The organism is Streptomyces griseobrunneus, assembly GCF_046713465.1.
Taxonomy (GTDB): domain Bacteria; phylum Actinomycetota; class Actinomycetes; order Streptomycetales; family Streptomycetaceae; genus Streptomyces; species Streptomyces microflavus.
On the sequence record NZ_CP177080.1, the window covers coordinates 4943193 to 5058535 of the forward strand.

82 protein-coding genes, 3 rRNA genes and 1 other RNA gene (1 of these 86 only partly in view) are annotated in these 115343 nt (G+C 70.9%); 50 read left to right on the forward strand and 36 right to left on the reverse strand.

All coding sequences use genetic code 11. The features are described from left to right. On the forward strand, positions 1-153 hold the final stretch of the coding sequence (locus ACK8N7_RS22580; protein ID WP_500443917.1) for a hypothetical protein. 321 nt of this gene lie to the left of the window's left edge; the window shows 153 of its 474 coding nt (coding positions 322-474); its start codon lies beyond the left edge, outside the window; it ends in the stop codon at positions 151-153. 49 nt (positions 154-202) lie between these two features. Here the strand turns inward: ACK8N7_RS22580 and ACK8N7_RS22585 are convergent, their stop codons facing one another. Beyond that, on the reverse strand, positions 203-628 hold the full coding sequence (locus tag ACK8N7_RS22585) for a MerR family transcriptional regulator (protein ID WP_403212334.1): 426 nt from the start codon (positions 626-628) through the stop codon (positions 203-205). Between the two features lie 96 nt (positions 629-724). Here ACK8N7_RS22585 and ACK8N7_RS22590 point away from each other — a divergent pair, with 96 nt between their 5' ends. Then, a complete protein-coding gene (locus ACK8N7_RS22590) occupies positions 725-1324 on the forward strand; it encodes an O-methyltransferase (protein WP_500443919.1) in 600 nt (199 codons plus the stop codon). A gap of 24 nt (positions 1325-1348) precedes the next feature. On the opposite strand, the gene ACK8N7_RS22595 is transcribed toward ACK8N7_RS22590, so the two are convergent. From ACK8N7_RS22595 to ACK8N7_RS22605, 3 genes are all read right to left on the reverse strand, one after another. Then, positions 1349-1936: a Uma2 family endonuclease gene (locus tag ACK8N7_RS22595; protein WP_403212330.1), complete on the reverse strand. Its 588-nt coding sequence runs from the start codon at positions 1934-1936 to the stop codon at positions 1349-1351. Positions 1937-1988: 52 nt separating this feature from the next. Next, positions 1989-2966 carry a hypothetical protein gene (locus ACK8N7_RS22600; protein WP_403212328.1) on the reverse strand — a complete coding sequence of 326 codons (978 nt, stop codon included), beginning with the start codon at positions 2964-2966 and terminating at the stop codon, positions 1989-1991. Positions 2967-3051: 85 nt separating this feature from the next. Next, on the reverse strand, positions 3052-3360 hold the full coding sequence (locus tag ACK8N7_RS22605; RefSeq protein ID WP_403212326.1) for a hypothetical protein: 309 nt from the start codon (positions 3358-3360) through the stop codon (positions 3052-3054). Between ACK8N7_RS22605 and ACK8N7_RS22610 the strand changes: the two genes are divergently transcribed. Further along, positions 3349-4395, forward strand: coding sequence for a DUF5954 family protein (locus ACK8N7_RS22610; RefSeq protein ID WP_500443922.1), 1047 nt, complete (start codon positions 3349-3351; stop codon positions 4393-4395). The two genes, ACK8N7_RS22605 and ACK8N7_RS22610, sit on opposite strands and share 12 nt — an antisense overlap. Before the next feature lie 33 nt (positions 4396-4428). On the opposite strand, the gene ACK8N7_RS22615 is transcribed toward ACK8N7_RS22610, so the two are convergent. Next, on the reverse strand, positions 4429-5721 hold the full coding sequence (locus ACK8N7_RS22615; RefSeq protein WP_500443923.1) for an LCP family protein: 1293 nt from the start codon (positions 5719-5721) through the stop codon (positions 4429-4431). A gap of 117 nt (positions 5722-5838) precedes the next feature. Between ACK8N7_RS22615 and ACK8N7_RS22620 the strand changes: the two genes are divergently transcribed. Continuing rightward, the gene (locus ACK8N7_RS22620; RefSeq protein ID WP_031124313.1) at positions 5839-6396 is read left to right on the forward strand and encodes an acyl-CoA thioesterase; all 558 of its coding nucleotides are present in this window, start codon (positions 5839-5841) and stop codon (positions 6394-6396) included. Between the two features lie 24 nt (positions 6397-6420). Here the strand turns inward: ACK8N7_RS22620 and ACK8N7_RS22625 are convergent, their stop codons facing one another. Beyond that, entirely contained in the window at positions 6421-7929 is a 1509-nt protein-coding gene (locus ACK8N7_RS22625; RefSeq protein ID WP_457810830.1) for an LCP family protein, read from the reverse strand. A 227-nt stretch (positions 7930-8156) separates the two neighbouring features. On the opposite strand from ACK8N7_RS22625, the gene ACK8N7_RS22630 reads away from it, so the two are divergent. After that, positions 8157-9188, forward strand: a complete 1032-nt coding sequence (locus tag ACK8N7_RS22630; RefSeq protein WP_500443926.1) for a glycosyltransferase family 2 protein — start codon at positions 8157-8159, stop codon at positions 9186-9188. Positions 9189-9269: 81 nt separating this feature from the next. On the opposite strand, the gene ACK8N7_RS22635 is transcribed toward ACK8N7_RS22630, so the two are convergent. The 4 genes from ACK8N7_RS22635 to ACK8N7_RS22650 all read right to left on the reverse strand — a co-directional run bounded on the left by ACK8N7_RS22635 (position 9270) and on the right by ACK8N7_RS22650 (position 15407). Beyond that, positions 9270-11000 (reverse strand): LCP family protein, encoded by a 1731-nt coding sequence (locus ACK8N7_RS22635; protein ID WP_403212318.1) that lies wholly within the window; start codon positions 10998-11000, stop codon positions 9270-9272. Positions 11001-11037: 37 nt separating this feature from the next. Next, entirely contained in the window at positions 11038-12762 is a 1725-nt protein-coding gene (locus tag ACK8N7_RS22640; RefSeq protein ID WP_500443928.1) for an LCP family protein, read from the reverse strand. Positions 12763-12986: 224 nt separating this feature from the next. Beyond that, a complete protein-coding gene (locus ACK8N7_RS22645) occupies positions 12987-14438 on the reverse strand; it encodes an LCP family protein (RefSeq protein WP_500443929.1) in 1452 nt (483 codons plus the stop codon). Between the two features lie 216 nt (positions 14439-14654). Then, positions 14655-15407: a TIGR03089 family protein gene (locus ACK8N7_RS22650; RefSeq protein WP_500443931.1), complete on the reverse strand. Its 753-nt coding sequence runs from the start codon at positions 15405-15407 to the stop codon at positions 14655-14657. A 137-nt stretch (positions 15408-15544) separates the two neighbouring features. Between ACK8N7_RS22650 and ACK8N7_RS22655 the strand changes: the two genes are divergently transcribed. The 3 genes from ACK8N7_RS22655 (at position 15545) to ACK8N7_RS22665 (ending at position 19286) form a co-directional block, all read left to right on the forward strand. Beyond that, the gene (locus tag ACK8N7_RS22655) at positions 15545-17038 is read left to right on the forward strand and encodes a peptidoglycan recognition protein family protein (RefSeq protein ID WP_500443933.1); all 1494 of its coding nucleotides are present in this window, start codon (positions 15545-15547) and stop codon (positions 17036-17038) included. Positions 17039-17119: 81 nt separating this feature from the next. Continuing rightward, positions 17120-18211, forward strand: a complete 1092-nt coding sequence (gene manB / locus ACK8N7_RS22660) for a mannose-1-phosphate guanylyltransferase (protein WP_267065089.1) — start codon at positions 17120-17122, stop codon at positions 18209-18211. A gap of 64 nt (positions 18212-18275) precedes the next feature. Beyond that, complete coding sequence (locus ACK8N7_RS22665; RefSeq protein WP_403212308.1) at positions 18276-19286, forward strand: DNA-3-methyladenine glycosylase family protein; 1011 nt, start codon at positions 18276-18278, stop codon at positions 19284-19286. Between the two features lie 140 nt (positions 19287-19426). Here the strand turns inward: ACK8N7_RS22665 and ACK8N7_RS22670 are convergent, their stop codons facing one another. Genes ACK8N7_RS22670 through ACK8N7_RS22680 form a run of 3 tightly spaced genes read right to left on the reverse strand, consistent with a single transcriptional unit; the run spans position 19427 to position 22243 of the window. Beyond that, complete coding sequence (locus tag ACK8N7_RS22670) at positions 19427-20776, reverse strand: coenzyme F420-0:L-glutamate ligase (protein ID WP_403212306.1); 1350 nt, start codon at positions 20774-20776, stop codon at positions 19427-19429. Continuing rightward, positions 20773-21729: a 2-phospho-L-lactate transferase gene (cofD, locus tag ACK8N7_RS22675; protein ID WP_403212304.1), complete on the reverse strand. Its 957-nt coding sequence runs from the start codon at positions 21727-21729 to the stop codon at positions 20773-20775. Before cofD ends, ACK8N7_RS22670 begins: the two co-directional genes overlap by 4 nt. A gap of 13 nt (positions 21730-21742) precedes the next feature. Next, positions 21743-22243, reverse strand: a complete 501-nt coding sequence (locus tag ACK8N7_RS22680; protein WP_176143785.1) for a cysteine dioxygenase — start codon at positions 22241-22243, stop codon at positions 21743-21745. A gap of 693 nt (positions 22244-22936) precedes the next feature. Between ACK8N7_RS22680 and ACK8N7_RS22685 the strand changes: the two genes are divergently transcribed. Continuing rightward, positions 22937-23200 carry a WhiB family transcriptional regulator gene (locus ACK8N7_RS22685; protein ID WP_014046372.1) on the forward strand — a complete coding sequence of 88 codons (264 nt, stop codon included), beginning with the start codon at positions 22937-22939 and terminating at the stop codon, positions 23198-23200. A gap of 60 nt (positions 23201-23260) precedes the next feature. Here ACK8N7_RS22685 and ACK8N7_RS22690 read toward each other — a convergent pair whose 3' ends face one another. Together ACK8N7_RS22690 and ACK8N7_RS22695 are read right to left on the reverse strand one after the other, a co-directional pair. Beyond that, positions 23261-24199 (reverse strand): transposase, encoded by a 939-nt coding sequence (locus ACK8N7_RS22690; RefSeq protein ID WP_500443935.1) that lies wholly within the window; start codon positions 24197-24199, stop codon positions 23261-23263. Positions 24200-24274: 75 nt separating this feature from the next. Continuing rightward, a complete protein-coding gene (locus ACK8N7_RS22695; protein ID WP_403212300.1) occupies positions 24275-24814 on the reverse strand; it encodes an MOSC domain-containing protein in 540 nt (179 codons plus the stop codon). Positions 24815-25311: 497 nt separating this feature from the next. Here ACK8N7_RS22695 and ACK8N7_RS22700 point away from each other — a divergent pair, with 497 nt between their 5' ends. Both ACK8N7_RS22700 and ACK8N7_RS22705 read left to right on the forward strand, forming a co-directional pair. Beyond that, complete coding sequence (locus ACK8N7_RS22700) at positions 25312-29340, forward strand: glycosyltransferase (protein ID WP_403212298.1); 4029 nt, start codon at positions 25312-25314, stop codon at positions 29338-29340. Then, the gene (locus tag ACK8N7_RS22705) at positions 29337-30905 is read left to right on the forward strand and encodes a DUF5719 family protein (protein ID WP_403212296.1); all 1569 of its coding nucleotides are present in this window, start codon (positions 29337-29339) and stop codon (positions 30903-30905) included. Before ACK8N7_RS22700 ends, ACK8N7_RS22705 begins: the two co-directional genes overlap by 4 nt. A gap of 64 nt (positions 30906-30969) precedes the next feature. Here ACK8N7_RS22705 and ACK8N7_RS22710 read toward each other — a convergent pair whose 3' ends face one another. Next, complete coding sequence (locus ACK8N7_RS22710) at positions 30970-31329, reverse strand: metallopeptidase family protein (RefSeq protein ID WP_355080633.1); 360 nt, start codon at positions 31327-31329, stop codon at positions 30970-30972. 441 nt (positions 31330-31770) lie between these two features. Between ACK8N7_RS22710 and ACK8N7_RS22715 the strand changes: the two genes are divergently transcribed. The 8 genes from ACK8N7_RS22715 to ACK8N7_RS22750 all read left to right on the forward strand — a co-directional run bounded on the left by ACK8N7_RS22715 (position 31771) and on the right by ACK8N7_RS22750 (position 40624). Continuing rightward, on the forward strand, positions 31771-32148 hold the full coding sequence (locus ACK8N7_RS22715) for a DUF3499 domain-containing protein (protein ID WP_403212294.1): 378 nt from the start codon (positions 31771-31773) through the stop codon (positions 32146-32148). 55 nt (positions 32149-32203) lie between these two features. Beyond that, the gene (locus ACK8N7_RS22720) at positions 32204-33571 is read left to right on the forward strand and encodes a phosphomannomutase/phosphoglucomutase (protein WP_403212292.1); all 1368 of its coding nucleotides are present in this window, start codon (positions 32204-32206) and stop codon (positions 33569-33571) included. Positions 33572-34122: 551 nt separating this feature from the next. Then, positions 34123-34305, forward strand: coding sequence for a Trm112 family protein (locus ACK8N7_RS22725; RefSeq protein WP_015608932.1), 183 nt, complete (start codon positions 34123-34125; stop codon positions 34303-34305). Positions 34306-34476: 171 nt separating this feature from the next. Continuing rightward, the gene (locus ACK8N7_RS22730) at positions 34477-35613 is read left to right on the forward strand and encodes an SIS domain-containing protein (RefSeq protein ID WP_403212290.1); all 1137 of its coding nucleotides are present in this window, start codon (positions 34477-34479) and stop codon (positions 35611-35613) included. 227 nt (positions 35614-35840) lie between these two features. After that, a complete protein-coding gene (gene manA, locus ACK8N7_RS22735; protein ID WP_500443939.1) occupies positions 35841-37016 on the forward strand; it encodes a mannose-6-phosphate isomerase, class I in 1176 nt (391 codons plus the stop codon). An 87-nt stretch (positions 37017-37103) separates the two neighbouring features. Next, positions 37104-38108 (forward strand): cation diffusion facilitator family transporter, encoded by a 1005-nt coding sequence (locus ACK8N7_RS22740; RefSeq protein ID WP_403212286.1) that lies wholly within the window; start codon positions 37104-37106, stop codon positions 38106-38108. 271 nt (positions 38109-38379) lie between these two features. Then, positions 38380-39837, forward strand: coding sequence for an adenosylhomocysteinase (gene ahcY, locus ACK8N7_RS22745; protein ID WP_403212284.1), 1458 nt, complete (start codon positions 38380-38382; stop codon positions 39835-39837). Between the two features lie 157 nt (positions 39838-39994). After that, entirely contained in the window at positions 39995-40624 is a 630-nt protein-coding gene (locus tag ACK8N7_RS22750; protein ID WP_403212282.1) for a hypothetical protein, read from the forward strand. Here the strand turns inward: ACK8N7_RS22750 and ACK8N7_RS22755 are convergent. Next, positions 40621-41616 (reverse strand): RDD family protein, encoded by a 996-nt coding sequence (locus ACK8N7_RS22755; RefSeq protein WP_403212280.1) that lies wholly within the window; start codon positions 41614-41616, stop codon positions 40621-40623. The two genes, ACK8N7_RS22750 and ACK8N7_RS22755, sit on opposite strands and share 4 nt — an antisense overlap. Positions 41617-41735: 119 nt before the next feature. Between ACK8N7_RS22755 and ACK8N7_RS22760 the strand changes: the two genes are divergently transcribed. The 4 genes from ACK8N7_RS22760 (at position 41736) to rrf (ending at position 48597) form a co-directional block, all read left to right on the forward strand. Further along, on the forward strand, positions 41736-42743 hold the full coding sequence (locus ACK8N7_RS22760; protein ID WP_403212278.1) for a stage II sporulation protein M: 1008 nt from the start codon (positions 41736-41738) through the stop codon (positions 42741-42743). Positions 42744-43446: 703 nt separating this feature from the next. Continuing rightward, positions 43447-44972: ribosomal RNA gene (locus tag ACK8N7_RS22765) — 16S ribosomal RNA — on the forward strand. 303 nt (positions 44973-45275) lie between these two features. Then, positions 45276-48401 (forward strand): 23S ribosomal RNA (locus ACK8N7_RS22770). Positions 48402-48480: 79 nt separating this feature from the next. Continuing rightward, a 5S ribosomal RNA gene (gene rrf / locus ACK8N7_RS22775) occupies positions 48481-48597 on the forward strand. Together the 16S, 23S and 5S rRNA genes form the textbook arrangement of a ribosomal RNA operon. A gap of 200 nt (positions 48598-48797) precedes the next feature. On the opposite strand, the gene ACK8N7_RS22780 is transcribed toward rrf, so the two are convergent. From ACK8N7_RS22780 to ACK8N7_RS22800, 5 genes are read right to left on the reverse strand one after another with little or no spacing between them, the layout of a single operon-like run. Beyond that, positions 48798-50111 carry a DUF58 domain-containing protein gene (locus ACK8N7_RS22780; protein WP_403213396.1) on the reverse strand — a complete coding sequence of 438 codons (1314 nt, stop codon included), beginning with the start codon at positions 50109-50111 and terminating at the stop codon, positions 48798-48800. 10 nt (positions 50112-50121) lie between these two features. Beyond that, positions 50122-51141: an AAA family ATPase gene (locus ACK8N7_RS22785; RefSeq protein ID WP_031125268.1), complete on the reverse strand. Its 1020-nt coding sequence runs from the start codon at positions 51139-51141 to the stop codon at positions 50122-50124. Beyond that, positions 51138-52379, reverse strand: coding sequence for a DUF4350 domain-containing protein (locus ACK8N7_RS22790; RefSeq protein ID WP_500443942.1), 1242 nt, complete (start codon positions 52377-52379; stop codon positions 51138-51140). The genes ACK8N7_RS22785 and ACK8N7_RS22790 overlap by 4 nt, the downstream gene beginning before the upstream one ends. Next, positions 52376-53065: a DUF4129 domain-containing protein gene (locus tag ACK8N7_RS22795; RefSeq protein WP_403213392.1), complete on the reverse strand. Its 690-nt coding sequence runs from the start codon at positions 53063-53065 to the stop codon at positions 52376-52378. The genes ACK8N7_RS22790 and ACK8N7_RS22795 overlap by 4 nt, the downstream gene beginning before the upstream one ends. Before the next feature lie 4 nt (positions 53066-53069). Further along, positions 53070-54281: a DUF7847 domain-containing protein gene (locus ACK8N7_RS22800; protein ID WP_403213390.1), complete on the reverse strand. Its 1212-nt coding sequence runs from the start codon at positions 54279-54281 to the stop codon at positions 53070-53072. Between the two features lie 140 nt (positions 54282-54421). Between ACK8N7_RS22800 and mtnA the strand changes: the two genes are divergently transcribed. The 7 genes from mtnA to ACK8N7_RS22835 all read left to right on the forward strand — a co-directional run bounded on the left by mtnA (position 54422) and on the right by ACK8N7_RS22835 (position 62891). Continuing rightward, a complete protein-coding gene (gene mtnA, locus ACK8N7_RS22805) occupies positions 54422-55558 on the forward strand; it encodes an S-methyl-5-thioribose-1-phosphate isomerase (protein WP_403213388.1) in 1137 nt (378 codons plus the stop codon). 4 nt (positions 55559-55562) lie between these two features. Continuing rightward, positions 55563-56252 carry a two-component system response regulator MtrA gene (mtrA, locus tag ACK8N7_RS22810; protein ID WP_007448372.1) on the forward strand — a complete coding sequence of 230 codons (690 nt, stop codon included), beginning with the start codon at positions 55563-55565 and terminating at the stop codon, positions 56250-56252. Between the two features lies 1 nt (position 56253). Further along, entirely contained in the window at positions 56254-58281 is a 2028-nt protein-coding gene (gene mtrB / locus ACK8N7_RS22815; RefSeq protein ID WP_403213386.1) for an MtrAB system histidine kinase MtrB, read from the forward strand. A gap of 34 nt (positions 58282-58315) precedes the next feature. Continuing rightward, the gene (locus ACK8N7_RS22820; RefSeq protein ID WP_403213432.1) at positions 58316-60148 is read left to right on the forward strand and encodes an LpqB family beta-propeller domain-containing protein; all 1833 of its coding nucleotides are present in this window, start codon (positions 58316-58318) and stop codon (positions 60146-60148) included. Between the two features lie 55 nt (positions 60149-60203). Next, positions 60204-60932, forward strand: a complete 729-nt coding sequence (locus ACK8N7_RS22825; RefSeq protein WP_500443945.1) for a ComF family protein — start codon at positions 60204-60206, stop codon at positions 60930-60932. A gap of 330 nt (positions 60933-61262) precedes the next feature. Beyond that, a complete protein-coding gene (hpf, locus tag ACK8N7_RS22830) occupies positions 61263-61952 on the forward strand; it encodes a ribosome hibernation-promoting factor, HPF/YfiA family (RefSeq protein ID WP_018512285.1) in 690 nt (229 codons plus the stop codon). 186 nt (positions 61953-62138) lie between these two features. Next, entirely contained in the window at positions 62139-62891 is a 753-nt protein-coding gene (locus tag ACK8N7_RS22835; protein WP_015608914.1) for a response regulator, read from the forward strand. Positions 62892-62909: 18 nt separating this feature from the next. On the opposite strand, the gene ACK8N7_RS22840 is transcribed toward ACK8N7_RS22835, so the two are convergent. Beyond that, positions 62910-64097, reverse strand: coding sequence for a winged helix-turn-helix domain-containing protein (locus ACK8N7_RS22840; protein ID WP_403213382.1), 1188 nt, complete (start codon positions 64095-64097; stop codon positions 62910-62912). A 55-nt stretch (positions 64098-64152) separates the two neighbouring features. Beyond that, on the reverse strand, positions 64153-64764 hold the full coding sequence (locus ACK8N7_RS22845; protein ID WP_500443947.1) for a GNAT family N-acetyltransferase: 612 nt from the start codon (positions 64762-64764) through the stop codon (positions 64153-64155). Positions 64765-65004: 240 nt separating this feature from the next. On the opposite strand from ACK8N7_RS22845, the gene secA reads away from it, so the two are divergent. Further along, positions 65005-67821 carry a preprotein translocase subunit SecA gene (gene secA / locus ACK8N7_RS22850; RefSeq protein ID WP_403213378.1) on the forward strand — a complete coding sequence of 939 codons (2817 nt, stop codon included), beginning with the start codon at positions 65005-65007 and terminating at the stop codon, positions 67819-67821. 68 nt (positions 67822-67889) lie between these two features. Here the strand turns inward: secA and ACK8N7_RS22855 are convergent, their stop codons facing one another. Further along, entirely contained in the window at positions 67890-68336 is a 447-nt protein-coding gene (locus ACK8N7_RS22855; RefSeq protein ID WP_403213376.1) for an Rv3235 family protein, read from the reverse strand. Positions 68337-68611: 275 nt separating this feature from the next. Between ACK8N7_RS22855 and ACK8N7_RS22860 the strand changes: the two genes are divergently transcribed. Both ACK8N7_RS22860 and ACK8N7_RS22865 read left to right on the forward strand, forming a co-directional pair. Next, the gene (locus ACK8N7_RS22860) at positions 68612-69118 is read left to right on the forward strand and encodes a DUF6912 family protein (protein WP_403213374.1); all 507 of its coding nucleotides are present in this window, start codon (positions 68612-68614) and stop codon (positions 69116-69118) included. Positions 69119-69192: 74 nt separating this feature from the next. After that, on the forward strand, positions 69193-69870 hold the full coding sequence (locus tag ACK8N7_RS22865) for an HAD family hydrolase (protein ID WP_015608908.1): 678 nt from the start codon (positions 69193-69195) through the stop codon (positions 69868-69870). Between the two features lie 72 nt (positions 69871-69942). Here ACK8N7_RS22865 and ACK8N7_RS22870 read toward each other — a convergent pair whose 3' ends face one another. Next, positions 69943-70512, reverse strand: a complete 570-nt coding sequence (locus tag ACK8N7_RS22870; RefSeq protein ID WP_500443950.1) for a DJ-1/PfpI family protein — start codon at positions 70510-70512, stop codon at positions 69943-69945. Between the two features lie 449 nt (positions 70513-70961). Between ACK8N7_RS22870 and ACK8N7_RS22875 the strand changes: the two genes are divergently transcribed. Continuing rightward, positions 70962-75968 (forward strand): NAD-glutamate dehydrogenase, encoded by a 5007-nt coding sequence (locus tag ACK8N7_RS22875; RefSeq protein ID WP_403213370.1) that lies wholly within the window; start codon positions 70962-70964, stop codon positions 75966-75968. 111 nt (positions 75969-76079) lie between these two features. Here the strand turns inward: ACK8N7_RS22875 and ACK8N7_RS22880 are convergent, their stop codons facing one another. Together ACK8N7_RS22880 and ACK8N7_RS22885 are read right to left on the reverse strand one after the other, a co-directional pair. After that, positions 76080-76895 carry an ABC transporter ATP-binding protein gene (locus ACK8N7_RS22880; RefSeq protein WP_500443952.1) on the reverse strand — a complete coding sequence of 272 codons (816 nt, stop codon included), beginning with the start codon at positions 76893-76895 and terminating at the stop codon, positions 76080-76082. Beyond that, entirely contained in the window at positions 76888-77793 is a 906-nt protein-coding gene (locus ACK8N7_RS22885) for an ABC transporter permease (RefSeq protein WP_403213430.1), read from the reverse strand. The genes ACK8N7_RS22880 and ACK8N7_RS22885 overlap by 8 nt, the downstream gene beginning before the upstream one ends. A 210-nt stretch (positions 77794-78003) precedes the next feature. Between ACK8N7_RS22885 and ACK8N7_RS22890 the strand changes: the two genes are divergently transcribed. Next, positions 78004-78615, forward strand: coding sequence for a TetR/AcrR family transcriptional regulator (locus ACK8N7_RS22890; protein WP_403213366.1), 612 nt, complete (start codon positions 78004-78006; stop codon positions 78613-78615). A gap of 84 nt (positions 78616-78699) precedes the next feature. Here the strand turns inward: ACK8N7_RS22890 and ACK8N7_RS22895 are convergent, their stop codons facing one another. Both ACK8N7_RS22895 and ACK8N7_RS22900 read right to left on the reverse strand, forming a co-directional pair. Further along, complete coding sequence (locus ACK8N7_RS22895) at positions 78700-79923, reverse strand: hypothetical protein (RefSeq protein WP_500443953.1); 1224 nt, start codon at positions 79921-79923, stop codon at positions 78700-78702. A gap of 69 nt (positions 79924-79992) precedes the next feature. Further along, a complete protein-coding gene (locus ACK8N7_RS22900) occupies positions 79993-83643 on the reverse strand; it encodes a bifunctional glycosyltransferase/CDP-glycerol:glycerophosphate glycerophosphotransferase (protein ID WP_500443955.1) in 3651 nt (1216 codons plus the stop codon). Between the two features lie 154 nt (positions 83644-83797). Here ACK8N7_RS22900 and ACK8N7_RS22905 point away from each other — a divergent pair, with 154 nt between their 5' ends. From ACK8N7_RS22905 to ACK8N7_RS22930, 6 genes are all read left to right on the forward strand, one after another. Next, positions 83798-84925: a CDP-glycerol glycerophosphotransferase family protein gene (locus ACK8N7_RS22905; protein ID WP_500445820.1), complete on the forward strand. Its 1128-nt coding sequence runs from the start codon at positions 83798-83800 to the stop codon at positions 84923-84925. A 107-nt stretch (positions 84926-85032) separates the two neighbouring features. Next, entirely contained in the window at positions 85033-85797 is a 765-nt protein-coding gene (locus tag ACK8N7_RS22910; RefSeq protein WP_403213358.1) for a methyltransferase domain-containing protein, read from the forward strand. A gap of 11 nt (positions 85798-85808) precedes the next feature. Further along, positions 85809-86723 carry a TylF/MycF/NovP-related O-methyltransferase gene (locus ACK8N7_RS22915; protein ID WP_500443957.1) on the forward strand — a complete coding sequence of 305 codons (915 nt, stop codon included), beginning with the start codon at positions 85809-85811 and terminating at the stop codon, positions 86721-86723. A 216-nt stretch (positions 86724-86939) separates the two neighbouring features. Further along, positions 86940-90413: a bifunctional glycosyltransferase/CDP-glycerol:glycerophosphate glycerophosphotransferase gene (locus ACK8N7_RS22920; RefSeq protein ID WP_500443959.1), complete on the forward strand. Its 3474-nt coding sequence runs from the start codon at positions 86940-86942 to the stop codon at positions 90411-90413. Then, positions 90410-93289, forward strand: a complete 2880-nt coding sequence (locus tag ACK8N7_RS22925; RefSeq protein WP_403213353.1) for a bifunctional glycosyltransferase/CDP-glycerol:glycerophosphate glycerophosphotransferase — start codon at positions 90410-90412, stop codon at positions 93287-93289. Before ACK8N7_RS22920 ends, ACK8N7_RS22925 begins: the two co-directional genes overlap by 4 nt. Further along, positions 93286-94428: a glycosyltransferase gene (locus ACK8N7_RS22930; protein WP_500443961.1), complete on the forward strand. Its 1143-nt coding sequence runs from the start codon at positions 93286-93288 to the stop codon at positions 94426-94428. The genes ACK8N7_RS22925 and ACK8N7_RS22930 overlap by 4 nt, the downstream gene beginning before the upstream one ends. A gap of 26 nt (positions 94429-94454) precedes the next feature. On the opposite strand, the gene ACK8N7_RS22935 is transcribed toward ACK8N7_RS22930, so the two are convergent. The 5 genes from ACK8N7_RS22935 to ACK8N7_RS22955 all read right to left on the reverse strand — a co-directional run bounded on the left by ACK8N7_RS22935 (position 94455) and on the right by ACK8N7_RS22955 (position 104732). Continuing rightward, positions 94455-96695, reverse strand: coding sequence for a bifunctional glycosyltransferase/CDP-glycerol:glycerophosphate glycerophosphotransferase (locus tag ACK8N7_RS22935; protein ID WP_500443963.1), 2241 nt, complete (start codon positions 96693-96695; stop codon positions 94455-94457). A gap of 182 nt (positions 96696-96877) precedes the next feature. Next, on the reverse strand, positions 96878-97756 hold the full coding sequence (locus ACK8N7_RS22940) for a carbohydrate ABC transporter permease (RefSeq protein ID WP_403213347.1): 879 nt from the start codon (positions 97754-97756) through the stop codon (positions 96878-96880). A 100-nt stretch (positions 97757-97856) separates the two neighbouring features. Beyond that, positions 97857-99143, reverse strand: a complete 1287-nt coding sequence (locus ACK8N7_RS22945) for a carbohydrate ABC transporter permease (RefSeq protein ID WP_403213428.1) — start codon at positions 99141-99143, stop codon at positions 97857-97859. Between the two features lie 100 nt (positions 99144-99243). Beyond that, positions 99244-100605, reverse strand: a complete 1362-nt coding sequence (locus ACK8N7_RS22950; RefSeq protein WP_403213345.1) for an ABC transporter substrate-binding protein — start codon at positions 100603-100605, stop codon at positions 99244-99246. A 266-nt stretch (positions 100606-100871) separates the two neighbouring features. Beyond that, entirely contained in the window at positions 100872-104732 is a 3861-nt protein-coding gene (locus ACK8N7_RS22955) for an FHA domain-containing protein (protein WP_500443965.1), read from the reverse strand. A gap of 477 nt (positions 104733-105209) precedes the next feature. Here ACK8N7_RS22955 and ACK8N7_RS22960 point away from each other — a divergent pair, with 477 nt between their 5' ends. The 4 genes from ACK8N7_RS22960 (at position 105210) to ACK8N7_RS22975 (ending at position 110799) form a co-directional block, all read left to right on the forward strand. Beyond that, positions 105210-106877 (forward strand): serine/threonine-protein kinase, encoded by a 1668-nt coding sequence (locus ACK8N7_RS22960; protein ID WP_403213341.1) that lies wholly within the window; start codon positions 105210-105212, stop codon positions 106875-106877. A 226-nt stretch (positions 106878-107103) separates the two neighbouring features. Further along, a complete protein-coding gene (locus tag ACK8N7_RS22965) occupies positions 107104-108351 on the forward strand; it encodes a serine/threonine-protein kinase (protein WP_403213339.1) in 1248 nt (415 codons plus the stop codon). Between the two features lie 93 nt (positions 108352-108444). After that, positions 108445-109551, forward strand: a complete 1107-nt coding sequence (gene prfB, locus ACK8N7_RS22970; protein WP_031125234.1) for a peptide chain release factor 2 — start codon at positions 108445-108447, stop codon at positions 109549-109551. A 354-nt stretch (positions 109552-109905) separates the two neighbouring features. Beyond that, entirely contained in the window at positions 109906-110799 is an 894-nt protein-coding gene (locus ACK8N7_RS22975; protein WP_500443967.1) for an LPXTG cell wall anchor domain-containing protein, read from the forward strand. Positions 110800-110939: 140 nt separating this feature from the next. Here ACK8N7_RS22975 and ACK8N7_RS22980 read toward each other — a convergent pair whose 3' ends face one another. Then, on the reverse strand, positions 110940-111140 hold the full coding sequence (locus tag ACK8N7_RS22980) for a hypothetical protein (protein WP_031125232.1): 201 nt from the start codon (positions 111138-111140) through the stop codon (positions 110940-110942). Between the two features lie 260 nt (positions 111141-111400). Here ACK8N7_RS22980 and ftsE point away from each other — a divergent pair, with 260 nt between their 5' ends. The 5 genes from ftsE (at position 111401) to ssrA (ending at position 115314) form a co-directional block, all read left to right on the forward strand. Further along, entirely contained in the window at positions 111401-112090 is a 690-nt protein-coding gene (gene ftsE / locus ACK8N7_RS22985; RefSeq protein WP_403213335.1) for a cell division ATP-binding protein FtsE, read from the forward strand. 56 nt (positions 112091-112146) lie between these two features. Further along, the gene (gene ftsX, locus ACK8N7_RS22990; RefSeq protein WP_403213333.1) at positions 112147-113064 is read left to right on the forward strand and encodes a permease-like cell division protein FtsX; all 918 of its coding nucleotides are present in this window, start codon (positions 112147-112149) and stop codon (positions 113062-113064) included. Positions 113065-113132: 68 nt separating this feature from the next. Next, positions 113133-114320, forward strand: coding sequence for a S41 family peptidase (locus ACK8N7_RS22995; RefSeq protein WP_500443970.1), 1188 nt, complete (start codon positions 113133-113135; stop codon positions 114318-114320). 18 nt (positions 114321-114338) lie between these two features. After that, positions 114339-114827 carry an SsrA-binding protein SmpB gene (gene smpB / locus ACK8N7_RS23000; RefSeq protein WP_500443972.1) on the forward strand — a complete coding sequence of 163 codons (489 nt, stop codon included), beginning with the start codon at positions 114339-114341 and terminating at the stop codon, positions 114825-114827. A 99-nt stretch (positions 114828-114926) separates the two neighbouring features. After that, positions 114927-115314: a transfer-messenger RNA gene (gene ssrA / locus ACK8N7_RS23005) on the forward strand. Positions 115315-115343: the final 29 nt, after the last annotated feature.

Genomic DNA, 115343 nt, shown 5'->3' on the forward strand with positions numbered 1-115343 from the left:
GCGGACGGGTCGCTGCCCGCCGAGATCGAGGAGCAACTGCCGAGCTGGCGGCTGGCGGAGCTGGACCCGGCCGGTGAACCGACGGGCCGTCATCTAGACGCCCTGCACGAGGACTTCGCCGGACTCGAACCGAAGGGCATCGTGCCGGGCTGACGCCCGTGACGAGGTGGCCCCACCCCCGCACGCGCGCGAGCGGCGGCGCTCAGAGAGGGAAGCGTGCCGTGACTGAGGGGTTGTCCGCGGGTAGCAGCTTGCGCAGGCCGGCCAGAGAAGTGGGGCATGCGAGAGGGTTCTCGCTCCGGCAGGTCGATGCATGGTCCAGCCGGTCACGTGCCAGCGCCATCTCCTCGATGCGCAGGTCGATCTCGCGGACCTTGTCCCGCAGGCGTTGCTGAATGCCGTCCGGGTCCGCCTCCAGCAGTTCGCGCAGTTCGGCCAGCGAGAATCCGGTGGCACGGGCGTTCAGGATCAGCGCGACCCGGTCCAGCGCGTCCGGCCGGTAGGTCCGGCGCAGGCCGTTGCGGCCGGCGGGCCGGAGAAGTCCCATGCGCTCGTAGAACCGCAGCGCCGAAGGGGGCACCCCACTGATCCGGGACACCTCGGCGATGTCGAGGAGCTTCTCGTCCACGGGACACCCGCCTTTGACTTGAAGTGGGATTCAAGTGGCACCTTGCCCACGGGATGAGGCCCACCGCAGGGGTGGCCTCGGAGAGTGGGGACAGCCATGCTCACCAGATTCCGTCCGGTGGCCGTGGCGGCGATCGCCGCCCTGCGCCGCCCCCTGTCCGTGCGCGCCCCGTTCGCCGACGTCCAGGCCGCCACGCGGCGTCACCGCCGCGCCCACCGCTGCGGAGCGTTCGCCTACGGTGAGGGTTCCCTGCCCGCGACCCTCGCCGCCGCCACCGGCGCCCAACGGATCATCGAGGTCGGTACCGCCCTCGGGTACAGGGCCCTGTCGATGGCCGACGCGGTGCCGACGGCGCGAGTCGAGAGCGTCGAGATGGACAGCGATCACGCTCACGCGGCCGGCGCCCACGTCGCCCGCCACCACATGGCCGAACGGATCGATGTGCACCACGGCACGGCGGAGAAGGTCCTCGCCACGCTGGCCACCGGGGCCTACGACATGGCCTTCTTCGACGGGTTCACCCTGACCGCCGACATCGTCCAGGAGCTCCGCCGTCTGCTCCGCCCCGGCGGAACACTGCTCGCGGGCAATCTGATCCTCGGCCCCGACCGGGCGGTCGTGGACGACCTGGGGGACCCGAGCCGGTGGCGCACTCATTCGTTCGGCGAGACAGCGGTCTGCGTCAAGCTCCCCTGACGGGCGGGGCGTAGGGCGGGGGCGTCAGGCGTAACGAGGGAGACCGTCGGTCGGGATCGTCCACTCGGCGATCGTGACGTCCTCGCCGTACAGGAAGTCCTTACGGGTCGCATAGCGCGGCCCGTCCGGCGTCCGGTGGATGTCGCAGAGCACGGCTCCGGAGCCGGTGCGCGGGTCGAAGACGGCGTAGACAGGGATGCCCAGGAGCGGGTAGTCCCGCATTTTGCTCACCCAGTCGTTCTCCGGGTTGGACCGGGAGACGACCTCGATCGCGGCGACGAGCGTCAGCGGGTCGACCGATCCGGCGACCTCCATGTCCGTTTCCGCGATCACCATCACATCGGGGTGACGCATGATGCCGTGCGATGCGCTCTCCACGTCGGGCGTTCCCGTGTGTGCTACCAGTTCGTCCGGCATCACTCGCTCCAAGCGCTTTCGGAGCCGCAATGCCGTGAGCTCGTGAGGGCCGACGGGCGCCATCATGTCGTGAACGATCCCTTCCTGGGTGATCTCGAATTTGCCGGGAAGGGTGTCGTCCGCGCTCGCGACGAACTCCCGCATGACCTGGTAGAGGTGGGCGTCACGCCGTGCGTCGTCCGGGGCGATGGTCATCGTGCCCACTCCTCGTCGTCGGTGCTCAGGGGCAGCGGTCGTCCCCTTCATGCTAGGCCGCCTCCAGCAGCTCGCTCCGGCAGCCACGGCAGTGGCCCGGTGCCGAGGCGCGGAACGCACGGTCGCAGCCATCGCAGTTCTGGAGGGGGATGACCAGCGTGCGGCGGGCCGGGGCCAGCTCCTGGGCGCCGGGGAGCGGCGGTGGCAGCAGCACGGTGAGGCGGTGCTTGACGATCTTCGCCGGGTGCTTGGGAGGCTGCGGGAGCTCGGTCGTCAGAGCGTGGCGGATGGTGTCGGGGTGCGCGTCCCGCTCCAGCCAGGCGGCCACACCGGGGACCAGCGCCTCGACGTCATCCTCGGACAGCACCAGCTCCTTCGCGTGACTCCGCAGGTCGGCGAGGATCGCGGAGGCGGTCTGCCGCAGCTCGGGGGTGAGCTGGCGGGGCCGGGGGAGCGGCCGGCGCGCCGCCTTGGGCGCGGCGCGCGACGGTACGCGGACCGGTGGGTGCGATTCCTCCGGTACGGGGGTGGGTTCGGGCGTAGGCGGGGGTGCGGGGGCGGGTGCCGCCGGAGCCGCCACCGGCACGGGCACAGGTGCCACCAGGGGTACGGGCACCGGCGCCATCACCGGCAAGGGCGCCATCACCGTCCCGCCCCGCAGCGCCGCCCCCGGCTGGTTGCAGAACACCGTGCGGGTGACCATCCGGCCGTTCGGCAGCCTCACGCGGGTCCGGTGCAGGTATCCGTGGGTCTCCAGCTCACGCAGGGCGGCGGCGATCGTCGTCTCGCCCTCGGTGAAGCGGGAGGCGAGCGCCTTGATGCCGACCTCGGACCCGGCGGGCAGCGACTGGATGTGGATGCCGATGCCGATCGCGACGAGGGAGAGTTCGGCGTGCTGCGCGAGGTGGTTGCCGACGATCGTGAACCGGCTCGTGTGCGGGATCGCGACGTGGATCACGCCGGAGGGCGGGAGGGGCCCGGGAAGCTCTGCCAGGGCGCGGGTGAGGGCGATATCGTGCTGGGTAGCCATGGGGAAGTCTTCTTCTTCCTTGGTGGTCAGGCCCTCGTTCGGGATTGCCGTCCCGGCGGGGGCCGTCTCATGTCTGGGGTGTCGGTCAGCGCGAGCATATGCCTGCCAACCCATCCAAAATCCAGCCCAGTTGGCGAATCTCACCCGTGTGGGTGACCAGCCCCTCCCGCAGTTGACCACCGGGATCGGGTGGGGTGGGGTTGGGTAATTTCTCTTGGTTCTTCAAGTACTTGATGTCGTGGCCTGCCGGGTCGCGGTGGGCCACGACCCGGCAGGCCCGCACCGGATCGTGGAGCGCCACGACCCGGTCGCGGCTTCCCAGCCGGAAGCCCTTTGTGGCGGAATCCCTGACACCGGCACCCCCCTTCGGCACACTGAGTGCATGGACGATCACCCGGGGAAGTCGCCGGACCATCTCACGATCAACGTCACCCACCGGGACGACCCGGTCTTCGAGGTCACCGAGGCGGACGCGTTCGCCTCGGCCCGCAAGTATCCGAACATCGTGGTCCGGGGGCCCCTGTTCGGGCTTGCCGCGCAGCGGCGCGGGGAGCGGCCGCGCTGGCGGCTGATGGATGAACTCGACACCGGGTTCCCGCAGATGGCCCGCGACGAGCTGAACTCGCACCTCTGGTTCAAGGCGAAGGACGACACCGAGGACCGGGCCGAGCGGCGGTCGCTGCTGGCGGCCGTGGCCCGGCTGGAGACCGAGCCGGTCAACGAGGTGACGGCGGACGGGGTGCGCTACCGCGTCGTGCGGGCCGACGAGTTCGCGCGGATCGGTGGCGGGCGCCTGGAGCCGCCCCGGGCCACCGACCCGGACGACGACAGCTGGGACCTGGACGCGCCGGAGTCCTCCCGCACCAAGGACTTCGTGGTCGACCACGCGGCCGCCGTCGGGCTGGCCGAGGGGATAGACCGGGCCGGGCTGCTGCAGCTCTCCTACACCGCCGGCCGCTTCCCCGATGACGTACGGGCCGATTCCCGGCGGGCGTTGACCACCCACCCGGGCGTCGTCCTCCTCCCGACGACGTTCCGGGTGGTGGAGCGGAAGGAGCTGTCCTGGTCGATGGTGACCGGGCAGCACTCGACCCCGCAGGCCGCCCGGCGCGCCCTGGTCGACCACCTCACCCGGCCCGTGCCGCAGCTCCCGGACCTGCCGGACCTGCCGGAGCTGCCCGCGTGGATGAAGGTGGACGAGAAGGAGCGGGCGATCCACGATCGGGCCGCGAAGAAGTTCATGGCGCGCCGCAGGCCCAACGAACTCCTGGTGCGGGGGCGCCGGTTCGAGGTCGTGCGGGTCGAGCGCGTGATGCGCATCGGGCCCGACGGACCGGAGAGGCCGCGCCCGTCCGACACGGACGACTACGGCCCCTCCCAGATCCATCCCCTCATGGACGAGGAGGGGAACCTCACCTACGGCACGTAGGCGACGCTCCCCGCAACGGCCGGGCAGGGGGACTCAGTTGCCCTTGACCGTGACCTTCTCGTCGTTCTTCAGCTGCTCCACGAGCTGCTTCACCTTCGCCTTGTCCCAGACGAGGTTGCCGCCGTTGCTGCCCGAGATCGGCATGTTCATCGACGTACCGTCGCCTCCCGTGACGCCCTTCATCGCGAAGAACATGTTGCCCAGTGCCCAGAGCGACATGTCCTTGTCCACGATCAGGGTGTCCAGGCCCGCGCCCATCGTCGGGTACAGCTTGAACGGGTTGAGGATCGTGGACGGGGTCGCCGTCTGGCTCGCCAGGGCCGCGAGGAACTTCTGCTGGTTCTTCGTACGGTCCAGGTCGCTGCCCGGGAGGGCGTACCGGGTGCGGACGAAGGCCAGGGACTGCTCGCCGTTCAGGGTCTGCTTCCCGGCCTGGAAGTCGGCGCCGGACTTCTTGTCCTTGAAGGCCTTCGGGATGTCCAGCTCGACCCCGCCGATCGCGTCCACGATCTGCGCGAAGCCGCCGAAGCCGATCTCGACGTAGTGGTCGATGCGCAGCCCGGTGTTGAACTCGACCGTACGCACCAGGAGTTCCGGGCCGTCCTCGGCGTACGCGGCGTTCAGCTTCACCTGGCGGCCGGTGCCCTGGAACATCTTGCCGGACTCGGACCCCTTGAAGGAGGGGATCTCCACCTGGGAGTCGCGCGGCAGGGAGACCAGCGTCGGGCCGTTGGAGCCGTCGTGCAGGATCATCATCGAGTCGGTGCGCTTGCCCTCGGCGGAACCGGTGCGGAGCCGCTTCTTGTCCTCGGCCGACATGCCCTCACGGCTGTCGGAGCCGACGATCAGGTAGTTCGTGCCGTCGCCCGCTTCCGGCCGCTCGATGACCTTGGCGAGGTCGACCTCGCGCTTCAGCTTGCCGTCGGCCCAGAAGTACGTGGAGACGGAGACCACGAGGAGGACGACGACCAGGGTCAGCGCGCCGAGCTTGATCCGGCGGCGCCAGTCCGGGGCCGGGCGCCCCTGGACGTAACCCGCGTCACCGCCGCCGCCACCATAGCCGCCGCCCGCACCGCCGCCGTAGACCTGGCCGGTGTTGTAGCCGCTGTCGTAGCCGGGCTCGGGGCTGTTGCCGTAGCCGGGGGAGCCGCCTTGGTAGCGGTCGTCGTACCCCTGGCTCTGCGGCGGCACCTGCGGCCTCTGCGGCGGGGCCGGGCGGCGCCGGATGTGGGGCATCGCCCGGGCGCTCTCGGGCTGAGGGCTGGCACTGCCCTGCCCGTAGCGCTCGCTGCGGTCGCCGGTCCGTCGATCGGGCCAATCGTTCATCCGAACAGTGTGCCGCGCCGACCCACAGCTATTACAGGGTGTAAGGGAAATCGCACCAGGGCTGTTGCGAAGCTGATGCATTCTGCGGGATCCGGCCCCGCGCATAAGGTGGACTGTATGACAGATCAGGCCACCCGCTCGGAGCGCTCGGAGGAAGAGATTCCGGGCAAGCCCACCGCCGCGTCCCGGACGACCCTCAGCCACATCATGACCGGCAGCGACACCAACCTCCTGGGTACGGTGCACGGCGGCGTGATCATGAAACTGGTCGACGACGCGGCGGGCGCTGTGGCCGGAAGGCATTCCGGCGGGCCCGCGGTGACCGCGTCGATGGACGAGATGGTCTTCCTGGAGCCGGTCAGGGTCGGCGACCTCGTCCACGTACGGGCGCAGGTGAACTGGACCGGCCGCTCCTCCATGGAGGTCGGCGTCCGCGTGATGGCCGAGCGCTGGAACGAGTCGACCCCCGCCCAGCAGGTCGGCAGCGCGTATCTGGTCTTCGCCGCCGTCGACGGGGACGGCAAGCCGCGCCGCGTACCGCCGGTGATCCCCGAGACCGAGCGCGACAAGCGGCGCTACCAGGAGGCGCAGATCCGGCGCACCCACCGGCTCGCGCGCCGCCGGGCTATCAAGGAGCTGCGGGAGAAGCGCGTGGCCGACGGCATCGACGACTGAGACCGCCGGACCGTCGGACCGGTTCTACGGGCAGACCACCTCGTCGCCCGTCACCGTGGCGAACTCGCCCGTCTGCTTGCTCTCCGCCCGCACCGGCCGCACCTTCGTGAAGTCCGAGCCGGCCGTCACCTCCATCGTGGCGCCCTGCCCCTTCACCGCCCTCAGCTCGCTCCCGGGCAACGCGGCGGCCAGCGACTTCGCCGACCGGTCCCAGCGCGGGTCGTACGTCACGAGCGTTCGCCGCAGGTCGCGCAGCTTCCCGTTGAGCGGGGCGTCGGTGGTGTTGAAGCCGGAGGCGCGCAGACCGGCGTCCACATCCTTGCCGAGGCCGTCCTTCGGGGTCCCGTTGTAGACCTGCACCCGGATCTCCTCCGGCGCCACGTCCACCAGGGTTCCCTGCGCCTGTTTCGGCGCACCCGCCGCGGGCTTCGGCTTCGCCGGGGCCAGCGGCTTGTCCTCGCGGAGCGCCTGGAACAGCTTCTTCGACTTCGCCGCGTCCCACTGGACCGTGGAGCCGATGCCCTTCACCGGGAAGCTCGGATTCCCCACCGGCACGGAGGTGAACTCCGACGAGGCCGGGCTGAAGTCCTTCATCGCCTTGCCGAGCGCCAGCATCTGCTCCGTACCGAACCCCTCGTCGGCCCGGACCGAGCCCAGCACCGAGGCGGAGACCTGCTGGAACCGCACCGGGTTCAGCAGCACCCCGTTGCTCGTCGCCTGCTTGATCAGCGCCGCCATGAACTTCTGCTGGCGCTGCATCCGGCCCAGGTCGGAGGCGACGTCGACATGGCGGGAGCGTACGTACTGCAGCGCCTGGCCGCCGTCGAGCTCATGGGTGCCCGCGGGCAGGTTCAGACCGGTGTACGAGTCCTTCATCGGCCGGGCCGTACAGATCTGCACCCCGCCCACCGCGTCGACCGTCTTCATGAAGCTGGTGAAGTCGACCTCCAGATAGTGGTCGACCTTGACGCCCGTCATGTGCTCGACCGTCCGCACGGTCAGCGTCGGCCCGCCCTCCGCGTAGGCGGCGTTCAGCTTCACCGGGTGGCTCGCGTGCTTCTTGCCGGTCGTACGGTCCGTGTGCGGGGGGATCTCGGCGTAACTGTCCCTGGGCAGGCTCACGACGCTCGCGCGCTGCTTGTCGGCCGAGAGGTGGACCAGCATGATCGTGTCGGTGCAGTCGCAGGGCGCGCCGCCCAGCTTGTACTTCTGCTTCTCCGCCTTGGTGATGGTGTCCCGGCTGTCGGTGCCCACGAGCAGCAGATTCGTGCCGTGCCCGGACTGGGGGCGGTTCTTCATGTCCTTGAACGGGTCGACCCGGCCGATCCCGCCCTCCAGGTTGCTCACCAGGGCGTGACCGATCCCACCCGCGCCCAGCACCAGCACCGAGAGCCCGGTTGCCACCCGCATGCCCCAGCGCGGCCGCTCGTCCTGCTTCCGGGAGCGAGGGGCCCGCACGCCCTGCGGTGGACGGCGGCGCGGGGGAGTGGTGCCGGGGCGGGGCCGGCGCTGCGGTGGACGGGGGGCGGTCACGGGGGGAGACACCTCCGCGGTGCACGGGGGACGGAGACACCTCTGCGGTGCAAGGGGACCATCGCACGGTAGGCCCATACGATCTCCGACCCGGCCCGCCACCCGGCGGCGCGCGCACCGGTGTCCCCCATTCGCGGTAACGTGGCGGCCGAATAACGCCGCCTCCCGGGGTGCCCGCCTCCTGGGCGCGGAACCCCTGGCGCCCCCGAGGACCCCCTGAGGACCACATGTCTGCCGCGCAGTACCCCGCCGTCTCCGTGATCATGCCGGTGCTCAACGAGGAACGCCATCTCAGGAACTCGGTCCGGCACATCCTGGAGCAGGAGTACGCCGGTGAGATGGAGGTCGTGATCGCGCTCGGCCCCTCCGCCGACCGGACGGACGAGATCGCGGCCGAGCTGGTCGCCGAGGACCCCCGGGTCCACACGGTCCCCAACCCCACCGGCCGAACCCCCGCCGCCCTCAACGCGGCGATCAAGGCCTCCCGCCACCCCGTCGTCGTACGCGTCGACGGCCACGGCATGCTCTCCCCGAACTACATCGCGACCGCCGTCCGCCTCCTGGAGGAGACCGGCGCGCAGAACGTCGGCGGCATCATGCACGCCGAGGGCGAGAACGCCTGGGAGGACGCCGTCGCCGCCGCGATGACCTCGAAGATCGGCGTCGGCAACGCGGCCTTCCACACCGGTGGCCAGGCGGGCCCGGCCGAGACGGTGTACCTGGGCGTCTTCCGGCGCGAGGCGCTGGAGCGGGCCGAGGGCTACAACGTGGAGTTCATCCGCGCCCAGGACTGGGAGCTGAACTTCCGCATCCGCGAGGCCGGCGGGCTGATCTGGTTCTCGCCCGAGCTGAAGGTGCAGTACCGCCCGCGCCCCTCGGTGAAGGCGCTCGCCAAGCAGTACAAGGACTACGGCCGCTGGCGCCACGTGGTGGCCCGCTACCACTCCGGCTCGATCAACCTGCGCTACCTCGCCCCGCCGACCGCCGTCGTCGCCATCGCGGCGGGCCTGGCGGTGGGCGCCGCCGTCACCCCGTGGGCGCTTCTCGTCCCCGGCGGGTACCTGGCCGCGATCGTCGCCGGGTCGCTGCCCGCCGGCAAGGGGCTCCCGCTGAAGGCCCGCGCGCAGATCCCGGTGGCGCTGGCGACCATGCACATGTGCTGGGGCTTCGGCTTCCTCACCAGCCCGCGCTCCCTGGCGAAGCGGGTCATCGCGAGCCGCCGCCCCTCGCCGGCGAGCAGCAGCAGCGAGACCGTCTGACCCGGACCCGGTCGTCGAAGAGGGCCCCACCGCTGACCGGTGGGGCCCTTCGTCCTTCGTCCGACCCGCTACGGGGTCACATCACCACGTGTACTGCGGGTTGACCTTCATGCAGCCCTTCTCCTCGCCGTTCTGGGCCCCCGCCGAGTCCGGGGTCTTCTCCGTGCCCTTGGAGACGGGGTAGACCCCCTCGTCGCGCCAGTCGGCGCCCACGGCGAGCGAGATGCCCGAGACGTCGGTCGACCTCTTCACCTGCGAGACCGGGATGCCGAGCGCCTTGGCGACGGCCCGTGCGTCGCCCTCCAGCTCCGCGCTCGGATACAGGACCCCGGTCCGCGCCGCCCCCGCCACGTTCCCTGAGTCGACCGTGGCCTTCGCGAAGCCCGCCTCCTTGAGCAGCTTCTCCACGTCACCCGCCCGCCCCGAGACCGGGCCGAGCGCGTCGGTGGCGGTCCCGTTCCTTACGGCGACGGCGATCTCGCCGACCGGAGCGGACGGGTCCTTCGGCTCCACCGGCTTCCGCTTGGACGCCTTGCCGTCGAGCGGCATGTCCTCGCGGACCATCCGGAACAGCTGCTCCGCGTCGCCCGCCTTCGGGTAGACCCGGCCGGCGTTCGTCCCGGTGCCGTACACGTTCGGCATGGTCGACATCGTGATGCGCTTCGTCGGGACCTTCTTCAGCTCCTCGGCCAGGTCGTAGAGCTTCTTGACCGTGTCGAGGCCCTTGTCGACCGTCAGCGCTGTGGTCGCGGCCTCGGCCAGGTTCATCAGCTTGCCCGGGTCGGTGAGCTTGGTGCCCTTGCGCAGCTCCCGCACCATCGAGTTCATGTACTGGTGCTGGGCCTTGGCCCGCGCGAGGTCGCTGCCGTCCTCGAAGCCGTACCGGGTACGCAGCCACTGGAGGGCCTGCTCACCCTTGACGTACGTGGTGCCCTCCTCCAGCTTCAGCCCGGAGCCGCCGCGGCCGTTGGCGCCGCGCGAGTAAATGTTGGCGTCCACGCAGACCGGGACGCCGCCGATCGCGTCGGCCATCGAGACCACACCGGCGAAGTCGATCATCATGAAGTGGTCGATCCGGATGCCGGTCAGCTCGTACCAGGCGGCCACCGTGCAGCCCGGACCACCGCGGCGCAGGCTCTCGTTGGTCTGCACGTCCCGGGTGCTGGCCGGGAAGACCTCGCCGTCCGGGGCCGTGCACTTGGGCATCTTGAGCATGGTGTCGCGCGGCATGCTGACCACGGAGAGGTTGGAGCGGTCCGCAGAGAGGTGGAGCAGCATCTGCACATCGGCGAGCGGCTGGGAGCCGAAGGTCTCCTTCGCGCCGCCCAGCTTCTGGTTCGCCTTGGAGTCCCGGGCGTCGGAGCCGATGAGCAGGATGTTGAGCGGGGTCTGACCGGCGGCGTTGGCCTTGTGGTCGGCCATCTGCTTGTCGCCGAGGGTCAGATCCTCCTTCTTGATGTTGCTGTTGAGGTGCTCGTAGTAGAGGTAGCCGGCCCCACCGGCGCCGAGTATGAGCAGGGCGAGTACGGACGAGACCCAGCGGAGTACGCGCCGTTTACCGCTTTTCGGGGCGCGGCGACTGCTCCGGCCCCGGCTGTTTATGCCCTGCGGCCCGGACCGCCGCCCCGGTCCCCGGGTGGCCGACTTCCCCGCCGTGCCGCTGTCGCTGCCGTCACCGCTTCCGCGGCGCCGGCGGCCCGCCGTGTCCCCGTCCCCGTACGGGTCCTCGTCCCGGCCGTCCCGATCCGCGTGCTGGACGCGTGACCGTGTCCCTTCCCCAGGCGTACTGCTCCGTCCCACCGGACCCCCCATGCTGTTCAGATTTCCGCTGCGACGCGGTGACCCGGTGTCACTGTGCGCATACCGCCTTGTCGGCGCTTGCCCGCTGGATGTCCTCCGGCGCCTTCGCCGGTCCGGTGATGGGTACGCCCGCGCCCTTGAAGTCCGCCCCCAGCGTCAGCACCATCGCCTGCAGCCCTTCGGCGTCGGCGGTGCCCGGCTTCATGGCCGTGGCGGGCAGGCCCATCATCTCGGCGAGCGCGCGGGCCTGGTCGGCCTGGTTGGGCGCGTAGGCCAGCGTCGTCTTCGTGATCTTCTCGGGGGCGTTGGCCTTGTTGGTGGACTTCAGCACCCCCTGCTCGTTCTGCAGCCAGGTGACGGTCGCACCCGCGGCGCCCGGGATCTCACCGCCGTTGAGGACGTCGACGCGTACGTCGGCGGGCGCGGCCTTCGGACCCTTGAGCAGGGCCGCCTGGTTGCTCTTGGCGGCCTTCTCCTTCTGCTTCACCTCGGTCAGCGAGGTGTCGGAGCGCATCATCGCGAAGAACTGTTCACCCTTCTGCGGGGCCACGACCACGGTGATGGGCGTCGGCTCTGCCGGATTGTCTATGACCGGCATCGTGACGAAGGTGATGTTCTTGGTGTCGACCTTGCCGATCTCCTGGGCAAGCGTCATCAGCTTCTTCGCGCTGCCGATGCCCTGGTCGACCGTGAGGGCGTTGGTCGCCGCGTCGGCCAGCTTGAACAGCTTCGTCGGATTGGTCAGGGTGTCGTTCGACTTCATCTTCCGGATCATCGAGCCGAGGAACTGCTGCTGCACCTTGATCCGGTCGAGGTCGCTCTCGTTGCCGAAGCTGTGCCGGGTGCGCAGCAGGGCCAGTGCCTCCTCGCCCGCCACCGTCGACTCCCCCTTGGGGAGCTTCAGATGCGACTTCGGGTCGTCGACCGGCTTGGCCATGCAGACCTTCACGCCGTCGATCGCGGTGGTCAGCTCCTTGACCGCGTTGAAGTCGACCATCATGAAGTGGTCGGGCATGATGCCGGTGATCGCCTCGACCGTCCGCATCGTGCAGCCGGGGTCGCGGCCCTCCTGGCCGAGGCTGATGTTGAAGCGGACGTTCGGGGTGCCCGGGATGACCTTCTCCGACCCGTCCGGCTGCTTCGTCTCGCAGTCCGGGATGTCCGTCATCAGGTCGCGCGGGATGCTCATCGCCGTCGCGTTGGTGCGGTCCTCGGAGATGTGGAACAGGATGTTGGTGTCGGCGTGGCCCTCGCTGCCCTTGTCGCCGTACCCCTCGTTGCCCTTACCGGTGCGCTTGTCGGTGCCGATGATCAGGATGTTCATCGGGCCGTCGCTGAGGACGTCCTTGTTGCCCGCGTCACCGATGTCGACGGTGTCGATGTTGCCGTTGAACCGCTCGTAGAGGAGGTACGCGCCGAGCGAGGCGGAGACGACGAGGAACGCCGTCACCCCGCCCGTCCACATCAGCGCCTTCTTCGGGCGGGCCTTGGGGGACTTGCGCTTACGGCGCCCCGCGGTGGCCGTGGCCTCCACGCCGCGCCCGCCGCTCTGGGCCGCCCGGCGGCTGCGCTGGCCGGGCACCTCGCGGCGCGGGCCGTCGGGGGAGCCGGTTCGCCGCCGGCCGGAATCCTCCGCGGTGGCCGTACGCGCGGCGACCGGCGACTCCCCTGCGGATTGGTCCAGTCGCAGTTCGTAATTGCCGGTGTGCGGGTTGAGTACCCACTGGTCTGCGGGATCGATATCGTCCGCCCGCCCACGGCTTTGCGCATCCACGGTTGCTTGTGTCCTCCGTCGGTGCCACGCGAGGCGCCCTCCCCCGGCAAGGCGCTCGTTCCTTCGCTCCAGCAGTGCACGACCTGACGGCCGGAAGCACCGGATCGCGTCACACTATCCGCCCGGTCAGAAAAGGAGCGACGTGCGTGACCTACACCACGCTCCTTACAACCGGGCATTCTTCCCATTATGCGTCGATTGCCTTCTCTGTCTTGGCAATTGCTTTACTGCTCACACAGGTCGTCCGCAGCGCTCGACCCCGAATAGGTGGGCGTCGGGGTCGGACTTTCGGAGCCGGTACCGTCCGGTTTTCCGTCGTCACCGCCGCCGTCACCCTCGCCGTTCCCCTCGCCGTCCTTGAGTTCGTCCGCCGGAACCACGGCCACGGGCTTGTCCTCGCGCAGTTGCTTGAACAGCTCGCCCGCGTCCGGTTCGACGAGTTCGTCCCGGTTCCGGTCCAGGCGGTACGGCTGCCGGGGCACGGTCAGGAACTGCACCTGCTCGGTCGGCACGTCCCGCATGCTCCGCACCAGGTCGTACAGGTCCCGCAGCGAGTCGAGCCCCGGGTCGGTCGTCAGCGACTTGGTCGCCGCGTCCAGGACCGGGTAGAGCCGCGTCGGGTTGAGCAGGACGCCGTTGCTCTGCATCTTGTTCACCAGGGCGCCGAGGAACTGCTGCTGGCGCTCCATCCGTTCGGTGTCGCTGCCGTCGCCGAGGGTCTTGCGCGCCCGTACGTAACCGAGCGCCTCCTCGCCGTTCAGCGTCTGCCGCCCGGCGGGGAGGTCGAGGTGCGCGTCCTTGTCGTCGATCGGCTTCGGCAGGCAGATCTCGACCCCGTCCACGGCGTCGACCATCTCCTTGAACCCGTTGAAGTCGACGACCATGTGGTGGTCGATACGGATGCCGGTCATCCGCTCCACGGTACGGATCGTGCAGGCGGTGCCGCCGAGCTCGAACGCGGAGTTGAACTGGGCGAACCGCTTGCGGGTCTCCTCGCCGTCCCCGGTGCGGCAGCTGGGGATCTCCACCATCAGATCGCGCGGCAGGGACACGGCGGTCGCGCTCTTCCGGTCCGCCGCGAGGTGCAGCAGGATCGTGGTGTCGGAGCGCTGGCTGCCGCCGTCGTCACGGCCGTACTCGCTGTTCTCCCCGGCCCGGCTGTCCGACCCGATGAGCAGGATGTTCTGGGCGTCCATGACGACCGGGGTGGGCCGCTCCTTCTCGTACACCTTCAGCTCGGCGGCGGCGCTGGTGTCGGTGGTGATGTTGCCGTCGAGCTTCTTGTACAGCCACCAGCCCGCCCCCGCGGAGACCAGCACGAGGAACGACGCGCCGAGAGCGGCCCAGCGCAGCCAGGGGCGCTTCCGCCGGGACGCGGAACCGTCCTTGGGGTGATCGGCCCAGGTCTGCACACCGGCGGCGCCTGAGCCTTGTGGGGTGCCGGAGTCCTGAGGGGCGTCGGCGTCCGGGGCCTCGTCCCGAGGCGCTCCGCCCTCGGGCGCGGGTTCTTCCTTCGGGTCCTTCGAGTCCTTGGATCTCGGCTCCTCGGAGTCCGGCCCTTTGGCCCCCGGCTCCTTGGCCCCCGGCTCTTCCTGCGACCTGCCCTGCGGCGTGTCCCCGGCCGGGTGGTCCGGGTCGGCCGGCGTGCCAGCACTGTCGGTCACGTCTGCGTCCATCCTTCACGGTCGGCGGCGCGATGGGCCGCCGGTCGCAGGAGTAGACGGCTGAACCTCACGCTTGGTTGTGCACTGCCAGAGAGTGGTCTGTACCGCCGATCATCTACCCCCGTTGACGATCGTTATCGGGGGCTCGGCCCGCTGTGGGCCGGACGAGTGCACCTCAGGGCGCTTGTCATACCGGACTGTTGGCGCTTCCCCGGCAGCGCGGGTGACTCACACCGCCGTGCCGGTGACCCGCTCGCTCTCGACCCGCTTCGCCAGGCCCTCCGCGTCGAGCTGCCCGAGGTGGCGGCAGAGGACCACGGAACCTCCGGCGGCCAGCGGCGCGAAGAGTCCGGCGCTCAGCCCCTCCCAGGTGTCGTACGTGTGCCCGGTCAGCAGCCGGGACCCCGGTACGAGCCCGAGCGCGTCGGCGTCCTCACGGGCCTTGGTGACGAGTTGCGTACCGGTCAGCTCGACCCCGCCCACCGCCAGCGCGGGGGCCCCGGGGTCCACCGGGGCGAACGGGGCGAAGCGGTCGCCCTGGCTCGGCACCTCCACCGCGTAGTCGGAGAAGCCCTCGGGCGGCTGCGGGAACCGGCCGCCCAGCGGACGCAGCGCCAGCGCGACCCGCTCGCCCCGGCAGGCCCGGGCCCGCTCCAGCGTGTCCGGCCCGCTCACCACGAGGTCGGCGGCGGCCGGGTCGCCCTGGATGTCGGCGACGACGCCGACGGAGGAGCAGGCGAGCAGCCAGACCGCGGACTGCCAGTGCGCGGGGAGGAGCAGGGCGAGCCGGTCGCCGGGCTCGGCGGCGAGGTCGCTCTGGAGCAGATTGGCGGTCTTGGCCACCCAATTGGCGAAGGTGGCCACCGACAGTTCGACGCGTTCTCCGGTGGCGTCGTCGTAGAAGGTGACCAGGGGGCGGGCCGGGTCCGCGGCGAGGGCGGATCGCAGCAGGTCGGCGGCGGTTCGGTCGCTGGAGTTCATCCGCGCAAGAGTACGCGGGGACGCTGTGCGGGGCGGGCTGAACGGGTGTCACGTACACCGGTTCGGCAGACACGGCGTCAGGTGTGGTCCTCTGCCCGGGTAGCCGGACTTGCCATGCTATGGCCAGGATCGTGCGTATGCGTGCACTATTGGTCACCTCAGTCGGCGTCACCTGCGCGGCGGCACTCACTCTGCCGCTCGCCGCTCCCGCGTCGTCCGCCCCTGTCCTCCCCTCCGCCTCGGCCCGGCCGCCTTCCCTCACCACCGAGCCACGTACGGACACCACCGATACCTCCGACACCACCGCCCCCGATGCCGCCGAGCCCCGCGCCGCGAAGTCCGCCGCCGAACCGGCCGGCTCCACGCAGTCGCTGCCCCTGGCGCCCCTCGCCGTCCCCTCGAACCGGGTCGCGGGAGCACCGGCGGTCCAGGGCCTGCCCCAGCGCGACGCCCGCCCCTTCTCCCTGGTGGGCGTGGTCTGGGACGACGCCCGTGCCGAACTGCACGGCACGGTCCAGGTCCGGACCCGGGCCACCGGCACCACGCGCTGGTCCGACTGGCAGGACGTCGAGACGCACAACGCGGACCACGCCGCCGACCTCGGCAGCGCGGAGCGCGAGGGACGTAGGGTGCGGGGCGCGACGGCCCCGCTCTGGGTCGGCGACTCGGACGGCGTGGAGGTACGCGTACGCCCGGAGTCCCCGGCCGCCCCGGAGTCCCCGGACTCCCAGGACCGCGCGGCCACCCCCGTACCGCTGCCGGAGGGGATGCGCCTGGAGCTCGTCGACCCCGGCGAGGACCCGGCGCCGGAGCCCGCCCGGGGCGCCCCCGCCAACCGGGCGGCCGTACCCGCGGTCTTCGCGGACACCCCGCCGACCGCCGCCCTGCCGGAGGTCCTGACGGCCGAGATCGCCGCGGCCTCGGCGGTCAACGCGGAACTCGCGGAGCTCGGCGCGACCGTCATCCCCGCCCTCACCCAGGCGGAGACGGTGGAGTCGGTGAACCTGGCACCCGGGGCGAAGCCGTACATCGGTCCGCGGCCGAAGATCGTCACGCGCAAGGGCTGGGGCGCCGACGAGAAGCTCCGGGAGCGGAACTTCGGGTACACGAAGTCCGTCAAGGCGGCCTTCGTGCACCACAGCGCGACCGGGAACAACTACACCTGCAAGCAGGCCCCTTCGGTGCTGCGCAGCATCTACCGCTACCACGTCAAGAGCAGCGGCTGGCGCGACTTCGGCTACAACTTCGCCGTCGACAAGTGCGGAAACATCTACGAGGGCCGGGCCGGAGGCGTCACGAAGGCGGTCCTCGGAGCGCACACCCTGGGCTTCAACACCAACACCATGGGGATCGCGGTGCTCGGCACCTACTCCTCCTCCAACCCGCCCGCCGCCGCGGTCACGGCGGTCTCCAGACTCACCGCCTGGAAGCTCGGTCTGTTCGGTGGCAACCCCAAGGGGAAGGTGACGCTCGTCTCGGGCGGCAGCAACAAGTACAGGAAGGGCGTGAAGGTCAAGATGAACGTGATCTCGGGCCATCGGGACGGGTTCGCAACCGAATGCCCCGGAGCGCGTCTCTACAAGAAGCTCGGCACGGCCCGGACCAGCTCCGCCAAACTGCAGGGCCGCTGACCGGTTCATGTCGGACCGGTCTGCTTAGACTGGCCAGCCATATACCCAGGCCAGGCCCCAGCAGGAAGCAGAGACGGTGCTGTGACAGAGGCAAAAGAAGCGATCCTCCTGGTCGGTGGCAAAGGCACCCGGCTGCGCCCGCTCACGGTGCACACCCCGAAGCCGATGGTCCCGGCGGCGGGGGTCCCCTTCCTGACCCACCAGCTGGCGCGGGCCAGGGCGGCCGGGGTCGAGCACATCGTGCTCGCCACGTCGTACCTGGCCGAGGTCTTCGAGCCGCACTTCGGCGACGGTTCCTCGCTCGGCCTGCACATCGAGTACGTCACCGAACAGGAACCGCTCGGCACCGGCGGAGCGATACGCAACGTCGCGGCCAAGCTGTCCTCGGGCCCGGACGAGCCCGTCCTGATCTTCAACGGTGACATCCTGACCGGGCTGGACATCCGGGCCCTGGTCACCTCGCACAACGACTCCGGGGCGGACGTCTCGCTCCACCTGACCCGGGTGGAGGACCCGCGCGCCTTCGGTCTCGTACCGACGGACGCGACGGGCCGGGTCACGGCCTTCCTGGAGAAGCCGCAGACGCCCGAGGAGATCGTCACCGACCAGATCAACGCCGGGGCGTACATCTTCCGGCGCTCGGTCATCGACACCATCCCCGAGGGCCGCCCGGTCTCCGTCGAGCGCGAGACCTTCCCCGGACTGCTCGCCTCCGGAGCCCACCTCCAGGGCATGGTCGACTCCACCTACTGGCTGGACCTCGGCACCCCGCAGGCCTTCGTACGCGGCTCCGCCGACCTGGTCATGGGCCGCGCCCCGTCCCCGGCGGTCCCGGGCCGCTGCGGAGACCGCCTGGTCCTGGAGACGGCCACGGTGGCCGCCGACGCCAAGCTCACCGGCGGCACGGCGGTCGGGGCCGGCGCGGTGATCGGCGCGGGCGCACGGATCGACGGCTCGACGGTCCTGGCCGGAGCGGTCGTCGAAGCGGGCGCGGTCATCACGGACTCGCTCATCGGGGCGGGCGCGAGGATCGGCAGTCGTACGGTGCTGAACGGCGCGGTGATCGGGGACGGCGCCCAGGTGGGCGCGGACAACGAACTGAGGGACGGGGTGCGGATCTGGTGCGGGGCGGTCCTCCCGGACGCCTCGATCCGCTTCTCCTCGGACCAGTAGGGCGGCTCCGCCCCGTACCCTCAAGAGGACACTTCCAGCACCAGGAACACCTGAGGCCCCACCCGTGGCAGGACGATTCGCCCCCCGCACCGCGCGCCCGACGCTGCCGCACCAGGCAGCTCCGGCTGTGCGGGGAGACGAGGGGCTCGTGCGGGGCGACGAGCGCCCACTGACCCGGGAGTGGACCCCACCCGGCCCGCTGGACCTGCGTCTGGTGCTCGGCCCGCTGCGCCGGGGCCCGGCCGACCCCACGTTCCGGATGGCGCCGGACGGCACGTTCTGGCGGGCCACCCGCACGCCGGAGGGCCCCGGCACCCTGAGGGTGGCGGCGCGCGGCGACGGGGTCGGGGCACAGGCCTGGGGCCCGGGCGCGCAGTGGCTGCTGGCCGGCCTCCCCGCCCTCCTGGGGGCCGACGACGACCCGGACGCGTTCACCCCGCACCACCGCCTGCTCGCCGTGGCCCGGCACCGCCGCCCCGGCCTGCGGCTGCTGCGCACGGGCCTGGTCATGGAGTCGCTGATCCCGTCGATCCTGGAACAGAAGGTCACCACGGACGAGGCGTACCGAGCCTGGCGCCTCCTGGTCCGCCGCTACGGCACCCCGGCCCCCGGCCCCACGGCCGCACTGGGCCTCCATGTGATGCCGGACGCACGGACCTGGGCGATGATCCCGTCCTGGGAGTGGCACAAGGCGGGCGTCGACACCAAGCGCTCGTCGACGATCATGCGGGCGGTACGGGTGGCGCCCAGGCTGGAGGAGGCGTCGGCGATGGAGCTTCCCCAGGCGACGGCCCGCCTGGAACTTATCCCCGGCATCGGCCCCTGGACCTCCGCCGAAACCCTCCAGCGCTCCAACGGCGCCCCCGACGCGGTCACGGTCGGCGACTACCACCTGCCGGGCATCGTGGGCCACGCCCTGGCGGACAACCGCCACGCGGACGACGAGGAGATGCTGACCCTGCTGACCCCGTACGAGGGCCAACGCCACAGGGCAACCCGCTTGATCCTGCTCTCGGGCCACACCCCGAAGCGCCGGGCCCCGAGGATGACTCCGGGAAACATCGCAGCACTGTAGGACACCCGCCATTCCAGCCCCTCCGGCGTTTGAGGAGCGGGGGTCCGGGGGCAGAGCCCCCGGTTTCGGGAAGGGGCGGGTAGGGGACAAGCCCCGCGCAGCGGCCCCACCGGACCCCGCACCCCCCACCTCACCGCACCTCACCTCACGGTGAGAAAGTCCTCCGCATCCCGAACAACCCGCTCCCGAGCCACCCCCACCGCATGCCCCACAGCCACCGCCCCCAACGGATCCCACGACTCCGGCAGCGACAGCACCTCCCGCACCACCTCTCGGCAGAACATCGTCGAGGACACCCACGCCGACCCCAACCGCTCACCGGCCAACGCCACCAGGAAGTTCTGCACCCCAGCCCCCGCCGCGACCACGAACATCTCCCGCTCCGCGGTGTCCCGCCGCACGTCCCCGTACGTATGGGACCCGTCCATCACCAGGCACGGCACCGCCAGATACGGCGCGTTGCGCAGCACATCCCCGCGCCGCACCCGCTTCGCGATCGACTCCTCGCTCTTGCCGTCACGCCGCAGATCCTCGATCCAGGCGTCCCGCATCGCATCGAGCAGCCGGGTCCGCGACTCGGCGGACTCCAGCAGCACGAACCGCCAGGGCGTCGTGTGATGAGGTGCCGGAGCCGTCACCGCGGCCGCCACCGCCCGCCGCACCGCCCCCGGATCCACCGGCTCGTCACTGAACTCGCGCACCGTCCGCCGCAGGGTCACCGCTTCACGCACGGCCTCGGACGTCCCGAGCCGGAACATGTCATCGGCCGCATCCCGCACCAGCGCACGGGCGCCCGGGTCGTTTTCGTGCTCAGCACCGGGGGAGACCACATGCGGCAACCCCCGCACCACGGCGACCGGCAACCCCGCGGCCTTGCCCTTGACCAGGTCCCCGGCGGCGGCCAGCTCGTCCGCCGTCGCCACGACCGTGGCGCTGAGCGGATTGCCGTACGCGTCCGTCCCGCCGCGCAGATCGTCCAGCACCCGCACCCCGGCCGCCCCGATCGCGACATCGGTCAGCCCGTTGCGCCACGGCCGCCCGAAGGTGTCCGTGACGACGACGCCGATCTCCACGCCGAGGGTGTCCCGCAGCCCGTCCCGGATCGTCCGGGCGGAGGCGTCGGGGTCCTCGGGCAGCAGGAGCACGGTCCCGGCCGGGGTGTTCGACGCGTCCACCCCGGCGGCGGCCATCACCAGCCCCTGCCGGTTCTCCACGATCCGCAGCGTCCCGCGCCGCGCCACGACCCGTACGGTCTCGGCGTCGATGGCGGCCTCGCGGTCCGCGGCCTCGACGATCCGGCCCTCGGCCTTGGAGACGATCTTGGAGGTGACGAGCAGGACGTCACCGTCGACCAGCCCCGGCTCGGCCCCGGCGATCAGCTTGGCGAGATCGTCGCCGGCGCGCACCTCGGGGATCCCGCCCAGGGCCCACACACGAAAGGAAGGCGCGGAGCCGCCACCATCGACATCGGCACTACCGACACCGCTCACGCCCGCACCTCCTCGGCCAGATCCAGCGCCTGGCGGGCCATCTCGGCGGTGGCGTCCACGTCCGACATCATCAGCGGCACCGCCCGGCAGCGGATCCCCGCCGCCTCGACCTCGCCGACCGTACCCGCGTCCACCGTGTCGACCAGCCACCCGTCCAGCAGCCCCGACCCGTAGTGCTGGGCGACGGCCGCGGCCGTCGACTCGACGCCCACCGCGGCGAGCACCTTGTCCGCCATACCCCGCACGGGCGCGTCCCCGACGATGGGGGAGAGGCCGACGACCGGCACTCCGGCCTCGGCGATCGCCTCCCGGATGCCGGGCACGGCGAGGATGGTGCCGATGGAGACCACCGGGTTCGACGGCGGGAAGACGATGACATCGGCGGCGCCGATGGCCTCCAGCACACCCGGCGCCGGCTTCGCCTGCTCCGCCCCGACCGGCACGATCGCCTGCGCCTCGACGGAGGCGCGCAGCTTCACCCAGTACTCCTGGAAGTGGATGGCCTTGCTCTCGCCGTCCATCTCGACGGCGACGTGCGTCTCGACCCGGTCGTCGGACATCGGCAGCAGCCGCACCCCCGGCTGCCAGCGGGCGCAGAGCGCCTCGGTGACCGCGCTGAGCGGATAGCCCGCGCCGAGCATCTGCGTACGGACGATGTGGGTCGCGAAGTCGCGGTCGCCGAGACCGAACCACCCGGGCCCCACCCCGTACGCCGCGAGCTCGTCCTTGACCTGGAAGGTCTCGTCGGTCCGCCCCCAGCCCTGCTCCTCGTTGATGCCACCGCCGAGGGTGTACATCACGGTGTCGAGGTCGGGGCAGACCTTCAGCCCGAACAGATGGATGTCATCACCCGTGTTGCCGATGACCGTGATGTCCGCCTCGGGCGCGGCCTGCTTGAGGCCACGCAGAAAACGAGCACCACCGATACCGCCGGCCAGAACAACAATGCGCATGCACAGCAGTTTGTCAGGCGGGTACGACATCCACGGCCGTCGGGGCGCATTGCGCGGCGTGCATCGGCATCTCGGTCAGACCCGGGTAGTAGATGTGCAGACTGACGGCCGGTTCGAGCGAGTCGTTGACCACTTCGTGGACATATCCGGGGGCGAAGGCGCGCTGCGTCCCGGCACCGAGCGACTGGCTCCCGCGCTCGGTGTGCTCGGTCAACTCGCCTTCCAGGACGGTCAGTACACCGGCGGAGCGGCCGTGGTCGTGGCGCCCGCTGCCCTGTCCGGGCACCCAGCTGAGCAGCCACACCTCGTAGCCGGGCCCCGTCCGGAGCCGGTGGTACCAGCGGGTGGTGGTGTCGTACCGGACGAGTCCGGCCCAGCGCGCACGGTCGGCCGCGATGGAGCGGGCGAGGCCGACGAACTCGGAGACGGTGGAGGGATGCTCGCGGGCGGGCTGCAGGAGGTGCTGGACCTCAAGGATGTCGCCGGCGATCTGAAGGTCGCTGTCGCTGTTCATGGGGTGCGGTGGTTCCTCGGCATGGGGGGTGCACGTGCGGGGGAGTCGCGTGAAGCGTCGGCAGCCGCGGCAGAGCTACGGGGAAGCCGGAAAAGCAGGAGGAAAGGGCAAGAAGCTGGATTCAGAGCTGGAGCACTACGGCATCAACAGCTGTGACAGCTGGAACAGCAACAGCGGGCCTGGACAGCGCTGAGGAACCCACGGACGTGGGTGACGTGCATCGCTACGATCGCTGACATGAGATCAAGGAGACCGGCTGAATCGCTCCCTGTCAACCCGATGGCCGATATGGGGGCAATGTTTCACCCCTTCCGGTTGTCGCGCGAGGAGAAAGGTTTGTCCACCCGCAAGCGCGGAGACATGGCGCATCATCCGCCCCCCTAAACGCGGCCGAGGGTCCGTGACCTGACTGTGATCTTGATCGCTGCAGTGATCGAATCGCAACGTAAGGGTGTGCCTGATCGTCTTGATCAGGAGAAGGCGCATCGAGGGCGGCGCCGGTGGCATATGTCAGGTTTTTGGTGATTTGAACACTTTCCGGATACGCTTGGTTCCGCAGAGTGAATCCCTGGGCCAATAGCAGATCCTCGCTTGACTGGCTTGGAGATACACACTTGTAATTTCACTCGTGTCGTTCCGCCGCAATCAGTAGCGGCCGCATCACGGGACGCAAGAGACAGACGAGGGGCGCACATGACCGAGCTGTTCCAGCAACTGCTGGTCGAGGACGCGGACGAGGAACTCGGCTGGCAGGAGCGCGCACTGTGCGCCCAGACCGATCCCGAGTCCTTCTTTCCTGAGAAGGGCGGATCCACCCGCGAGGCCAAGAAGGTCTGTCTCGCTTGCGAGGTGCGTTCGGAATGCCTTGAGTACGCCCTGGCCAACGACGAACGCTTCGGCATCTGGGGCGGGCTTTCCGAGAGAGAACGACGGCGCCTCAAGAAGGCAGCGATCTAACGGGCTGCCCCGCGATTGATCGTGGGACGTGTTGGCCTGGCGGTTCGACTGGTGGGTGATTCAGCAGGCCATGGTGCGGACGAGGACGAGCTCGGTGCTCGGCTTGCGGCGGGTGGGCCTGCGGGCGGCGCGGTCGGAGACCAGGCCGGCGATGGCGCGGTGGGTTTCGCCGTAGGTCTCGCGGCGCCCGGTGTACCGCTGGAGCGGGCGCCACTGGATGTGTTCGGCGTTGGCGTGCTCGACGCAGATCCGGCGTGAGGACCGGCGGCTCTTGGCCTCGCGCCAGCCGTAGTACTCGGTCAGCGGCCCGCCGTCGAGGCCGTTGGCCAGGCCCCGGTAGCCGTCGTCGACCTCGGCCTTCATGCCTGGACGCTGCCGGAACTGCTCGGCGATGCCCTCGGTGCGCAGGGCGGTCTGGTCGTGCATCCGGCCGGGCCGTTCGGCTCCGGAGAAGAGGGTGCGGCCCTGGCTGTCGCTGATCGCGGTGGTCTTGATGGTGTTCTGCTTGCGTTTGCCCGACACGAACGCGCGGCGGCCGGGTTTGCCCGCCTGCGGGCGGCGGACCTGTGTCTCCATGGCGTCGATCCTGAGCGTGATCTGCTCGGCTTCGGCATAGGCGAACACGTCCTCCAGCAGTCGCAGTCGCAGTCGCAGTCGCAGTCGCAGGCCGGGCCGGTCGGGCACGGCGAACCCGCGCCCGGCCAGCAGCGGACGGATCTCCGCGATCGCCCGGCCGACGGTGGAGGAACCGACCTCATAGATGACGGCCAGGGCCTGGTGGGTCAGCCCGGTGCGTAGGTGGACGAGGGTCACCAAGACCCGGTCGATGAAGACGAGTTCGTACTTCGGTCCAGCCCCGGCCTGCCGTCGGCGCTTGCCGTGGCGCCGGTCATGGCGTCCGGACTCGCAGCGCGCGTCCCAGCGTGGCGCGAGTTTTCCGATCAACTCGCCGAGATGCTGGCGCGATAGGCCGCAGAAGGCAGGATGTGAGATGGCCACGCGGGCCTGCTCGATGTTCACACCACAAGAACCCGCGCGGCCGATGCCATGTCACGGCCTGCCCCGGTGGAGACGTCAGACTCGTTCCAGAGGCCGGTGTGGCCCGCTGGGAAGCTCCGCTTTGATCGTGTCGCCCGGGCGCACCGCGCCGCCCTCCTTCACGATGCTCATGATTCCTGCCTTGCGCACGATGTTCCCGGCTTCATCACGGCCGACAACCTGCTTCAGCAGCCCGTCCTGGAAGCTGTCGATCTGCAGGCAGGGATTGCGCAGGCCGGTCACCTCCAGCACTGCGTCGCCGATGCGCAGCAGCGTGCCGACCGGCAGGCCGAGCAGATCAATACCGCTGGTGGTGATGTTCTCGCCCAGGTCACCGGGCACCACCTTGAATCCCTCCGCACGGACCTCGGCGAAGAGCTCTTCATGGATGAGGTGGACCTGGCGCAGGTTGGGCTGGGTGGGGTCCTGCGCGACCCGAGAGCGGTGCTTGACCGTCACGCCGGCATGTACGTCACCCTCCACACCAAGCCCGGCGAGCAGCGTGATGCTGTCCCGGTTCGGCTTTGTGAATGTGTACTCGCCGTTGCTGCTGACGGCCGTCACTATCCCGCTCATCCTCGGAGCCCCTCCTCAATGACAATGATCACCACGACCCTAACCCTCGGGCCTCAAGGCGCAGCAGCCACGGTCAATCGCGGGTGAGGCCGTAAGCGATCCACAGGTGCCCTGCCGACCGCCGGGACACCGCCAGCACTTCCCCCCACCCAGTACTTCCCCCACCCAGGTACCTCCCGGCCCGGCCCCGGCAGCCCTTTCCCGAGCAGGGCTCCCCAGGACCACGCACGCACCGACGGCCCGTCGTCCATCGCCCCCCTTCCCGGGGGAGCGGACGCCGGGCCGTCGGCATGTCCACGACCGTCGGGCGCCGGGCCCCGCACCCTCCCACCCCGGCCTTCCCCGCCCCTTCACCCGCTCGGGGCCACCGCCAGGTATCCGTACCGTTAGTGTGGGGCCCCGTCCGAGATGCGCCAACGCCCCGCCGGGGCGCGCGTGTACACCGATGCAGCCCCCGGGGATACGCCCCCGGACCCGGCCGGAGGGCCCGTACCTCGATGTCCGTGCACAGCCACTCGGCGGCGCCGAACGCGGCCGCCGCCGCCCCAGAGTTCCCCCGGCACGTCGTCACCGCCGTGCTCGTCTCCCACGACGGAGCGCGCTGGCTGCCCGACGTGCTGGCCGGGCTGCTCGGGCAGGAACGCCCCGTACAGAACGTCGTCGCCGCCGACACCGGCAGCGCCGACGACTCCGCCCGGCTGGTCACCGAGGCCCTCGGCGGCGACCGCGTCCTGCACCTCGCCCGCCGTACGAGCTTCGGCACCGCCGTCGACGAAGCGGTCCGCACCGCCGGTGCGCTCACCCCCGACGACCTGCCCTACCTCAAGCGCCCCGGCGGCTGGGACCCGGTCACCCGGGCCTGGGTCGACGAGAACTACGACCTGCCGGAGCTGCCGCACGGCGAACCGGTCCAGTGGCTCTGGCTGCTCCACGACGACTGCGCGCCCGAACCGGACGCGCTCGCCGAGATGCTGCGCGTCGTGGACACCGACAAGCACGCCACGATCGTCGGGCCCAAGCTGCGCGGCTGGTACGACCGCAAGCAGCTCCTGGAAGTCGGCGTCTCCATCGCCAACAGCGGCCGCCGCTGGACCGGCCTGGACCGCCGCGAGCAGGACCAGGGCCAGCACGACCAGGTCCGCACCGTCCTCTCCGTCTCCTCCGCCGGCATGCTCATCCGCCGCGACGTCTACGAGGAGCTCGGCGGCTTCGACCGCAGCCTCCCCCTGATGCGCGACGACGTCGACCTGTGCTGGCGCGCCCACCTCGCCGGGCACCGGGTCCTCGTCGCCCCGGACGCCGTCCTGCGCCACGCCGAGGCATCCGCCCGCGAGCGCCGCCCCATCGACTGCGCCGGCCGCTCGGTCGTCGGCCCGCACCGCGTCGACAAGGCGGGCGCGGTCTACACGATGCTCGTCAACGCACGCGCCAAGGCCCTGCCCTGGGTCCTGCTCCGGCTCGTCGTCGGCACCCTGCTCCGTACGCTCGCCTACCTCGTCGGCAAGGTCCCGGGCCAGGCACTCGACGAGGTCACCGGCCTCCTGGGCACCCTGCTGCGGCCCGGCCGCATCCTCGCCGCCCGCCGCGCCCGCGGAAAGTCAGTGGTCGACGCGGCCGAACTGCGCGCGCTCTTCCCGCCGCCGGGCGCCACCGTCCGGGCCACCGTCGACCAGGTCGCGGGCAACTTCGGCGGCCGGGGCGAGGCCGAATCGGGCGGTTCACGGCACGGCGCCGTCGAGTCCGGCCCCGGCGGCGACGACGCGGACTTCCTCGAGGTCGACCAGTTCGCGCGGCTCAAGCGGATCGGCCGCAAGCCCGGCCCCGTCCTCTTCGTACTGCTGCTCGTGGTCTCCCTCATCGCCTGCCGCAACCTGCTCACCGGCGGCTCCCTGGCGGGCGGCGCCCTGCTGCCCGCCCCCGCGGAGGCCGGCGAGCTCTGGGGCCGGTACGCGGACGCCTGGCACACCATCTCCACCGGCTCCACCGAGACCGCCCCGCCCTACCTCGCGCTGCTCGCCGCCCTGGCGGCCCTCTTCCTGGGCTCCACCGGCTTGGCCGTCGCCGCGATCCTGGTCTGCTCGGTCCCGCTGGCCGGACTCACCGCGTACTTCGCCTCCCGGCCGCTGCTCCCGTCGCGGCTGCTGCGGGCCTGGGCGAGCATCGCGTACGCCTTCCTGCCCGCCGCGACCGGCGCCCTGGCCACCGGCCGCCTCGGCACCGCCGTCCTGCTCGTCCTGCTCCCGCTGATCGCCCGCGCCGCCGTCGCCGCCCACGGGCTCCGCAACGGCCCCGGCGCGGACGCGGCACGCGGCAGCTGGCGCGCGACCTGGGCGTACGCCCTGCTCCTCACCGTCACCACCGCGTTCACCCCCATCGTCTGGCCGCTCGCCGTGGTGCTCGGCCTCGGCGTGCTGGCGCTGCGCCGCCACGACATCGCGGCGTACGGACTCCGCTTCCTCGCCGCCGTCGGCACCCCGATGCTGGCCCTGGCCCCCTGGTCGCTCACGCTCCTCACCGACCCGTCGGCGTTCCTGCGGGAAGCGGGCCTGGACATCGGTACGGGGACGGCTTCGGCGCTCGACCTGCTCGGGATCAGCCCCGGCGGCCCCAACGCGGCGGGCGGCCTCCTGCTGCTCGGCATCGTGCTGGCGGCCCTCGCGGCCCTGCTGCGCGGCGAGCGTCGGTTCGCCGTCCGCGCCGCCTGGGCCGTAGCGCTCACCGGCCTGCTCTTCGCGGCGCTCGCCAACGGCTCGACCTGGGCCGGACCCGCCACCCTCGTCTACGGCAGCGCCCTGATCGCCGCCGCACTCGTCGGCGCGGACGGCGCCCGGGTCCGGGTCGCCGAGCAGAGCTTCGGCTGGCGCCAGCCCGTCGCGGCCCTGATCGCCCTGGCCGCCGGCCTCGCCCCGGTCCTCGCCGCCTTCGGCTGGATGGTCGGCGGCGCGGACGGCCCCCTGGAGCGCCGCGACCCCGTACAGGTGCCCGCGTTCGTGGCCGAGGAGAGCTCGACCCGCGACCAGGCACGCACCCTGGTCCTCGGCGGCACCTCGCCGGAGTCCGTCTCGTACAGCCTGGTCCGCGGCTCCGGCGTGCGCCTCGGCGACGGCGAACTGACCGAGGCGGCGGGCAGCAACAGCCAGCTCGACAAGGTCGTCGCCAACCTGGTCGCGGGCTCCGGCGCCGACCAGGGCGGCCAGCTCGGTAACTTCGCCATCCGTTACGTCCTCGTACGCGACGGGGCACCACGCCAGATGAGCCGGGTCCTCGACACGACCCCCGGCATCAGCCGCCTCAGCCAGCTGGACGGCAGCGCCCTGTGGCGGGTGGACCGGCAGGTGGCCCGCGTGATGGTGGTCCCGGCCGGCGGTGAGGGCGAGCGCGTTCCGGTCGGCTCCGGGCCCGTCGAGGCCCACTCCAAGATCCCGGCGGGCGACGAGGGCCGCATCCTGCGGATCGCCGACGAGGCCGCACCGGGCTGGCAGGCCACGATCGACGGCAAGCCGCTGACCCGCGTGACCGTCGACGGCTGGGCCCAGGGCTTCGAACTGCCCGCGGGCGGCGGCCGCCTGGACCTCACCTACGACGCCCCGTTCACCCACACCGTCTGGCTCTGGGCGCAGGGCGCGCTCGCCCTGGTCCTGGTGGTCATGGCCCTGCCCGGCCGCCGCCGGGAGATCGACGACGACCTGCCCGAGGAGGCGCTCGCCGTCGCGGCGGACGCGGCCGACGGCGACGGCCGCCGCGCCCGCAGGCTCCGCGCCGCGGCCGAGGCGGAGGCGATGGCCGCCGAGGCGGCCGGGGCGACCGATGACGGCTACCCGGCCGACGGCCCCGGCGACTTCCCGCCACCGCCGCCCGCCGCACCTCCGGCGGCACCTCCGTCCGCCCCGGCCACGGCCCCGGCTGAAGAGGCCGGTCCGGGTCCGGGGGAGTACATCCCGGACCAGCAGAGCGCCGACCCGTACGCCGAGAGCGGCGGCTACGCCCCGCAGCCCGGCTACGACCCGCAGGACACCACGGGCGGCTACGCGGCTCTCCCGCAGCAGCAGGGTTACGGGGAGTGGGACGGCCGGCAGTACCAGGCAGCCGACCAGCAGGCCGCAGCCCCGTACCAGCAGGGCGACTACGCCGCGTACCAGCAGGACCCGTACACCCAGCAGAACACCGGCTACTCCTCCGCTTACCCGGACCAGGGCGGCTACGGCCCCCAGGACCCGTACGGACAACAGCCACAACAGCAGCAGCAGTACGGCGGCGAGGGCGACGGCCAGTACAGCCCCGGCCAGTACGACCAGCAGAGCCAGTACGAGCAGCAGGGCCGGCAGAGCCAGTACGACCAGTACGACGAGTACGGCCGGTACACCGGGGAGCAGCCCCCGTACGCCGCCCCCGACCGGCACCCCGCCGAGAACGCCGAGAACGCCGAGAACGCCGGGAACGCCGAGAACGGCGAGCAGCCCGACATCCCCGCCCCGGGCGAGACCCCGTGGCAGACCCGTAACGCATCGCGAGGCGAGTCCGAGTGAAGTCCACCCACCTGTCCCTCATCGCGGGCACCGTCGCCCTGGCCGCCATCACCGGCTTCGCCACGCTGAACGCACCCGGAGGACCGGCCGCCGCGGAGGCCGGATCCGCCTCCTCGCTGCCTGTCGAACGCTCCAGCCTGGTCTGCCCGGCGCCCAGCACCTCCGACCTCGCGGAGACCCAGTACACCTCGTTCACCCCGCCCGGAAGCGAGACCGCGAAGCGCGGGGGCGCGAAGGGCGAGGGCGCGGAAGGCACCGCCGAGCTGAAGCCGGCCCTGCCGGTCCTCGACGACGACGAGGTCGAGACCGACCCGAAGAAGATCAAGAAGGCCGAGGAGGCCGCGAGGAAGGCAACGGCACAGGCGGACAAGCCGGTCCTCGCCGTGAAGGAGCCCGGAACGCCGGTCCTCGCCGAGGCGGACGGCTCCGCCGCTCCGGCGCTCGTCGGCACGGCCACCGGCAGTCTCGCCCCCGGCTGGGCCGCCCAGCAGACCACCACGGTCACCGCGGGCGGCGCCCGGGGCCTCCTCGGGGTCAGCTGCACCGCCCCCGACACGGACTTCTGGTTCCCGGGCGTCAGCACCGCGCGCTCGCGCCAGGACTACGTCCACCTCACCAACCCCGACGACAGCGCGGCCGTGGCCGACATCGAGCTGTTCGGCGCCAAGGGCGCGGTCACGTCCGAGGTCGGCGACGGCGTCACCGTGCCCGCCCGCTCCAGCGTCGCGCTCCTGCTCTCCACCCTCACCGACGAGGCCGTCAACGACCTGACGGCCCACGTCACCACCCGCTCCGGCCGGGTCGGCGCGGTCGTCCTGACCGCCGACGACGGCTCGGGCGCCGACTGGCTCACGGCCGCGGCGGACCCCTCCGGCACCCTGGTGATGCCCGGCATCCCGGCCGACGCCACCTCCGTACAGCTGGTGGCGTTCGCGCCCGGCGAGAACGACGCGGACGTGAAGGTCCAGCTGATGGGGAAGAACACGACGTTCGCCCCGGCGGGGAACGACACCCTCCACATCAAGTCCGGGATGACCGCGACGATCGACCTGAAGGACATCACCCGGGGCGAACCGGGCTCGCTGCGCCTGACCCCCGTGGAGAAGAACCGGGCGACCCCGATCGTGGCCGCCCTGCGCGTGGTCCGGGGCACCGGCGCCAAGCAGGAGATCGCCTACATCCCGGCCACCGGACCGGTGGGCGCCCGGGCGAGCGTCACCGACAACCGGGCCAAGGGCTCCACGCTCTCCCTGGCAGCCCCGGCCGCCACGGCGAAGGTGAAGGTCACGACGTCGGCGGGGAGCGGCGGCGGCGAACCGGCCGTGGAGACGTACACCGTCAAGGCCGGTACGACGACGGCGATCACCCCGAAGCCCCCGGCCGGCCTCAAGGGTGCGTACGCGCTGACGGTCGAGACGGTCTCGGGCGGCCCGGTGCACGCGTCACGGGCGCTGGTCCTGCCGGAGGGCGGCGTCCAGATGTTCACGATCCAGACGCTGCCGGACGACGGGGGCACGGTCGTGGTGCCGTCGGCGCAGCAGGACCTGTCGGTACTGGACGACTGAACGGGTCCCGTCGAGCCACGGCCGGCAGACCGCTACGGGCGGCATCCCGGCAAGGGCTGGCGGCCTAGTCCTGCCCGTACCGCGGATCGACCGACTCCGGGGCCAGCCCCAGCAGCTCGGCGACCTGCTCGACGACGACCTCGTGGACCAGGAGGGCGCGTTCGTCGCGGTTCTTGGTGCGGATCTCGACGGGCCGCCGGTAGACGACGATCTGCGCGGGCCGCCCCTTGGCCGCCGGTACGGCGGTGCCGAGCGGGACGCTCTCCTCCAGGTCGCCGGGCACGTCCAGGACGACGAAGTCGACCTCGGCCAGCTGGGGCCAGCGCCGCTCCAGCCGCTCCACCGAGTCCTGGACCAGATCACGGAAGACCTCGCCCCGGCTGGCCGACAGCGGTACCTGAGGTGGCGCGACGGGCCCCCGCATACCGCGGCCATGACGGTCGCGGCGCCGGGGCCGCGGCTCGAACGGGTGGGGGGGAGGTACGGAGCTGTCCATCACCGACGCAGCGTAACGCTCCCCGGGACGGCCCGATCGTGCCGAGGACACGGCCCGCGAGGGGTTCCCCCGCCCGGAACACAACGGCTGTCCGCCAGGCCCTCCGCTTCCCTGTCCATAGCTGAACATTCAGGCCAAGGTTGAGCCCGTTTCAGGCCGCTGATCCGATCATCGACGGTGCGCGGGACGCGGGTATCCGCCCCGGCGCACAACCGCCGGAGCCCCCCGGCGCACACAGCCCTCCTGCCCAGACGCAGGTCAGGACGGTTGCCGGGGGCGGGGTGTGTCCAGGAGCACAGGGCGACACGGTGGGGTGAGCCGGGGGAGAGTCGTCGCAGCCCGCTCAAGAGTGCGGTACCGTCCAACATCGTGAGCCCTGTACGTCGCTGTTCGCGCACCGCGTGCGGCCGCCCTGCCGTCGCGACACTGACGTACGTCTATGCCGACTCGACTGCGGTCCTCGGCCCGCTCGCCACCTACGCCGAGCCCCACTGCTACGACCTCTGTGCCGAGCACAGTGAGCGGATGACCGCGCCACGCGGCTGGGAGGTCGTGCGCCTCTCCGACGGCTCCGCGCCTGCGCACCCGAGCGGTGACGATCTCGAAGCGCTGGCCAACGCGGTACGGGAAGCGGCCCGCCCGCACGACCGCGGCCCGGACGGCGGGGGCAGGGGCCCACGCTCCGCGGACCCGGTGGAAGTCGCCCGCCGGGGCCACCTGAGGGTGCTGCGCTCCCCCGACTCCTGAGACCGACTCTCAAGGCACTAACTTGGGCCCTCCGTAAACACCAGGAGGACCGGCCGTGGTTGCTGATCTGTCGCAGCTCGTGAAGGCGTACGACGTGCGTGGCGTGGTGCCCGACCAGTGGGACGAGACGCTGGCCGAGCTTTTCGGAGCCGCGTTCGTCCAGGTCACGGCAGCCGACGCGATCGTGATCGGCCACGACATGCGCCCCACGTCGCCGGGCCTGTCCGGCGCTTTCGCCCGGGGCGCGGCGGCCAGGGGCGCGGACGTGACGCTCATCGGCCTCTGCTCGACGGACCAGCTGTACTACGCGTCCGGGGCGCTGGACCTGCCGGGCGCGATGTTCACGGCCTCGCACAACCCCGCGCAGTACAACGGCATCAAGATGTGCCGGGCGGGGGCGGCACCGGTGGGCCAGGACACGGGCCTGAAGGAGATCCGCACGCTGGTGGAACAGTGGTCGGAAGGTGCCCCGAAGCCCCCCGCGGCCGCCACCCCCGGCACGATCACGGAACGGGACACCCTCACGGATTACGCGGCCCACCTCCTGGCCCTGGTGGACCTCACATCCATCCGCCCCCTGAAGGTCGTTGTCGACGCGGGCAACGGCATGGGCGGCCACACGGTCCCCACGGTCTTCGAGGGCCTCCCGCTCGATGTGGTCCCCCTCTACTTCGACCTGGACGGCACGTTCCCCAACCACGAGGCCAACCCCCTCGACCCGAAGAACATCGTCGACCTCCAGGCCCGCGTCCTCGCCGAGGGCGCCGACCTCGGCCTCGCCTTCGACGGCGACGCGGACCGCTGCTTCGTCGTCGACGAACGGGGCGCGGGAGTCTCCCCCTCCGCGATCACCGCCCTGGTCGCCGCCCGCGAACTGGCCCGCAACGGCGGCAAGGGCATCGTCATCCACAACCTGATCACCTCCTGGTCGGTCCCCGAGGTGGTCCGCGAGAACGGCGGCACGCCGGTCCGCACCCGGGTCGGCCACTCCTTCATCAAGACGGAGATGGCGGAGCACGGCGCGATCTTCGGCGGCGAGCACTCGGCGCACTACTACTTCCGCGACTTCTGGAACGCCGACACGGGCATGCTCGCCGCCCTCCACGTCCTGGCCGCACTAGGCGGCCAGACCGGCCCCCTCTCGGAACTCGTCGCCGCCTACGACCGCTACGCCGGCTCCGGCGAGATCAACTCCACGGTCGCCGACCAGACCGCCAGCCTGGCCAGGATCAGGGCCGCCTACGGCAACCGCGACGACATCACCTTCGACGACCTGGACGGCCTGACGGTCACGTCCACGGACTGGTGGTTCAACCTCCGGGCCTCGAACACGGAACCGCTGCTGCGCCTGAACGTGGAGGCGAGGGACGAGGGGACGATGGAGGCTGTACGGGACGAGGTGCTGGGCCTGATCAGGAGCTGAGGCGGGGCGGCTCCGCGATTCCAGGTCCGGGGGCCGGGCCGCCCGGCCCGCCGGCCTTGCCCGCCCCCGCCCTGGTCCCCCGCCATTTCTGCCACTGGGGGCAGCCACGCCACTCCGTCCCCACCTTCGGGGGCCCGCCCTTTCAGCCGCTGGGGGCTCAGCTACCCAGGCCCATCCCGCCCTGCCCCCACCTCTGGACCCCGCAATTCCAGCCCCTTCGGGTTGCCCCACCCCGCCCCCGCCCCCGGGCCCCGCAATTCCAGCCCCTCCGGCGTTTGAGGAGCGGGGTCCGGGGCGGAGCCCCGGTTTCGGGAAGGGGCGGGCAGGGGAGAGGCCCGCCGCAGGCGCCCACCCCCTGCCGCCACCGCAGCCACCTAGCCCCGGCCGCGACCCCCCGGCCCCCGCCACCCAACAACGGCCACCCCCACCCCCACCGCCCCATCCCCCGGTCCCCACCCCCGGCCGGGCCGCGCCTCCGTCCCCCCAGCGGTAGGCTGACGACGCCTGATCCACGTGAATCAGAAATCGCACCGCTCGAAGGGACCCACCCCATGCCGCTCGAAGCCGGCCTCCTGGAGATCCTGGCCTGCCCGGCCTGTCACTCCCCGCTCGACGACCGCACCGCGGCCGACAGCCCGGAGCTGGTCTGCACCGGCGCCGACTGCGGCTTGGCCTACCCGGTCCGCGACGGCATCCCGGTCCTGCTCGTCGACGAGGCCCGCCGCCCCGCCTGACCCCGAGCGAAGCGCGTACGGGCACGTCCCCGCGCGGCACGCCGGACCGGACCGGACAGGGCGCACCCCGGCACAGGGCCCCCGCACCCCACCCCCGTACCCCCGGCACCCCCGCCGCCGACCCCCGCACCCGCATCCCGCACCCCGCCCGGTGATCGGAGGCCCACCGCCATGCTCGACGAGTCCTTGCTCGACGCCCCGGAAGCCCTGGCCAGGGCCGACCGCCGTGACCTGCTCCGCGGCGCCGCCGAGGCAGGTGCCCGGGTCCGTACCGCCGCCCGGCACGCCGCCGAAGCCGGCATCGGCGGCCTGAACCCGGAGGGCCGCCCCCGCGCCGTCCTCGTCGCGGGCCCCGGCACCGCCGCATCCGGCGTCGCCGACCTGATCGGCGCGCTGGCGGGCGCGGCCGCCCCCGTGACCCGGATCCACCCCACGGGCGTCGCCCCCGCCCCCGGCGCCCTGCGCTGGACGCTGCCCGGCTGGGCCGGCTCCGTGGACCTCCTCCTCATCGCGACCGCCGACGGCTCGGAGCCCGGCCTCGCCCTCCTCGCCGAGCAGGCGTACCGCCGCGGCTGCACCGTGGTCGCCGTCGCCCCCACCCGCTCCCCGCTGCGCGAGGCGGTCGACGGGGTGCACGGCCTGGTCGTCCCGATGGCGGCCGCCCCGCACGGCGAGTACGACGCGGAGACCTCGGCCGCCGGCCCCGGCACCCTGTGGGCGCTGCTCACCCCACTGCTGGCGCTGCTCGACCGGGTGGGCCTGGTGACGGCTCCCGCCGAGGAGCTGCAGAAGGTGGCCGACCGCCTGGACCGCACCGCAGAACGCTGCGGCCCGGCCATCGCCACGTACAGCAACCCGGCCAAGACGCTCGCCGCCGAGCTCGCGGACAGTCTGCCGCTGCTGTGGACGGAGGGCGACGCCGCAGGCCCGGTGGGGCGCCGCTTCGCCGCCGTACTGTCCGAGCTGGCCGGCCGCCCCGCCCTGGCCGCGGAACTGCCCGAGGCGCTGCCCTCGCACGGCACGCTCCTCGCCGGGGACTTCGCGGCCGGAGCCGACCCCGACGACTTCTTCCGCGACCGGGTCGACGAAGGAGAAACGCTGAGGGCCCGGGTCGTCCTGCTCCGGGACCGCCCGACGGGAGGCCTCAGCGCCTATCCGGCGGCCCGCGAACTGGCGCTCGGCCACGACACACCGGTCAGTGAACTGGAACCGGACGAGGGCAGCGCACTGGAGGCCGTGGCCGAACTGCTCGCGATCACCGACTTCGCGGCGGTCTACCTGGCCCTGGCCTCGGCCCCCCAGCCCTGACACAAACGCACGACGCCCCGACACATGCGCACAACACACATGCGCACGGCTCCCGGCACAACGACACACAAGCCCACGACGCATCCCCCGGGGGGCGAGGCCACCCGTCCCTCACCCTCCGGCCACCCCACCGACGCCAGGACCTCACGAGGACCTCATGCATCACTGATACCCCTGGTGGCACACGCACCCATCCCGCCCCACCAGCCCCACCCGAGGACGACTCCATGGACCGCCTGTCCAACACCGTGCGCCCCTACGCCTGGGGGTCCACCACGGCCATTCCCGCCCTGCTCGGCATCGCGCCCACCGGCGAACCGCAGGCCGAGATGTGGATGGGCGCCCACCCCGGAGCGCCATCGCGCATCAGCCGCACCACCCCGGCGGGCGAGACGGAGCTCGCGCTCACCGAGGCCATCGACGCAGACCCGGAAGGCGAGCTCGGCGCCGCCACCGTCGCCCGATTCGGCCCCCGCCTCCCCTTCCTCCTCAAGCTGCTCGCCGCCGGAGCCCCCCTCTCCCTCCAGGTCCACCCCGACCTGGACCAGGCGCGCAAGGGGTACGAGGACGAGGAGGCCCGCGGTGTCCCGATCGACGCCCCCCACCGCACGTACAAGGACGCGAACCACAAGCCCGAGCTGATCTGCGCCCTCACCCCCTTCGACGGCCTCTGCGGTTTCCGCAGGCCCACCGAGGCGGCGGACGCGATGGAGGCCCTCGGCGTCGACTCCCTGAAGCCGTACGTGGACCTGCTGCGCGCCCACCCCGAGGAGGCCGCCCTCCGCGAGGTGCTCACGGCGATCCTCAGCGCCGACCCGGCGGAGATGGCCGACACCGTTGCCGAGGCGGCGGTCGCCGCGCAACGCCTCGGCGGCGCCCACACCCCGTACGCCCGCATCGCCCACAACTACCCCGGCGACCCCGGCGTCCTCGCGGCGATGCTGCTGAACTACGTACAACTCCAGCCCGGAGAGGCCCTGTTCCTCGGGGCCGGCGTTCCGCACGCCTACCTCGACGGCCTCGGCGTCGAGATCATGGCCAACTCGGACAACGTGCTGCGCTGCGGTCTCACCCCCAAGCACATCGACGTCCCCGAACTCCTGCGCATCGTCCGCTTCGAAGCCACCGACCCCGGCGTGCTGCGCCCCGAGGCGTCACCCTCCGGCGAAGAGCGTTACGAGACGCCCGTCGACGAATTCGCCCTGTCCCGCTACACCCTCGCGTCCGGCGCCGCGCCCACCGAACTGACCGCCCCCACCCCCCAGATCCTGCTCTGCACCGCAGGAGCCGTCCGGGTCGGCGAAGTCGGCCTGACCCCGGGGCAGTCCGTCTACGTACCGGCCGGGGAAGCGGTGGAAGCCGCCGGATCGGGCACACTCTTCCGTGCCACTGTGGCGGCCTGACACACCGTCCCTCTCCGTGGCTGCAACAATGTGCCGCCGTACCGCGGCGGCACACGCCGCACACCGAGGAAGGGACACCACGCACACATGAGCGCGTCAGGCGGAACCAAGGCGATCGTGGCGGCACTCGTCGCCAACCTCTCGATCGCCGTGGCCAAATTCGTAGCGTTCCTCTTCAGTGGTTCCTCGTCGATGCTCGCGGAGAGCGTCCACTCGCTCGCCGACTCGGGCAACCAGGGCCTTCTCCTGCTCGGCGGCAAGAAGGCCAAACGAGAAGCCACCCCGGAGCACCCGTTCGGCTACGGGCGCGAGCGCTACATCTACGCGTTCCTCGTCTCCATCGTCCTCTTCTCGGTCGGTGGCATGTTCGCGGTCTACGAGGGCTACGAGAAGATCAAGCACCCGCACGAGATCACGGCCTGGTACTGGCCGGTCGGGGTCCTGGTCTTCGCGATCATCGCCGAGATCTTCTCTTTCCGTACGGCGATCCGTGAGTCCAACCAGACGCGGGGAAACCGCTCCTGGACCGAGTTCGTCCGCCGCTCCAAGGCCCCCGAACTCCCGGTCGTCCTCCTGGAGGACCTCGGCGCCCTCGTCGGCCTTGTTCTCGCCCTCGGAGGCGTCGGCCTCGCCCTGGCCACGGGCAACGGCGTCTGGGACGGTATCGGGACCCTCTGCATCGGCATCCTGCTGATCGTCATCGCGATCATCCTCGCCGTCGAGACCAAGTCCCTCCTGCTCGGGGAGTCGGCCGGCCTCGAAGAGGTCGAGAAGATCAAGGCGGCCGTGGTCGACGGTGACACCGTCACCGGCATCATCCACATGCGCACCCTCCACCTCGGCCCCGAGGAACTGCTGGTCGCCGCCAAGATCGCGGTCCGGCACGACGAGACCGCGGTCGAGATCGCCAACGCGATCAACGCCGCCGAGAACCGGATCCGCGATGCCGTCCCGATCGCCCGGGTCATCTACCTGGAGCCGGATATCTTCAACGCGGAAGCCGCCGCGGCCGGCACCGCCCCGGGCGACCCGTCCGACGCCCCGGACCCGGACCCGACTCCAGCCCCTGCCCCGAAGGATCTCGGCCACTGACCCATCGCACACCGGCCCTGATCGGCCCGGTGACCCCTCACACACGCCCGGCTCAACGAACGGGCTGGGGCTCACTGGGCCGTTCGGTGTAGATTCGGATACGGAACAGACGTCGCTGCTGATGGCGGTCGACCGGCCCGCAGACGCGAGCCGGGCGAGGGACAGAGGGCCTCCGACGGACTGCACTGCGAACGCTCGGGCATTCGTGTGCCCGTCGCCGCAGAGTCAGCCCAGACAGCCCACCTCGACCCATCACGAGGAGCAGCCCGTTATGACGACGGTCGCCAATCGCCAGGACTTCAAGGTCGCCGACCTCTCCCTCGCCGCCTTCGGCCGCAAGGAGATCACCCTCGCCGAGCATGAGATGCCCGGCCTGATGTCCATCCGCAAGGAGTTCGCCGCCGCCCAGCCGCTGGCCGGTGCGCGGGTCACCGGCTCGCTGCACATGACCGTGCAGACGGCCGTGCTCATCGAGACCCTCGTGGCCCTCGGTGCCGAGGTCCGCTGGGCCTCCTGCAACATCTTCTCCACCCAGGACCACGCCGCCGCGGCCATCGCCGTCGGCCCGAACGGCACCCCGGAGGCCCCCGCGGGCGTCCCGGTCTTCGCCTGGAAGGGCGAGACGCTGGAGGAGTACTGGTGGTGCACGGAGCAGGCGCTGACCTGGCCGAACACCCCCACCGGTGGTCCGAACATGATCCTGGACGACGGTGGCGACGCCACCCTCCTCGTCCACAAGGGCGTCGAGTTCGAGAAGGCCGGCGCGGCCCCGGACCCGTCGACGGCGGACAGCGAGGAGTACGCCTACATCCTCACCCTGCTGAACCGCACCCTCGGCGAGTCCCCGCAGAAGTGGACCCAGCTGGCGTCCGAGATCCGCGGCGTGACGGAGGAGACCACCACCGGCGTCCACCGTCTCTACGAGATGCACCGCGACGGCACCCTCCTGTTCCCCGCGATCAACGTGAACGACGCGGTCACCAAGTCGAAGTTCGACAACAAGTACGGCTGCCGCCACTCCCTGATCGACGGCATCAACCGCGCCACCGACGTCCTGATCGGCGGCAAGACCGCCGTCGTCTGCGGCTACGGCGACGTGGGCAAGGGCTGCGCGGAGTCCCTCCGTGGCCAGGGCGCCCGAGTGATCATCACGGAGATCGACCCGATCTGCGCCCTCCAGGCGGCGATGGACGGCTACCAGGTCGCCACCCTCGACGACGTGGTGGAGAAGGCCGACATCTTCATCACCACGACGGGCAACAAGGACATCATCATGGCCTCGGACATGGCCAAGATGAAGCACCAGGCGATCGTCGGGAACATCGGCCACTTCGACAACGAGATCGACATGGCCGGCCTGGCCGCCATCGACGGGATCGTCAAGGACGAGGTCAAGCCCCAGGTCCACACCTGGAAGTTCCCCGACGGCAAGGTCCTCATCGTGCTCTCCGAGGGCCGCCTGCTGAACCTGGGCAACGCCACCGGCCACCCCTCGTTCGTGATGTCCAACAGCTTCGCCGACCAGACCCTCGCGCAGATCGAGCTGTTCACGAAGCCCGAGGAGTACCCGACCGACGTCTACGTGCTGCCCAAGCACCTGGACGAGAAGGTCGCCCGTCTCCACCTCGACGCCCTCGGCGTCAGGCTCACGACACTCCGCCCCGAGCAGGCGTCGTACATCGGTGTCGAGGTAGAGGGCCCGTACAAGCCCGACCACTACCGCTACTGATCCCGCCACTGACGCCGCCACCTCTCCAGCTCCAGCACCGGTAGCGCACGTCAGCAGCGGGTAGCGAGCAGCAGCTACGAGACAGGCCCCCGCACCCCCGTGTCGGGGGCCTGTCCCGTTACCGCCCCCGCACAGCCAGAGGAACCCGAAGGACCCCATGCCCCGCGGCAGGTATTCGCTCCACGATCTCCACGACCACACACCCCTCGGCGAAGAACACTTCCACTGCGCCCCCGGCCCCTCGGGCTGGCGCTACGTCTCCCAGACCACGTCCCCCACGGGCGACCACCTGGGCTCCGTCGACCTGGCCCTGGACGAACTGGGCCGGCCGATCCGTCTCGAACTCCACTCCGCGAGCTGGCAGGTACGGGGAGCCGCCCTGGAAGGCGTCACCTGGGTCCGCACCGACCCGACCGGCACTCACGCCACCGAAGGCAACGTCCGCGCCCACGCCTTCTCCGGAACATCCCCCGCGTTCCTCGTCGCCCTGACCCGACTTCTGCGCCTCACCCCCGATTCCCCCGAGACCCGCGTCCGCGTGGTCACCTTCACGGACCCGGTCCTCGCGCCCCGTACCAACGACCAGTCCTGGGCTCTGGTGAACAGTGAAGCGCACGCCACTGACAACGGCCCCCTGATCGTGGACGCATACCAGGTCAGCGCCCTGGACACGGGGGATCAGCACGCCGTTCACATCGCCGGGGACGTCGTCCTCGCGGCACCGGGCATCGAGCTGGAACACCTGGAGACGCCGCCGTCCCCCCGCACCTCCGAGCACTCCGGCTAACCGGGCGGAGCGAACCCGGCAGAGGACGCTCCCGCCCCCTCCTGCCCCGGCCCGTGACCAGGACGCGACCCGCCGACAGCACCGCTTCCACCCGCGACAGCACCGGCAGGACCGACAGGACCGGCAGGCGCGACACCACCGGCAGGCGCGGCGAACCCGGTGGCCCCGGGCCCACCAAGTACGGGAAACCCCGCGGACACGGCAGGCACGGGTGAAGCGGGCGGAGCGGAGGACGCGGTCCGCGCCCCGGCGAACACCCGCCGGGCATCGCGTGACTGCCGCTCATGAACCACCGCGGCCAGGAACGCCGCCGCCGGGACCCCCTGCGGCGGGGCGATCCCCGTCCGCGTCACCAGCTCGTCGGCCAGCCGCCCGGCGATCGAACCGCCGACACCGGGATCCAGCTGGTGCATCCGCGTCAGGTACTGCCGTATCGAGAGCCAGAGTTCGTCCGGCACGGCGGACAGATCCAGTTGCGAGAACCGGCCGACCAGCCACGGCGGGGGAGGCGGCACGGCAACCGACCGCTTGGCCGCCACCCGCTCCCGGATGACCAGCGTCCCCGCGAAGACATCACCGAGCCGGCGCCCGCGTGCCGACACCAGCGACGCGATGGAGGCCACGGCCCCGAACGTCATCAGGATCTCCACGGCACCCATCGCCCCCCGCACGAGCGCGTGCCGGAACCGGATCGGCCCGCCGTCGTCCCGCACCACGCGTAGCCCGCAGGCCAGCTTCCCGAGGGAACGGCCATGGCTCAGCGTCTCCACCGCGATCGGCCCGCCGATCAGCACGAGCAGGAACAAGGCGACCGTGATGGCCGCGACGGCGGCTTCGTCCAACGTGACGGAGGCGATCGCCACCACGACCGAGACCAGCATGAAGACGCAGAAGACCACCGTCAGATCGATCGCCGCCGCCAGAGCCCGGCTCGGCAGCCTCGCCGGCCTCAGCCCCAGGACAACCGCGTCCCCGGTCACCAACTCGCTCATCGCGCCCCCACTCTTCCCCGACCTTCTCTGCCCCGGCCGGACCCAGTCTGCCAAGCTGACCCGCAGCGCGCCGCAGTAGTACGGCCCGTACGCACCCATGCCTGGAGCAACAGCCGCCCATGGACCTCGACGTCTTCGTCACCGCCCACCGCACGGAGTGGGACCGCCTCGACCACCTCCTGCGCCGAGGGCGCAGCCTGACGGGCGCGGAGGCTGACGAACTCGTCGTCCTCTACCAGCGGACGGCCACCCACCTCTCGCTGATCCAGTCGACCACCCCCGACCCGCTGCTCACCGCTCGCCTCACCCAGCTCGTGGCACGCGCCCGGGCAACGGTCACGGGCACCCGCAAGGCCTCCTGGCGGGACGCCGCCCGCTTTTTCACGGCGGGATTCCCCGCGGCGGTCTACCGCTCGCGTCACTGGTGGGTCCCGACGGCAGTGCTGTCCACGGTGGTGGCCGTACTCCTGGGCTGGTGGATCGGCACCCACCCCGAGGTCCAGGCGGCGATAGCCGCCCCGGAAGACCTCCGGGCCATGACCCGGCCCGGCGGGGAGTACGAGACCTACTACTCCAGCCACCCGGCCGCATCGTTCGCCGCGCAGGTATGGACGAACAACGCGCAGGCGGCCGCGATGTGCCTGGTCCTGGGCGCGTTCCTCTGCCTGCCGGTGATCTGGATCCTCTTCCTCAACATGCTCAACCTCGGTGTCGGCATAGGCCTGATGTCCTCCGCGGGCCGCCTGGACGTCTTCCTCGGCCTGGTCCTTCCGCACGGCCTGCTCGAACTGACTGCGGTGTTCGTGGCCGCCGGTACGGGGCTCCGCCTCGGCTGGACGGTGATCGACCCCGGCCCCCTCTCCCGCCGGACCGCCCTCGCCCAGCAGGGCCGCGCCGCATTGGGCATGGCCATCGGCCTGGCCCTGGTGCTGTTCGTCTCCGGCGTCATCGAAGGCTTCGTGACCCCTTCGGGTCTTCCGACCTGGGCCCGGATCACCATCGGCATCGTCGCTGAGCTGGCCTTCCTCGCGTACGTCTACATCCTGGGCCGCCGCGCGGTGCGAGCCGGCGACACCGGCGACCTCACAGCGGTCGAACGCAGCGCCGAGCTTCCCTCCGCCGCCTGACCACCGGTGTGCGTCGGCCCCCGCTGAGCTGCTAGTCTCCTCTTCGCCCACAAAAAACCGTTGACACGGTCGATGTGGGGAGGTAGATTTAAACGGTTGCCTCGAACTAGACAGGTTCGGGTAAACCGCGTAGTATTTACCTCGCTCGTACCGGGAAGTTCGTATATCCCGCAGAGCCAGATGATCCCCTTCATTTCGAAAACGCAGACCGTTCATTCGGTCGACGCGCTTCTGATAAAGTCGGATCCGCCGAAAGGCAAGGCCACTCCACAGGTCACTGGAAATCGAATTCGGACCGGAAACGGAACGAAAAAGAGTCTGGTAAAGTTGGAACCGCCGGAAAGGGAAAACGCGAAAGCGAGGAACCTCGAAAGCACCCCGCTTCGACCGGGAATCGGACACGAAAGAGTCTGATAGAGTCGGAAACGCAAGAACGAAGGGAAGCGCCCGGAGGGCCCCGGTGAAACGGGACCGAAGGAAGCGTCCGTTCCTTGAGAACTCAACAGCGTGCCAAAAGTCAACGCCAGATATGTTGATACCCCGGCCTGCTTCGGCAGGTTGGTGGTTCCTTTGAAAAGTCCTGCACGGATCACTTCGGTGACACCGGGCAGGCAATTACACAGCGAGGACGCTGAGAACAACGGGTCTTATTCCGACCGGTTGTTCCGCTCTCGTGATGTGTGCACCCGATTACGGGTAAACATTCACGGAGAGTTTGATCCTGGCTCAGGACGAACGCTGGCGGCGTGCTTAACACATGCAAGTCGAACGATGAAGCCTTTCGGGGTGGATTAGTGGCGAACGGGTGAGTAACACGTGGGCAATCTGCCCTTCACTCTGGGACAAGCCCTGGAAACGGGGTCTAATACCGGATAACACTCTGTCCTGCATGGGACGGGGTTAAAAGCTCCGGCGGTGAAGGATGAGCCCGCGGCCTATCAGCTTGTTGGTGGGGTAATGGCCTACCAAGGCGACGACGGGTAGCCGGCCTGAGAGGGCGACCGGCCACACTGGGACTGAGACACGGCCCAGACTCCTACGGGAGGCAGCAGTGGGGAATATTGCACAATGGGCGAAAGCCTGATGCAGCGACGCCGCGTGAGGGATGACGGCCTTCGGGTTGTAAACCTCTTTCAGCAGGGAAGAAGCGAAAGTGACGGTACCTGCAGAAGAAGCGCCGGCTAACTACGTGCCAGCAGCCGCGGTAATACGTAGGGCGCAAGCGTTGTCCGGAATTATTGGGCGTAAAGAGCTCGTAGGCGGCTTGTCACGTCGGATGTGAAAGCCCGGGGCTTAACCCCGGGTCTGCATTCGATACGGGCTAGCTAGAGTGTGGTAGGGGAGATCGGAATTCCTGGTGTAGCGGTGAAATGCGCAGATATCAGGAGGAACACCGGTGGCGAAGGCGGATCTCTGGGCCATTACTGACGCTGAGGAGCGAAAGCGTGGGGAGCGAACAGGATTAGATACCCTGGTAGTCCACGCCGTAAACGTTGGGAACTAGGTGTTGGCGACATTCCACGTCGTCGGTGCCGCAGCTAACGCATTAAGTTCCCCGCCTGGGGAGTACGGCCGCAAGGCTAAAACTCAAAGGAATTGACGGGGGCCCGCACAAGCAGCGGAGCATGTGGCTTAATTCGACGCAACGCGAAGAACCTTACCAAGGCTTGACATATACCGGAAAGCATCAGAGATGGTGCCCCCCTTGTGGTCGGTATACAGGTGGTGCATGGCTGTCGTCAGCTCGTGTCGTGAGATGTTGGGTTAAGTCCCGCAACGAGCGCAACCCTTGTTCTGTGTTGCCAGCATGCCCTTCGGGGTGATGGGGACTCACAGGAGACTGCCGGGGTCAACTCGGAGGAAGGTGGGGACGACGTCAAGTCATCATGCCCCTTATGTCTTGGGCTGCACACGTGCTACAATGGCCGGTACAATGAGCTGCGATGCCGCGAGGCGGAGCGAATCTCAAAAAGCCGGTCTCAGTTCGGATTGGGGTCTGCAACTCGACCCCATGAAGTCGGAGTTGCTAGTAATCGCAGATCAGCATTGCTGCGGTGAATACGTTCCCGGGCCTTGTACACACCGCCCGTCACGTCACGAAAGTCGGTAACACCCGAAGCCGGTGGCCCAACCCCTTGTGGGAGGGAGCTGTCGAAGGTGGGACTGGCGATTGGGACGAAGTCGTAACAAGGTAGCCGTACCGGAAGGTGCGGCTGGATCACCTCCTTTCTAAGGAGCATCTAGATTCCGCAAGGAATCGAGAGCCACTACGTCGACAAATGTTCGACGGTGGTCAGCTCATGGGTGGAACGTTGACTATTCGGCGCGACAGGTTGATCACTGCTAGTACTGCTCCTCGGAGCGTGGAATGTGGTGGTGGATCGGTCGGGCCGGGCACGTTGTTGGGTATCTGAGGGTACGGGCTCGTTTGAGTCTGTCCTTCGGTTGCCGGCCCCAGTGAACTCGTCCTAGGACGGGGTGATGGGTGGCTGGTCGTTGTTTGAGAACTGCACAGTGGACGCGAGCATCTGTGGCCAAGTTTTTAAGGGCGCACGGTGGATGCCTTGGCACCAGGAACCGATGAAGGACGTGGGAGGCCACGATAGTCCCCGGGGAGCTGTCAACCAAGCTTTGATCCGGGGGTTTCCGAATGGGGAAACCCGGCAGTCGTCATGGGCTGTCACCCGCTGCTGAACACATAGGCAGTGTGGAGGGAACGAGGGGAAGTGAAACATCTCAGTACCCTCAGGAAGAGAAAACAACCGTGATTCCGGGAGTAGTGGCGAGCGAAACTGGATGAGGCCAAACCGTATGTGTGTGATACCCGGCAGGGGTTGCGCATGCGGGGTTGTGGGATCTCTTTTTCATAGTCTGCCGACTGTGAGACGAGTCAGAAACCGTTGATGTAGGCGAAGGACATGCGAAAGGTCCGGCGTAGAGGGTAAGACCCCCGTAGCTGAAACATCAACGGCTCGTTTAAGAGACACCCAAGTAGCACGGGGCCCGAGAAATCCCGTGTGAATCTGGCGGGACCACCCGCTAAGCCTAAATATTCCCTGGTGACCGATAGCGGATAGTACCGTGAGGGAATGGTGAAAAGTACCGCGGGAGCGGAGTGAAATAGTACCTGAAACCGTGTGCCTACAAGCCGTGGGAGCGTCGCTGTATGTGCTTGCACATGCAGTCGTGACTGCGTGCCTTTTGAAGAATGAGCCTGCGAGTTAGCGGTGTGTAGCGAGGTTAACCCGTGTGGGGAAGCCGTAGCGAAAGCGAGTCCGAATAGGGCGATTGAGTTGCACGCTCTAGACCCGAAGCGGAGTGATCTAGCCATGGGCAGGTTGAAGCGGAGGTAAGACTTCGTGGAGGACCGAACCCACCAGGGTTGAAAACCTGGGGGATGACCTGTGGTTAGGGGTGAAAGGCCAATCAAACTCCGTGATAGCTGGTTCTCCCCGAAATGCATTTAGGTGCAGCGTCGTGTGTTTCTTGCCGGAGGTAGAGCACTGGATAGGCGATGGGCCCTACCGGGTTACTGACCTTAGCCAAACTCCGAATGCCGGTAAGTGAGAGCACGGCAGTGAGACTGTGGGGGATAAGCTCCATGGTCGAGAGGGAAACAGCCCAGAGCATCGACTAAGGCCCCTAAGCGTACGCTAAGTGGGAAAGGATGTGGAGTCGCAGAGACAACCAGGAGGTTGGCTTAGAAGCAGCCACCCTTGAAAGAGTGCGTAATAGCTCACTGGTCAAGTGATTCCGCGCCGACAATGTAGCGGGGCTCAAGCGTACCGCCGAAGTCGTGTCATTCATACACATAGGGCCAACGCCCGTATGGATGGGTAGGGGAGCGTCGTGTGCCGGGTGAAGCAGCCGCGGAAGCGAGTTGTGGACGGTTCACGAGTGAGAATGCAGGCATGAGTAGCGATACACACGTGAGAAACGTGTGCGCCGATTGACTAAGGGTTCCTGGGTCAAGCTGATCTGCCCAGGGTAAGTCGGGACCTAAGGCGAGGCCGACAGGCGTAGTCGATGGACAACCGGTTGATATTCCGGTACCCGCTTTGAAACGCCCAGTACTGAATCAGGCGATGCTAAGTCCGTGAAGCCGGCCCGATCTCTTCGGAGTTGAGGGTAGTGGTGGAGCCGATGAACCAGACTTGTAGTAGGTAAGCGATGGGGTGACGCAGGAAGGTAGTCCAGCCCGGGCGGTGGTTGTCCCGGGGTAAGGGTGTAGCCCGTGTGGTAGGTAAATCCGTCACACGTTAAGGGTGAGACCTGATGCCGAGCCGATTGTGGTGAAGTGGATGATCCTATGCTGTCGAGAAAAGCCTCTAGCGAGTTTCATGGCGGCCCGTACCCTAAACCGACTCAGGTGGTCAGGTAGAGAATACCGAGGCGTTCGGGTGAACTATGGTTAAGGAACTCGGCAAAATGCCCCCGTAACTTCGGGAGAAGGGGGGCCATCACTGGTGATTGGATTTACTCCATGAGCTGGGGGTGGCCGCAGAGACCAGCGAGAAGCGACTGTTTACTAAAAACACAGGTCCGTGCGAAGCCGTAAGGCGATGTATACGGACTGACGCCTGCCCGGTGCTGGAACGTTAAGGGGACCGGTTAGTGCACTTTCGGGTGTGCGAAGCTGAGAACTTAAGCGCCAGTAAACGGCGGTGGTAACTATAACCATCCTAAGGTAGCGAAATTCCTTGTCGGGTAAGTTCCGACCTGCACGAATGGCGTAACGACTTCTCGACTGTCTCAACCATAGGCCCGGTGAAATTGCACTACGAGTAAAGATGCTCGTTTCGCGCAGCAGGACGGAAAGACCCCGGGACCTTTACTATAGTTTGATATTGGTGTTCGGTTCGGCTTGTGTAGGATAGGTGGGAGACTTTGAAGCGGCCACGCCAGTGGTTGTGGAGTCGTCGTTGAAATACCACTCTGGTCGTGCTGGATGTCTAACCTGGGTCCGTGATCCGGATCAGGGACAGTGTCTGATGGGTAGTTTAACTGGGGCGGTTGCCTCCTAAAGAGTAACGGAGGCGCCCAAAGGTTCCCTCAGCCTGGTTGGCAATCAGGTGTTGAGTGTAAGTGCACAAGGGAGCTTGACTGTGAGACCGACGGGTCGAGCAGGGACGAAAGTCGGGACTAGTGATCCGGCAGTGGCTTGTGGAAGCGCTGTCGCTCAACGGATAAAAGGTACCCCGGGGATAACAGGCTGATCTTCCCCAAGAGTCCATATCGACGGGATGGTTTGGCACCTCGATGTCGGCTCGTCGCATCCTGGGGCTGGAGTCGGTCCCAAGGGTTGGGCTGTTCGCCCATTAAAGCGGTACGCGAGCTGGGTTTAGAACGTCGTGAGACAGTTCGGTCCCTATCCGCTGCGCGCGCAGGAATATTGAGAAGGGCTGTCCCTAGTACGAGAGGACCGGGACGGACGAACCTCTGGTGTGCCAGTTGTCCTGCCAAGGGCATGGCTGGTTGGCTACGTTCGGAAAGGATAACCGCTGAAAGCATCTAAGCGGGAAGCCTGCTTCGAGATGAGTATTCCCACCCCCTTTGAGGGGTTAAGGCTCCCAGTAGACGACTGGGTTGATAGGCCAGATGTGGAAGCCCGGTAACGGGTGGAGCTGACTGGTACTAATAGGCCGAGGGCTTGTCCTCAGTTGCTCGCGTCCACTGTGTTGGTTCTGAAATAACGAACTGCCGTGTTGTTGTCCGGTGTTGGTTAATTTCATAGTGTTTCGGTGGTCATTGCGTTAGGGAAACGCCCGGTTACATTCCGAACCCGGAAGCTAAGCCTTTCAGCGCCGATGGTACTGCAGGGGGGACCCTGTGGGAGAGTAGGACGCCGCCGAACAATTTTTCCGGGAAAGCCCCGTGCCATTGGCACGGGGCTTTTCTGCGTTCACGGGGCATTCCTGAACGCAGCTTGGGCTCTTTGGAGCCCGGTGAGCGATGCACGAGAGACAGCCCATCGCTCACCGGAGGTCTTCTGCGGTAGGGGCGCCGTCCTCAGAGGCGCCAGAGATGTCAGTGACGCGGGTGACACCAGCGATGTCAGAGACGGCCTGCGGCCTTGAGCGCCAGATAAGCGTCGGCGAGTGCCGGGGCGAGCCTGTCCGGGGTGGCGTCCACGACGACGACGCCATGGCGCTGGAGTTTCTCCGCCGTGCTGCGTCGTTCAGCTTGGGCCTGGGTGCCGGCGGCGGCGTCGTACACCGCGTCCACTGTTCCCCGGCCCTTCGTCATCTCCGTGATCCGCGGATCGGAGACCGCCGCCAGCAGAACCGTGTGGCGCCTGGTGAGTTGAGGGAGCAGGGGGAGGAGCCCCTCCTCGATGGGGGCGGCCTCCAGAGTCGTCAGCAGAACGATCAATGACCCGCGAGGGGCATTGGAGAGGGCTGCGGTGCTGAGCCCTCTGGCGTCCGTCTCGACGAGCTCGGGCTCCAGTGAGGCGAGGGCGTTGACCACCGTCGCCAGGACGTCGCCTGCCGCGGTTCGGCCCTGTACTCGGGCTCGGACGCGGCGGTCGTAGGCGAGGAGGTCCACGCGGTCGCCGGCGCGCGTTGCGAGGGCGGTGAGGAGAAGCGTGGCGTCCATGGCCGCATCGAGGCGGGGGACGTCGCCGACCCGGCCTGCGGAGGTGCGGCCGGTGTCCAGGACGATCAGGATGTGGCGGTCGCGTTCGGGACGCCATGTCCGGACCGCGACGGCCGACTGGCGTGCCGTTGCCCGCCAGTCGATGGAGCGGGTGTCGTCACCCGGAACGTACGCCCGCAGACTGTCGAACTCCGTGCCCTCACCCCGCGTCAGAACGCTGGTGCGGCCGTCGAGTTCTCTGAGCCGGGCGAGCCTGGACGGCAGGTGCTTCCGGCTGGTGAACGGGGGCAGTACCCGCACGGTCCACGGGACGCGGTGGTGGCCCTGGCGCGCGGCGAGGCGGAGCGGGCCGAACGAGCGGACCGTGATGCGCTCGGCCTGGCGGTCGCCGCGGCGGGTCGGACGCAGAACGGTGGCGAGACGTCGCTGTTCACCGGGCGGGACCGTCAGCGTGTGGCGCGACGAGGCCTGTTCGGTGCCGGTGGGCCAGCTGCTCGGCGGCCAGGCATCGCGGAGCTGGGCCCGGAGGCGGCGTCGCGAGCTGTTGGTCACGGTGAGTTGCACTTCCGCCGCGTCACCAAGTCGAACAGATGTATCACCGGATCGGGTGAATCGGAGCGTTCGCACTGGCGCTGCCAGGGCGTAGTCGCACAGAATCGCTAGTGAGAGCGGTGCGTTGACCGCGAGCATCCCGGTCCAGCTCGGAGCGAAGATGCCTACGGGGAGTGATCCCAGTGCGGCCAGCAGTGCGGTACGTCCGGTGAGGGCCATGGTCACCGCCTCATCGGGGTACGGGGACGTGGGCGAGCACCGAGGTGATGACGGAATCGGGGGTGACTCCCTCCATTTCCGCCTCGGGCCGCAGGTGGATGCGATGACGGAGTGTGGGGAGTGCCAAGGCCTTCACGTCGTCCGGGGTGACGTAGTCCCGGCCGGTGAGCCAGGCCCAGGCGCGTGCGGTCGAGAGCAGTGCGGTGGCGCCTCGGGGGGAGACGCCAAGAGCGAGCGAGGGGGATTCGCGCGTGGCACGACAGATATCCACTACATAGCCGGCGATCTCGGGGGAGACCGAGGTCTTGGCGACGGCTGAGCGTGCCGCCTCCAGGTCGGCCGGTCCTGCGACGGGCCGTATGCCTGCCGCTTTGAGGTCTCGGGGGTTGAAGCCGTCGGCGTGACGGGTGAGGACGTTGATCTCGTCGTGCCGGGATGGGAGAGGGACCGTCAGCTTGAGCAGGAAGCGGTCCAGTTGGGCTTCCGGGAGCGGATAAGTGCCCTCGTATTCGACGGGGTTCTGGGTGGCGGCGACGAGGAAGGGGTCCGGCAGCAGTCGGGGGGTGCCGTCGACAGTGACCTGACGCTCTTCCATGGCTTCCAGGAGGGAGGCCTGCGTCTTGGGAGGGGTGCGGTTGATCTCGTCGGCGAGCAGCAGGTTGGTGAAGACCGGGCCGGGCTGGAAGGAGAACTCGGCGGTGCGGGCGTCATAGACGAGTGAGCCCGTCACATCGCTAGGCATCAGATCGGGGGTGAACTGGACGCGCTTGGTGTCGAGTTCGAGGGAGGCGGCGAGGGCCCGGACCAGCAGGGTCTTGGCGACGCCGGGGACGCCTTCGAGGAGTACGTGCCCGCGGCAGAGCAGTGCGACGACGAGTCCGGTGACAGCCGGGTCCTGGCCGACGACGGCCTTGGCTATCTCGGAGCGGAGGGCTTCCAAGGACGCGCGGGCGCCGTCGGCGGGCTCCGGGGCCGCAGGGGTCACGGGGACCGCTGTCGGTTCGGCCGGCTCGGGGGTCGGGGCGCTCATGAAGTGCGTACCTCTCTTTCGAGGGCGTCGAGGTGCTCGGCCAGCAGGACAAGGGCCGCGTCGGTGGCGGGGGCCGGGCCGAAGAGCAGGGTGCTCAGTTCGTCGCCTGTGGTGGTGGTGCGGGCGGACACGGCAGGGAGGAGAACGGCAGAGGTGTGCGCCTCGCGGGCGGTGACGTCGGCGATGCGGGCGATGCGGGTCCGGGCGGCGGCTCGGAGCGATTCGGCTGCCCGGTCACGGGCGTTGGCCTTGCGGTAGAGACCGGCGCGGCCTTCGGCGGATTCCGATGCGCGGATGGATACCGGCAGCCGTTCCATGACGAGGGGGCCGAGTCGGCGGCCACGCCAGATCGCGGCGAGGACTGCGGCGAGGGTGAGCTGGAGCGTTGCCCAGAGCCAGCCGGAGGGGATCAGGTCGAGGAAGCTGCTCTCGTCACCCGACGCTTCCTCCCCGTTGCCGCCACCGTCCTGTTCGTCGGAGACGCCGTCATCGCTGGTGGCGGATGGATCAGCCAGAGAGGGGAGGTACCAGACGAGATGGGTTCGCGAACCGAGGAGTTGCAGGGCGAGAGAGGCGTTTCCCTGTTGGTCGAGACGCTCGTTGTGGAGGAAGTCGGGGGAGCCGAGAAGAACGGTGTCGCCGTTTTCGCGGTCCTTGAGGACCAGCAGGGTGGGGGTTCCGTCGCTGGGGTAGCAGGCGGTGGCGGTGGAGTCCGTCGCCGTGTAGCGGATGCCCCCCATGTCCGCGGTGCCGGCGCTGCGGGCGGCGGGCAGTGTGCACGACGGGGAGAGCGCGCTCACCGGGCGGTGGGGCTCGGCGCGTATGCCGGGGGCCAGCCTGGATACGGCTGCTGGGCCCGGGGCGATCAGAAGGGTGCGGCCTGCGGAGGCGGCGGTCGCCGCGTGGAGCCGGCGCTGTTGCGACGGGGTGAGGATGTTGGGGCCGACGACCAGGAGCGTGGTGTCGGGTCCCGCCGCGGTGGTGGCTTCGTCGAGGGTCGTCGCGACGGTGACGGATATCCCGCGCGCCTGGAGGAGCTCCGCTGCGGCGCGGCTGCCCTTCGGGTCGGCGGAGCGGGGGTCGAGCTGCCCGTGGCCCTCGCCGGAGCGGACGGCGGCGAACGTGATGCCTGCGATCACGAGGATGAGCAGGGCGATCAGCAGCCCTCGCGCACGCGTCCAGAGCTGGTGCGGGGTGTTCGCCGTCGAGGTGGGGGAGGAGGCGGTGGCCGTGGTCATCCGGTGGCTCCCCGGGAGGCTCCGGGCAGCACGGGCTTTGCCTCGTCGAGCTCGGTGTCCAGGGCGCGCAGGGCCAGATATGTGGGTTGGCCCGCGGTGCGGCCGCCGTATGTGACGTCGTCGAAGTCCCGGGCGGCGGAGCGCAGCCGGGTGGCGTGGTCGGGCAGGGTGCGGCCCGCTTCCGCTGCGGCTTCGTCCGCCGTGCGGCCGGGGCGGGGGTCGAGCAGTGCGCGTTCCTCCAGCGACCGGACGATGGCGCGCATGCGTTCCTGGACGGCTTCGGTCCAGCGGAGGGCGGCGGCGTGCGCGTCGGCGGCGGCGCGGTGCTGGGCGGCGCTGCGGGGCCCGTCGTTCTCGAAGAGGGCGTCCGCCGGCCGGGAGGAGCGTTGCGGGGTGCCGAGCCGCCACCAGAGGGCGACGGCGAGGCCGATGACGACGAGGACCAGGACGACGAGTCCGGCCGGGCCGCCGGGGGCGGCGCCCGCGGCGGCGTCGAACACACCGGCGACCCAGTCCCAGACGTGGTTCAGGCCGCGCTGGAGGAAGTTCGGATCGTTCTCGTGGTACATCGGTTCGGAAAGCTCGCTCTCGGCCGCCTCCCGGGCGGGGACACGCGGAGTGTCCACGGGTATGTCGCCCGCGCCGATGACGTGCCGTGCTGCTGTGGTGCCCCCCGCCCCCGTCACCGCATCAGCTCCGAGGGGTGTCGGCGTCTTGGCCGGGCAGGCCCGCGGCCCGCGCGAGGTCGAGGTCGAGCGCCTCGCGGCGGATGCGCTGGTCCACGTAGAGCAGTGCCATCACACCGGCGAGGAACGGGTAGACCAGCGTGGAGACGATCACTTCACCGATGCCCGAGATGATCAGGAAGGGCCAGCCGAAGGAGGAGGCGCCGCCTTCGAGCAACTCGCTCATGTCGGTTCCGTCGGCGATGACCGCGATGATGCCGAAGGGGATGGAGACGACGAAGCTCACCAGGAGGACGAGCAGCTGGGTCAGCGCGAGGATCCCGAAGGTGCGCCACCAGGCGCCGCGGACCAGCTTCGCCGACCTGCGCAGCGAGGCGATGATGCCTTGCCGCTCCAGCATCAGGGCGGGGGCGGCGAGGGCGAAGCGGACGTACAGCCAGGGGATCACGACGCAGGCGGCGGTGAAGCCGAGGAGTGCGAGTGCCGCGCCGGCCTCGGAGCCCACCAGCAGGCCGGGACCGACGCAGACGGTCATGACCGCGGCGAAGATCAGGGGCAGCAGCAGGGTCAGCCCGGTCAGGGGGAGGATCCGCGGACGGGCTTCGGCCCAGGCTTCGGAGAGTGTGACGGGGCGGCCCAGCACCGAGCGGCTGATCACGACGGTGACGATGGATGCGGTGAAGAGGGTGGCGATCATCGTGAGGAGGACGACCGGGGCGAGGGAGACCAGTGTCGTGCGGGCGGATTCGGAGGCCTGGCGAAGGGCTTCGGTGCCGCTGGCGTTCGGGTCGACGTTGGTCGGCTCGGGCAGCAGGTAGCGCTGCATGAGGATGGCGGCGACCTGGGTGACCACGGAGACGGCGAGGCTGAAGCCGAGTGCGGTACGCCAGTGTGCGCGCAGGGCCGAGACGGAGCCGTCGAGGATCTCGCCGAGGCCCAGGGGGCGCAGCGGGATGACGCCGGGCTTGGCTGCCGGCGGATGTCCGCCCCAGCCCGGTCGCTGCGGGCCGCCGCCCCAGCCGGGGGCGGGCGGGGGCGCACCGGGGCCGCCTGCGGGGTTGCTCGGCGGGGACCACTGCCCGGGAGGGGGCTGTTCGGGGGACCACTGTCCCGCCGGCCCTTTCCCGTCCTGGGGCTCGGAGGGGCGGGGAATCGCCGCTTCCTGGCCGTCGGAGGGGGCAGATCCGGGCGTCGCCCAGCCCGGAGAGTCGTTCATTCTCGCTCCTTCACCGTCCTGACCGCTCATCGGGGCGGCAGGTTGGCAGCCATCGTGCCACGGGCCGGTGCGGTGCGGACCAGGAGCCTTCTCTCCCTCGTGCCTTCATTTGTGGGCGGCTCACCGGGCAGACTGGGCAGATGGCTGATCAGGACGCGCAATCGCCGGTGGGCAGTGAGCCTCCCGCGCTTCCCGTACTCCGTTGGGACGAGCTTCCGGAAGGTCCCGTACTGGTGCTCCTCGACCAGACGCGGCTGCCCGTGGAGGAGGTCGAGCTGGTGTGCACGGATGTGCCCGCGCTGGTGCGGGCGATCCGGACGCTGGCGGTGCGAGGGGCCCCGCTCCTCGGGATCGCCGGGGGATACGGGGTGGCGCTCGCGGCGGCACGGGGCTACGACGTGGCGGAGGCCGCCGGGCTGCTGGAGCGGGCGCGGCCCACCGCGGTGAATCTCGGTTACGGGGTGCGACGGGTGGCTGCGGCTTATGGGGCGGCGGCCGAGAAGGGGGCGGTGGAGGCCGCGGCCGTGGCGCTGGCCGAGGCGCGGGCCCTGCATCGGGAGGATGCCCAGGCCAGCAGGCGTATGGCGGAGTACGGGACGGCGCTGCTGGAGGAGCTGCTGCCGGGGCGCGGTTATCAGCTGCTGACCCACTGCAACACCGGGGCGCTGGTCTCCGGGGGTGAGGGGACGGCGTTCGCGGTGGCGCTGCGGGTGCACCGGCAGGGGCGGCTGCGCCGGCTGTGGGTGGACGAGACCAGGCCGCTGCTCCAGGGGGCGAGGCTCACGGCGTACGAGGCGGCGCGCAGCGGGATGGCGTACAGCCTGCTCACGGACAGTGCGGCGGGTTCCCTGTTCGCCGCGGGTGAGGTGGATGCCGTACTCATTGGGGCGGACCGCATTGCCGCAGACGGCTCGGTGGCCAACAAAGTGGGGAGCTATCCGTTGGCTGTGCTCGCGAAGTACCACCATGTGCCGTTCATCGTGGTGGCGCCGACGACGACCGTGGACATGGACACGGCGGAAGGCACATCGATCATCGTTGAGCAGCGTTCCGGGCAAGAAGTGACGGAGCTCACATCGCCGCAGGTCGTATCGGCGGGCGGTGGGGGTGGGATGGTCGTCGCACCCCTCGGGTCCCCGGCGTACAACCCGGCTTTCGACATCACGCCGCCGGAATTGATCACGGCGATCGTCACCGAGGAGGGTGTCATTTCCCCGGTCACAGGGGTCGGACTGGCCGAGCTGTGTGCCAGGTCATCGCAGGTAACGATTAGCTAATGGGATGATGTCGATTATGAAGGGACGCGTCCTTGTCGTCGACGACGACACCGCACTGGCCGAGATGCTCGGGATTGTGCTGCGTGGAGAAGGTTTCGAGCCGTCGTTCGTAGCGGACGGCGACAAGGCACTGGCCGCATTTCGTGAGGCCAAGCCGGACCTGGTGCTGCTCGACCTCATGCTGCCCGGAAGGGACGGCATCGAGGTGTGCAGGCTGATCAGGGCCGAGTCCGGTGTGCCGATCGTCATGCTCACTGCCAAGAGCGACACCGTCGATGTCGTGGTCGGCCTGGAATCAGGGGCCGACGACTACATCGTCAAGCCGTTCAAACCTAAGGAGTTGGTCGCCCGGATCAGGGCACGCCTGCGGCGGTCCGAAGAGCCCGCGCCGGAGCAGTTGACCATCGGTGACCTGGTCATCGACGTGGCCGGTCACTCCGTGAAGAGGGAGGGGCAGTCCATCGCCCTGACGCCGCTGGAGTTCGACCTGCTGGTCGCCCTCGCCCGCAAGCCGTGGCAGGTCTTCACCCGTGAGGTCCTGCTGGAGCAGGTCTGGGGCTACCGGCACGCGGCCGACACCCGGCTGGTGAACGTGCATGTCCAGCGGCTGCGTTCCAAGGTCGAGAAGGACCCGGAGCGGCCGGAGATCGTTGTGACCGTCCGAGGGGTCGGTTACAAGGCCGGACCGAGCTGACATGGCCCGAGGCAGCGCTGCTCCGATGCCCGGGGAGCCGGGAGTCCGTGCGGAGCGGGCTGCCGGTCCGGGACGGAAGGCTTCTCGTATGAGCCGTTACCTGCAGGGCGGCCGGTTGTTCCAGGACCGGACGCCCGGCGGGCCCGTACCGCGGTTGCTGATGCGGTGGGTGCGCCGTCCGTTGCTGCCCGCTGTGCGGTTGTGGCGGCGCAATCTGCAGCTCCGCGTCGTCGCGGGCACCCTGCTGATGTCCATGGGCGTGGTGCTGCTGCTCGGCTTCGTCGTGATCGGGCAGGTCCGCAACGGTCTGCTCGACGCGAAGAGCAAGGCCGCCCAGACCCAGGCCGCCGGCGGTTTCGCCGCGGCCCAGGAGAAGGCGAACGCCTCGCTGGCCCCCGGCGGACAGGGCACCGAGGGCCCCGACGGGCTCACCGCCAACACCTCCTGGCGCACCGAACTCGTCGACCAGCTCGCCAGCGGCGGCAAGAACGCCTTCAACGTGGTCGCGCTCAGCGCGGACTCGGCGAACGAGGGCGTCGGCAGCCGTGCGCCGCGTGGTTCCGGCAGCGTCGAGGCCTCCAGCGTGCCCGAGCGTCTGCGCCAGGACGTGGGCAAGGGGCAGGGCGCCTTCCAGACGTACTCCCTGATCCGGTACTCGTACGGCAAGGAGTCGCAGCCGGGGCTCGTCGTCGGCAAGCGGCTCTACGACATCGATCAGCACCCATACGAGCTGTACTACCTCTTCCCGCTCACCCAGGAGGAGAAGTCCCTGACGCTGGTCAGGACGACCCTGGCGACCGCCGGGCTCTTCGTCGTCGTCCTCCTCGGAGCCATCGCCTGGTTCGTGGTGCGGCAGGTCGTCACACCGGTACGGATGGCGGCCGGCATCGCCGAACGGCTTTCCGCCGGGAAGCTCCAGGAACGGATGAAGGTCACCGGCGAGGACGACATCGCCCGGCTCGGTGAGGCCTTCAACAAGATGGCGCAGAACCTTCAGCTGAAGATCCAGCAGCTGGAGGAGCTCTCCCGGATGCAGCGGCGCTTCGTCTCCGACGTCTCGCACGAGCTGAGGACCCCCCTCACGACCGTACGGATGGCCGCCGACGTCATCCATGAGGCCCGCGCCGACTTCGATCCCATCACCGCGCGCTCCGCCGAGCTGCTCGGCGACCAGCTCGACCGCTTCGAGTCGCTGCTCTCCGACCTGCTGGAGATCAGCCGGTTCGACGCGGGCGCCGCGGCGCTGGAGGCCGAGCCGATAGACCTGCGGCAAGTGGTGCACCGGGTGATCGGCGGTGCCGAACCGCTCGCCGAGCGCAAGGGCACCCGGATCCTGGTCGTCGGCGACGAACAGCCGGTGATCGCCGAGGCCGACGCCCGGCGCGTCGAGCGGGTGCTGCGCAACCTCGTGGTCAACGCCGTCGAGCACGGTGAGGGCCGGGACGTCATCGTGCGGATGGGTGTGGCCCAGGGCGCGGTCGCCGTGGCCGTACGGGACTACGGGGTCGGGCTCAAGCCCGGCGAGGCGACCCGTGTCTTCAACCGGTTCTGGCGTGCGGACCCGGCGCGGGCCCGGACGACCGGCGGGACCGGGCTCGGGCTATCGATCGCCGTCGAGGACGCCCGGCTGCACGGTGGCTGGCTCCAGGCCTGGGGCGAGCCGGGCGGCGGTTCCCAGTTCCGGCTGACCCTGCCGCGTACGGCGGACGAGCCGCTGCGCGGTTCGCCGATACCGCTGGAGCCCGAGGACTCGCGGCGCAACCGGGAGAACCGGGAGCGCGACGAGGCGTCGACGAGCGAGAACCGGCTGCTCTCCGTGCCGAACCAGCCCGGGTCGGCCAAGCGCTCGCCGCTGCCCGTGCCGGGCCGGGGTTCCGGGGTGCCGCACTCGGCCCCCGCCTCGGTGCATCCGGCGGCGCTGCCCGGCAACGGAGCACGTGTCGTGGCACGCCCGGCCCCGGAGCGTTCCGGCGGCGCGGGTTCCCCAGCGCGCCATTCCGACCAGGAGGACACCACTCGTGGGTACTGACCGCCGTCGTGGTGGCCCCGGACGCGGCGTGCGGATGTCCGCGCTGCTCGGCTGCTCCGTCATCGTGCTCGCAGGCTGCGGGGCGATGCCGGTGACCGGGGACGTCAAGGCGGTCGATGCCTCGCAGCCGGGGGACTCCCAGGTGCAGGTGTACGCGGTGGAGCCCCGGGAGGGCGCGGCGCCCAGCGAGATCGTCGACGGGTTCCTGGAGTCGATGACCAGCGACGACCCCGGCTTCCGGACCACGCGCAAGTACCTGAGCGCGAGCGCCTCCGAGACCTGGCAGCCGAGCGAGGGCACCACGGTGCTCGCCCAGGCCCCCAACCGCAGCGGCCCCCTGCTCCACGACGAGGTGCGCCGGGACTCCGAGACCTCCTACACGCTGACCGGTGAGAAGGTGGCGGCGGTCGACGCCCAGAGCTCCTACCAGCCGCTCGCCCCCACCGACTACTCCCAGATGCTGCACCTGGTCCGGGAGAAGCTGGCGGACGGGAAGATCGAGTGGCGCATCGACATCGTGCCGGACGGTCTGGTCCTCGGCCAGTCCGACTTCAAGCGGCTCTACCGCTCCGTGAACAAGTACTACTTCGCCACCGGGCGGACGAGCGGACAGCCGACGCTCGTCGCCGACCCCGTCTACGTACGCACCGGCACCGATCCGGTCACGCAGATGAGTACGGCGACACAGACGGTCAGGACGCTGCTGGAGGGCCCGACGAACTGGCTGCGGCCCGTGGTCGACTCCCGCTTCCCCACCGGGACCGCCCTGCGCAAGGACGTCGTCGCACTGGTACCCGACGATCAGAACGTGCTGAAGGTGCCGCTCAACGCCAAGGCCGACAAGGCGGGCCGGGCGGCCTGCCGGATGATGGCCGCCCAGGTGCTCTTCACCCTCCGGGACCTGACCTCCGCACGGGTCGAGCAGGTGGAGCTGGAGGGCGGACAGGGCCGGCTCTGCGCGCTGGACGCGGACGAGGCGGCGAAGTTCTCCACCGACAACAGCGGCTCCGACGGGCCCGACAGCCAGTACTTCATCGACGCCAAGGGCAGGGTCCAGCGGCTCCCCGGCGCCATGGAGGGCAGCGGTACACCCGAGGTGGTGCACGGCCCCCTCGGCGTCGGCACGGTCGTGATGGGCGCCGTCGGGGTGGCCCGGGACGAACAGCGGGCCGCCGCGGTCTCGGCCACCGGGCAGAACCTCTACGTCGCTTCCCTGACCGCCGAGGGGGAACTGGCCGCTCCCGTGGTGACCAGCGCGGCGAAGAAGGCCGCCGACCGGCTGTCGGCGCCGAGCTGGGACGGCCGGGGTGATCTGTGGGTCGCCGACCGCGACCAGGCACGACCGCGGCTGCTGCGGCTGGCCGAGGGGGAGGGCGCGCCGCAGGAGGTCCGCGTCCCCGGCCTGGACGGTGCGCGGATCGAGGAGCTGCGGCTGTCGGCTGACGGGGTGCGGATCGCCCTGCTGCTGACCAAGAACGGGCATACGACGCTGAAGATCGGCCGGGTCGAGCGGCGCGGGACCGACGAGGCGCCCGAGGTCTCGGTCGAGGACCTGCGCCAGGCCGCGCCGCAGCTCACGGATGTCACGGCCATCTCCTGGTCGGGCCGCAGCCGTCTTGTGGTGGTCGGCAAGGAGGCGGGCGGTGTCCAGCAGGTGCGGTACGTGCAGGCGGACGGTTCCACTCCGGCCTCCGGGGCCTCCGGGGTGCTGCCCGGCGTGAACCAGGTCCAGGCGGTCGCCGCGGCGGACGACGAGCTGCTTCCGCTGATGGCGGAGACCGAGGGCGACGGCATAGTGAAGCTCTCGCCGGGGGACAACTGGCAGACGGTCCTGGAGGAAGGCACCTCGCTGGTCTACCCGGGCTGATCGGAGGTTTTCCACAGGGGTGGCCGGTCCCGCGAGGGCCGGTCACTGTGGATCCATGCGGGATTGGTGGCGGGAGTTCTCCGGCCTGGTCCTGCCGGTGGCCTGTGCGGGCTGCGGCAGGCCGCGTACGGAGCTGTGCGCGGCGTGCGGGACCGCCCTGAGCGGGGTGCCGCCCCGCAGGGTGCGGCCCTCGCCCCGGCCCGCGGGGCTTCCGGCGGTATACGCCGCGGCACCCTACGAGAACGCCGTACGTGCGGTGCTGCTGGCCCACAAGGAGCGCGGGGCGCTCGGGCTCGCCGGACCCCTCGGACGGGCCCTGGCGGCCTCTGTGCGGGCCGGTACGGGGCAGGCGGGAGCCGTGGGGCCCCTGCTGCTGGTGCCGGTGCCCTCCGCGCGCTCCGCGACCGCGGCGCGCGGCCATGATCCGGTGCGCCGGATCGCCCGCGCCGCGGCGGAGGATCTGCGCCGCTCGGGCCGGCCGGCCCGGGTGCTCCCGGTGCTGCGGCAGCGCCGCGCGGTCGCCGATCAGTCGGGTCTCGGGGCGCAGAGTCGGCGGGTGAATCTCGCCGGGGCGCTGGAGGTGGCCCGAGGGGGAGAGCGGCTCCTCGCCCACGGGAGGGTGGTTCTGGTGGACGACCTGTTGACGACGGGATCGACGCTGGCCGAGGCAGCGCGGGCCGTCACCGAGGCGCTCGTGGGAGACCGGCGTCCTGCCGGTCGCGGAGCGTGCGCCGCGGCGGTCGTCTCTGCCTCTCCGTCCGCCTTCGAAATAAACCGGAACTGACCGAGAACTTGCATCGTCGCAGGTAATGGGAGGGCAAAACCCCCTGAACGGAGGTAAGTATCGGCAGCGGGTGCCGATACCCGGGTGTGCAGGCTATGTTCAGTTGTGAGGAACGGTGAAGGCCGAACCTCGATGAATGCACCATGAGGTTTCGGGCAGGTAACTCACCGATGGACCGGCAGCGATCGAGCCGGTCGGGTAGTGACCTCTCCGACGGGGGAGGAGGAGGCGAAAGTCACCGAGTCCGAGGCCCCTGGGGATCACCGGGGGCTGGTGCAAAAGGGAGATGCTCCGCCGTTGAAGCGGGGCGATCCGGGAACGGAGTTCTGCGTGGACATCGTCGTCAAGGGCCGCAAGACCGAGGTGCCCGAGCGGTTCCGCAAGCACGTGGCCGAGAAGCTGAAGCTGGACAAGATCCAGAAGTTCGACGGCAAGGTGATCAGCCTCGACGTCGAGGTGTCCAAGGAGCCGAATCCCCGTCAGGCCGACCGTTCCGACCGGGTGGAGATCACGCTCCGCTCGCGTGGGCCGGTCATCCGGGCGGAAGCGGCGGCGGGCGACCCGTACGCAGCGCTCGACCTGGCCACCGGAAAGCTGGAGGCCCGGCTGCGCAAGCAGCACGACAAGCGCTACAGCCGCCGGGGCAACGGCCGCCTGTCGGCCGCCGAGGTCGGGGACGTGGTGCCGGGTGTCGCCTCGTTCGACGAGGACGGCGAGCTGGTCGGCGAGCAGCCGTCGGAACCCGTACCGACCACCAAGGTCGGATCGATCGAGGTGCAGGGCGAAGGGCCTCTCGTGATGCGCGAGAAGACCCACACCGCCGCACCCATGGCGCTCGACCAGGCGCTCTACGAGATGGAACTGGTCGGGCACGACTTCTACTTGTTCGTCGACTCCGAGACGAAGGAGCCCAGTGTCGTCTACCGGCGACACGCCTACGACTACGGCGTCATCCACCTGAGGACCGACCCGCTCGCCGCTGACGAAGCAGGCGGCGCGGGTGGTGCGCTCGGCGGCTGACGCCACCCCGTCACGGTGCCCCTGGAGCGTTTTCACGCCACCGGGGGCACCTGCGCGCGAGGACAGGATCACCGCTTCTGCGTCCCGGCATGGAATCATGGCGTCCCAAGCCAATCGGTGGTCGGTGAAACGCCGTTGGGCGGACGACCGATGACTATCAGGCCGTGGCCTTCAGGGGGAGGAACGATGGCGGACACCTTCGGGCCCGTGCGCGATTCGAGCGGTTCCGACGGCGCCGGTGCCCATGCCGGCGACGACCCGGACGGCACTTCGCGCAAGGAGCCCATCCGGGTCCTCGTGGTCGATGACCACGCGCTCTTCCGCAGGGGTCTGGAGATCGTCCTCGCGCAGGAGGAGGACATCCAGGTCGTCGGCGAGGCCGGGGACGGAGCGGAAGCGGTCGACAAGGCCGCCGACCTGCTGCCCGACATCATTCTGATGGATGTGCGGATGCCCAAACGCGGTGGCATCGAAGCCTGCACCTCCATCAAGGAGGTGGCCCCCAGCGCGAAGATCATCATGCTGACGATCAGCGACGAGGAAGCCGACCTCTACGACGCGATCAAGGCGGGCGCCACCGGATACCTCCTCAAGGAGATCTCCACCGACGAGGTGGCGACGGCCATTCGTGCCGTCGCGGACGGGCAGTCGCAGATCAGCCCCTCCATGGCCTCCAAGCTGCTCACCGAGTTCAAATCGATGATCCAGCGCACCGACGAGCGTCGGCTCGTCCCCGCTCCCCGGCTCACCGAACGGGAACTGGAAGTCCTGAAACTCGTGGCGACCGGTATGAACAACCGTGATATCGCCAAGGAGTTGTTCATTTCCGAGAACACGGTGAAGAACCACGTCCGCAATATCCTGGAGAAGCTGCAGCTGCACTCCCGAATGGAAGCCGTGGTCTACGCCATGCGCGAGAAGATCCTGGAGATCAGGTAGCCGCGGCGGCCCGGACTCTCAGCGGTAGGCCCGCTGGAGCGCCCGGCCGATCTCGTCCCTGAGCGGATCGCGCAGCTCCGGGGCGTCGATCCGCTCCAGCCGGATGTCCGTACAGCCCACCCAGGCCGCCGCCTCCACCAGGGCCTCGGCCATCGGGACCACGGCCTTCGGGCCGGCCAGGGAAGCCTGCCGGGCGACCAGCGTGGTGCCCTCACGCGCGGGGTCGACACGGCCCTGGAGCTTCCCGCCCGCCAGCAACGGCATCGCGAAATAGCCGTGGATCCGCTTCTGCTTGGGGACGTACGCCTCCAGCCGGTGCGTGAAGCCGAAGATCCGCTCGGTACGCGCCCGCTCCCAGACCAGGGAGTCGAACGGCGACAGCAGCGTCGTACGGTGGCGGCCGCGCGGCTCCGTGGCCAGCGCCTCGGGGTCCGCCCAGGCGGGCTTGGCCCAGCCCTCCACCGCCACCGGCACCAGACCGGAGTCCGCCACCACCGCGTCGAACTCCTCGCCCCGCAGCCGGTGGTAGTCCGCGATGTCGCTGCGGGTACCGACCCCCAGCGACCTGCCCGCCAGCGCGACCAGCCGCCGCCGGCACTCGGCGTCACTCAGGTCGTCGTGGAGCACGGCGTCCGGGACGGCCCGCTCGGCGAGGTCGTAGACCCGCTTCCAGCCGCGCCGCTCGGTGCAGACCACCTCGCCGTACATCAGGGCCCGCTCGACGGCGACCTTGGAGGCCGACCAGTCCCACCACTCCCCGCCGTTCTTCGCGCCGCCGAGCTCGGTCGCCGTCAGCGGGCCCTCGGCGCGCAGCTGCTTGATCACCGTGTCGTACGCGCCGTCGGGCAGATCGTGGTGCCAGTGCGGGCGGGCGCGGTAGGCCCGGCGGCGGAACGCGAAGTGGGGCCACTCCTCGACGGGCAGGATGCACGCGGCGTGCGACCAGTACTCGAAGGAGCGGCCGCCCGACCAGTACGCCTCCTCAACCGTGCGCCTGCCCACCGCGCCGAGCCGGGCGTAGGGAATCAGCTCGTGCGAGCGGGCCAGGACCGAGATGGTGTCCAGCTGGACGGCTCCGAGGTGGCGCAGCACCCCGGGCACGCCCGCCCGGCGGTCCGGGGCCCCCAGGAAGCCCTGTGCGCGCAGCGCTATGCGGCGGGCCTGGTCGGCGGAGAGTTCGACTGCGGGAGGGGGCACAGGCGTCATACGTCGAACCCTAGACCGCACCACTGACAGCGAGGGAAGGAATCCGGCCGCCGCCTCACCGCGGGGAATCCGTGGCCGTACCGGGCCGCCCGGCGTGCCGTTCGGGGAGATAGGGGTGGGTGCCGGGGAGCTCCAGGTCGGACGGGAGCAGCGCCGCCGTCCAGGCGTCGCGCCGCACCCCCTTGTTGAGCAGCCCGGACCGCTGGTCGCCCTCCAGCCGGAATCCGGCGCGCAGGGCGACGGCCCGGGAGGCCAGGTTGCCGATCTCGGCCCGCCACTCCAGCCGGTCCGCCCCGAGCGCGGTGAAGGCCCAGCGGGCGGAGCCGAGCACCGCCTCGGTGACGTACCCCTGACCGCGGTGCTCCTTGGTGGACCAGTAGCCCACCTCGTACGTCCCCGGCCGGCTGCGGCGGTCGATGGAGAGCGCCCCGGCGAGCGTTCCGGTCTCCCGCAGCACCAGGGCGAAGCTGTACGCGGAGTCGTCCCGCCAGCCCGCCGGGGAGAGCTTCGCGGTGAACAGCTCCGCGTCGGTGAGCCGGTACGGGGAGGGGATCACCGTCCAGCGCTGGATGTCCGGGTCCTGACAGGCCGCGTGCACCCTGTTGGTGTCCTGCGGGCCGAACGGCCGCAGAAGAAGACGTCGCGTGGTGAGAGTGATCGGCTCCATACGGTGATTCTCGTGAGCGGACTCCCGTGACGCGAGCACTTTTGGGGCTTCCCGGCACCTTCCGAGCCTCTGGGCCGTTGTCCCTGGAGGGTGCGGCGAGGTCCACGCGGCAGCAGCCCTCCCGACGCGGTGGTGTCCTCGCTTACGATGGCCGTTGCGGTGGGGCCCACCTGCCGTGCCCGCGCCAGAGTCAATTACACGACCCAGTGCCAGGCCCGACCGGCAAGGAGACCAGCCTCAGTGTCCGTCTTCAACAAGCTCATGCGTGCAGGCGAAGGCAAGATCCTGCGCAAACTGCACCGCATCGCGGACCAGGTCAGCTCCATCGAAGAGGACTTCGTCAACCTCTCCGACGCCGAGCTGCGGGCGCTCACCGACGAGTACAAGGAACGGTACGCGGACGGCGAGAGCCTGGACGACCTGCTTCCCGAAGCGTTCGCCACGGTCCGTGAGGCCGCGAAGCGCGTCCTCGGACAGCGCCACTACGACGTACAGATGATGGGCGGAGCCGCCCTGCACCTCGGCTATGTGGCCGAGATGAAGACCGGTGAGGGCAAGACCCTCGTCGGCACCCTGCCCTCGTATCTCAACGCGCTCTCCGGCAAGGGCGTGCACCTGATCACGGTCAACGACTATCTCGCCGAGCGTGACTCCGAGATGATGGGCCGGGTCCACAAGTTCCTCGGTCTGTCCGTCGGCTGCATCATCGCCAACATGACGCCGGCCCAGCGCCGCGAGCAGTACGCGTGCGACATCACGTACGGCACGAACAACGAGTTCGGCTTCGACTACCTCCGCGACAACATGGCGTGGTCCCAGGACGAGCTCGTCCAGCGCGGCCACAACTTCGCCGTGGTCGACGAGGTCGACTCGATCCTCGTCGACGAGGCCCGTACGCCGCTGATCATCTCCGGCCCGGCCGACCAGGCCACCAAGTGGTACGGCGACTTCGCCAAGCTGGTCACGCGCCTCACCAAGGGTGAGGCGGGCAACCAGCTCAAGGGCATCGAGGAGACCGGCGACTACGAGGTCGACGAGAAGAAGCGGACCGTGGCCATCCACGAGACCGGTGTCGCCAAGGTCGAGGACTGGCTCGGCATCGACAACCTCTACGAGTCGGTCAACACCCCGCTCGTCGGCTACCTGAACAACGCCATCAAGGCCAAGGAACTGTTCAAGAAGGACAAGGACTACGTCGTCATCGACGGCGAAGTCATGATCGTCGACGAGCACACCGGCCGTATCCTCGCCGGCCGCCGTTACAACGAGGGCATGCACCAGGCGATCGAGGCGAAGGAAGGCGTGGACATCAAGGACGAGAACCAGACCCTTGCCACGATCACCCTCCAGAACTTCTTCCGCCTCTACGACACGCTCTCCGGCATGACCGGTACGGCGATGACCGAGGCCGCCGAGTTCCAGCAGATCTACAAGCTCGGCGTGGTGCCGATCCCGACGAACCGGCCGATGGTCCGGGCCGACCAGTCGGACCTGATCTACCGCACCGAGGTCGCCAAGTTCGCCGCGGTCGTCGACGACATCGCCGAGAAGCACGAGAAGGGCCAGCCGATCCTGGTCGGCACCACCTCGGTCGAGAAGTCCGAGTACCTCTCGCAGCAGCTCTCCAAGCGCGGTGTCCAGCACGAGGTCCTCAACGCCAAGCAGCACGACCGTGAGGCGACGATCGTCGCCCAGGCCGGTCGCAAGGGCGCGGTCACGGTCGCCACGAACATGGCCGGCCGAGGCACCGACATCAAGCTCGGCGGCAACCCGGACGACCTCGCCGAGGCGGAGCTGCGCCAGCGCGGCCTCGACCCGGTGGAGAACGTCGAGGAGTGGGCGGCCGCGCTGCCCGCCGCGCTGGAGTCGGCCGAGCTGGCAGTGAAGGCGGAGTTCGAAGAGGTCAAGGACCTCGGCGGGCTGTACGTGCTCGGCACGGAGCGGCACGAGTCGCGCCGTATCGACAACCAGCTGCGCGGTCGTTCCGGCCGTCAGGGCGACCCGGGCGAGTCCCGCTTCTACCTGTCGCTGGGCGACGACCTGATGCGGCTGTTCAAGGCCCAGATGGTCGAGCGCGTCATGTCGATGGCGAACGTCCCCGACGACGTGCCGATCGAGAACAAGATGGTCACCCGTGCCATCGCCTCCGCCCAGTCGCAGGTCGAGCAGCAGAACTTCGAGACGCGTAAGAACGTCCTGAAGTACGACGAGGTGCTCAACCGGCAGCGCGAGGTCATCTACGGCGAGCGCCGCCGCGTCCTGGAGGGCGAGGACCTCCAGGACCAGATCCGGCACTTCATGGACGACACGATCGACGACTACATCCGGCAGGAGACCTCCGAGGGCTTCGCCGAGGAGTGGGACCTGGACCGGCTGTGGGGCGCCTTCAAGCAGCTCTACCCGGTGAAGGTCACCGTCGAGGAGCTGGAGGAGGCGGCCGGCGACCTGGCGGGCGTCACCGCCGAGTTCATCGCCGAGTCGGTCAAGAACGACATCCACGAGCAGTACGAGGAGCGCGAGAAGACCCTCGGCTCCGACATCATGCGTGAGCTGGAGCGGCGCGTGGTGCTCTCCGTGCTGGACCGCAAGTGGCGCGAGCACCTCTACGAGATGGACTATCTCCAGGAGGGCATCGGCCTGCGGGCCATGGCGCAGAAGGACCCGCTGGTCGAGTACCAGCGCGAGGGCTTCGACATGTTCAACGCCATGATGGAGGGCATCAAGGAGGAGTCCGTCGGCTACCTGTTCAACCTGGAGGTCCAGGTCGAGCAGCAGGTCGAAGAGGTTCCCGTGCAGGACGCGGCCGAGCGCACCTCGCTCGCCAAGGAGGGTGCTCCCGCCGCGCGTCCGGAGATCCGGGCCAAGGGCCTGGAGGCCCCGCAGCGTCCGGACCGGCTGCACTTCTCCGCTCCCACGGTGGACGGGGAGGGCGGTGTCGTCGAGGGCGACTTCGCCACCGACGGTGCGCAGTCCGGTTCGTCGGACGGCCTCACGCGTGCCGAGCGCCGCAAGGCGCAGAAGAGCGGTGGCGGCGGCGGTCGCCGTCGCAAGAAGTAGCACCAGCGACGCCGCATCGGCCGGGGCCGGACACCACCGGGTGTCCGGCCCCGGCCGCGTTGTGTGGATCACCGCGGGCCCGGCTGGCCCGCGGTCAGGCGTTCGCCGCCCAGCTCCACGGCCGCGCAGCGCCAGCGCTGGTCGGGGCCCTGCTCCAGGCGGAAGGCCATGGCCTGCACCCGGTCGCCCGCCGCGATGCTGGCGAACGCCTCGACCACCCCGGTGGCGGGCTGGGCGCCGTGGCAGTGGCGCAGGACCGGGCGGGCCCCCCGGGCGGCCCCGAGCGGGGTGCTGGGGGCCAGTTCGGCGAGCTGGTCGTAGGCGTCGCCGATGGTGTGGCCGAGCATCCAGTGCACCGGGCGCTGGCCGCTGAGGACCGCGAGCAGCCGTTCGGCGAACCACTGATGGGGCCGCGGCGGACGGTGCGGCCGCAGCCGCCGGGACCGCTGGGGAGGTACGGCCTGAGGCCTGCGCTGGTCGCGTCGGCCGGCGGGCCTCGTGCTGTCCATGCTCATGTTCATCGCCCCCGTGGACCGGGCCCGGTCAATACCGGGCGGTAACTTGTGCTGGGGATCTTCTACGGGGACGGCCGACAACACCGCAAGGGGCTCCCGCGCCCGGTCAGGGGCCCGGCCGGATTCACCTATCCGGGGCGCGGGCCTTGTGGCACAAGGGCCGGCGCGGGGGTGACGGGGCGCCACGGGTGGACGAGGGCCCCCGGTTGCCGGAACCCGAAAGGGGACGGTCCCCACGTATCCTGAAGGCGTCTCCGACTACGAAAGCGGCTGCCATGCGCGTGTATGTCCCTCTGACCCTCTCCGGTCTCGCAGCGGCACACGCGGACGGCGAGGTCGGCCCGGGTCCGCTGACGGCCTACGCGGTGACCCCCGGGCTGCGCGAGTGGTACGTCTCCGACGACATCGAGGAGCTGGAGTACGCGGCGCTCAACCGGGCCGCCGCAGCCTCGCTCCGCCTGATCGCCGGGAACCCGGACGAGGCCCGGCGCCGGATCGTCGTCGCCGTCGACGTACCGGACGGGACCGCCACCGCCGACCCCGATCACGGGCTGAGCGTGGCATCGCTCGGCGAGGTGCGCCTCGCCACCGCGCTGCCGCTGGCCAAGGCGGCCGCGGTGCACGTGGACGCCGACGAGGCCGAGAAGGACGTGGCCGCCGCCGCGGCGGCCCTGGGGGCTGCGGACCTCGGCGACGACGACGCGCAGTTCACGGTGGACGGCGCCGAGGACCACGAGCTGCTCTGGTTCGGCGTCCAGGAGATTCCGCAGCTCATCGGCTAGGTCATGGGCCGGCTCATGGCTGTTCCGTCGGCCCGCGCTTCTGCGTTGTCACACCCGGCGGGTACTTTTTCTGTATGACACCCGGGAAGACACGCACGCATCTGGTCTGGGACTGGAACGGCACGCTGCTCGACGACATCCATGCCGTCATCCACGCGACGAACGCCGCGTTCGCCGAGGTTGAGCTGGCGCCGCTCACGCTGGAGCAGTACCGGGAGATGTACTGCGTGCCCATACCCCGCTTCTACGAGCGGCTGCTGGGCCGGCTGCCCACCGAGGCCGAGTGGGAGCGGATGGACGACATCTTCCACCGGTACTACGCGGAGCACCGGGTGGCCTGCGGGCTCACCGCCGGGGCGGAGGACCTGCTGGCGCAGTGGAAGCTTGCCGGGCACAGCCAGTCGCTGCTGAGCATGTACGGGCACGAGCACCTCGTGCCGGTGGTGCGGGGGTACGGGATCGAGTCGCACTTCGTCCGCGTCGACGGGCGGACGGGGCCGTCGGGCGGGAGCAAGGCGCTCCACATGGAGCGGCACTTCGAGGCGCTGGCCGGGGTGGGCGGGATATCGCCGGAGAACTCGGTGGTCATCGGGGACGCGGTGGACGATGCGGTGGCCGCGGCGCATGTGGGGGCGCGGGCCGTGCTGTACACCGGGGGGTCGCACAGCCGGAGCAGTCTGCTGGCTGCGGGGGTGCCGGTGGTGGACAGCCTGGGGGAGGCGGTGGCGCTGGCCGAGACGTTCTCGGCCTGACGGACGTCCTCAAGCGCCGGACGGGCTGAAAAGATGTCCTCAAGCGCCTCACGGGCTGGATTTGGGGTTGGATCAGTTGGTCGGGCCCGACTGTGCCCGCAGCACCTTCAGGAACTCTCGCATCCATGCCGGGTGGTCCGGCCAGGCCCTGGATGAGATCAGTGTGCCGTCCACCACCGCTTCCGTGTCCTGGAAGGTCGCGCCCGCGCTCTGCATGTCGGGTTCCAGGGCGGGGTACGCCGTGACGCGGCGGCCGCTGAGGCTGCCGGTGGCCGCGGTGATCAGGGGGCCGTGGCAGATCTGGGCGACCGGGCGGTCCGCCGAGAAGAAGGCGCCGATGATCTTGCGCAGTTCGGCGTTGTTGCGGAGGTACTCGGGGGCGCGGCCGCCGGGGATCACCAGGGCGATGTAGGCCCCGGGGTCCACCTCGGAGAAGGCCAGGTCGGCGGGGAAGGTGTAGCCGGGCTTCTCCGTGTAGGTGTCGTAGCCGGGCTCGAAGTCATGGACCACGAAGCGCAGCGTCTTGCGTTCGGGGGCCGCGATGTCGACCTCGTACCCCTCCTCCAGCAGCCGCTGGTAGGGGTAGAGCACTTCGAGGGACTCGGCGGCGTCGCCGGTGACGATGAGGATCTTCTCGGGCATGGCGCGCTCCTCGGGGCTGTCGCGTGGGTTGTCGCGTGGGCCGACTCTCGTGCTCCAGTGACAGATTGCCCCCGGTCCCCCACGTGCGCCAGAGCGCACGTCCGTTCGTCGGGGCGGGATCCGCACTGTCCGAAGTGTCAAAGTTCGATGTCTTCTTTTGTACATATGCGGCTCATGACGGGGTGGGGTGCAGGGGCGATAGCCTGGTGCCGTGATCAGCGCGATACGCCTCGGGGGCAGCGAAGCCCCCGGCCGCCGCCCGGAGTGCCACCGCACCCGGGCGATCCGCGATCTCCCGACCCCGGACCGGCCATCAAAAATGGCCCATGTGTTCCCGGGTAACTCTCGAAGCGGCATAGCGTCGACCCAGACCGGAAACCCCGTGTCGTGGCGGTACGTCGTTTTTCTCACCTACGTCACGCAACGGCGCGCGACAGGAGCCAGAGGACATGCAGACCAAGCTGGACGAAGCCAAGGCCGAGCTGCTCGCAGGGGCTGCCCAGGTAGCTGACAACAGCCCGGGCGGTGGTGTGGGTGGCCCGGGCGTTACCCCCCGGGTGCGGGTTGCCGCCACCGGGGCCGACGAGGACGCCCGTCCGGGTCAGGACGTGGTGCTCGCCTACCTTCAGCGCTACTACCTGCATACGGCTCCCGAGGACCTCAGCGGCCGGGACCCGGTCGATGTCTACGGCGCCGCCGCCTCGCACTACCGGCTGGCCGAGAACCGTCCGCAGGGCACCGCCAACGTCCGCGTGCACACCCCGACCGTCGAGGAGAACGGCTGGACCTGCAGCCACTCCGTCGTCGAGGTCGTCACCGACGACATGCCGTTCCTGGTGGACTCCGTCACCAACGAGCTGTCCCGGCAGGGGCGCGGCATCCATGTCGTGATCCACCCGCAGGTCACCGTCCGCCGCGATGTCACCGGCAAGCTCATCGAGGTGCTCTCCGGCGGCCCCGGCATCCCCAAGGGAGCCAAGGGCCGCAAGGACGCCAAGGGCGGCCAGGCCGAGTTGCCGCACGACGCCCTCGTCGAGTCCTGGATCCACGTCGAGATCGACCGCGAGACCGACCGCGCCGACCTCCAGCAGATCACCGCCGACCTGCTGCGCGTCCTGTCCGACGTACGGGAGACCGTCGAGGACTGGGGGAAGATGCGCGACGCCGCCCTCCGGATCGCCGACGACCTGCCCGGCGAGCCGCTGGACGACCTCGCCGACGAGGAGGTCGAGGAGGCCCGCGAGCTGCTGCGCTGGCTGGCCGCCGACCACTTCACCTTCCTCGGCTACCGCGAGTACGAGCTCAAGGACAGCGACGCGCTCGCCGCCGTACCCGGCACCGGGCTCGGCATCCTGCGCTCCGACCCGCAGCACAACGTGGACGAGGACCACCCGGTCAGCCCGTCCTTCGACCGGCTGCCCGCCGACGCCCGCGCCAAGGCCCGTGAGCACAAGCTCCTCGTCCTGACGAAGGCCAACAGCCGCGCCACCGTGCACCGCCCCAGCTACCTCGACTACGTCGGCGTGAAGAAGTTCGACGCCAAGGGCAACGTCGTCGGCGAGCGCCGCTTCCTCGGCCTCTTCTCCTCCGCCGCCTACACCGAGTCCGTGCGCCGGGTGCCCGTCATCCGCCGCAAGGTCGCCGAAGTGGTGGAGGGCGCCGGCTTCTCGTACAACAGCCACGACGGCCGCGACCTGCTCCAGATCCTGGAGACCTACCCGCGCGACGAGCTGTTCCAGACCCCGGTCGACCAGCTCCGCGCCATCGTCACCTCGGTCCTCTACCTCCAGGAGCGCCGCCGGCTGCGGCTCTACCTGCGCCAGGACGAGTACGGGCGCTACTACTCCGCGATCGTCTACCTCCCGCGCGACCGGTACACCACCGGCGTGCGCCTGCGGCTGATCGACATCCTCAAGGAGGAGCTCGGCGGCACCAACGTCGACTTCACCGCCTGGAACACCGAATCGATCCTCTCCCGGCTGCACTTCGTCATCCGGGTCCCGCCGGGCACCGAGCTGGCCCACCTCACCGACGCCGACGCCGACCGCATCGAGGCCCGCCTCGTCGCGGCCGCACGCTCCTGGGCCGACGGCTTCGGCGAGGCGCTCAACGCCGAGCTGGGCGAGGAGCGCGCCGCCGAACTCCAGCGCCAGTACGGCCACTCCTTCCCCGAGGGCTACAAGGCCGACCACTCGCCGCGCGCCGCCGTGGCCGACCTGGTCCACCTGGAGACCCTCAAGGAGGGCGAGAAGGACTTCGCCCTCAGCCTGTACGAGCCGGTCGGCGCGGGCCCCGGCGAGCGCCGCTTCAAGATCTACCGGACCGGTGAGCAGGTCTCCCTCTCCGCCGTCCTCCCCGCGCTCCAGCAGCTCGGCGTCGAGGTCGTCGACGAGCGCCCGTACGAGCTGCGCTGCGCGGACCGCACGCACGCCTGGATCTACGACTTCGGGCTGCGGATGCCGCAGACGAACGGACACACCGGCCACCTCGCCGACGACGCCCGCTCCCGCTTCCAGGAGGCGTTCGCCGCCGTCTGGAAGGGCGAGGCGGAGAACGACGGCTTCAACGCGCTGATTCTCGGCGCCGGGCTGAACTGGCGCCAGGCCGTGGTGCTGCGCGCCTACGCGAAGTACCTGCGGCAGGCCGGATCGACCTTCAGCCAGGACTACATGGAGTCCACGCTCCGCAACAACGTCCACACCACCCGGCTGCTCGTCTCGCTCTTCGAGGCCCGGATGTCGCCCGGCCGCCAGAGCGCCGGCACCGAGCTCACCGACGGTCTGCTGGAGGAGCTCGACGGGGCCCTGGACCAGGTCGCCTCGCTCGACGAGGACCGGATCCTGCGGTCCTTCCTCACCGTCATCAAGGCGACGCTGCGCACCAACTTCTTCCAGTCGGCGGACGACGGCACCCCGCACAGCTACGTCTCGATGAAGTTCGACCCGCAGGCCATCCCGGACCTGCCCGCGCCCCGCCCGGCGTACGAGATCTGGGTCTACTCGCCGCGTGTGGAGGGCGTCCACCTGCGCTTCGGGAAGGTCGCCCGCGGCGGTCTGCGCTGGTCGGACCGGCGCGAGGACTTCCGTACGGAGGTGCTCGGCCTGGTCAAGGCGCAGATGGTGAAGAACACCGTCATCGTCCCCGTCGGCGCCAAGGGCGGCTTCGTCGCCAAGCAGCTACCGGACCCGTCCGTGGACCGGGACGCCTGGTTCGCCGAGGGCATCGCCGCCTACCGCACGTTCATCTCGGCGCTCCTCGACATCACCGACAACATGGTCGCCGGCGAGGTCGTGCCGCCCGCCGACGTCGTCCGCCACGACGAGGACGACACCTACCTCGTCGTCGCCGCCGACAAGGGCACCGCGAGCTTCTCCGACATCGCCAACGAGGTCGCCGTCGCGTACGGCTTCTGGCTCGGCGACGCGTTCGCCTCCGGCGGCTCGGCCGGCTACGACCACAAGGGCATGGGCATCACCGCCCGCGGTGCCTGGGAGTCCGTCAAGCGGCACTTCCGGGAGCTCGGCCACGACACCCAGACCGAGGACTTCACCGTCGTCGGCGTCGGGGACATGTCCGGTGACGTGTTCGGCAACGGGATGCTGCTCTCCGAGCACATCCGCCTGGTCGCCGCCTTCGACCACCGGCACATCTTCATCGACCCGACCCCGGACGCGGCGACCTCGTACGCCGAGCGCCGCCGCCTGTTCGACCTGCCCCGCAGCTCCTGGGCCGACTACGACACGGGGCTGCTCTCCGCGGGCGGCGGCATCCACGCCCGCAGCGCCAAGTCGATCCCGGTCAACGCGCACATCCGTGAGGCGCTCGGCATCGACGCCTCGGTGAGCAAGATGACGCCCGCCGACCTGATGCAGACCATCCTCAAGGCCCCGGTCGACCTGGTGTGGAACGGCGGCATCGGCACGTACATCAAGGCCGTCTCCGAGTCGAACGCCGACGTCGGCGACAAGGCCAACGACGCGATCCGCGTCAACGGCGAGGACCTCCGGGCCAAGGTCGTCGGCGAGGGCGGCAACCTCGGCGCCACGCAGCTCGGCCGGATCGAGTTCGCCCGCAACGGCGGCCGCATCAACACCGACGCGATCGACAACAGCGCCGGTGTGGACACCTCCGACCACGAGGTGAACATCAAGATCCTGCTCAACGGGCTCGTCCGGGACGGCGACATGACCGTCAAGCAGCGCAACAAGCTGCTCGCGGACATGACCGAGGAGGTCGGCGCGCTCGTCCTGCGCAACAACTACGCGCAGAACGTCGCCCTCTCCAACGCCTCCGCCCAGGCCCCGTCCCTGCTCCACGCCCAGCAGCGCTTCATGCGGCGTCTGGAGAGCGACGGCGCCCTCGACCGGGCGCTGGAGTTCCTCCCCGCCGACCGGCAGATCCGCGAGCTGCTCAACAACGGCACGGGGCTCAGCCAGCCCGAGCTGGCCGTGCTGATCGCCTACACCAAGATCACCTCGGCGGACGAGCTCATCTCCACCGTCCTCCCCGACGACCCGCACCTGCAGAAGCTCGTGCACGCCTACTTCCCGAGCCAGCTGCGTGAGCGGTTCCCCGAGGCGATCGACGGGCACGCGCTGCGGCGCGAGATCATCACGACGGTGCTGGTCAACGACACGGTGAACACCGCGGGTTCGACCTTCCTGCACCGGCTGCGGGAGGAGACCGGGGCGTCGATCGAGGAGATCGTACGGGCCCAGTTCACGGCCCGCGAGATCTTCGGCCTCTCCTCGGTGTGGGACGCCGTCGAGGCGCTCGACAACCAGGTCGCCGCCGATGTCCAGACCCGGATCCGGCTGCACTCGCGGCGCCTGGTCGAGCGCGGGTCGCGCTGGCTGCTGGGCAACCGGCCGCAGCCCGTCGCCATCGCGGAGACCATCGAAGGGTTCCGGGACGGGGTCGAGCAGGTCTGGAACGAGCTGCCCAAGCTGCTGCGCGGCGCCGACCTGGACTGGTACCACTCGATCCTGGACGAGCTGACCTCGGCGGGTGTCCCGAGCGAGCTGGCGGTCCGGGTCGCCGGGTTCTCCTCCGCCTTCCCGGCGCTGGACATCGTCGCTATCGCGGACCGCACGAGCAAGGACCCGCTGGAGGTCGCCGAGGTGTACTACGACCTCGCGGACCGGCTGCGGATCACCCAGCTGATGGACCGGATCATCGAGTTGCCGCGGGCCGACCGCTGGCAGTCCATGGCCCGCGCCTCCATCCGCGAGGACCTGTACGCGGCGCATGCGGCGCTCACGTCGGACGTGCTGAGCGTGGGGAACGGGACGTCCACGCCGGAGGAGCGGTTCCGGGCGTGGGAGGAGAAGAACGCGGCGATCCTCGCCCGGTCGCGGTCGACGCTGGAGGAGATCCAGGGGTCGGACGCGTTCGATCTGGCGAATCTGTCGGTGGCCATGCGGACCATGCGGACGTTGCTGCGTACGCACGCGTAGTTCTTGTACGTCTGTGGGGGCCGGTGCCGTTGGTGGCGCCGGCCCTTTGGGCGTGGGGGTCCGTCCTCGATCGCCGGACGGGCTGGAGTTGGCCGGACGGGCTGAAAACGGCTACTTGCGCTTGGTGAACGCCTCGTACGCTGCCACCACTTCCTTGGCCGGGCCGTCCATCCTCAGCGTGCCCGCCTCCAGCCACAGTGCCCGGTCGCAGGTCTCGGTGATGGACTTGTTGCTGTGGCTGACCAGGAAGACCGTGCCCGCCTCGGCACGCAGTTCCTTGATGCGGTCCCTGCTGCGGCGCTGGAACTTCGCGTCGCCCGTGGACAGGGCCTCGTCGATCAGGAGTACGTCGTGGCTCTTGGCGGCCGCGATGGAGAAGCGCAGCCGGGCGCCCATGCCGGAGGAGTACGTGCGCATCGGGAGCGTGATGAAGTCGCCCTTCTCGTTGATGCCGGAGAAGTCGACGATGTCGTCGTAGCGCTCGCGGATCTGCTGCCGCGTCATGCCCATCGCGAGTCCGCCCAGCACCACGTTGCGCTCGCCGGTCAGGTCGCCCATCAGGGCCGCGTTCACCCCGAGCAGCGACGGCTGGCCCTGGGTGTGCACCCGGCCCCGGGTCGGCGGGAGCAGGCCCGCGACCGCTTTGAGCAGTGTCGACTTGCCGGAGCCGTTGGAGCCGATCAGGCCGATCGCCTCGCCCTTGTACGCGGCGAAGCTGACGCCCTTCACGGCGTGCACCTGGCGTGCGCCGGGGGTACGGCGGCGCGAGGTGAGCCGGCTGAGCGCCGAGGTCGCGCTGCCCTTGCCCGTACGGGCGCCGTTGACGGTGTACGTGATGTGGACGTCGTCGACGACGACCGTCGGGGCACGGTGGTCAGGGGTGCCGGGGGTGCCGGGGGTGCCAGGGGAACTCTTGAGGTCAGCCACGTCCGTACGTCTCCTCCGCCTTCCAGAAGTACACGAATCCCGCCACACCGCACAGCAGCGCCCACCCGGCCGCCGCCGCCCATACGTGCGGTGGCAGCTGCGCCGCGCTGTAGCTGTCGATGAGCGCGTACCGCATGAGGTTGATGTAGAGCGCCGCCGGGTTGTACTCCAGCGCCACCATGACCGCGTGCGGCACCCGCTCCCCCTTGAGCAGGTGGTCCAGGCTCCACATCACACCGGACGAGTACATCCAGGTCCGCAGCACGAACGGGGTCAGCTGAGCGATGTCCGGGGTCTTCGCCGTCAGCCGGGCCACGGCCATCGACACCCCGGTGTTGAACACCGCCTGGAGGGCGAGGGCCGGAATCGCCAGCAGCCAGGACGGGCGCGGGTACTGGCCGAACACCAGCAGGATCAGGGTCAGTGCCCCCAGCGAGAACAGCAGCTGCTGCAGCTGCTGGAGCGCCAGCGCCACCGGCAGCGAGGCGCGCGGGAAGTGCAGGGCCCGCACCAGGCCGATGTTGCCGCTGATCGCGCGGGTGCCGGCGGTGATCGAGCTGCTGGTGAAGGTCCAGATGAAGACCCCGGTGACCAGGAACGGAACGAAGTCCTCCACGCCGTGCTTCGTGTTCAGCAGGACGCCGAAGATGAAGTAGTAGACCGTCGCGTTCAGCAGCGGCGTCATGATCTGCCAGACCTGGCCGAGTTTCGCCTGGCTGTACTGGGCCGTCAGTTTGGCCGTCGCGAACGCGGCGATGAAGTGCCGCCGCCCCCAGAGCTGCCGGATGTACGCGGGCAGCGCGGGCCGGGCACCGCTGACCGTCAGGCCGTGCCGGGCGGCGAGCGCGGCCAGCTCGCCTGGCGCGTAGACGGGGACGGCCTGGTCGGGGGCGCTCACCGAGGACGGCGCCGGGGGCGCCGGGGCTGCTGTCTGGCTCACCACGAACGATCGCTTTCGACGGAAGCGGGAGGGGGGAAGTGGAGCGGAACGATACGGTCCCGTAGGGACGCCCTCGTTGGGACGGGACCGTATCGTCGTAACGCTGAGAGTAGGACGCATGTACGTCGCAACGCAACCGTCCCGTCGTCGCGCACTATCATTCGGGCCATGACAACCGAACGGGGAACCCGCCGCCGCGCCCCCGCAGGCGCCGCCGTCCTGCGCGAGGACGTCACCGACGCCATCCGCGCGGCCGTCTTCGAGGAACTGGCCGCGGTGGGGTTCGCCCGGATGTCCATCGAGGGCATCGCGCGGCGCGCCGGGGTCGGCAAGACCGCCGTCTACCGCCGCTGGAAGTCCAAGCTCGCCCTCGTCCTCGACCTCGTCGCGGCCGTCGCCGTGCAGGGGATGCCCGCGCCGGCCACCGGCTCGCTGTACGGGGATGTGCGCGCCGTCCTCGAACTCGCCGCCTACGCCCTGCGCCACCCGGTCGCCTCGCAGGTCATCCCGGACCTGCTGGTGGAGGCGGCCCGCAATCCGGAGATCTCCGAGGCGATCAAGGCCGCACTCCTGGACCAGCAGCAGGGCGTCGCCGCCGTGGTGGTCAGGGAGGCGGTGGCCCGGGGGGAGCTGCCGGAAGGGAGCGATCCGGACCGGGCGCTCGACCTGATCGTGGGGCCGCTCTACTGGCGGCTGGTCGTGGTCCGGGGCGAGCTGCCCAAGGGGTACCTCGACGACCTGGCCGCCTCGGCGGTCGCCGCGCTCCGCAACGGCGGCTGAGGCAGGCAGCCCGCTGCGGAGTCCGGCGAGGCCACCGCTCCGGCACGCGCGGGCCGGGTCACCTCCCCGGTACGCGCGGCCAGGTCACCGCTCCGGTACGCGCGCCAGCACCTCACCCGTACGCGGGCTGTACGCCAGCACCGCCGCGTCCCCCGGCAGCTTCTGGAACCGGGTCAGCAGCACCCACCGCACCCCGTACCGTCCGGTGATCCGGTCCCGCTGCTCCTGCGTGGTCGCCGAATCCAGGTAGGCCGCCACCGCCCGGCTCCGCGCGCGCCGCTCGGCCGCCACGAGCCCCGCGTCCGGCAGCCCGTCCGCGAGCACGTACGCGCCGTGCCCGGCCAGGGCGTACATCGCCGGGCGGCTGTCCGTCAGCACCACCTCGCCGGGCGGGATGTGCGCGGTGGCCCAGGTGTACGGCTCCCCGGTCACCGGCGCCCCGCCGCTCTCCGGGCGGCTCGGGGCACCGGCGGACGACGGGGCCGACTGGGCGGTGAGCCCGTTGTAGTACGGCCACACCGCCGCCACGGCCGCCGCGCACAGCCCAGCCAGCGCCCACCTCCGCACCGTCGGCCGGATCCGGGTCCGCTGCCGCACCGCGATCAGCGCGACCACGCCCAGCGCCGCACCCAGCGCCGACGGGGGATGGACCAGCAGGACGAGCCCGAGCAGGACGCCGATCCCGGCCGCCTCCGCCCACCCGGGCGCCCTTCCCGGGGGCCGCCCGGAGCCCGGCCGGGGAACCCGGGTGACCGCGCTGCCGGTCCAGGCCCACAGATGCAGGGTGACCGCCACGGCGAACGTGCTCGGCGCGCTCCACCGCCCCGGGTCCGCCCAGTGGATCAGGGCCAGGGGAATGAGCGCGAGGACCGGCACCCAGCGGTTCGGCGTCAGCAGCCGGGCCAGCCGGCCGATCCCGGTCAGCAGCAGCGCCAGGTTCACCGCGGCGGACAGCACCAGCACGAACTGCCCGGAGAGCCCGCCGGCCCGGGCGGTGAGGCCCTGCAGAACGGCGTACGGGGAGTAGTGCGCGCTGGCCACGGCGGGCAGGTCCGTCATCGGGAACGACGGGTGCAGCAGATTGCTCCGCAGCCGTTCCACGACCGCCGCGTTGAGCCCGGCCTCGCAGCACATCGGGACCTGCCAGGCCGCTGCCGACAGCACCGCCCACAGCAGACCGCCCAGCAGGACGTACGGCGAGGGCAGCCACCGGGGCGCTACGACAAGCTCGTCGTCATCGGCCGCCCGGGGAGGAGGCGCGGGGGGAGGAGCGTCGGACGGGGCGGGTGTGGCGGAGGAGAGGGGCACGGATCATGGGTTCCGTGCGCGGGGCCTTCCCTCCCGCCCGCCACTCTTCCGGGGGACGGGCGGCAGGCCCTACGGGGCGTCCGCCAGCAGCCGGTCCGCGACCCGGGCCGCCGCGCGGCCGTCGTCCAGGTCGCAGTAGTCGCGCCGGAAGCTCTCGTACGCGTCCGCGTGCCGGGCGGCCAGCGCCCCGATGGAGCGCAGCGCCTGGGCCACCTCCTCCGTCGTGACCAGCAGCGGCCCGGGCGCCCGGGTCTCGAAGTCCAGGCAGAAGCCGCGCACGGTGTCGCGGTAGTGCTCCAGGTCGTACGTGTGGAAGAGCATCGGGCGGCCCGTCAGCGCGAAGTCGAACATCAGCCCCGCGTAGTCGGTGACCAGGACGTCGGCGATCAGGAGCAGTCCGGCCGCGCCCGGGTGGTGCGAGATGTCGAGCACGCCGGGCCCGTCCTGGACCCCGCCGGTGACCCGGGGGTGCCGCCGGACCAGCACCGTGTGGCCGGGGCCCAGCGTGCGTGCGAGGGCGTGCGGGTCGAGGGCCGGATCCCAGCGGTACGGGCCGGGGGCCGTGCGGTCGGACGGGTCGGGGGAGGCGGACGGGGGGTGGGCCAGGTGGTCGCGGTAGGTCGGCGCGTACAGCACGACCCGGTGGTCCTCCGGGATGCCGAGCGTGCGCCGGACCTCCTCGGCGGCCTTGTCCCGGTCCGGCGGGAACAGCACGTCGGCGGCGGGTGATCCGGCTTCCAGCACCTCCCCCTCGTACGCCAGTGACCTGCGCAGCAACGGGGTGGCGAAGCGGCTCGGGGAGACCAGCACCGACCATTGGGCCGACCGGTGCGCCAGGGTGGCGAGATGCTGGTGGTCGGCGTAGAGGGTCTCCGCCAGGCCGGTGCCGAAGCGGCCGAGCGGGGTTCCGTGCCAGGTCTGGACGACCGTCTGCCCGGGGCGCCGCTCGAACCACGCGGGCAGCTGTTCGTCCGTGACGATCCGGCGGGAGCGGGCCAGCGCCTCGTACCAGGCGGCGCTGTGCACGGGGACGGCCCGCGCACCCGGCGGGACGTGGGTCGTGCGGCCGGGAGCCGTCCCGGTGACCCACAGGTGCTCGGTCTCCGTGCCCCGGCGCACGAGCTCGGCGTGCACGGCCCGTGGGGAGTCGCCGCCCGCGTAGAGGACGGTGTCCAGGAGCGGGAGGGTGGTGCGCCGGGCGCGGTAGTGCGAGGCGTGCAGGAGCCGCCTGCTGTACGCGCTCCGCTCGGCGACCGGGAGCGCCCCTCCCGCCACGACGGTCAGCCGGTCACCGTTCCGCCGCTCCAGGGCCAGGGCGGAGTCGCCGCAGGGCAGGTGCGCGGCGAGGGAGGTGAGGACGCGCACGGGGCGGCCGTCCAGGTGGAGGGCCCAGCGGCCTTCGGGGAGCGGCGGGGCGATCGACGCCGAGAACCGGCCCGTCACGCGGTCCACGGCGGCCTCCGCGACCGGGGCGCTCTCGTGGAGGGTCTCGTGTCGGAGGACGAGACGGGCGCGGTTTTCGCCCGCCGCCCCAAGGAGCGCTGAGGCCGGCGCGTCCGCCCTCGAAGCCTTCGGAGCGTCCGTAGCCGTAGCCGTAGCCGCCGGAGCGTACGTCCCCGAAGCGGTGGCCGCCGGGGCGTACGTCCCCCAGACGCGCACGCCCCCCTCGGCCGTGCGCTCCACCGCATCCGCGACCGGCAGCCCGCCCAGGTGCACCACCAGCTCTCCCGCCGCGTCCGCACGCGCGGGCGGCGGCAGGTCCGGGGCGGCGGGCAGCCGGACACGGGTCCCGTCGGCCAGCAGCAGCCGGGTCCGCCACCGCGCGCCGGTCTCCGCCCCGACCTCGTGCGGGGCCCGGTGCGGGGCGGCCGGTACGGCGGCGAGGCCGTCGAGCGGAATGCGCACCGTGAACGGCGTCCCGCGCCTCCCGCCCACCGCATCAGCCCCGCCCGGCGTACCGACCCCTGCCTCAGCCCCGCTCCCTGCCTCAGCCCCACCCACCGCATCCGCCGCATCCGCCGCGCACTCCACCGGGAACGAACGCTCCTCGGCCCCCTCGCGCATCAGCAGGACGGCCACGGGCCCGGGGCCTCCGCAGAACCGGCCCGTCAGCTCCAGCGGGCCCCCCTCCGCGCCCCCGCTCGCCTCCACCACCGCCCCCGGCCGCCACACCCGCAGCCGCAGCCGCCCGCCCCGGTGGTCGAGCACCGCCCGCCGCCCGTCGCCCAGGTCGTGCACGAGCGGCTGGTCCGCGCCCGCGTCCAGGGCGCGCACCGCCACCCGCCGTACCGTTCCGCGCGCCGCGACGACCAGCCCGACCAGCCAGCCGCCTCCGCCGTCGCCGTCCGCCGTCGCGGGCAGCCGGTCCGGGTCCAGGACCATCTCGAAGCCCGCGTGGTCGTAACCGTGCAGCTCCTGACCGGAGTTCACCGTCGCCTCGGGCACGGAAACCGCCCGCACGGGAACCATCCGCACCGGCAAGGCCCGCGCCCGGCGGCCCCCGCCCTCCGCCCGGACCATCCCCACCTTCAGCTGCTGCCGCGCCGACCCGGCCGGAAGGTTGCGCAGGTAGGCGTACCCGCGCAGCCGGAGCTTCCCGTCCGCGCCCCACCGTGCCTCCACGAGCCGTGCGACCGCCGGTACGTCGGTGCGCGCGAGCCGGGCACTCGCGCCGCGCACGCCGGGGTACACCGCCCGCCGCCGCCCGGGCAGCCCCTCCACGGCGAACACGCCTGTCCCGTTGGCCCTTTCGAAGGCGAGGACCGCCAGCAGCTCGCCCATCCGCCGCTCCCGCACCAGGCGCCACTTGATGCGCAGCTCCACCGGCAGCCCCTCCAGCACCCCTTCCCCCGCCCGGTCGACGAACGCCCCGGCCCCCTCCAGGAACGCCGACCGGTACGCGTCGCCGCCCATCGGCAGGCCGTCCAGGAAGTACCCGAAGTCGTCGCGCAGACAGGACGCGTCGTACGCCCGCCGCTGTTCCGCGACCCCGTGCTCGCCCAGGAACGCGCTGACCTGCTCGCACGCGGCGATCCGGTCCCGTACGCCGGTGACGTCCGTACGCCGCCGGGTGATCGACCCCTCCCGCACCCGCCAGTAGTAGACGTGCTCGTGCAGGACGTCGACGGACCCGGAGAGATGGTGGGCGGGGATCATCACCGGGGTGTCCTCGTACAGCTTCCCCTCGGGGAAGGTGAAAGCGTGCGCGTCCCAGAAGGAGCGCCGGAACACCTTGTTCCACGCCACCCGGTCGGCGAGCAGGCGAGGGTCCCGGGTGATGTGGGTGCGGGGACGCGTGGCGGTCAGCCAGCGGTACTGCCACGCCTGCTGCCGCCCCTGGGCGGTCAGCCGCCACACGTTGCCGGTCACCAGATCGGAACCGGTCGACTCCAGCGAGGCCACCATTCGCTCGTACGCGTCGTGGACGACGAAGTCGTCGCTGTCCGCGAACGCCAGGTAGGGGACGGTGGGGGTGGTGTGCCGGACGCCGGCGTTGCGTGCCGCGCTGAGGCCCGCGTTCTTCTGCCGCACCAGCCGGAACCGGTCGTCCCGGGCGGCGAATCCGGCGGCGATCCGGGCGCTGGAGTCCGTCGACCCGTCGTCGACCATCACCACCTCGATCGCGGCGAGGGTCTGCTCCGCCACCGACCGCAGGCAGTCCTCAAGGTAGTCCTCGACGTTGTGGACGGGGACGACGACGCTGAGGAGGGGTGGCTTCATGTCCTGGTCAACAGAGGGCGGGTCCCGGGGTCACCGGCGCTGACCCGAACGGGTGAACGCGGGCCCCCGTCCACCGGGCCCGCGACTACCCTCGGCTGCCATGCCCTCCAGGCCCACCAGAGCATCCGTGAAGCGGTTCGTCCGCCGGCAGGTCATGCGGGCCGCCTACCGCACCGACCTCCACCGCCCCCTCGACCCGAACCTCGCGGTCTACGGGGCCTACTGGAACCGGGGCGTCGCCTGCAATCCCGCCGCGATCCACACCAAGGCCCGCGAACTGGCCCCGCACATCCGGGGATTGTGGGTCGTCTCCTCCCGGCACCGCGACCGGATGCCACCTGGAGTGCCGTACGTCATCGAGGGCTCGCGGCCCTACTGGCGGGCCATGGCCACCGCCACGTACCTGGTCAACAACTCCAGCTTCCCCGGCGGCTTCACCAAGCGCCCCGGGCAGCGCTACCTCCAGACCCACCACGGCACCCCGCTCAAGACGATGGGGCTCGACCAGCGCGCGTACCCCGACCTCGCCCGGAAGGCCGACTTCGGCAAGATCCTCGCCCATGTGGGGCAGTGGGACTTCAGCCTCTCCGCCAACCCGCACACCACCGGGATCTGGGGCCGCGTCTACCCGGGCCCGTACGAACGGCTCGACCTCGGCTACCCCCGTAACGACGTCTACTTCACCGCCACCGCCGAGGACATCGCGAAGATCCGCGCCGGACTGGGCATCACCGAAGGGCAGACCGCACTCCTCTACGCCCCGACCCACCGCGACTACCGCGAGGGCTTCGTCCCCGATCTCGACCCCGAGCGCCTGGCCCGCGAACTGGGCCCGGAATACGTGCTCCTGGTGCGCGCCCACTACTTCTACGGGCGTTCCGCCGGAGCCACGGGCGCAGTGGACGGCCGGGTCCTGGACGTCACCGCGCATCCCCGGGTCGAAGACCTCTGCCTGGCCGCCGACGCGTTGATCACCGACTACTCGTCCCTGACCTTCGACTACGCCTGCCTGGACCGCCCCATCGTCGTCCACGCACCCGACTGGGACGCCTACCGGGCCGCGCGCGGAACCTACTTCGACCTGCTCTCCGGCCGGCCCGGCGACACCCCGGGCACGGTCACCACCACCTCCGACGAGCTGGTCGAGGCGTTCCGTAAGGGGGAGTGGCGCTCACCCGCGTCGGCCGCGCTGCGCACCGCGTTCCGGGAGCGGTTCTGCCCGTACGACGACGGGCGCGCGGCGGAACGGGTCGTACGGCGGTTCTTCGGCACCCCGCACTGACGTCCGCCACCCGAATGGCTCAGGCCCCATGACTCCGTGCGCTCCCTCTGCCCCGCCCGGTCGTTGATTGCGACAGCTCGCGCACACCGCCAGGTTGGGAGACATCCATGCACCGGTCCGCCTACGAGCAGATGGAACTCTGCATCCGGGAGTATCTGCCTGCCGAAGGGCCCGCCTCCGGCACCTACCGGGTCGTCGACCTCGGCTCCCGTATCTCCGGCAAACAGACCCGCACCCATCGGGCGCTCCTCGCCAAGCACCCCATCGACTACTTCGGCGTCGATGTGCAGGACGGGCCCAACGTGGACGCGGTCATGAAGAAGCCGTACCGCATCCCCGCCCGCTCCAACAGCGCCGACGTCGTGCTCTCCGGGCAGGCGTTCGAGCACATTCCGTTCTTCTGGGCCTCCATGCTGGAGATCGCACGTGTTCTGAAGCCGGGCGGCCACGCCTTCATCACCGCACCTTCGCGCGGCCATGTCCACGATGCGCAGGACTGCTGGCGCTACTACCCGGACGGGTTCCGCGCCCTGGCCGCCCACTCCCGGCTCGAACTCCGCGAGGCCTACACGGACTTCCCGCCGCAGAAGGGTATCTGGCACGACTACCGGGCCATCGACAAGAAGGCTGCCTACTGGGGCGACTCGGTGGGGGTGTTCCGCAAGCCGCAGGGCTATCCCCGGCTGACGATGTTCGCCGTACGGGAGCTGGCGGTCTGGTGGGCGAACCGGGTCGGTGGCGTGGACGGTGTCCCGCTGCCCCCGCCGCTCGACGGCCGGGAGCAGTGCGGGCGCCCGAAGTCCGTGCCCGCGCAGACGTCGGAGCCGGCGCCCGTACTCGAACAGAATCCGACCCGATCAATGGCAGGTTGACGAAAAGTGACATGCGCCACAAACCGCGCGTACTGTCCCGGTCCATGGCTTGGCGCAACGCCGTCAACGGCGTCCTTCAGCAGCTCACCGGATACCAGCTCAGGCGCGTGACGGTGCCCGCCGCCCGCACGGCCCCGGCCGAATCCCTCGCGGCCTCGACCCCGGCCCCGGCGCCCCCGAAGCCGGAAGCGAAGAAGCCGGAGGCGAAGAAGGCCCCGGCGAAGAAGGCCCCGGCGAAGAAGCCCTCCCCGGCCTTCCCGGAGGACTACGACGACGAGGCCAGGGACATCATCCGGGCGGTCAAGCCCTACTCGATGACCTCGCCGGAGCGCCTCAACGCCTTCATCCTCGCCACCCGGTACATCGCCCGGCACAACATCCCCGGTGACATCGTCGAGTGCGGCGTCTGGCGCGGCGGCTCCATGCAGGCCTGCGCCCGGACCCTGCTCTCCGTCGGGGAGACCGAGCGCGAGCTGTACCTCTTCGACACGTACGAGGGCATGACCGAGCCCACCGCCGAGGACCTGCGGCGCGACGGCCGCCCGGCGCAGGAGCTGCTGGACGCCCAGGGCAAGGACCGGCCGATCTGGGCGGTCGCCTCGCTGGACGACGTCAAGGCGGGCTTCGACAACGTCCCGTACCCGAAGGAGCGCGTCCACTACGTGCAGGGCCGGGTCGAGGACACGGTCCCCGGGCAGGCGCCCGAGCAGATCTCGATCCTGCGCCTGGACACCGACTGGTACGCCTCCACCAAGCACGAGCTGGAGCACCTGTACGCCCGGCTGGTCAGCGGCGGTGTGCTGCTGATCGACGACTACGGCTACTGGCAGGGATCGCGCCAGGCCGTCGACGAGTTCCTCGACAAGACCGGCGAGCGGCTGTTGCTGCTGCGCATGGACGAGGGCCGCATCGCCGTCAAGCCCTGATCCGTCGGACCCGACCCAAGCCCCGTGCCCCTCCCCGGTACGGGGCTCGGCCGCGTAACCGGCGCGCCCCCGTACGCGCAACTCCGCTCCCTCCGTCACCCGAACGGCTTCCCTCGGGTGACCGGGCCCCGTGGCGCGGGTTGTACACCGTGGCCCCCTCATCAACCTTGATGGTCATCCCCCGATGTCGTCCGCCCGGAAGGATCGTGCGCTGCGATGGCACCCCGTCTCACCGTCGTCGTCCCCCTCTACAACGTCGAGGAGTACCTCGGTGCCTGCTTGACCTCGCTCGCCGAACAGACCATGGCGGACCTGGAGGTCGTCCTCGTGGACGACGGCTCCACCGACAACGGGCCCGCTCTGGCCCAGGAGTTCGTGGACCGCGATCCACGGTTCCGGATGATCAGCCAGGAGAACGCCGGTCTGGGCGCCGCCCGTAACGCCGGAGTCCGTGAGGCCCATCCGGAGGGCCGGTTCCTCACGTTCGTCGACAGTGACGACGTCGTACCGCCCGGTGCGTACGAACGGATGCTCGCCGAACTCGACAGCTCCGGCTCCGACTTCGCGACCGGCAATGTGCTCCGGCTGCGGGCGAACGGGGCGCTGGAGCAGTCCCCGATGTTCCGCAAGCCGATGGAGAAGGCCCGGCCGGCCACCCATGTCACCCGGGACTGGATCCTGCTGGGCGACCGCATCGCCTGCAACAAGGTGTTCCGCCGCACCTTCTGGGACGAACACGCCTTCGCCTTCCCGACCGGCGTGCTGTACGAGGACATCGCCGTCGTCCTGCCCGCCCACTTCCTGGCCCGCTCGGTCGACGTCGTCGAGGAGCCCGTCTACCACTGGCGCGACCGCGACGGCTCGATCACCACCCGGCGGGCCGTCCCCCAGGGCATCCGCGACCGGGTCACCGCCGTCACCACCGTCAGCGACTTCCTCGCCGGCCGCCCCGACCTGGCAGAGGCCAAGCGGCGCTACGACGCGCACGCGCTCTCCGGCGACCTGTGGCTGTTCATCGAGGCCCTGCCCGGCGGCGACGAGGAGTTCCACGAGGCCTTCCTCGATCACGCGGGGGCCTTCGCCGCCACCGTCGCCCCCGAGGTCTTCGCCGGTCTGCCGCTGGACCTGCGGGTCAAGTGGCAGCTCATCCGGGAGCGCCGGACCGCCGAACTCCTCGCGCTGCTCGCCGAGGAGAAGAACGACCGGGACGCCTTCCACGTACGCGGCCTCCTCCGCCCCCGTGCCCACCACCCCGCCGTCCGCGACCCGCTGCCGCCCGCCACCACCGCGCTCACCCCCGCCGACCTCCCCGTCCACGCCCACCTCACCGAGGCCGTGTGGCGGGACGGGCTGCTGCGGCTGACCGGGTACGCCTACGTACGCAACGCGCCGGGCGGGCCCCCGCGGCTGGGCTGGCTGCGGTCCGGGAAGCGGCTGGTCCCGCTGCGCCTGCGTGCCACCGGCGGCGACGAGGCCACCGCCCGCTCCGGGCGCTCCCTGCACCGCTACGCGCGCGCCGGGTTCGAGGCCGTCGTCGACCCGCGCGCCCTCGCCGCCAAGAGCAAGGGCAAGGGCAAGGGCGGGCGTACGACCTGGAAGCTGGAGTCGCTCCTCTTCGGCGCGGGGCGGGTGCGCCGGGGCCCGATGCGGCTCACCGGCACCCCGGCCCCGCCCGCCGTCCTGTACACCGACGAGCGGACCCGGGTCGTCCCCGTCCTGTCCGGCAACAAGCTGGAGCTGCGCACCGAACGCGTCGCCGCCGTCCTCACCGGCCACTCGGCCGCCGACGACTCCCTCCACCTGGACGTGAAGGTCCTGGACGACGACGGGCCCGTCGCGCTGCGGCTGACCGAGTGGCGCACCAAGGACACGCTGGAGTTCGCCCTGCGCGGCTCCCTGGGGTCCCGCGCCGCCGAGATCCCGCTGAGTGCGTTCCACGGCAAGGACGAGATCTGGGGCGTACAACTGGTCGGCGGGAGAGGCCGGTTGACCGTCGCCGCTCCGGCCGATGCCGAGGACGGCCGCTATCCGCTGTTCGGTGGCCGAGAGCTGTACGTGGCCCCCAACCCGTCCGGCGATCTCGTCCTCACCGACCGGACCGTGCAGCCCGTCGTCACCTCCGTGGCGTGGTCCGAGGGCGGAGAAGTGGTCCTCGAAGGCGCCTTCCCGGAGCCGTCCGGTGTCATCGGTGAGCTGGTGGCGCGGCACAGCGGACACCACGAAGAGGCAGTAATCCCCGTGGAGTTGGGGGAGAAGGGCATCTTCCGGGCCGTGGTCGACCCCGCTGCCGTGGACGGGCCGGGCGGGCCGCTGCCGCTCGCCGAGGGGCGCTGGTATCTCTTCCTCCGCGAGCCGGGCGAGCGCGACCCCGACGCGTACCGGCCACTGTGCCTGACCGCCCCGCTCCACGCCGGACTACCCCTCCAACGGGCTTCGGAGGGAAGGCCCTTCACCCTTCAGCGCCGCCATCACGACCGGCTCGTCCTGGAGGCGGGCAGCGCCCTGCCCGTAACCGAGCAGGGTGCGTACGGGCAGCGGATCCAGCGCGAGCGGTACGCCGGACTCCGCGCCACCGACCGCGACCAGCTGCGCCCGGCCGCCCTCTACGCCAGCTACGACGGCCGCCAGTACTCCGACTCGCCCCGCGCGATCCACCGCGAACTCGCCTCCCGCGCATCGCAGATCGAGCACCTCTGGGTGGTCCGCGACCAGCAGGCGGCCGTGCCCGACGGGGTCCGGGCCGTCGCCCTGCACAGCGCCGAGTGGTACGAGGCGCTCGCCCGGAGCCGGTGGGTCGTCACCAACACCCATCTGCCCCAGTGGTTCGAGCGGGCCGAGGGGCAGTGCGTCGTCCAGACCTGGCACGGCACCCCTCTCAAGCGCATCGGCCGCGACCTCGCGGGCACCCCGCACGCCGACGCCGCCTACATGGCCTCCATGGAGCACCGGTCCGCCCAGTGGAGCGTGCTGGTCTCCCCGAACAGCTTCTCCTCGCCCGTCCTGCGCCGCGCCTTCGGCTACTCGGGCGAGGTGCTGGAGTGCGGCTACCCGCGCAACGACCTGCTGTACGCGCCCGACCGGGCGAAGGTCGCCGCCGCCGTACGGGAGCGGCTCGCCATCCCCGGGGGGCGGCGCGTCGTCCTGTACGCCCCGACCTGGCGCGAGGACCGGCCCCGGCAGGGCGGACGGTACGAACTCGACCTCCAACTCGACCTGGACCAGGCCCGCGAGGCCCTCGGTGAGGACCATGTGCTCCTGGTCCGCCGCCACTACCTCGTCGGCGGCAGCGTCCCCGGCACCGACTTCGTCCGGGACGTCTCGCGCCACCCGGACGTCTCCGAACTGCTGCTGATCAGCGATGTCCTGGTCACCGACTACTCCTCGATCATGTTCGACTTCGCGCAGACCGGCCGCCCGATGCTCTTCCACACCTATGACCTGGCGCACTACCGGGACACCCTGCGCGGCTTCTGCTTCGACTTCGAGCACCGTGCCCCCGGACCTCTGATCCCCGGCTCCGCGGGGGTCGTGGCCGCCCTGCGCGACCCGGAGGCCGCCGTCGCCGGGCACCGGGAGGCGTACGAGCGGTTCCGCGAGGCGTTCTGCGATCTCGACGACGGGAGCGCGGCCGCGCAGGTCGTGGACCGCATGCTCAAGGACGGATCCGGGCCGCGGGAGGCGCAGGCATGACCGATTTCAGCTGTGTGATCACCGGCGGCGGGGACACCGAAGGGGCGGGAGGGGCCGACGCACTGCGCGCCTCCGTCGCGTCCGTCCTCGGCCAGTCGCTGCAAGGCTGCGAGGCCCTCGTCGTCCTCGCCTCCGGCGCCGGAGCGGCCACCCGCACCGCCGCCCGCGCCCTGGCCGACAGCACCCCCGGCCGGGTCCGCCTCGTCCACGCCGACCCGGCCGCCCGCACCACCGGCGCCCTGCGCAACGCCGGACTGGACGCGGCGACCGGCCGGTACGTCCTGGTGCTCACCCCCGGCGAGCGCCTCCACCGCCACGCCTGCCGCAACCTCTGGCAGGCGGGCGAACGCAGCCGCGCCGACCTGGTCGCCGGGCGGTGGAGCCGGACCGTCGACGAGGGCGGCAAGGAGCAGGAACCGCCCTGGCAGGACGAGCTGTTCGCCCGCTCCCGTACCGTCGCCCGGTTCGCCGAGGCGCCCGGACTCGTCGTCCGGGACGCCCTGGTGACCGGCTTCTGCCTGCGCCGGGAGGCCGCCCGGCGACACGGGCTGCGGTACGAGGAGGACCTGGCGCACGGCGAGATCCTGTTCGGCCCGCTCGCCGCGGCGGCCGTCGGCCGGATCGCCCTGGTGCGGCGGCTGATCGTGACCGGCCGGGCCGTACCCGACCGGGCCCGCGACCTCACCGGCCTGGTGGAGGCCCACCGCCGGGTCGCCAACACCCTGGACGCCCACGGGCTTCCCGCTCTGCGCGAGGAGCGGGAGCGGGCCTTCGCACGCGACCACCTGGTGCCGCTCGCCCGCTCCTTCCCCCGGATCCCCGCCGCCCGCCGCACCCGGACCGCCGCCACGGCCGCCCGCGTCCTGACCGCCCCCGTACCGCGGGAACTGCCGCCGCTGGAGCGGGTCGCGGTCACCCTGCTGGCCCGGGGCGACGCCGAGGGCGTCCTGACGGCGGCGTACGCGCTGAGCCGTCCCGCCACCGTCTGCGCCCCGCTGGTGACGGGCCTGGACGGGCGGGTGCGCTGGGGCGGCGAGGGTCCCGCAGCGGTCGACGTCACCGAACTCGGCCACCAGTACCGCGTGTTCGGCGAGGTCCGGCTGATGAACCGGCTCACCCGCTGCACCGCCGAGGAGGGCCGGCTGCTGCTGGCGGGCCGCCTCGTGCTGCCCCCGCACACCGGGCCCGGCCCGGACACGCCCCTCACCGCCACCCTGGAGTTCCGGGCCCGGGGAGGGGCGCGCGCCGTCGCGTTCCCGGTGACGGAGCTGCGCCACGACGGGAACGGGATCACTTGGGGGGCGCGCGCCGACGTCACCCGCCTCCTGCGCCCCCTCGGCGTCCGCGACACCGCCTGGGACGCGCGGCTGATCGTGGAGGCCGAGGGGGATCACGGCCGCGTCCGGTCCGTCAGCGACCTCTTCGGCCCCCAGGACCTGGTGGAAGGGGCCGTCCGGTTCGCCGCCCGCCCCCGGCTCGGAAGGCTGACCGGGGAGACCTGGGAGCCCTACATCACCCTCAAGGACCACCTGGCGCTCCGCCTCACCGCCCGCCGCCGCCCGGCCCGGACCGCCCACCGCCTGGTGCGGTACGCCACCCACTTCCGCCCCGCCCGCAAGGCGAAGCGCCTCGTCCGCGCCCTGCGCAAACGGCTGGACCGCTACCGCTCCCGGGGCTTCAAGGCGCCCGTCTACAACACCTGGCTCACCCGGCTCCCCGTCCGCCGGGGCTCCGTCGTCTTCGAGAGCCACATGGGCCGCTGCTACGGCGACAGCCCGCGCGCCCTGCACGAGGAGATCCGCCGCCAGGGGCTGAAGCTCCGCCCCACCTGGTCCTACGACACCTCCCCGGCCGGCTTCCCGGACGACGCCCGCCTCGTACGCCGCTGGTCCTGGCGGTACCTCTGGGCGCTGGCCCGCGCCGAGTACTGGGTCGACAACCAGGGCTTCCCGCAACACCTGCGCAAACCCGCCCGCACCACCTACCTCCAGACCTGGCACGGCTCCGCGTACAAACGCATGGGCTTCGACGAGAGGCGCGTACAGCTCCGGAACGCACCCCAGCGGGACCGCCTCCAGCAGGCCGTCCACCGCTTCGACCACTTCCTCGTCCGCTCCGAGCACGACGTGGTGACCCTCGCCCACGCCTACCGGCTGCCCGACGACCGGCTCCTGCGCACCGGCTACCCGCGCAACGACGCCCTGATCGCGGAGCGCACCCGGGCCGAGACCGAGGGGCGGCTGCCGCGCCCGCCGCTCGCCGGGGCGCTGGGGATCGACGACCACAAGAAGGTGGTCCTCTACGCGCCGACGTTCCGGGGCGGCCCGACCGGCGGGAAGCAAGCAAGGCGCCGACTGCTCCTGGACGTGCGGGAGTTCGCCGAGCGGTTCGGGGACACGTACACCCTCCTCGTCCGGGCGCACTACCTGGAGGCCGCCCGGCTCCCCGTCTGCCCGCCGGGCACGGTGATCGACGTCTCGCGCCACCACGACGTCAGCGAGATCCTCGCCCTGGCCGACGTCCTGGTCACCGACTACTCCTCGATCATGTTCGACTTCGCGCTGCTGGACCGGCCCGTCGTCCTGTACGCCCCCGACCTCGACGCGTACGCCGCCGAGCGCGGCAGCTACTTCGACCTGCGGGAGAGCGCGCCGGGCCCGGTCACCGCCACGCAGGAGGAACTCTTCGCCGAACTCGCCGAGCTGAAGAAGTCCGACACCCGGCACGCAGCGCAACGGGCTTCCTTCGCCGAGAAGTTCGGCACCTACGACCGGGGGGACGCGGCCCGGCAGGTCGTCGCAGCGGTGTTCTCCCGCCGGGGAGCCCGCCGGGGAGTCCGCCACACCACCGACCACGACCGGGGGGCCGGCCGATGAGCCGCGACATCTTCATCGTCTCCAACAGCACCGACGAACTCGGCGGGGTCACCGCCTGGACGCACCAGACCGCCCGCCTCTTCACCGAGCAGGGCCACCGCGTCCACATCATCGGCATCCACGCCGCCGAACGGAAGATGACCCTGCCCGAGCGGCCCGGCCACCCCGTCACCGCCCTCTACCCGGCCCACCCGCCGACCCCCTGGGCCCCCCAGGGCATCCGGGACCGCTTCCGCATCCCCAGCCGCCGCCGGGAGGCGGCCCGGGTCGCCGAGAAGCGGCGGGCGGTCGCGCGGCTCTCTGAACTCTTCGCCGCCGCCCGGCCCGGCGGGGTCGTCGTCGTCAGCCAGGTCTGGGCGATGGAGTGGGTCGGGGAGGCCGACACCGCCGGGCTGCGGGTGATCGGGATGAGCCACGAGTCCTACGACTACTCCCGCGCGAGCCACCGCTACCGCTGGATCAAGAACCACTACAAGGACATCGACCACTGGCTCGTCCTCACCGAGGAGGACGCCGACCGGTGGGCGGGCGACGGGCTGAACAACGTCGGCTTCCTGCCCAACGCCCTCGCCCACCTGCCCCACGTTCCCTCCCCGCGCACCGCGAGGACCGTGGCCAGCATCGGCCGCCTCACCGACCAGAAGGGCATCGACCTCCTCCTCGACACCTGGGCCCTGGTCGCCCCGCAGCGCCCCGACTGGCGGCTGCGCGTGTACGGGACGGGCGAGGACGAGGCCGCACTGAAGACCCGCTGCACCGGCCTCGGGCTCGACGGGTCCGTGGAGTGGATGGGCCGTACGGACGACGTGGAGGCGGCCCTCGCCGACGCCTCCGTCTTCGTCCAGTCCTCCCGTGGCGAGGGCTTCCCGCTCGCGCTCCTGGAAGCGATGGCCGGCGGGGTGCCGTGCGCCGCCTTCGACTGCGCGCCCGGGGTCCGCGAGATCGTCCGGGACGGCGAGGACGGCCTCCTCGCCCCCGCCGGGGACACCGCCGCCCTCGCCGACCGGCTGCTCCGGGTGACCGGCAACCCCCGGCTGCGCGACGCGCTGGGGGACCGGGCGCGCTCGGGCGTCCAGCGGTTCTCCGAACCGGAGGTGGCGCGGCGCTGGGAGGAGCTGTTCGCGTTCCTGGAGCGGTGAGGCGGTCCTGACGGGTGGGCCCCGGTTCAGCCCCGGGCCGCCCGCGCGCCCGCCTGGTGGTGCTGCGCAGGCACGACCGCCCGCCGGGCCGAGAGCGGGACCGGGAGCGGCAGCCCGTCCGTCTCGCCGAGGAAGACCCGCCGCACCACGCGCTCGGCGGCGTTCCCGTCGTCGTACGGACAGAACCGCGCCCGGAACGCCGCCCGCAGCTGCGCCGAGCGTGAGCCCCGCCAGTGGTCCGTGGCGAAGATGTCGAACAGCTCGTCCTGGCTGCGCGCGACGACGCCGGGAGGGAACGCCGTGATGTCGAAGTAGGTTCCCCGGGCCGCCTCGTACGCCTCGATGTCGTCCAGATGCAGGATCACCGGGCGGTCCAGGTTGACGTAGTCGAACATCAGCGACGAGTAGTCCGTGAGCAGCGCGTCCGAGGCGAGCGCCAGCGTTTCCAGGGAGGCGTGGCCGGTGACGTCGATGATCCGGGGATGCGTCGTCACCGTACGCGTACGGCTGCGGCTGCCGCCCCGGGCACGGGGGGCGCGGTCCAGGATCACGAACCGAGGCCCCAGCACCCGGATCAGCCGCTCCAGGTCGAGGGCCGGCCGCTGGACGCGCCGGTAGTCGCGGTGCGTCGGGGCGTGGAGGAGGGCCATGGTGCCCGCCGGGATGCCGAGCGTCTCGCGGAGCCGGGCCACGTCGGCCGGGCCGGTGCGGTGGTAGACGTCGTTGCGCGGGGAGCCGTACTCCAGCGTCGTGTACGCGGACGGGTAGGCCCGCTCCCGTACGAGGGTGGTGTGCGGGTTGGCGGAGAGGGCGAAGTCCCACTTGTCGACATCGCGCAGCACCTGCTCGAAGTCGGTGTTCCCGGCGGCGGCGGGCCGGTCCAGGAGATCGGTGCCGATGGTCTTGAGCGGGGTGCCGCGGTGGGTCTGGAGGAGGATCTGGCCGCGCCGCTTCACCAGCCGCCGGTCGAAGCCGACGTTGTTCACGAGGTACGCGGAGCGGGCCAGGGCGCTCCAGTACGCGAAGGTCCCGGGCGTGAGGCGGCGGGTGGCGGTCGGCACGGTGTGGGCGTCGACGGGACGGCAGATCCACGCGGTCCGCAGCCCCGGGACCAGCTCGCGCGCCTTCGCCTCGATCGCGGCCGGGCTGCAGGCGTACCCCCCGCCCCCGTAGGCGGCGAACACCGCGTCCCGGGTGCGCAGCGGCAGCCGCAGCTGGGTCCGGTAGTGCGCCTGGAGCGCCGCGCCCCGCACCGCCCGGCGCAGGGCGGCAGCGCCCCGACGCAGCCCGTCGCCGATCCGCCTGCTCGCCGCCAGGGCCCGGTAGGTGCGGCGCGCGCCCAGCCGCATCAGGCCGTGGCGGAGCTGGGCGCGGCGGGGGGCCGGGGCGCCCGGGGTGCGGTAGCGGCGGCAGGAGGCGGTGGCCCGGCGGAAGAACGCGGCGCGGCTGGGGTGCGGCAGCCGGTCCCGGGAGGCGTAGACCGCGCAGAAGTGGTCGAGCATCCGGCGGAACAGCACCGGCCGCCACCCGGAGAGTTCGGGGCGGGCGTCGACGAACGCGAAGACCCGGTCGTACTGGTCGAAGATGTCGAAGTGCCGGTCACTGGTGGTGGAGAGGATGTTGCCGCGCCGCCGCTGCCGGTAGGAGACGCAGACCGCGTCCAGGACCGCGATCGACCCGGCGGACATCAGCACCGGGTAGGTCCAGGGGGTGTCCTCGTAGTAGCCGGGCGGGAAGGCGAACCCCTCGGCCTCGACGAACGCGCGGCGGTACGCCTTGTTCCAGACGACCATGAGGAGCTGCAGCAGTTCGGGGCGGTCGGCCAGCCGGAAGGAGGCGGGTCCCCGCTCGTCGAGCCGGTCCGCGAGGACGTTGCGTACGCTCCGGCCCGACCAGTACGTCCGCGCGTAGTCGTACATCAGGACGTCGGGGTCGCCGGTCGCGTCGAGCCGGTCGGCGATGGTGCGGAGCGCCTCCGGGAGGAGGGTGTCGTCGCCGTCCAGGAAGATCAGGTAGTCGCCGGAGGCCCGCTCCATCCCGGTGTTGCGGGCCGGTCCCAGGCCGGAGTTGGCGGGGAGGTGGAGAGCGGTGACGCGGGGGTCCCGGCGGGCGTACTCGTCGGCGATCGGGCCGCAGGCGTCCGGGGAGCAGTCGTCGACCACGATGATCTCGTAGTCCTTGAAGGACTGGTCCAGCACGGAATCCAGACACGCGTGCAGATACGCCTGGACCCGGAATGCGGGCACGATGACACTGAACCGGGGCACTACACATCCATGGGTCGTTCGCGGGAACCAGGTGGCCCGCAAACGTCGGATGGAATGACAGGGTTACGCCGGACGTGGCATTCGGGCGAAGTACACGCCGAAGCGGCCCGGTTCCGGGGATCCGGGCCGCTCGCGGTTGACGTACGGCCGTGCGTGCCGTCGTACGCGTGGGTGAGCGCGGGCTACTTGACCGCCCCCGCCATGACACCCGAGACGAACTGCCGCTGGAAGGCGAAGAACACCGCCAGCGGGATCACCATCGACACGAACGCACCGGGCGCCAGTACGTCGATGTTGTTGCCGAACTGGCGTACCTGCTGCTGGAGCGCCACGGTGATCGGCGGCGAGTCGGAGCCCGCGAAGATCAGCGCCACCAGCATGTCGTTCCACACCCACAGGAACTGGAAGATCCCGAGCGAGGCGATCGCCGGACCGCCCAGCGGCATCACGACCCGGGTGAAGAGACGGATCTCGCCCGCCCCGTCGAGCCGTGCGGCCTCAAGCAGTTCGCGCGGGATCTGCGCGAAGAAGTTCCGCAGCAGGAAGATCGCGAACGGCAGCCCGAAGGCCGTGTGGAACAGGACGACCCCGAGCGTCGTCTCGAAGATCCCGATGGTGCCGAAGAGTTCGGACACCGGGATCAGCGCGACCTGCACGGGGACCACCAGCAACCCGACGACCAGCAGGAACCACCAGTCGCGGCCGGGGAAGTCCATCCACGCGAAGGCGTACGCGGCGAGCGAACCGATCACCACCACCAGCACGGTGGACGGCACGGTGATCATGACGGTGCTGACGAGGGAGCCGGTGATCGTCGAATTGTCCAGCAGGCGCTGGTAGTTGTCGAAGGTCAGCTCGGAGGGGACGGTGAAGACCTTCCACCAGCCGGTCGCGGCGATGTCCTCGGGGCCCCGGAGCGAGGAGAGGAACAGGCCGATGGTCGGCATGATCCAGAACAGGGCGACCAGGATCAGGAAGACCCGCATCACCCCGCCGCCGAGGCGCGCCGCGATCCGGGCGGCGAGGGACTGCTCGGGTTTGAGCGTCGAGGGTGTGGTCATCGCTGCCCCTCCTTCCGTATCCGGCGGATGTTGCTGCGTCTTCCCGGGGGACAACCCCCGGACCCCCGGCCGGGAGGCGTCACGTGGCGGGCCAGGTCCGTCATCGCTGCCCCTCCTTCCGTATCCGGCGGATGTTGAAGAGCATCACCGGGACCACCAGGAGCAGCAGAAGCACCGCGATGGCGCTGCCGATGCCCAGGTCGGCGTCCGTGCCGAAGGACGACCGGTACAGCTGGAGGGCCAGGACGTTCGCGTCGTCCTGGGAGGAGCCCGGCGCGATGATGAAGACCAGGTCGAAGACCTTCAGCACGTTGATCATCAGTGTCACCAGCACCACCGCGAGGACCGGGGCCAGCATCGGCACGGTGATCCGGCGGAACACCTGCCACTCGTTGGCACCGTCCACCCGGGCGGCCTCCAGGAGTTCGCGTGGCAGCCCGGCCAGCCCGGCCGCGATCAGCACCATCGCGAACCCGGCCCACATCCACACGTAACTCCCGATGATCCCGGGTGTCACAAGGCTCGGGCCGAGCCAGTCGACGCCGTTGTAGGGCTCGCGGAAGTTCTCCGCGGGCAGGCGCAGTTGGGCCCCGTCCGCCGATGCGGGCAGCGTGAACACCCCGTCGGCCCCGGCCGTCGCGGTGGCGATGACCTTGCCGTCCTTGACCGCCTCCACCTTCAGGCCCTTGAGGCCCAGCTCCTCGGGGTCGACGACATTGGGTTTCCCGCCGCCGCCCCGGGTGAAGTCCAGCCAGGCCGTGCCGGTGATCCCGTCACCGTCCACCGCCGGGGCCGCCTTCGCCGGGCGGGCGTCGCCGGGCATCTTGGCCGGGGCCACCCCGACCAGCGGCACCTGGACGGCTTCCCCGGCCCGTACCGGCTCCTTGGAGACGTAAGACCCGCCCTCACCCTTCTCCAGCGGATGCACGGGCAGCGGGCGCGCCTTGGGGAAGCCGGCCGACTCGTTGAACGTGTCGTGCACGCTCACCGCGACGGCGTTGGCCACCCCGCGTTCGGGCGCCTGGTCGTAGACGAGGCGGAAGATGATGCCCGCCGCCAGCATCGAGATCGCCATCGGCATGAAGACGATCAGCTTGAACGCCGTACCCCAGCGGATCCGTTCGGTCAGCACCGCGAAGATCAGGCCCAGCGCGGTCGCGACGGTCGGGGCGAACACCACCCAGATCGCGTTGTTCTTCACCGCGGTGAGGATCGTGTCGTCGGTGAACAGAGCCTTGTAGTTGTCGATCCCGGCGAAACCCGTACCGGCCTGGTCGAAGAACGACCGGTAGACCGAGTAGCCGATCGGATAGAGCACCAGCGCGCCGAGCAGCACCAGCGCGGGCAGCAGGAAAGCCGCCGCGATGACCCTGCGGGTGCCGGTCACACTCTTGAGCGTCTTCTTCGGGGGTGGCGGGGACGGGCGCGGCTTCGTGTCTGCGGAGGGCGCCGCACCGGCGCCCTCCGCGTTCGTGGTCGCCACCGCGTCAGCTCTTGTACGCCTTGGCCGCCTCGGACTCCAGCTTCTGCTGGGCCCCCGCGACGTCCTTCGGGTTCTTCAGGAAGTCCTGGAGGATCTTCCACTCACCCTTGCCGGGCGTCCCGCCGAACGACTGCGGGGCCTGGTCCGACATGTCGAAGCGGACGTCGTCACCGGCGGCGACGAGCGCCTCGGCCATCGTGCGCTGCACGTCATTGGGGTACGCGGCCGCGTCCAGGCTCTTGTTGGGCGAGATGAACCCGCCCGCCTCGGCCCAGATCTTCGCCGCGTCCGCCGAGGCCAGCCAGGTCAGCAGTGCCTGGGCACCCTTGCTGTCCTTCAGCGCCACCGCGGCGTCGCCACCGGTCACCACGGGGGAGTCCGCCCCGACCGCCGGGAACGGGAAGACCTTGGCATCCGTACCGATCTTCGCCTCGGTCTGCGCGATGTTGATGGAGACGAAGTCGCCCTCGAAGACCATGGCGCCCTTGGGCTGGTCGCCGCCGGTGAACGTCTGGGTCACCGAGGTCGGGAACTCCGTCTGGAGCGCCCCGTCCGCGCCGCCCGCGATCAGCTCCGGCTTGCCGAACAGCTCGGCCAGGGTGGTCAGCGCGTCCTTGACCGACGGGTCGGTCCACGGGATCTCGTGCTTCGCCAGCTGGTCGTACTTCTCCGGGCCCGCCTGGGAGAGGTAGACGTTCTCGAACCAGTCGGTGAGCGTCCAGCCGTCGGCGCCCGCCACGGAGACCGGGGTGACACCGGAGGCGGAGATGGTCTCCGCGGTGGTGATGAAGTCCTTCCAGGTCTTCGGCTCGGCCGCGCCCGCGTTGTCGAAGGCCGCCGCGTTGTACCAGATCAGGGACTTGTTCGCGGCCTTGAAGTACACGCCGTACTGGGTGCCGTCCACCGCCCCGAGGTCCTGCCACACCTTGGCGTAGTTCTTCGTCAGCTGGGCCTTGGCCTCCGGGCCGACCGGCTTGGCCCACTTCTTGGCCACCGCCTGCTGGATGGCGCCGACCTGGGGGATCATCGCGACGTCCGGGGGCTGGCCGCCCGCGATCTTCGTACCGAGGAAGTTGACGATCGGGTCCTGGGCCGGGACGAAGGTGACCTTCGCGCCCGTACGCTTCTCGAACTCGCCCAGCACCTTGGTGAAGTTGGCCTGCTCGGGTCCTGTCCAGACCGCGGCGACGGAGATGTTCTCCCCGTCCAGCTTCGGCAGGGTGACCGTGGACGCGCTGTCCGTGCCCTCGCCCGAACCGTCGCCCGACTTCTTCGAACCGCCGCCGTCCCCGCAGCCGGTCAGCGCCAGAGCGCCGACCGCCGTGAAGACGAGCGCGGCCCTGCGTATGGAAAGGGTTGTACGCATTCCTGCCCCGTCTCTTCCGTACGCGCCCGACCACGTTGTCGTCGCCCGGGCTGCGTCGTCCGTGCGCACAGTCCTACGCCCGGTGCACGGGCCCCGCAATACCGCCGTCGGGCCCAACACGGTGATCGTGATGGCCTCGTGACGTCATGTCAGCCGGGGCGGGGAAATGCGGCTGAATGAGGTGAGGGACGGGCGGGCAGGGACAGGAGTGTCAGCTGGGACGCGTGCCTCCGGGGTGTGGCGCGGCGGATTCCGACGGGGTGGCCTCAGGCCGGGAACGGGATCAGCGGGGGCAGACGCTCGGCGTTCACCGAGCGGGCCGCGCGCTCCAGGGCGCTGGCGAGCAGCGCCAGGTCCGTCGGCCCGTTGCCCAGCTCGCGGACCGGGCGGCGGGTCGGGGGATCGCCCATCCGCTCCCACTCCAGCGGGACGACGGTGGGGCGCAGCGTCGCCGTACGCGGGATGCGGCCGGTGACCCGGCCCCCCTGGAACGGGGTCACCCGGCCGTCCGGGTGCCCCAGCCTGCCCCGGCCCGGGGCCGGTTCGTCCGGGGAGGGCGGCAGGACCGGGGCGTCCAGCACGATGCGCAGCCGCGCCCCCCGGGCCAGCTCGGTGTCCTCCGTGCGGTCCGGGCGGGCCGAGGTGGCGACCAGGTGCACCCCGAGCCGGCCGCCGTCCCGGGCCACGGCCTCCAGCGCCCGCACCACGGAACCGGCGGCGGGGCGGCCGGGGCTGCCGAGCCCCGGAGCGACCAGGGCGTCGAAGTCGTCGACGAGCACGACGAGGCGCGGCAGGGGCGAGGGGCCCGGGTCCGACGCCCGCGCGGCGACCGGGCGCAGCCGGAGCGTGCCGCTGGCCGGGGAGTCCAGGTCGCCCCGGCGCTCGGCGCCGGTCGGCGGACGCTGGCCCACGATGCGCCGGGACTCCTCCTGCTGGGCCGCTTCCGCGTGCCGGGCGTGCCAGGCGGCGAAGTCCAGCGGGCCGAGCAGTTCGGCGCGGCGCTTCAGCTCGCCGCCGAGGGCCTGTGCGAACTCCCGCATCCGGACCGGGTCGGAGGCGACGAGGTGCGTGAAGACGTGCGGCAGCTCAGTACAGGGGAGCAGCCCCGGTGCTGAACTGTCGCGGTCCTCGGGCTTCCCGCCGGCCCCGTCGACCAGGAGGATGCCGAGTCGGTCGGGCCGGGCGGCGGAGGCGAGCGAGGCCGCGACGGCCCGCAGCAGTTCGGTGCGGCCGCTACCGGCGGGGCCCTCGATGAGCAGGTGCGGGCCCTCGTCGGCGAGATCGACGCTGAGGGCGCCCCGGGGGCCGGCCCCGAGCACGAGCACGGGCCGCCCGGCCTGCGCCGAGTGCCCCACCGGACCCTCACCGCCCTGCGGGCCGACCCGGGGGGCGGTGCGGGCGGGGTGGGACGTGCGGTTCGAGTCCCGGCTGTCCGCGCCGGGGTGGGGCGTGCGGCTTGAGTCCCGGTTGTCCGTGGCCGGGTACCGCGTACGGCCGGAGTCCCGGCTGTCCGGACCGGCGCCCGGGTACGGCGTGCGGTTCGAGTCCCGGCCGTCTGTGCCCGGGTACGGTGTACGCCCGGAGTCCCGGTTGTCCGTGCCGCCGCCCGGGTACGGCGTACGGCTGGAGTCCCGGTCGCCCGCCGCCGGGTACGGCTTCCGCCCCGGCGCAGGGGTGTCCTGGGCGCGGTGGCCCTCGGCGGCCGTGCGCTGCGGGCCCACGCGCGGGCCCGTACTGAGGGTGCGGCCCGAGCCGGGGGTCTCCAGGTCCGCCCGGGACGGGGGAACGGCGGCGGTGGCCCGGGGCACCGAGGCGCCCGGCTGGTCCTCCGCCGTGGACGCCCAGCGGGCCATCAGCGACGCCGGGGTCGCGCGGGCCAGGCCCAGCTCGTCCAGCAGCCGGGCTGAGGGCGGCAGCGCCGCCGTCGTCGGGCGGCCCGTCAGCGCGGCCGAGCCCTCGTCGCGCAGGGGTGCCAGCGCCCGTCCGAACCGCTCGGCCCAGGCCGCCGACACCGCGTCCACCGCGGCCACCGTGCCGTGTCCCGCGGCCTGACCGCCCGCCGTGCGCAGCAGGCGCAGAGCCGTGGCGACATCGCCGCTGAGCATCGCGACCGCCCCGCACTCGCGGAAGGCGATGGACGCCCGGCAGGCTGCGTCGTACGTCGCGGCCACCGGGGAGGTGGGCGAGGAGGCCGGTGTCTCGGCCAGGCAGATCAGATGGATCCCGGCCGCAGCCCCCGCACCGGCCAGGCGGGCCGTCGTCTCGCGCAGGGCCGCCGTACCGGGGTCGCCGTCGAGCACGACCACCGTGTGCGGGCCCGTGTGCGCGCGGGCCGCTTCGGCCACCTCGGTCCGGTCCAGGTTCGGCCAGCCGGGACCGAGCGGGCCCTCGTCGAGGCGGCGCACCAGCTCGGCGGTCCGGGCGGCCGCCTGCTCACGGTCGTACGCGAGGAGGAGCCGGCAGTCCTGCCCGTGCATCGGGCGCAGATGCGGCAGCCACCCCAGCCAGGACCACTCGCGCCGCCGTTCCTCCAGCGGGCGGGAGCGGTCCGTGGAGATGAGCACGATCTCCAGGTCGAACGGGGAGTGCAGCGCGGCGAGCTGCGCCACCGTGGCGCGGGCCAGCCCCGCCAGCCGGGCGCGCGGTCCGGCCAGCCCCAGCGAACCCGCCTCCCGCAGCCCCACCGTCACCGGCACCGACGGCACATCGGCCCGGTCGGTCGTCCCGAGCCGCACCACCAGCGCCTCCGGGTGCCCGTCGTGGCGCTCCCACAGGCGGGGCCCCGGGCCCAGCGCGGTCAGCAGCACCGCCGCCGGGTCCGGCCAGGTGCCCTCGGGCGCGGACGGCACGGCGGAGAAGGGGGAGAGCGGGGAGGCGGGGGAGGCCAGGTGACCGGGGTCGCCGAAGGAGCCGGAGGTGCCGTACGGGTCTGCGCCCGGGGCCTCCGAGGGGTGGGCGTGGGAGTGCCCGGACGGGGCGGCCCCCGCCTCCTGCCACGGGTCCCGGCCCGGCTGAGCCGTCCCCTGCGGCTGCTCGCCTCTGGCCCCGCCACCGCCCTTGAGCCGCCGGGCCCAGGCGCCTATGCCCCCGCGCCGGGGCACCTCGCCCGCACCTGACTGCTCCCGGCCGCCTGCCCCACCGAACGGCTCCCGGCCGCCCGTCGTGCCGGACTGCTCCCAGCTTCCCGCCGCACCGAACGGCTCCCCGCCGCCCGCCGCACCGAACTGCTCCCCGCCGCCCGCCGGACCGAACTGCTCCCGGCCGCCGTGGGTGCGCTGGTGCGCGGATGCGTCCGGGGTGCCGTGACCGGGGCCGGGCTCCTGGCCCTCGTACCCCTTGGGCTCCTGGCGGAAGGCGTGCGGCTGACGCCCGTACGCAGGGCTCTGCCCGTCGTCGTCGCTGCCGTACTGATAGGCCGCGAGGGGCGTGCCGGTGGGTGTCCCGGAGGAGTGGTGGACCGGAGCGTGCGGGTCCGGGTCGAGACGGCTCACCCGCAGGTGGCCCTCGCCGTCCGGGGCCGCCGGCAGCGTCACCGGACGCGAGCCGGCCGTGAGCCTGAGGGCCGATTCGCCGAGCCGCAGCAGGGCGCCGGGCGGGAAGCGGACGGGCTGGTCGCGGACCTCCGTACCGTCCAGGGAGGTGCCGTTCGTCGAGCCGAGGTCGGCGACCGAGACCCGGCCGTCCTCGGAGACCGTCACCGCGCAGTGCAGCCGGGACACGTCCGGGTCGTCCAGCGGGACATCGGCCTCGGCGGAGCGGCCGATCCGGATCCGGCCGCCGTGCAGCAGGTGGACCCCGCCCGCGTCCGGCCCGGCGACCACGTGCAGCTGCGCCGGAACGGCGTCGTCCGTCGCCTCGTCCTCGCCGGGGACCTGGAGCGAGAGCACCGCGCCGTCCACCAGCGGCGGTTCACCGAGGGCGATGCGCTGGGCGTCCAGCCGCTCCCGCCCGGCGAAGAGCACCACCGCCCCGCCGCCCTGGGAGCCCTCGGGCCCCGAGACGGCCTGGGCCAGACCGGAGGCGACAGCGGCCAGTGCCGTGCCGGCGGGGGCGGTGACGAGCACGTCGCAGGCGCGCGCCGGGGTCTGGCCGCTGCGCGGCGCTAGGACGGTCAGCCGGATCTGCATCGCCGTCGGCGGTCCCTTCTGCGCGGGGTGCCCGGCAGGGGAAACGCCCTGTGATTCCCCCCACCCGGCACGGACAGGTCGTCCGTACAGGTCGTCACGGACCCCGGGCTCCCGACCCGCCAGATCCGTGCTTGGAGGCATCCTCGCACCTGCCACTGACAACACGCCCGGCGGTCACCTTTAAATGATCTTGAATGGTCGGCTGTGGGCGCAAAAGTGCCTGCTTGCGTCCTGTTCCCGCCGGTCGGGCCGCCGTCACCAGCGATACCTGCCGCCTCCCGGGCACGGGTGCGGCACTGCAGTTCGAATCTCCGATTCCCGAGCGTCAACCGTGTGCGGCAACCATCTGTCCGGTGTGCGCGTCTTCCCCCGGAACGCGACCCCCCGACCCCTTGTCCAGCGGCATTAGAGTGGGCCGGAACATCCGGGCGGGACCGGGGGGACCGCAAGCACCACGATCAGCAGGGAGCGCATGACGTGCGGCCGGTAGGCAGCAAGTACCTGCTCGAGGAACCGCTCGGACGCGGCGCCACGGGCACCGTCTGGCGAGCCCGCCAGCGGGAGACCGCGGGCGCCGAGGCGGCCGTCGCCGGTCAGCCCGGCGAGACCGTGGCGATCAAGGTCCTCAAGGAGGAGCTCGCCAACGACGCCGATGTGGTGATGCGGTTCCTGCGGGAGCGCTCGGTCCTGTTGCGGCTCACGCACCCGAACATCGTGCGCACCCGCGACCTGGTGGTCGAGGGCGATCTCCTCGCCCTGGTGATGGACCTGATCGACGGTCCCGACCTCCACCGCTACCTGCGCGAGAACGGCCCGCTCACCCCGGTCGCCGCGTCCCTGCTCACCGCGCAGATCGCCGACGCGCTCGCCGCCAGCCACGCGGATGGCGTCGTCCACCGCGACCTCAAGCCGGCCAACGTGCTGCTCGACGAGCGCGACGGCCGGATGACCCCGATGCTCACCGACTTCGGTATCGCGCGCCTCGCCGACTCCCCGGGGCTGACCCGGACGCACGAGTTCGTCGGGACCCCCGCCTATGTGGCGCCGGAGTCCGCCGAGGGCCGCCCGCAGACCTCCGCCGTGGACATCTACGGCGCGGGCATCCTGCTGTACGAGCTGGTCACCGGCCGCCCGCCGTTCGCCGGGGGCACCGCCCTCGAAGTCCTGCACCGGCACCTCAGCGAGGAGCCCCGCCGCCCCTCCACCGTCCCGGAACCGCTGTGGACGGTGATAGAGCGCTGCCTGCGCAAGGACCCGGACCAGCGGCCCAGCGCCGAGAACCTGGCCAGGGCTCTGCGTACGGTCGCCTCGGGCATCGGCGTCCACGCGAACTCGGCCCAGATCGCCGCCGCCGAAGGGGTGGGCGCCCTGCTCGCCCCCGACCCGGCGCCCACGGCCGTCCCGGAGACCCCCGGAGCCGCCGACCCCACACAGGTGCTGCCGAGCAACGCGGGTTCGTACGACCCCGCGGCCGCCACCAGCGTGCTCCAGCAGACCTCGGGTCCGGGCAGCGGCCAGGGACCCGGCGGCCACGCCGACCCGACCGCCGTCATGCCGCCCGTACCGCAGCGCCCCGACGGGCCGCCGCAGCCTGACGGCCCGCACCCCTGGCAGTCGCAGCTCCAGGCGGCCCGCGACCGCAACGAGCAGACGCAGGTGCAGTACCTGGACCCGAGCCAGGACCCGCTGCGCCGCCGCCCCCAGCGCCAGGCGCCCCAGCAGCCTCCCCAGCGGCAGCAGCCGCTCCAGCAGCAGTACCCGCCGCAACACCAGCAGCAACAGCAGCACCAGCCCCAGCGCTACCAGGCGCCGCCGCAGCCCCAGCGGCAGCAGTACGCGCCGCCGCAGCCGCAGCAGCCCCAGCAGCCCGCCCCGCGCCAGCCGCGTGAGCCGCGCCCGCCGAGGCAGCGCAGCTCCAACCCGATGCGCATCCCCGGCCTCGGCTGCCTCAAGGGCTGCCTGTTCACCGTGGTGCTGCTGGTCATCGCCGGCTGGCTGATCTGGGAGCTCACCCCGCTCCAGGACTGGGTCGCCCAGGGCAAGGGCTACTGGGAAGCGATCGGCGACGCGATCGGGACGGTCACCGACTGGGTCTCCAAGATCGGTGAGACCACCGGCGAATCCGGCGGCACGGGCGGGGCCTGACGGCGACCGCCGGAGGCATGTCACGGCACCGCCGGAGGCACAGCACGGCCGGGGGTACGGTCGTGGCCCGAGGCGATGCCACCCCCGACTCTGTCCCTTTGTCGACTTCTCCGGGCCTATTCGGCCCGGAGAAGTGCAGGTTGGCACCATCCTGGGCACGCACCACCCCGAACGCCGCGTAACTTTGTCGACCGGGGGTCCACCGCCAGCCGCTGAGGGAGCAGTCTTGGCACGGAATATCGGCAGCCGGTACACGGCCCACCAGATCCTGGGGCGCGGCAGCGCCGGCACGGTGTGGCTCGGTGAAGGTCCCGAGGGGCCGGTCGCCATCAAGCTGCTCCGTGAGGACCTCGCGTCCGACCAGGAGCTCGTGGGCCGCTTCGTACAGGAGCGCACCGCCCTGCTCGGGCTCGACCACCCCAACGTGGTCGCCGTCCGGGACCTCGTGGTGGACGGCAACGACCTCGCCCTGGTCATGACCCTCGTCCGCGGCACCGATCTGCGCACCCGCCTGGACCGCGAACGCCGGCTCGCCCCCGAGGCCGCCGTCGCGATCATCGCGGACGTCGCCGACGGACTGGCCGCCGCCCACAAGGCCGGAGTGGTCCACCGGGACGTCAAGCCGGAGAACATCCTGCTCGACATGGAGGGCCCCCTCGGCCCCGGCGGCGCGCACCCCGCCCTGCTCACCGACTTCGGCGTCGCCAAGCTCATCGACACCCCGCGCCGCACCAAGGCCACCAAGATCATCGGTACGCCGGACTACCTGGCCCCCGAGATCGTCGAGGGCCTCCCGCCGCGCGCCGCCGTCGACATCTACGCCCTGGCGACCGTGCTGTACGAGCTCCTCGCCGGGTTCACCCCCTTCGGCGGCGGCCACCCGGGCGCGGTCCTGCGCCGCCATGTCACCGAGACCGTCGTCCCGCTCCCCGGCATCCCCGAGGAGCTCTGGCAGCTCCTCGTCCAGTGCCTGGCCAAGGCCCCGGCCTCCCGCCTGCGCGCCTCCGAGCTGGCCGTACGGCTGCGCGACCTGCTCCCGCTCCTCGCCGGTATCCCGCCCCTGGACGTGGACGAGCCCGGCGGCGACGAGACGGAGCAGCAGCCATCGGCGTACGACGAGCAGCAGTACACCCCGTCCGCCGAGGAGCCGCGCCGCCGCGGGGCGGTCCCGCTGGTGCCCGGCTCGTCCCCGGACTCCAACCGGGACACCCACACCAGCATGCGCGTCCCCGCCCCCGACGAACTGGCCGGCGGCCCCCTCGGCACCGCCCGGGCCCCGCGCGCCCCCGGCCGGCCGCGCCCCGGCTCCGCCCGTAACAAGGCGGCCGCCGTCCGCAAGCGCCGGATCACCCTGGGCGCCGCCGCCCTCCTGCTGTGCGCGGCCGTCGCGGTGGGCGGCTGGCTGGCCACCGGCGGCGGCGACGGGGATCCGGTGCCCCAGGACAGCGAGAACTCGGCCCCGGCGGCCCCGTAGGAGGCCTTGCGGGGACCGGGTCCCGGGGCGGGTTCCCAGGGCGGTGCCCCGGGGGAGGGCAAGCTTCATCCGCCATGCCGTTAGGCTGGACCCGTGGCAGTCGTCGATATTTCCGAAGAGCTCAAGTCCCTCTCCTCGACCATGGGGTCGATCGAGGCCGTCCTGGACCTGGATGCGCTGAGGGCGGACATCGCCGCGCTCGAGGAGCAGGCAGCGGCGCCGTCCCTCTGGGACGACCCGGACGCGGCCCAGAAGATCACCAGCAAGCTTTCGCACCTCCAGGCCGAGGTCCGCAAGGCCGAGACCCTGCGCGGCCGCATCGACGACCTCTCGGTCCTCTTCGAGCTGGCCGAGGACGAGGGCGACGCCGAGGCGCTGGCCGAGGCCGAGACCGAGCTGGAGTCGGTGCGCAAGGCGCTGGACGAGATGGAGGTCCGCACCCTCCTGTCCGGCGAGTACGACGCCCGCGAGGCGCTGGTGACCGTCCGCGCCGAGGCCGGTGGCGTGGATGCCGCCGACTTCGCCGAGAAGCTCCAGCGCATGTACCTCCGCTGGGCGGAGCGGCACAACTACAAGACCGAGGTCTACGAGACGGCGTACGCCGAAGAGGCCGGCATCAAGTCGACCACCTTCGCCGTCCAGGTCCCGTACGCCTACGGCACCCTCTCCGTCGAACAGGGCACCCACCGCCTGGTCCGGATCTCGCCCTTCGACAACCAGGGCCGCCGCCAGACGTCCTTCGCGGGCGTCGAGGTGCTCCCGGTCGTCGAGCAGACCGACCACATCGAGATCGACGAGTCCGAGCTGCGCATCGACGTCTACCGCTCCTCGGGCCCCGGCGGACAGGGCGTCAACACCACGGACTCCGCGGTCCGTCTGACGCACCTGCCGACCGGCATCGTCGTCTCCTGCCAGAACGAGCGCTCGCAGATCCAGAACAAGGCGTCCGCGATGAACGTCCTCCAGGCCAAGCTCCTCGAGCGCCGCCGCCAGGAGGAGCAGGCGAAGATGAACGCGCTCAAGGGCGACGGCGGCAACTCCTGGGGCAACCAGATGCGTTCGTACGTCCTGCACCCGTACCAGATGGTCAAGGACCTGCGTACGGAGTTCGAGATGGGCAACCCCGAAGCGGTGTTCAACGGCGAGATCGACGGCTTCGTCGAGGCGGGCATCCGCTGGCGCAAGCAGCGCGAGAAGTAACCTCCGCCGTACGAGGGTTGGGCCCGGACAGGGAACTGTCCGGGCCCTCCTGCGTTGCGGTGCCGCCGCGGCGAGTTGGGGGGAAGCTGTGCCCGATGCGTCACAGTCGTGCTGTCGAATAGCCGTCAAGAACCCCCATAAGGGTGTGTACTGCACGGAACGGCCTTGACGGAACCCTTAACTCTGGCCAGGGTGCTAGAGCAGCATGCGTATGTCCGGGACGGGTGCGAACCGGGGGGCTGGCGGGGTGACCACGACACGAACGTGGCCTCGCCGAGAGCGATCCCCGCAGGGCCGCCGTGGCCCGCATATGGCTGCTCCACTGACGAGATCGGCTACTGGGGGTAGCAACAGATGACGAAGAAGACGCGCGTTCGCTTCGCGCGGATAGCTGCTGGTGCGGTTATTGCCGCGGGGGCCTCCCTGACCGCCGCGGGTGCGGCGCAGGCGGTCGGCCTCGGTATCGGTGTGGACGGCGACGAGATCGTCACCGTCGACGCCGGTATTCAGGGCGACGAGAACCCGATCGGCGGCGCCGACCAGGGTGGTGCGTCCGGCGAGACGACGACCGGTGAGACCACCACGGGTGAGACCACCGGTGAGACGTCTTCGACCGGCGAGACCACCACGGGTGAGACCACGGGCGAGACGTCTTCGACCGGTGAGACGACGACCGGTGAGACCACCGGTGAGACGTCTTCGACCGGTGAGACGACGACCGGTGAGACCACCGGTGAGACGTCTTCGACCGGTGAGACGACGACCGGTGAGACCACCGGTGAGACGTCTTCGACCGGCGAGACCACCACGGGTGAGACCACCTCCGGCACCTCGGGCACCTCCGGCACCTCGGGCACGACCGGGACCTCGGGCACGACCGGCACCTCGGGCACGACCGGGACCTCCGGTACCTCGGGTACGACCGGCACGTCGGGTACCTCCGGCGGCGACGACGGTGGCACCGGCACGACCGGCTCCACCACCGACGGCTCCGGCACCACCGGTTCCGCGACCGGTGGCGACGACGCCTGCACCGTCGACTCCGGTGTGGTCGAGTGCGCCGACAACACGGACACCGACAGCGTCGGCAACCAGCCGGTCGAGCAGAGCAAGGGCAAGGAAGAGCTCGCCGAGACCGGTGCGGCCGAGACCACCTTCCTGGTCATCGGCGCCGCGACGATGATCGCCGGCGGCATCGGCTTCCGTATCCTGCCCCGCCTGGTCGGCGGCGGTCGTACGGTCGCCTAGGACCCGCTGAGCACCGTGTACGGGTGCGCCTGAGCCCCGTACACGGGTCGGCGCAGCACAGAGAAGGGCCCGGGAGGCCGCACAACGCCTCCCGGGCCCTTCTGCGTGTGTGAGCCGCTCCGGCGGCCGTACAGGAGGGGTCAGGCCGTCTGGTGGGCCAGCAGCGCGAGCGCCGTCAACAGCACCACCATCAGCGCGATCAGCATGGCGGGATTCATCCCGGCCAGCGGGCCCTGCCCCTGCTCCTCCAGCATCTGCTGCCGGACGGCACGGCAGACGCGGCAGCGCCCCTCGCTCACGGGGGACGCGCAGTTCGCGCACACCAGTCGGTCATAGGTCATGCGCATTCCTCCTCCCGCGCGGCGGAGCCGCTGACTGCTTCTCTCTCCGCACAACGCTCCGGGAAACGCAACCGTTCCCCCCACCACTGTGCCAGCTCCCGCCGTTTTCGGCGCGGCCCGCCGGACAAGGTAGGGCCCGACCCGATACGTACCCGGCGGCGATCCGCCATAAATCGCCCATTGCCGGACGCCGCCTGCACGCGTGAGCCCGGTTCGCGTATGGTCACGCTCACCTACTCCCGGCCGACCGTGGTGCATCCGTGATCCGATTCGACAACGTCTCCAAGACCTACCCGAAGCAGACCCGACCGGCTCTGCGCGATGTCTCGCTGGACATCGAGAAGGGTGAGTTCGTCTTCCTGGTGGGCTCCTCCGGCTCCGGCAAGTCGACCTTCATGCGGCTGATCCTGCGCGAGGAGCGCGCCAGCACAGGCCTGGTCCATGTGCTCGGCAAGGACCTCGCGCGGCTGTCCAACTGGAAGGTGCCGCAGATGCGCCGCCAGCTGGGGACGGTCTTCCAGGACTTCCGCCTGCTGCCCAACAAGACCGTCGCGCAGAACGTGGCCTTCGCCCAGGAGGTCATCGGCAAGCCGCGCGGCGAGATCCGCAAGGCCGTGCCCCAGGTGCTCGACCTCGTCGGCCTCGGCGGCAAGGAGGAGCGGATGCCCGGTGAGCTCTCCGGTGGTGAGCAGCAGCGTGTGGCGATCGCCCGTGCCTTCGTCAACCGCCCGATGCTGCTGATCGCGGACGAGCCGACCGGCAACCTCGACCCGCAGACCTCCGTCGGCATCATGAAGCTGCTGGACCGGATCAACCGGACCGGCACCACCGTGATCATGGCGACCCACGACCAGAACATCGTCGACCAGATGCGCAAGCGCGTCATCGAGCTCGAATCGGGCCGTCTCGTACGCGACCAGGCGCGCGGCGTCTACGGCTACCAGCACTGACCGAGGGGCCCCCGGGCCCCTCGTGCATTTCGAGCATCGAGTACTGAAAGGACGCCATGCGCGCCCAGTTCGTCCTGTCGGAGATCGGCGTCGGTCTCCGTCGCAACCTCACGATGACCTTCGCCGTCGTGGTCTCCGTCGCCCTCTCGCTCGCCCTGTTCGGGGGCGCGCTGCTGATGCGCGAACAGGTCAGCACGATGAAGGACTTCTGGTACGACAAGGTCAACGTCTCGATCTTCCTCTGCAACAAGAACGACGCCAAGGACATGCCCAAGTGCGCGAAGGGCGCTGTCACCAAGGAGCAGAAGGACCAGATCAAGACCGATCTGGAGAAGATGGACGCCGTCGCGACGGTCCACTTCGAGACGGTCGACGAGGCGTACAAGCACTACCAGGAGCAGTTCGGCGACTCCCCGATGGCGGGCAACATCACGCCCGACCAGATGCAGGAGTCCTTCCGGGTGAAGCTGGACGATCCGCAGAAGTACAAGGTCATCGCGACGGCCTTCGCCGGGCGGGACGGGGTGCAGTCCGTCCAGGACCAACGGTCCATCCTGGATCAGCTCTTCGAGCTGATGAATGGCATGAACCTCGTCGCGATCTACGTGATGATCCTGATGCTCGTCATCGCGGTGATCCTGATCGTCAACACCGTGCGCGTCTCCGCGTTCAGCCGGAGACGTGAGACGGGCATCATGCGCCTGGTAGGGGCCTCCGGCTTCTACATCCAGGCCCCCTTCATCATGGAGGCGGCCGTCGCCGGCCTGATCGGCGGTCTGCTGGCCTGCGCGATGCTGCTCGGCGGCCGGTACTTCCTGATCGACGGCGGCCTCGCGCTCCAGGAGAAGCTGAACCTGATCAACTTCATCGGCTGGGACGCCGTCCTCACGAAGCTCCCGCTGGTGCTGGCGATCGGCCTCCTGATGCCTGCCGTCGCCGCTCTCTTCGCGCTGCGCAAGTATCTGAAGGTATGACTTACGCCTCCTGGGGCGCGCGGGCAAGTACCCGTGCGCCCCAGGAGGCTTGTCCTAGACTCGGCGCCATGTCGGGTTGTACGCACCGCTTCCGGCCCCGCGGCCTCTGCCGCGGGGCGGCCCTGACATTGGTCTTCGGGTGTGTCCTCGCCACCGGCGCGGCGACCGGTTCGCTGCCGCAGGACCACGACCCCGTACCCGAGCTCCCGGCACGTGCCGTCGCCTCCACCTCCTCGCCGGTGGACCGCGAGGAGATCGAGGACGCGGCGGCGAAGGCCGAGGCCGACGGGAAGTCCGTGAAGGACGCGGCCGGGGAGGTCGTCAGCCGCAGCGGGGACCGCTGGGGCGCGGTCTACGACGAGCGGGAGTTCGAGGAGTTCGAGCAGTCCCTGGACGGCTCGTACCTGGGCGTCGGCCTCTCCGCCCGCCGCACCGCCACCGGCGGCGTCGCCGTCTCCCGGGTCCAGCCCGGCGGCCCCGCCGACCGGGCCGGCATCCGCGCCGGCGACCTGCTCCGCACGATCGACGGCCGCAGCGTCGACCGGCGCCCCGTCACCGACGTGGTCGCCCTGCTGCGTGGCGACGTTACGGGGGCCGGGGAAGGCACCCGCGTCGTCCTCGGTCTCGTACGCGAGGGGAAGCCCTCCACACAGACGCTGCGGCGCGCCCGCCTGACCCCCGACGCGGTCACCGTGAGCCGCCTGGGCACCGGCCCCTCCTCGGCGCTCCTCGTCAAGGTCGCCGCCTTCACCAAGGGCACCGGCGAGGAGGTACGGGACGCCGTCCGCACCGCGCCCCGGGACGCCGGGATACTCCTGGACCTGCGCGCCAACTCCGGCGGGCTGGTCACCGAGGCCGTCACCGCCGCCTCCGCCTTCCTGGACGGCGGCCTGGTCGCCACCTACGACGTGCGCGGGGAGCAGCAGGCCCTGTACGCCGACCCCGGCGGCGACACCGAGCGGCCCGTGGTGGTGCTGGTCGACGGCGGCACGATGAGCGCGGCCGAGCTGCTGACCGGCGCCCTCCAGGACCGCGGCCGCGCGGTCACCGTGGGTTCGCGCACCTTCGGCAAGGGCTCGGTGCAGATGCCCAGCGAGCTTCCGGGCGGTTCGGTGGCCGAGCTGACCGTGGGCCACTACCGCACACCGGCCGGCCGCAACGTCGACGGCAGGGGCATCACACCCGATCTGGTGGTGCGGGAGAGGGCCCAGCAGCGGGCCGAGACGGTATTGAGTGGCCTCGGGGGTGGGTCGTAGTGCGAAAATGACCGCACTATGGCTAAGGAAAGAGACACCGGGCGCAAGATGGTCGCGCAGAACAAGAAGGCGCGGCACGACTACACGATCCTCGACACCTACGAGTGCGGCCTCGTGCTCATGGGCACCGAGGTGAAGTCCCTGCGCATGGGCCGGGCCTCCCTGGTCGACGGGTTCGTCCAGATCGACGACCACGAGGCGTGGCTGCACAACATCCACGTACCCGAGTACGTCCAGGGCACCTGGACCAACCACACGGCCAAGCGGAAGCGCAAGCTGCTCCTCCACCGGGCCGAGATCGACAAGCTGGAGTCGAAGTCCCAGGAGAGCGGCCACACGATCGTGCCGCTCGCCCTGTACTTCAAGGACGGCCGGGTCAAGGTCGAGATCGCGCTGGCGAAGGGCAAGAAGGAGTACGACAAGCGCCAGACGCTCCGCGAGAAGCAGGACACGAGGGAGACGAACCGCGCCGTCTCGGCGGCCCGCAGGCGGCAGCGCAGCGCCTGAGGAGCCCCCTGCGGGGGAATACGCTGGCATCGTCCGGCGTTGGTCACGTACGATGGGCCGTGCACCTCAGCGAAGGTGTGCGTTTTGAAAAATCAACATGGGGATGATCGGTTTCGACAGCGGATGTCGAAGCAGGGGAAGCGAGTCGAGGAAGCGGCAATGATCTCGTAAACCATATGTCGCAAACAATAATCGCCAATTCCAAGCGCGATTCCTCCGCCTTCGCCCTCGCTGCCTAATTAGCAGCTAAGCGAAGACTCTGCGGAGTGTCAGCCCGGGGGTGATCCCGACCCGGATCCTGGCATCAACTAGGGATCTAAACTTCTCGGCCCGGCCACGGGGCCGAGAAGGAAATCAAACAGTGGCTGGGCCTGTCGGAGGCTTGTTCGCGTGACCTCCGGGGCCGAGAAAAGCGCAGCGAACTGCACTCGGAGAAGCCCTGGTTCCGCACCGTTGGACGCGGGTTCGATTCCCGCCATCTCCACCACCCCATGTAAACCTCTGCCCCGCGAGTTC

Coding starts and splice junctions, on each gene's coding strand:
- ACK8N7_RS22590 (WP_500443919.1), top strand. CDS start 725: ATGCTCACCAGATTCCGTCCGGTGGCCGTGGCGGCGATCGCCGCCCTG.
- ACK8N7_RS22595 (WP_403212330.1), bottom strand. CDS start 1,936: ATGACCATCGCCCCGGACGACGCACGGCGTGACGCCCACCTCTACCAG.
- ACK8N7_RS22600 (WP_403212328.1), bottom strand. CDS start 2,966: ATGGCTACCCAGCACGATATCGCCCTCACCCGCGCCCTGGCAGAGCTT.
- ACK8N7_RS22610 (WP_500443922.1), top strand. CDS start 3,349: ATGGACGATCACCCGGGGAAGTCGCCGGACCATCTCACGATCAACGTC.
- ACK8N7_RS22615 (WP_500443923.1), bottom strand. CDS start 5,721: ATGAACGATTGGCCCGATCGACGGACCGGCGACCGCAGCGAGCGCTAC.
- ACK8N7_RS22620 (WP_031124313.1), top strand. CDS start 5,839: ATGACAGATCAGGCCACCCGCTCGGAGCGCTCGGAGGAAGAGATTCCG.
- ACK8N7_RS22630 (WP_500443926.1), top strand. CDS start 8,157: ATGTCTGCCGCGCAGTACCCCGCCGTCTCCGTGATCATGCCGGTGCTC.
- ACK8N7_RS22635 (WP_403212318.1), bottom strand. CDS start 11,000: ATGGGGGGTCCGGTGGGACGGAGCAGTACGCCTGGGGAAGGGACACGG.
- ACK8N7_RS22645 (WP_500443929.1), bottom strand. CDS start 14,438: ATGGACGCAGACGTGACCGACAGTGCTGGCACGCCGGCCGACCCGGAC.
- ACK8N7_RS22650 (WP_500443931.1), bottom strand. CDS start 15,407: ATGAACTCCAGCGACCGAACCGCCGCCGACCTGCTGCGATCCGCCCTC.
- ACK8N7_RS22655 (WP_500443933.1), top strand. CDS start 15,545: ATGCGTGCACTATTGGTCACCTCAGTCGGCGTCACCTGCGCGGCGGCA.
- cofD (WP_403212304.1), bottom strand. CDS start 21,729: ATGCGCATTGTTGTTCTGGCCGGCGGTATCGGTGGTGCTCGTTTTCTG.
- ACK8N7_RS22680 (WP_176143785.1), bottom strand. CDS start 22,243: ATGAACAGCGACAGCGACCTTCAGATCGCCGGCGACATCCTTGAGGTC.
- ACK8N7_RS22685 (WP_014046372.1), top strand. CDS start 22,937: ATGACCGAGCTGTTCCAGCAACTGCTGGTCGAGGACGCGGACGAGGAA.
- ACK8N7_RS22695 (WP_403212300.1), bottom strand. CDS start 24,814: ATGAGCGGGATAGTGACGGCCGTCAGCAGCAACGGCGAGTACACATTC.
- ACK8N7_RS22700 (WP_403212298.1), top strand. CDS start 25,312: ATGTCCGTGCACAGCCACTCGGCGGCGCCGAACGCGGCCGCCGCCGCC.
- ACK8N7_RS22710 (WP_355080633.1), bottom strand. CDS start 31,329: ATGCGGGGGCCCGTCGCGCCACCTCAGGTACCGCTGTCGGCCAGCCGG.
- ACK8N7_RS22725 (WP_015608932.1), top strand. CDS start 34,123: ATGCCGCTCGAAGCCGGCCTCCTGGAGATCCTGGCCTGCCCGGCCTGT.
- ACK8N7_RS22730 (WP_403212290.1), top strand. CDS start 34,477: ATGCTCGACGAGTCCTTGCTCGACGCCCCGGAAGCCCTGGCCAGGGCC.
- manA (WP_500443939.1), top strand. CDS start 35,841: ATGGACCGCCTGTCCAACACCGTGCGCCCCTACGCCTGGGGGTCCACC.
- ACK8N7_RS22740 (WP_403212286.1), top strand. CDS start 37,104: ATGAGCGCGTCAGGCGGAACCAAGGCGATCGTGGCGGCACTCGTCGCC.
- ahcY (WP_403212284.1), top strand. CDS start 38,380: ATGACGACGGTCGCCAATCGCCAGGACTTCAAGGTCGCCGACCTCTCC.
- ACK8N7_RS22750 (WP_403212282.1), top strand. CDS start 39,995: ATGCCCCGCGGCAGGTATTCGCTCCACGATCTCCACGACCACACACCC.
- ACK8N7_RS22755 (WP_403212280.1), bottom strand. CDS start 41,616: ATGAGCGAGTTGGTGACCGGGGACGCGGTTGTCCTGGGGCTGAGGCCG.
- ACK8N7_RS22760 (WP_403212278.1), top strand. CDS start 41,736: ATGGACCTCGACGTCTTCGTCACCGCCCACCGCACGGAGTGGGACCGC.
- ACK8N7_RS22780 (WP_403213396.1), bottom strand. CDS start 50,111: ATGGCCCTCACCGGACGTACCGCACTGCTGGCCGCACTGGGATCACTC.
- ACK8N7_RS22785 (WP_031125268.1), bottom strand. CDS start 51,141: ATGAGCGCCCCGACCCCCGAGCCGGCCGAACCGACAGCGGTCCCCGTG.
- ACK8N7_RS22790 (WP_500443942.1), bottom strand. CDS start 52,379: ATGACCACGGCCACCGCCTCCTCCCCCACCTCGACGGCGAACACCCCG.
- ACK8N7_RS22800 (WP_403213390.1), bottom strand. CDS start 54,281: ATGAACGACTCTCCGGGCTGGGCGACGCCCGGATCTGCCCCCTCCGAC.
- mtnA (WP_403213388.1), top strand. CDS start 54,422: ATGGCTGATCAGGACGCGCAATCGCCGGTGGGCAGTGAGCCTCCCGCG.
- mtrA (WP_007448372.1), top strand. CDS start 55,563: ATGATGTCGATTATGAAGGGACGCGTCCTTGTCGTCGACGACGACACC.
- mtrB (WP_403213386.1), top strand. CDS start 56,254: ATGGCCCGAGGCAGCGCTGCTCCGATGCCCGGGGAGCCGGGAGTCCGT.
- ACK8N7_RS22820 (WP_403213432.1), top strand. CDS start 58,316: ATGTCCGCGCTGCTCGGCTGCTCCGTCATCGTGCTCGCAGGCTGCGGG.
- ACK8N7_RS22825 (WP_500443945.1), top strand. CDS start 60,204: ATGCGGGATTGGTGGCGGGAGTTCTCCGGCCTGGTCCTGCCGGTGGCC.
- ACK8N7_RS22835 (WP_015608914.1), top strand. CDS start 62,139: ATGGCGGACACCTTCGGGCCCGTGCGCGATTCGAGCGGTTCCGACGGC.
- ACK8N7_RS22840 (WP_403213382.1), bottom strand. CDS start 64,097: ATGACGCCTGTGCCCCCTCCCGCAGTCGAACTCTCCGCCGACCAGGCC.
- ACK8N7_RS22845 (WP_500443947.1), bottom strand. CDS start 64,764: ATGGAGCCGATCACTCTCACCACGCGACGTCTTCTTCTGCGGCCGTTC.
- ACK8N7_RS22855 (WP_403213376.1), bottom strand. CDS start 68,336: ATGAGCATGGACAGCACGAGGCCCGCCGGCCGACGCGACCAGCGCAGG.
- ACK8N7_RS22860 (WP_403213374.1), top strand. CDS start 68,612: ATGCGCGTGTATGTCCCTCTGACCCTCTCCGGTCTCGCAGCGGCACAC.
- ACK8N7_RS22865 (WP_015608908.1), top strand. CDS start 69,193: ATGACACCCGGGAAGACACGCACGCATCTGGTCTGGGACTGGAACGGC.
- ACK8N7_RS22870 (WP_500443950.1), bottom strand. CDS start 70,512: ATGCCCGAGAAGATCCTCATCGTCACCGGCGACGCCGCCGAGTCCCTC.
- ACK8N7_RS22875 (WP_403213370.1), top strand. CDS start 70,962: ATGCAGACCAAGCTGGACGAAGCCAAGGCCGAGCTGCTCGCAGGGGCT.
- ACK8N7_RS22890 (WP_403213366.1), top strand. CDS start 78,004: ATGACAACCGAACGGGGAACCCGCCGCCGCGCCCCCGCAGGCGCCGCC.
- ACK8N7_RS22900 (WP_500443955.1), bottom strand. CDS start 83,643: ATGAAGCCACCCCTCCTCAGCGTCGTCGTCCCCGTCCACAACGTCGAG.
- ACK8N7_RS22905 (WP_500445820.1), top strand. CDS start 83,798: ATGCGGGCCGCCTACCGCACCGACCTCCACCGCCCCCTCGACCCGAAC.
- ACK8N7_RS22910 (WP_403213358.1), top strand. CDS start 85,033: ATGCACCGGTCCGCCTACGAGCAGATGGAACTCTGCATCCGGGAGTAT.
- ACK8N7_RS22915 (WP_500443957.1), top strand. CDS start 85,809: ATGCGCCACAAACCGCGCGTACTGTCCCGGTCCATGGCTTGGCGCAAC.
- ACK8N7_RS22920 (WP_500443959.1), top strand. CDS start 86,940: ATGGCACCCCGTCTCACCGTCGTCGTCCCCCTCTACAACGTCGAGGAG.
- ACK8N7_RS22925 (WP_403213353.1), top strand. CDS start 90,410: ATGACCGATTTCAGCTGTGTGATCACCGGCGGCGGGGACACCGAAGGG.
- ACK8N7_RS22930 (WP_500443961.1), top strand. CDS start 93,286: ATGAGCCGCGACATCTTCATCGTCTCCAACAGCACCGACGAACTCGGC.
- ACK8N7_RS22940 (WP_403213347.1), bottom strand. CDS start 97,756: ATGACCACACCCTCGACGCTCAAACCCGAGCAGTCCCTCGCCGCCCGG.
- ACK8N7_RS22950 (WP_403213345.1), bottom strand. CDS start 100,605: ATGCGTACAACCCTTTCCATACGCAGGGCCGCGCTCGTCTTCACGGCG.
- ACK8N7_RS22955 (WP_500443965.1), bottom strand. CDS start 104,732: ATGCAGATCCGGCTGACCGTCCTAGCGCCGCGCAGCGGCCAGACCCCG.
- ACK8N7_RS22975 (WP_500443967.1), top strand. CDS start 109,906: ATGACGAAGAAGACGCGCGTTCGCTTCGCGCGGATAGCTGCTGGTGCG.
- ACK8N7_RS22980 (WP_031125232.1), bottom strand. CDS start 111,140: ATGACCTATGACCGACTGGTGTGCGCGAACTGCGCGTCCCCCGTGAGC.
- ftsX (WP_403213333.1), top strand. CDS start 112,147: ATGCGCGCCCAGTTCGTCCTGTCGGAGATCGGCGTCGGTCTCCGTCGC.
- ACK8N7_RS22995 (WP_500443970.1), top strand. CDS start 113,133: ATGTCGGGTTGTACGCACCGCTTCCGGCCCCGCGGCCTCTGCCGCGGG.
- smpB (WP_500443972.1), top strand. CDS start 114,339: ATGGCTAAGGAAAGAGACACCGGGCGCAAGATGGTCGCGCAGAACAAG.